At 35.4% G+C, this 115,343-nt stretch carries 120 protein-coding genes (2 of these 120 only partly in view); 88 read left to right on the top strand and 32 right to left on the bottom strand.

Going from position 1 to position 115,343, the window contains the following annotated elements; all coding sequences use genetic code 11:
• Both D0817_RS11845 and D0817_RS11840 read left to right on the top strand, forming a co-directional pair.
• Positions 1 to 27: the end of a MotA/TolQ/ExbB proton channel family protein gene (locus D0817_RS11845; RefSeq protein WP_127338580.1), read on the top strand. The gene continues 669 nt to the left of window position 1, outside the view; 27 of the gene's 696 nt are visible here — the last part of the coding sequence; its start codon lies off the left edge, out of view; it ends in the stop codon at positions 25 to 27.
• A 3-nt stretch (positions 28 to 30) separates the two neighbouring features.
• The gene (locus tag D0817_RS11840; RefSeq protein ID WP_127338579.1) at positions 31 to 426 is read left to right on the top strand and encodes an ExbD/TolR family protein; all 396 of its coding nucleotides are present in this window, start codon (positions 31 to 33) and stop codon (positions 424 to 426) included.
• A gap of 405 nt (positions 427 to 831) precedes the next feature.
• Here D0817_RS11840 and D0817_RS11835 read toward each other — a convergent pair whose 3' ends face one another.
• The 3 genes from D0817_RS11835 to D0817_RS11825 all read right to left on the bottom strand — a co-directional run bounded on the left by D0817_RS11835 (position 832) and on the right by D0817_RS11825 (position 4,254).
• Complete coding sequence (locus tag D0817_RS11835; RefSeq protein ID WP_127338578.1) at positions 832 to 1,731, bottom strand: energy transducer TonB; 900 nt, start codon at positions 1,729 to 1,731, stop codon at positions 832 to 834.
• A 576-nt stretch (positions 1,732 to 2,307) separates the two neighbouring features.
• Complete coding sequence (locus D0817_RS11830) at positions 2,308 to 3,534, bottom strand: Glu/Leu/Phe/Val dehydrogenase dimerization domain-containing protein (protein WP_127338577.1); 1,227 nt, start codon at positions 3,532 to 3,534, stop codon at positions 2,308 to 2,310.
• 144 nt (positions 3,535 to 3,678) lie between these two features.
• Positions 3,679 to 4,254: a chalcone isomerase family protein gene (locus D0817_RS11825; protein ID WP_127338576.1), complete on the bottom strand. Its 576-nt coding sequence runs from the start codon at positions 4,252 to 4,254 to the stop codon at positions 3,679 to 3,681.
• Positions 4,255 to 4,691: 437 nt separating this feature from the next.
• Here D0817_RS11825 and D0817_RS11820 point away from each other — a divergent pair, with 437 nt between their 5' ends.
• The 12 genes from D0817_RS11820 (at position 4,692) to D0817_RS11765 (ending at position 13,482) form a co-directional block, all read left to right on the top strand.
• Positions 4,692 to 5,834 carry an acyl-CoA dehydrogenase gene (locus D0817_RS11820; protein WP_072960457.1) on the top strand — a complete coding sequence of 381 codons (1,143 nt, stop codon included), beginning with the start codon at positions 4,692 to 4,694 and terminating at the stop codon, positions 5,832 to 5,834.
• A 108-nt stretch (positions 5,835 to 5,942) separates the two neighbouring features.
• Complete coding sequence (locus D0817_RS11815) at positions 5,943 to 6,620, top strand: Crp/Fnr family transcriptional regulator (protein ID WP_127338575.1); 678 nt, start codon at positions 5,943 to 5,945, stop codon at positions 6,618 to 6,620.
• A gap of 92 nt (positions 6,621 to 6,712) precedes the next feature.
• Positions 6,713 to 7,309 carry a peroxiredoxin-like family protein gene (locus tag D0817_RS11810; RefSeq protein ID WP_127338574.1) on the top strand — a complete coding sequence of 199 codons (597 nt, stop codon included), beginning with the start codon at positions 6,713 to 6,715 and terminating at the stop codon, positions 7,307 to 7,309.
• A gap of 7 nt (positions 7,310 to 7,316) precedes the next feature.
• Positions 7,317 to 7,775: a YHS domain-containing (seleno)protein gene (locus D0817_RS11805; RefSeq protein WP_127338573.1), complete on the top strand. Its 459-nt coding sequence runs from the start codon at positions 7,317 to 7,319 to the stop codon at positions 7,773 to 7,775.
• Between the two features lie 6 nt (positions 7,776 to 7,781).
• Complete coding sequence (locus D0817_RS11800; RefSeq protein ID WP_127338572.1) at positions 7,782 to 8,168, top strand: DoxX family protein; 387 nt, start codon at positions 7,782 to 7,784, stop codon at positions 8,166 to 8,168.
• Positions 8,169 to 8,170: 2 nt separating this feature from the next.
• Complete coding sequence (locus D0817_RS11795) at positions 8,171 to 8,659, top strand: DinB family protein (protein WP_127338571.1); 489 nt, start codon at positions 8,171 to 8,173, stop codon at positions 8,657 to 8,659.
• Entirely contained in the window at positions 8,647 to 9,357 is a 711-nt protein-coding gene (locus D0817_RS11790; RefSeq protein ID WP_127338570.1) for an NRDE family protein, read from the top strand. The genes D0817_RS11795 and D0817_RS11790 overlap by 13 nt, the downstream gene beginning before the upstream one ends.
• A gap of 11 nt (positions 9,358 to 9,368) precedes the next feature.
• Complete coding sequence (locus D0817_RS11785) at positions 9,369 to 10,403, top strand: ATP-grasp domain-containing protein (protein ID WP_127338569.1); 1,035 nt, start codon at positions 9,369 to 9,371, stop codon at positions 10,401 to 10,403.
• A gap of 2 nt (positions 10,404 to 10,405) precedes the next feature.
• Positions 10,406 to 11,065, top strand: coding sequence for a hypothetical protein (locus tag D0817_RS11780; RefSeq protein ID WP_127338568.1), 660 nt, complete (start codon positions 10,406 to 10,408; stop codon positions 11,063 to 11,065).
• Positions 11,066 to 11,088: 23 nt separating this feature from the next.
• Positions 11,089 to 12,066: a M20/M25/M40 family metallo-hydrolase gene (locus D0817_RS11775; RefSeq protein ID WP_127338567.1), complete on the top strand. Its 978-nt coding sequence runs from the start codon at positions 11,089 to 11,091 to the stop codon at positions 12,064 to 12,066.
• A 35-nt stretch (positions 12,067 to 12,101) separates the two neighbouring features.
• A complete protein-coding gene (locus tag D0817_RS11770; protein WP_127338566.1) occupies positions 12,102 to 12,779 on the top strand; it encodes an SDR family NAD(P)-dependent oxidoreductase in 678 nt (225 codons plus the stop codon).
• 97 nt (positions 12,780 to 12,876) lie between these two features.
• Positions 12,877 to 13,482, top strand: coding sequence for a SprT-like domain-containing protein (locus D0817_RS11765; RefSeq protein ID WP_127338565.1), 606 nt, complete (start codon positions 12,877 to 12,879; stop codon positions 13,480 to 13,482).
• Positions 13,483 to 13,604: 122 nt separating this feature from the next.
• Here the strand turns inward: D0817_RS11765 and D0817_RS11760 are convergent, their stop codons facing one another.
• The 6 genes from D0817_RS11760 to gcvP form a co-directional block, all read right to left on the bottom strand.
• Positions 13,605 to 14,366: an ABC transporter ATP-binding protein gene (locus D0817_RS11760; protein WP_127338564.1), complete on the bottom strand. Its 762-nt coding sequence runs from the start codon at positions 14,364 to 14,366 to the stop codon at positions 13,605 to 13,607.
• Positions 14,366 to 15,112, bottom strand: coding sequence for an MlaE family ABC transporter permease (locus tag D0817_RS11755; RefSeq protein WP_127338563.1), 747 nt, complete (start codon positions 15,110 to 15,112; stop codon positions 14,366 to 14,368). Before D0817_RS11755 ends, D0817_RS11760 begins: the two co-directional genes overlap by 1 nt.
• Before the next feature lie 80 nt (positions 15,113 to 15,192).
• Positions 15,193 to 16,041, bottom strand: coding sequence for a glycosyltransferase family 2 protein (locus D0817_RS11750; RefSeq protein WP_127338562.1), 849 nt, complete (start codon positions 16,039 to 16,041; stop codon positions 15,193 to 15,195).
• A gap of 101 nt (positions 16,042 to 16,142) precedes the next feature.
• Positions 16,143 to 16,664, bottom strand: a complete 522-nt coding sequence (locus D0817_RS11745) for a class I SAM-dependent methyltransferase (RefSeq protein ID WP_127338561.1) — start codon at positions 16,662 to 16,664, stop codon at positions 16,143 to 16,145.
• 144 nt (positions 16,665 to 16,808) lie between these two features.
• The gene (locus D0817_RS11740) at positions 16,809 to 17,867 is read right to left on the bottom strand and encodes a 3-oxoacyl-ACP synthase III family protein (protein ID WP_127338560.1); all 1,059 of its coding nucleotides are present in this window, start codon (positions 17,865 to 17,867) and stop codon (positions 16,809 to 16,811) included.
• Positions 17,868 to 18,206: 339 nt separating this feature from the next.
• Complete coding sequence (gene gcvP, locus D0817_RS11735) at positions 18,207 to 21,056, bottom strand: aminomethyl-transferring glycine dehydrogenase (RefSeq protein WP_127338559.1); 2,850 nt, start codon at positions 21,054 to 21,056, stop codon at positions 18,207 to 18,209.
• Between the two features lie 135 nt (positions 21,057 to 21,191).
• Here gcvP and D0817_RS11730 point away from each other — a divergent pair, with 135 nt between their 5' ends.
• Positions 21,192 to 21,998 carry a UbiA prenyltransferase family protein gene (locus D0817_RS11730; RefSeq protein ID WP_127338558.1) on the top strand — a complete coding sequence of 269 codons (807 nt, stop codon included), beginning with the start codon at positions 21,192 to 21,194 and terminating at the stop codon, positions 21,996 to 21,998.
• Positions 21,999 to 22,166: 168 nt separating this feature from the next.
• Here D0817_RS11730 and D0817_RS11725 read toward each other — a convergent pair whose 3' ends face one another.
• The 5 genes from D0817_RS11725 to D0817_RS11705 are packed head-to-tail and all read right to left on the bottom strand — an operon-like array spanning position 22,167 to position 25,285.
• On the bottom strand, positions 22,167 to 22,625 hold the full coding sequence (locus D0817_RS11725; RefSeq protein WP_127338557.1) for an SRPBCC family protein: 459 nt from the start codon (positions 22,623 to 22,625) through the stop codon (positions 22,167 to 22,169).
• On the bottom strand, positions 22,625 to 23,530 hold the full coding sequence (locus tag D0817_RS11720; RefSeq protein ID WP_127338556.1) for a TIGR01777 family oxidoreductase: 906 nt from the start codon (positions 23,528 to 23,530) through the stop codon (positions 22,625 to 22,627). The genes D0817_RS11725 and D0817_RS11720 overlap by 1 nt, the downstream gene beginning before the upstream one ends.
• A gap of 3 nt (positions 23,531 to 23,533) precedes the next feature.
• The gene (locus D0817_RS11715; RefSeq protein ID WP_127338555.1) at positions 23,534 to 24,355 is read right to left on the bottom strand and encodes a thiol-disulfide oxidoreductase DCC family protein; all 822 of its coding nucleotides are present in this window, start codon (positions 24,353 to 24,355) and stop codon (positions 23,534 to 23,536) included.
• Positions 24,356 to 24,390: 35 nt separating this feature from the next.
• On the bottom strand, positions 24,391 to 24,723 hold the full coding sequence (locus tag D0817_RS11710) for a hypothetical protein (protein WP_127338554.1): 333 nt from the start codon (positions 24,721 to 24,723) through the stop codon (positions 24,391 to 24,393).
• Positions 24,724 to 24,778: 55 nt separating this feature from the next.
• Positions 24,779 to 25,285, bottom strand: coding sequence for a GbsR/MarR family transcriptional regulator (locus D0817_RS11705; RefSeq protein ID WP_127338553.1), 507 nt, complete (start codon positions 25,283 to 25,285; stop codon positions 24,779 to 24,781).
• A gap of 265 nt (positions 25,286 to 25,550) precedes the next feature.
• Between D0817_RS11705 and D0817_RS11700 the strand changes: the two genes are divergently transcribed.
• Positions 25,551 to 25,964, top strand: a complete 414-nt coding sequence (locus D0817_RS11700; RefSeq protein ID WP_127338552.1) for a DUF1842 domain-containing protein — start codon at positions 25,551 to 25,553, stop codon at positions 25,962 to 25,964.
• A gap of 82 nt (positions 25,965 to 26,046) precedes the next feature.
• Entirely contained in the window at positions 26,047 to 27,861 is a 1,815-nt protein-coding gene (locus tag D0817_RS11695) for a hypothetical protein (RefSeq protein WP_127338551.1), read from the top strand.
• A gap of 107 nt (positions 27,862 to 27,968) precedes the next feature.
• Here the strand turns inward: D0817_RS11695 and D0817_RS11690 are convergent, their stop codons facing one another.
• The 4 genes from D0817_RS11690 to D0817_RS11680 are packed head-to-tail and all read right to left on the bottom strand — an operon-like array spanning position 27,969 to position 31,435.
• Positions 27,969 to 28,628: a SanA/YdcF family protein gene (locus D0817_RS11690; RefSeq protein WP_127338550.1), complete on the bottom strand. Its 660-nt coding sequence runs from the start codon at positions 28,626 to 28,628 to the stop codon at positions 27,969 to 27,971.
• 12 nt (positions 28,629 to 28,640) lie between these two features.
• Entirely contained in the window at positions 28,641 to 28,802 is a 162-nt protein-coding gene (locus D0817_RS25670; RefSeq protein ID WP_161568429.1) for a DUF8506 family protein, read from the bottom strand.
• Positions 28,789 to 29,376 (bottom strand): ATPase, encoded by a 588-nt coding sequence (locus tag D0817_RS11685; RefSeq protein ID WP_127338549.1) that lies wholly within the window; start codon positions 29,374 to 29,376, stop codon positions 28,789 to 28,791. The genes D0817_RS25670 and D0817_RS11685 overlap by 14 nt, the downstream gene beginning before the upstream one ends.
• A 31-nt stretch (positions 29,377 to 29,407) precedes the next feature.
• Positions 29,408 to 31,435 (bottom strand): M3 family metallopeptidase, encoded by a 2,028-nt coding sequence (locus tag D0817_RS11680; RefSeq protein WP_127338548.1) that lies wholly within the window; start codon positions 31,433 to 31,435, stop codon positions 29,408 to 29,410.
• A gap of 229 nt (positions 31,436 to 31,664) precedes the next feature.
• On the opposite strand from D0817_RS11680, the gene D0817_RS11675 reads away from it, so the two are divergent.
• Entirely contained in the window at positions 31,665 to 32,333 is a 669-nt protein-coding gene (locus D0817_RS11675; RefSeq protein WP_127338547.1) for a hypothetical protein, read from the top strand.
• A 110-nt stretch (positions 32,334 to 32,443) separates the two neighbouring features.
• Here the strand turns inward: D0817_RS11675 and purE are convergent, their stop codons facing one another.
• The 5 genes from purE to D0817_RS11650 all read right to left on the bottom strand — a co-directional run bounded on the left by purE (position 32,444) and on the right by D0817_RS11650 (position 38,431).
• The gene (gene purE / locus D0817_RS11670; RefSeq protein ID WP_127338546.1) at positions 32,444 to 32,926 is read right to left on the bottom strand and encodes a 5-(carboxyamino)imidazole ribonucleotide mutase; all 483 of its coding nucleotides are present in this window, start codon (positions 32,924 to 32,926) and stop codon (positions 32,444 to 32,446) included.
• Between the two features lie 248 nt (positions 32,927 to 33,174).
• A complete protein-coding gene (locus tag D0817_RS11665) occupies positions 33,175 to 34,329 on the bottom strand; it encodes a 5-(carboxyamino)imidazole ribonucleotide synthase (protein WP_127338545.1) in 1,155 nt (384 codons plus the stop codon).
• Positions 34,330 to 34,468: 139 nt separating this feature from the next.
• Positions 34,469 to 35,020, bottom strand: coding sequence for a HEAT-like fold family protein (locus D0817_RS11660; RefSeq protein WP_238160858.1), 552 nt, complete (start codon positions 35,018 to 35,020; stop codon positions 34,469 to 34,471).
• Between the two features lie 30 nt (positions 35,021 to 35,050).
• On the bottom strand, positions 35,051 to 37,144 hold the full coding sequence (locus tag D0817_RS11655) for a TonB-dependent receptor (protein WP_127338543.1): 2,094 nt from the start codon (positions 37,142 to 37,144) through the stop codon (positions 35,051 to 35,053).
• A 12-nt stretch (positions 37,145 to 37,156) separates the two neighbouring features.
• The gene (locus D0817_RS11650) at positions 37,157 to 38,431 is read right to left on the bottom strand and encodes a PQQ-dependent sugar dehydrogenase (RefSeq protein ID WP_127338542.1); all 1,275 of its coding nucleotides are present in this window, start codon (positions 38,429 to 38,431) and stop codon (positions 37,157 to 37,159) included.
• Between the two features lie 184 nt (positions 38,432 to 38,615).
• On the opposite strand from D0817_RS11650, the gene hpt reads away from it, so the two are divergent.
• The 5 genes from hpt (at position 38,616) to D0817_RS11625 (ending at position 44,751) form a co-directional block, all read left to right on the top strand.
• On the top strand, positions 38,616 to 39,146 hold the full coding sequence (gene hpt, locus D0817_RS11645) for a hypoxanthine phosphoribosyltransferase (protein ID WP_127338541.1): 531 nt from the start codon (positions 38,616 to 38,618) through the stop codon (positions 39,144 to 39,146).
• An 80-nt stretch (positions 39,147 to 39,226) separates the two neighbouring features.
• Positions 39,227 to 39,799, top strand: coding sequence for an adenylate kinase (locus D0817_RS11640; RefSeq protein ID WP_127338540.1), 573 nt, complete (start codon positions 39,227 to 39,229; stop codon positions 39,797 to 39,799).
• A gap of 211 nt (positions 39,800 to 40,010) precedes the next feature.
• A complete protein-coding gene (locus D0817_RS11635) occupies positions 40,011 to 41,285 on the top strand; it encodes a hemolysin family protein (protein WP_127338539.1) in 1,275 nt (424 codons plus the stop codon).
• Positions 41,286 to 41,430: 145 nt separating this feature from the next.
• Complete coding sequence (gene obgE / locus D0817_RS11630) at positions 41,431 to 42,432, top strand: GTPase ObgE (RefSeq protein ID WP_127338538.1); 1,002 nt, start codon at positions 41,431 to 41,433, stop codon at positions 42,430 to 42,432.
• Positions 42,433 to 42,606: 174 nt separating this feature from the next.
• On the top strand, positions 42,607 to 44,751 hold the full coding sequence (locus tag D0817_RS11625) for a S46 family peptidase (protein ID WP_127338537.1): 2,145 nt from the start codon (positions 42,607 to 42,609) through the stop codon (positions 44,749 to 44,751).
• A 160-nt stretch (positions 44,752 to 44,911) separates the two neighbouring features.
• Here D0817_RS11625 and D0817_RS11620 read toward each other — a convergent pair whose 3' ends face one another.
• On the bottom strand, positions 44,912 to 51,244 hold the full coding sequence (locus tag D0817_RS11620; protein ID WP_127338536.1) for an alpha-2-macroglobulin family protein: 6,333 nt from the start codon (positions 51,242 to 51,244) through the stop codon (positions 44,912 to 44,914).
• 129 nt (positions 51,245 to 51,373) lie between these two features.
• On the opposite strand from D0817_RS11620, the gene D0817_RS11615 reads away from it, so the two are divergent.
• A complete protein-coding gene (locus D0817_RS11615) occupies positions 51,374 to 52,060 on the top strand; it encodes a tetratricopeptide repeat protein (RefSeq protein WP_127338535.1) in 687 nt (228 codons plus the stop codon).
• A gap of 68 nt (positions 52,061 to 52,128) precedes the next feature.
• Positions 52,129 to 53,484, top strand: coding sequence for a UDP-N-acetylmuramate--L-alanine ligase (locus D0817_RS11610; RefSeq protein ID WP_127338534.1), 1,356 nt, complete (start codon positions 52,129 to 52,131; stop codon positions 53,482 to 53,484).
• A gap of 97 nt (positions 53,485 to 53,581) precedes the next feature.
• Here the strand turns inward: D0817_RS11610 and D0817_RS11605 are convergent, their stop codons facing one another.
• Positions 53,582 to 54,208, bottom strand: coding sequence for a DUF1287 domain-containing protein (locus tag D0817_RS11605; protein ID WP_127338533.1), 627 nt, complete (start codon positions 54,206 to 54,208; stop codon positions 53,582 to 53,584).
• Between the two features lie 114 nt (positions 54,209 to 54,322).
• Here D0817_RS11605 and radC point away from each other — a divergent pair, with 114 nt between their 5' ends.
• Genes radC through D0817_RS11590 form a run of 3 tightly spaced genes read left to right on the top strand, consistent with a single transcriptional unit; the run spans position 54,323 to position 56,454 of the window.
• On the top strand, positions 54,323 to 55,012 hold the full coding sequence (gene radC, locus D0817_RS11600) for a RadC family protein (RefSeq protein ID WP_127338532.1): 690 nt from the start codon (positions 54,323 to 54,325) through the stop codon (positions 55,010 to 55,012).
• Positions 55,013 to 55,015: 3 nt separating this feature from the next.
• The gene (locus D0817_RS11595) at positions 55,016 to 55,702 is read left to right on the top strand and encodes a YjjG family noncanonical pyrimidine nucleotidase (protein WP_127338531.1); all 687 of its coding nucleotides are present in this window, start codon (positions 55,016 to 55,018) and stop codon (positions 55,700 to 55,702) included.
• Positions 55,703 to 55,704: 2 nt separating this feature from the next.
• The gene (locus tag D0817_RS11590; protein WP_127338530.1) at positions 55,705 to 56,454 is read left to right on the top strand and encodes a hypothetical protein; all 750 of its coding nucleotides are present in this window, start codon (positions 55,705 to 55,707) and stop codon (positions 56,452 to 56,454) included.
• A gap of 15 nt (positions 56,455 to 56,469) precedes the next feature.
• On the opposite strand, the gene D0817_RS11585 is transcribed toward D0817_RS11590, so the two are convergent.
• A complete protein-coding gene (locus D0817_RS11585; protein WP_127338529.1) occupies positions 56,470 to 57,747 on the bottom strand; it encodes a replication-associated recombination protein A in 1,278 nt (425 codons plus the stop codon).
• A 220-nt stretch (positions 57,748 to 57,967) separates the two neighbouring features.
• Between D0817_RS11585 and D0817_RS11580 the strand changes: the two genes are divergently transcribed.
• Positions 57,968 to 58,735 (top strand): rhomboid family intramembrane serine protease, encoded by a 768-nt coding sequence (locus D0817_RS11580; RefSeq protein WP_127338528.1) that lies wholly within the window; start codon positions 57,968 to 57,970, stop codon positions 58,733 to 58,735.
• 163 nt (positions 58,736 to 58,898) lie between these two features.
• On the opposite strand, the gene rlmB is transcribed toward D0817_RS11580, so the two are convergent.
• From rlmB to D0817_RS11560, 4 genes are all read right to left on the bottom strand, one after another.
• Positions 58,899 to 59,633, bottom strand: a complete 735-nt coding sequence (gene rlmB, locus D0817_RS11575) for a 23S rRNA (guanosine(2251)-2'-O)-methyltransferase RlmB (RefSeq protein WP_127338527.1) — start codon at positions 59,631 to 59,633, stop codon at positions 58,899 to 58,901.
• 85 nt (positions 59,634 to 59,718) lie between these two features.
• Positions 59,719 to 61,125 carry a SusD/RagB family nutrient-binding outer membrane lipoprotein gene (locus D0817_RS11570; RefSeq protein ID WP_238160856.1) on the bottom strand — a complete coding sequence of 469 codons (1,407 nt, stop codon included), beginning with the start codon at positions 61,123 to 61,125 and terminating at the stop codon, positions 59,719 to 59,721.
• Between the two features lie 50 nt (positions 61,126 to 61,175).
• On the bottom strand, positions 61,176 to 64,421 hold the full coding sequence (locus D0817_RS11565) for a SusC/RagA family TonB-linked outer membrane protein (protein ID WP_127338525.1): 3,246 nt from the start codon (positions 64,419 to 64,421) through the stop codon (positions 61,176 to 61,178).
• A gap of 84 nt (positions 64,422 to 64,505) precedes the next feature.
• A complete protein-coding gene (locus D0817_RS11560) occupies positions 64,506 to 66,206 on the bottom strand; it encodes a BamA/TamA family outer membrane protein (protein ID WP_238160855.1) in 1,701 nt (566 codons plus the stop codon).
• Positions 66,207 to 66,388: 182 nt separating this feature from the next.
• Between D0817_RS11560 and rpsL the strand changes: the two genes are divergently transcribed.
• The 38 genes from rpsL (at position 66,389) to ctlX (ending at position 91,083) form a co-directional block, all read left to right on the top strand.
• The gene (gene rpsL / locus D0817_RS11555; RefSeq protein ID WP_007136570.1) at positions 66,389 to 66,772 is read left to right on the top strand and encodes a 30S ribosomal protein S12; all 384 of its coding nucleotides are present in this window, start codon (positions 66,389 to 66,391) and stop codon (positions 66,770 to 66,772) included.
• 118 nt (positions 66,773 to 66,890) lie between these two features.
• A complete protein-coding gene (rpsG, locus tag D0817_RS11550) occupies positions 66,891 to 67,367 on the top strand; it encodes a 30S ribosomal protein S7 (RefSeq protein WP_007803600.1) in 477 nt (158 codons plus the stop codon).
• A gap of 10 nt (positions 67,368 to 67,377) precedes the next feature.
• A complete protein-coding gene (fusA, locus tag D0817_RS11545) occupies positions 67,378 to 69,534 on the top strand; it encodes an elongation factor G (RefSeq protein ID WP_127338524.1) in 2,157 nt (718 codons plus the stop codon).
• An 11-nt stretch (positions 69,535 to 69,545) separates the two neighbouring features.
• Positions 69,546 to 69,851 (top strand): 30S ribosomal protein S10, encoded by a 306-nt coding sequence (gene rpsJ, locus D0817_RS11540; protein WP_007803605.1) that lies wholly within the window; start codon positions 69,546 to 69,548, stop codon positions 69,849 to 69,851.
• A gap of 275 nt (positions 69,852 to 70,126) precedes the next feature.
• Positions 70,127 to 70,543, top strand: coding sequence for a helix-turn-helix domain-containing protein (locus D0817_RS11535; RefSeq protein ID WP_127338523.1), 417 nt, complete (start codon positions 70,127 to 70,129; stop codon positions 70,541 to 70,543).
• Positions 70,544 to 71,258: 715 nt separating this feature from the next.
• Positions 71,259 to 71,876 (top strand): 50S ribosomal protein L3, encoded by a 618-nt coding sequence (gene rplC / locus D0817_RS11530; RefSeq protein WP_007803612.1) that lies wholly within the window; start codon positions 71,259 to 71,261, stop codon positions 71,874 to 71,876.
• A complete protein-coding gene (rplD, locus tag D0817_RS11525; RefSeq protein WP_127338522.1) occupies positions 71,876 to 72,505 on the top strand; it encodes a 50S ribosomal protein L4 in 630 nt (209 codons plus the stop codon). Before rplC ends, rplD begins: the two co-directional genes overlap by 1 nt.
• Positions 72,506 to 72,512: 7 nt before the next feature.
• Complete coding sequence (gene rplW, locus D0817_RS11520; protein ID WP_017495018.1) at positions 72,513 to 72,803, top strand: 50S ribosomal protein L23; 291 nt, start codon at positions 72,513 to 72,515, stop codon at positions 72,801 to 72,803.
• Positions 72,804 to 72,812: 9 nt separating this feature from the next.
• A complete protein-coding gene (gene rplB, locus D0817_RS11515) occupies positions 72,813 to 73,637 on the top strand; it encodes a 50S ribosomal protein L2 (RefSeq protein WP_059114053.1) in 825 nt (274 codons plus the stop codon).
• 6 nt (positions 73,638 to 73,643) lie between these two features.
• The gene (gene rpsS / locus D0817_RS11510; RefSeq protein WP_012022488.1) at positions 73,644 to 73,922 is read left to right on the top strand and encodes a 30S ribosomal protein S19; all 279 of its coding nucleotides are present in this window, start codon (positions 73,644 to 73,646) and stop codon (positions 73,920 to 73,922) included.
• Between the two features lie 6 nt (positions 73,923 to 73,928).
• Positions 73,929 to 74,342, top strand: a complete 414-nt coding sequence (gene rplV / locus D0817_RS11505; protein ID WP_007803631.1) for a 50S ribosomal protein L22 — start codon at positions 73,929 to 73,931, stop codon at positions 74,340 to 74,342.
• Between the two features lie 5 nt (positions 74,343 to 74,347).
• A complete protein-coding gene (gene rpsC, locus D0817_RS11500) occupies positions 74,348 to 75,109 on the top strand; it encodes a 30S ribosomal protein S3 (RefSeq protein WP_007803635.1) in 762 nt (253 codons plus the stop codon).
• 19 nt (positions 75,110 to 75,128) lie between these two features.
• Positions 75,129 to 75,554, top strand: a complete 426-nt coding sequence (gene rplP, locus D0817_RS11495) for a 50S ribosomal protein L16 (protein WP_007803637.1) — start codon at positions 75,129 to 75,131, stop codon at positions 75,552 to 75,554.
• A gap of 13 nt (positions 75,555 to 75,567) precedes the next feature.
• Complete coding sequence (rpmC, locus tag D0817_RS11490; protein WP_007803639.1) at positions 75,568 to 75,759, top strand: 50S ribosomal protein L29; 192 nt, start codon at positions 75,568 to 75,570, stop codon at positions 75,757 to 75,759.
• Between the two features lie 17 nt (positions 75,760 to 75,776).
• Positions 75,777 to 76,037 carry a 30S ribosomal protein S17 gene (gene rpsQ / locus D0817_RS11485; protein WP_007803646.1) on the top strand — a complete coding sequence of 87 codons (261 nt, stop codon included), beginning with the start codon at positions 75,777 to 75,779 and terminating at the stop codon, positions 76,035 to 76,037.
• A gap of 2 nt (positions 76,038 to 76,039) precedes the next feature.
• The gene (gene rplN, locus D0817_RS11480) at positions 76,040 to 76,408 is read left to right on the top strand and encodes a 50S ribosomal protein L14 (RefSeq protein WP_007803649.1); all 369 of its coding nucleotides are present in this window, start codon (positions 76,040 to 76,042) and stop codon (positions 76,406 to 76,408) included.
• Positions 76,409 to 76,419: 11 nt separating this feature from the next.
• Positions 76,420 to 76,734 (top strand): 50S ribosomal protein L24, encoded by a 315-nt coding sequence (rplX, locus tag D0817_RS11475; protein ID WP_007803650.1) that lies wholly within the window; start codon positions 76,420 to 76,422, stop codon positions 76,732 to 76,734.
• A 2-nt stretch (positions 76,735 to 76,736) separates the two neighbouring features.
• The gene (rplE, locus tag D0817_RS11470) at positions 76,737 to 77,288 is read left to right on the top strand and encodes a 50S ribosomal protein L5 (RefSeq protein ID WP_017495015.1); all 552 of its coding nucleotides are present in this window, start codon (positions 76,737 to 76,739) and stop codon (positions 77,286 to 77,288) included.
• A 3-nt stretch (positions 77,289 to 77,291) separates the two neighbouring features.
• Entirely contained in the window at positions 77,292 to 77,561 is a 270-nt protein-coding gene (gene rpsN / locus D0817_RS11465; RefSeq protein WP_007803655.1) for a 30S ribosomal protein S14, read from the top strand.
• A 104-nt stretch (positions 77,562 to 77,665) separates the two neighbouring features.
• On the top strand, positions 77,666 to 78,064 hold the full coding sequence (gene rpsH / locus D0817_RS11460) for a 30S ribosomal protein S8 (RefSeq protein WP_007803657.1): 399 nt from the start codon (positions 77,666 to 77,668) through the stop codon (positions 78,062 to 78,064).
• 18 nt (positions 78,065 to 78,082) lie between these two features.
• Positions 78,083 to 78,625, top strand: a complete 543-nt coding sequence (gene rplF, locus D0817_RS11455) for a 50S ribosomal protein L6 (RefSeq protein WP_042565877.1) — start codon at positions 78,083 to 78,085, stop codon at positions 78,623 to 78,625.
• Positions 78,626 to 78,636: 11 nt separating this feature from the next.
• Positions 78,637 to 78,987 (top strand): 50S ribosomal protein L18, encoded by a 351-nt coding sequence (rplR, locus tag D0817_RS11450; protein WP_127338521.1) that lies wholly within the window; start codon positions 78,637 to 78,639, stop codon positions 78,985 to 78,987.
• Between the two features lie 3 nt (positions 78,988 to 78,990).
• A complete protein-coding gene (gene rpsE, locus D0817_RS11445) occupies positions 78,991 to 79,515 on the top strand; it encodes a 30S ribosomal protein S5 (RefSeq protein WP_085950926.1) in 525 nt (174 codons plus the stop codon).
• A 12-nt stretch (positions 79,516 to 79,527) separates the two neighbouring features.
• Positions 79,528 to 79,710 carry a 50S ribosomal protein L30 gene (gene rpmD / locus D0817_RS11440; RefSeq protein ID WP_017495010.1) on the top strand — a complete coding sequence of 61 codons (183 nt, stop codon included), beginning with the start codon at positions 79,528 to 79,530 and terminating at the stop codon, positions 79,708 to 79,710.
• An 11-nt stretch (positions 79,711 to 79,721) separates the two neighbouring features.
• Positions 79,722 to 80,174: a 50S ribosomal protein L15 gene (rplO, locus tag D0817_RS11435; protein WP_007803667.1), complete on the top strand. Its 453-nt coding sequence runs from the start codon at positions 79,722 to 79,724 to the stop codon at positions 80,172 to 80,174.
• 13 nt (positions 80,175 to 80,187) lie between these two features.
• Entirely contained in the window at positions 80,188 to 81,534 is a 1,347-nt protein-coding gene (secY, locus tag D0817_RS11430; protein ID WP_089049758.1) for a preprotein translocase subunit SecY, read from the top strand.
• Positions 81,535 to 81,541: 7 nt separating this feature from the next.
• Positions 81,542 to 81,757, top strand: coding sequence for a translation initiation factor IF-1 (gene infA, locus D0817_RS11425; RefSeq protein ID WP_007136545.1), 216 nt, complete (start codon positions 81,542 to 81,544; stop codon positions 81,755 to 81,757).
• A 12-nt stretch (positions 81,758 to 81,769) separates the two neighbouring features.
• Positions 81,770 to 81,886: a type B 50S ribosomal protein L36 gene (ykgO, locus tag D0817_RS11420; protein WP_072945378.1), complete on the top strand. Its 117-nt coding sequence runs from the start codon at positions 81,770 to 81,772 to the stop codon at positions 81,884 to 81,886.
• Positions 81,887 to 81,888: 2 nt separating this feature from the next.
• Entirely contained in the window at positions 81,889 to 82,263 is a 375-nt protein-coding gene (gene rpsM / locus D0817_RS11415; RefSeq protein WP_007803675.1) for a 30S ribosomal protein S13, read from the top strand.
• A gap of 8 nt (positions 82,264 to 82,271) precedes the next feature.
• The gene (gene rpsK, locus D0817_RS11410) at positions 82,272 to 82,655 is read left to right on the top strand and encodes a 30S ribosomal protein S11 (protein WP_007803677.1); all 384 of its coding nucleotides are present in this window, start codon (positions 82,272 to 82,274) and stop codon (positions 82,653 to 82,655) included.
• A 92-nt stretch (positions 82,656 to 82,747) separates the two neighbouring features.
• Entirely contained in the window at positions 82,748 to 83,353 is a 606-nt protein-coding gene (gene rpsD / locus D0817_RS11405; protein WP_035619621.1) for a 30S ribosomal protein S4, read from the top strand.
• A gap of 21 nt (positions 83,354 to 83,374) precedes the next feature.
• Positions 83,375 to 84,367 carry a DNA-directed RNA polymerase subunit alpha gene (locus D0817_RS11400; RefSeq protein ID WP_127338520.1) on the top strand — a complete coding sequence of 331 codons (993 nt, stop codon included), beginning with the start codon at positions 83,375 to 83,377 and terminating at the stop codon, positions 84,365 to 84,367.
• A gap of 36 nt (positions 84,368 to 84,403) precedes the next feature.
• Positions 84,404 to 84,892 (top strand): 50S ribosomal protein L17, encoded by a 489-nt coding sequence (gene rplQ / locus D0817_RS11395; RefSeq protein ID WP_127338519.1) that lies wholly within the window; start codon positions 84,404 to 84,406, stop codon positions 84,890 to 84,892.
• Between the two features lie 244 nt (positions 84,893 to 85,136).
• On the top strand, positions 85,137 to 86,255 hold the full coding sequence (carA, locus tag D0817_RS11390; protein ID WP_127338518.1) for a glutamine-hydrolyzing carbamoyl-phosphate synthase small subunit: 1,119 nt from the start codon (positions 85,137 to 85,139) through the stop codon (positions 86,253 to 86,255).
• Positions 86,256 to 86,355: 100 nt separating this feature from the next.
• Entirely contained in the window at positions 86,356 to 87,648 is a 1,293-nt protein-coding gene (gene eno, locus D0817_RS11385) for a phosphopyruvate hydratase (RefSeq protein WP_059114067.1), read from the top strand.
• Positions 87,649 to 87,803: 155 nt separating this feature from the next.
• Positions 87,804 to 89,081 carry a citrate synthase gene (locus tag D0817_RS11380; protein ID WP_127338517.1) on the top strand — a complete coding sequence of 426 codons (1,278 nt, stop codon included), beginning with the start codon at positions 87,804 to 87,806 and terminating at the stop codon, positions 89,079 to 89,081.
• A 66-nt stretch (positions 89,082 to 89,147) separates the two neighbouring features.
• Positions 89,148 to 90,062 carry a dimethylarginine dimethylaminohydrolase family protein gene (locus D0817_RS11375; protein WP_127338516.1) on the top strand — a complete coding sequence of 305 codons (915 nt, stop codon included), beginning with the start codon at positions 89,148 to 89,150 and terminating at the stop codon, positions 90,060 to 90,062.
• Between the two features lie 85 nt (positions 90,063 to 90,147).
• The gene (ctlX, locus tag D0817_RS11370; RefSeq protein ID WP_127338515.1) at positions 90,148 to 91,083 is read left to right on the top strand and encodes a citrulline utilization hydrolase CtlX; all 936 of its coding nucleotides are present in this window, start codon (positions 90,148 to 90,150) and stop codon (positions 91,081 to 91,083) included.
• 84 nt (positions 91,084 to 91,167) lie between these two features.
• On the opposite strand, the gene D0817_RS11365 is transcribed toward ctlX, so the two are convergent.
• Both D0817_RS11365 and D0817_RS11360 read right to left on the bottom strand, forming a co-directional pair.
• On the bottom strand, positions 91,168 to 91,572 hold the full coding sequence (locus D0817_RS11365; RefSeq protein WP_127338514.1) for a helix-turn-helix domain-containing protein: 405 nt from the start codon (positions 91,570 to 91,572) through the stop codon (positions 91,168 to 91,170).
• Between the two features lie 123 nt (positions 91,573 to 91,695).
• Positions 91,696 to 92,325 (bottom strand): MarC family NAAT transporter, encoded by a 630-nt coding sequence (locus D0817_RS11360; protein ID WP_127338513.1) that lies wholly within the window; start codon positions 92,323 to 92,325, stop codon positions 91,696 to 91,698.
• 154 nt (positions 92,326 to 92,479) lie between these two features.
• Between D0817_RS11360 and D0817_RS11355 the strand changes: the two genes are divergently transcribed.
• From D0817_RS11355 to D0817_RS11255, 21 genes are all read left to right on the top strand, one after another.
• Positions 92,480 to 92,845, top strand: coding sequence for a CoA-binding protein (locus D0817_RS11355; protein ID WP_127338512.1), 366 nt, complete (start codon positions 92,480 to 92,482; stop codon positions 92,843 to 92,845).
• Between the two features lie 109 nt (positions 92,846 to 92,954).
• Positions 92,955 to 93,575 carry a recombination mediator RecR gene (recR, locus tag D0817_RS11350; RefSeq protein ID WP_127338511.1) on the top strand — a complete coding sequence of 207 codons (621 nt, stop codon included), beginning with the start codon at positions 92,955 to 92,957 and terminating at the stop codon, positions 93,573 to 93,575.
• Positions 93,576 to 93,646: 71 nt separating this feature from the next.
• Positions 93,647 to 94,435, top strand: coding sequence for a polysaccharide biosynthesis/export family protein (locus D0817_RS11345; protein WP_127338510.1), 789 nt, complete (start codon positions 93,647 to 93,649; stop codon positions 94,433 to 94,435).
• A gap of 14 nt (positions 94,436 to 94,449) precedes the next feature.
• Positions 94,450 to 96,891 (top strand): polysaccharide biosynthesis tyrosine autokinase, encoded by a 2,442-nt coding sequence (locus D0817_RS11340; protein ID WP_127338509.1) that lies wholly within the window; start codon positions 94,450 to 94,452, stop codon positions 96,889 to 96,891.
• Positions 96,892 to 96,901: 10 nt separating this feature from the next.
• Positions 96,902 to 97,885 (top strand): SDR family oxidoreductase, encoded by a 984-nt coding sequence (locus tag D0817_RS11335; RefSeq protein WP_127338508.1) that lies wholly within the window; start codon positions 96,902 to 96,904, stop codon positions 97,883 to 97,885.
• A 29-nt stretch (positions 97,886 to 97,914) separates the two neighbouring features.
• Positions 97,915 to 99,306, top strand: a complete 1,392-nt coding sequence (locus tag D0817_RS11330; protein WP_127338507.1) for a UDP-glucose 6-dehydrogenase — start codon at positions 97,915 to 97,917, stop codon at positions 99,304 to 99,306.
• Between the two features lie 81 nt (positions 99,307 to 99,387).
• Positions 99,388 to 99,852, top strand: a complete 465-nt coding sequence (locus D0817_RS11325; protein ID WP_127338506.1) for a UpxY family transcription antiterminator — start codon at positions 99,388 to 99,390, stop codon at positions 99,850 to 99,852.
• Positions 99,853 to 100,120: 268 nt separating this feature from the next.
• Entirely contained in the window at positions 100,121 to 101,434 is a 1,314-nt protein-coding gene (locus tag D0817_RS11320; protein ID WP_167470941.1) for a nucleotide sugar dehydrogenase, read from the top strand.
• A 46-nt stretch (positions 101,435 to 101,480) separates the two neighbouring features.
• A complete protein-coding gene (locus D0817_RS11315) occupies positions 101,481 to 102,488 on the top strand; it encodes a mannose-1-phosphate guanylyltransferase (RefSeq protein WP_127338505.1) in 1,008 nt (335 codons plus the stop codon).
• 12 nt (positions 102,489 to 102,500) lie between these two features.
• Positions 102,501 to 103,547, top strand: coding sequence for a dTDP-glucose 4,6-dehydratase (gene rfbB, locus D0817_RS11310; protein ID WP_127338504.1), 1,047 nt, complete (start codon positions 102,501 to 102,503; stop codon positions 103,545 to 103,547).
• Positions 103,548 to 103,573: 26 nt separating this feature from the next.
• Positions 103,574 to 105,976, top strand: a complete 2,403-nt coding sequence (locus D0817_RS11305; protein WP_127338503.1) for an SLBB domain-containing protein — start codon at positions 103,574 to 103,576, stop codon at positions 105,974 to 105,976.
• A 2-nt stretch (positions 105,977 to 105,978) separates the two neighbouring features.
• Positions 105,979 to 107,046: a Wzz/FepE/Etk N-terminal domain-containing protein gene (locus D0817_RS11300; RefSeq protein ID WP_127338502.1), complete on the top strand. Its 1,068-nt coding sequence runs from the start codon at positions 105,979 to 105,981 to the stop codon at positions 107,044 to 107,046.
• Between the two features lie 31 nt (positions 107,047 to 107,077).
• Positions 107,078 to 108,088, top strand: coding sequence for a UDP-N-acetylglucosamine 4,6-dehydratase (inverting) (gene pseB / locus D0817_RS11295; RefSeq protein ID WP_127338501.1), 1,011 nt, complete (start codon positions 107,078 to 107,080; stop codon positions 108,086 to 108,088).
• The gene (gene pseC, locus D0817_RS11290) at positions 108,088 to 109,242 is read left to right on the top strand and encodes a UDP-4-amino-4,6-dideoxy-N-acetyl-beta-L-altrosamine transaminase (protein WP_127338500.1); all 1,155 of its coding nucleotides are present in this window, start codon (positions 108,088 to 108,090) and stop codon (positions 109,240 to 109,242) included. Before pseB ends, pseC begins: the two co-directional genes overlap by 1 nt.
• A complete protein-coding gene (gene pseF, locus D0817_RS11285; RefSeq protein WP_127338499.1) occupies positions 109,235 to 109,927 on the top strand; it encodes a pseudaminic acid cytidylyltransferase in 693 nt (230 codons plus the stop codon). The genes pseC and pseF overlap by 8 nt, the downstream gene beginning before the upstream one ends.
• Entirely contained in the window at positions 109,902 to 110,459 is a 558-nt protein-coding gene (locus D0817_RS11280; RefSeq protein WP_127338498.1) for a GNAT family N-acetyltransferase, read from the top strand. Before pseF ends, D0817_RS11280 begins: the two co-directional genes overlap by 26 nt.
• Entirely contained in the window at positions 110,456 to 111,322 is an 867-nt protein-coding gene (locus tag D0817_RS11275; RefSeq protein ID WP_127338497.1) for a methionyl-tRNA formyltransferase, read from the top strand. Before D0817_RS11280 ends, D0817_RS11275 begins: the two co-directional genes overlap by 4 nt.
• Positions 111,319 to 112,356 (top strand): pseudaminic acid synthase, encoded by a 1,038-nt coding sequence (gene pseI / locus D0817_RS11270; protein ID WP_127338496.1) that lies wholly within the window; start codon positions 111,319 to 111,321, stop codon positions 112,354 to 112,356. The genes D0817_RS11275 and pseI overlap by 4 nt, the downstream gene beginning before the upstream one ends.
• A gap of 4 nt (positions 112,357 to 112,360) precedes the next feature.
• Positions 112,361 to 113,392: a hypothetical protein gene (locus D0817_RS11265; protein ID WP_127338495.1), complete on the top strand. Its 1,032-nt coding sequence runs from the start codon at positions 112,361 to 112,363 to the stop codon at positions 113,390 to 113,392.
• Between the two features lie 33 nt (positions 113,393 to 113,425).
• A complete protein-coding gene (locus tag D0817_RS11260) occupies positions 113,426 to 114,085 on the top strand; it encodes an LbetaH domain-containing protein (protein WP_238160854.1) in 660 nt (219 codons plus the stop codon).
• 110 nt (positions 114,086 to 114,195) lie between these two features.
• Positions 114,196 to 115,343 carry the 5' portion of a hypothetical protein gene (locus tag D0817_RS11255; RefSeq protein WP_127338494.1) on the top strand. 136 nt of this gene lie beyond the right edge of the window, so only the first 1,148 of its 1,284 coding nucleotides appear in the window; it begins with the start codon at positions 114,196 to 114,198; its stop codon lies beyond the right edge, outside the window.

Raw genomic sequence — 115,343 nt, 5'->3', positions numbered from 1 at the left:
TTTGTCAATATAATTCAAAGAGCATAAGGTATGTCTATTAAAAGAAAAAGAAGATTTCATGCCGAGGTAGCGACTTCGTCGTTAAGTGATATTATGTTTTTCCTGCTGTTGTTTTTCTTAATTATCTCAACGCTGGCAAATCCTAATGTGATCAAGATGACTTTGCCGAAAGCCAAAGCCAATGAAAAAACAAATAAACAGCTGATCAGTCTGTCTGTGACGGAAGATAAAAAGTTTTACATCGACAAGGAACCGGTAGATTTTGAAAACCTGGAGACTTCGTTAATGTCAAAAATCGGTGACAACAAAGAGCAAACGGTTGTAGTCAGAATTCCGTTTAATTTGCAGGTTCAGGATTTAGTAGATGTGCTGCAGATAGGAGTGAAGAACAATCTGAAATTTGTGATTGCTACAAGTCCGAAGTAAGATTGATCAGTAGGGCGTAACCACAATAAAAAAATGGGCGAATCAGCATGATGTTGATTCGCCCATTTTTTTATTGCGGTCGGGCTATCCGCGCTACTTCGGTAGCCAGCTCCTATCCCTCACGCAAAAAAATAACACAATCTGTCATCGGAGGAACGAAGCAATCTTAATTATGAAATTGTAGCACAATTTTGTCATTTCGAGCGAAGGGAGAAATCTTCGCCAGTAACTCCGTAAAGAAAATCCAATCTTTGTCGAGCTTCTTGCAAAGATTTACTTCGTCTGTTGAGTCTCCTTGCGTCGAGGTGACAGGACAAAATAGAAAAGGCTTTCTAAGATATCAGAAAGCCTTTTCTATTTATATTATGATCCCAACTATTCGTGTAAATTCGTGAAATCCGTGTTTTAATCCAGACTAAAATTATAAATAATCTTACCAACCTGTTTTGCCGTTCCATTATCATCGGGAGACCATTTGGTATTCAGGGCAGCAATTTTAGCCTGATCTAACAAGCATCTTGCTGTGTTGGTTGTTCCTTTTATTCCCGGAGTTGCGCTCATCGTTTTTCCGGTTTGGTCCACTGTAACTTCAACTACAACTTTTCCTTGTTCGTTACACGTATATTTTGGTGCAGGTTTAGACAATGCTTTTCGGTTTCCGAGGGAATAACCTGATCCGCCACCGGAACCTCCGCCGCTTCCGGCTCCGTAACCGCTTCCGGTACCAACGCCATTTCCGGTTCCGTTACCGCCGCCTGTTCCTCCTCCGGATCCGCCACTTCCGTAGTAGCCGTTGGAGCCTAAGCTTCCGTTTGCTTTTCCTTTATTTCCGGCCGCTTTATCATCACCGTCCCCTCCTTTGTTGGATCCTTTTAAAATGCTTGATAGGGCATCATTGGTAGAATTGGAAACTTTTGGTTTCTCCGGTACAGGTTTGGTTACGGGTTTTTCAACCGGGGTATTTTTTTTGGGTTTTTCTTTTACGGGAATAACGACACTTTCTTCTGTTGTCGTATTTTCCTGGGTGATAATGGCTTCCTCTGGTGTTGCTTTTGCTGGTGTCTGCTTCGCTTCGTTTTTTACATTCAGTACCTCGCTTTTATAATTGGCTCCTGATCCGACATCACTGTCCCCGAAATTTATGGTCACGCCGCCACCGCCGCCACCTGCTGCAAGTGCTGCATTGTTTTCCGGATTGTAAGGAGGCCAGAAACGAATAAAAAACAACAATAGTAAAATTACTGCATAGATTACAGTCGAGATTAATAATGATTTCTTTTTATCGGAAGAACTGGCTGAGCTCATTGTGATTCTGGATTTTGGAATTGTATTAATAAAAACGTTTAAAAGTAGTAAAAATTGTTTAGAATCAAATTGGTGTGGGGGATTTAACCGCAAAGGGCGCTAGGTACTACGCAAAAGTTCGCGAGGTTTTTTTTATCGTTTGAATTTTTTTTGTCTCGCAGATTTTGCAGATTGAGCAGATCTATTCTAAAATTATTTTTTTTTAAAAAATCTGCTTAATCTGCAAAATCTGCGGGAAAAATTATTCGTAAAGTTCGCTAAGCTTTTTTATTTAATCACGCAAAGACGCAGAGTCGCAAAGTTTTTTATTTTAAGTTTTTAAACTTGGCTTCTTAGCGCCTTTGCGAGAAATATTCAATCACTTTCATCTGGTGATTTTTTTTGTCTCGCAGATCTGGCAGATTAAGCGGATCTGTTCTAAAATTATTTAGGAAAAAAGAAAATCTGCTCAATCTGCAAAATCTGCGAGAGAAATTTATCCCAGCTTGAAAAAAAACTTATAAATCCTGAAAATCTGTGGCAAAAAAAAACGAGCCAGGAATAATCTGGCTCGTTTAGAATAAAGTATAAAGAAAATTATACTAACTGTTTAAGTGCAATTTCAAAAGCCGTTGCGCTGATATTTGTTTTTGACCCATTTAAGGCATGTGCTTTTACAATGGCATTTTTTATAATTTCTGAAGTATCATTAAAAATAGCCTCATCTGTCATTTGAACTTTTTTCTCCATGAAATAAGCAAATACCCTCGCCATTCCGCAGTTTGAAATGAAATCAGGAATCAAACTCACTTTACTGTCCACTTCTTCCATAATAGAACCGAAGAAAATTTCTTTATCAGCAAAAGGAACATTCGCTCCGCAGGAGATAACTTCCAGTCCGTTTTGAATTAAACTGTCAATCTGAGTTTGGGTTACCAGTCTTGAAGCAGCACAAGGCGTGAAGATTTCAGCACCGATTGTCCAGATTTTAGAATTGATTTCATCAAACGGGATCATAGCATCGGTAACCAGTTTGTTTCCGTCTTTATTCAAAAACAACGTTCTGATTTCTTCAAAAGAAAACCCTTCTTCTTTGATCAGTCCACCGTCACGGTCAATAATTCCGATTACTTTTGCACCCATTTCAGCTAGGTAAAATGCAGCGGCTGAACCTACATTTCCGAAACCCTGTACGATTGCTTTTTTGCCTTTTACATCACCACCATAAGTTGCATAAAAATGACGAACAGCTTCAGCAACGCCATAACCTGTAATCATATCGGCTACTGTATATTTGCGGGTAACATCAGGTGAGAATTTCGGGTCTTCGATTACTTTGATAACACCCTGACGTAATTGTCCAATTCGATTGATTTTATCGGCTTCAGTAGGCTTAAAGTGTCCGTTGAAAACACCTTCCTGCGGATGCCATACCCCACATTCTTCGGTCATTGGGATTACTTCGTGAATTTCATCAACATTCAAATCCCCGCCGGTTCCGTAGTAACTTTTTAATAAAGGCGAAACGGCTTTGTACCAGCGTTGTAAAACTCCCTTTTTACGCGGGTCATTCGGATCAAAATTAATTCCGGATTTAGCACCACCAATTGCAGGACCAGAAACGGAAAACTTAACTTCCATAGTTTTTGCCAGAGACAGAACTTCATTCATATCGAGGCCTTTTCTCATTCTTGTTCCTCCACCTGCGGCTCCTCCACGAAGTGAATTAATTACTGTCCAACCTTCTGCTTCTGTTTCAGAATCTTTCCAGTTAAAAACAATTTCAGGTTCCTTATTTTCAAATTGCTGTAATAAATCTTTCATTTTGTTGTGATATGTTTATTTTGCGTAAAAGTATAAAATAGAATAATGCGAATAATGTATTTGACATCAATTTTATTTAAACCCAAAAATAAAGCCGGAAAACGTTATCGTTTCCGGCTTCAGCTATATTGTAAGGAGAAAATTTTATTTCCCCAATAAGTTTTCCTTTAAGGTCTGATCAACCGGCTTATCTGAAAGCCAGATGCCGAACAATGCTTTTTTGAAATCAAATCCGGGGATTTTTCCTTTCAAAACTTCATTTTTGTAAACATTGATAGTCTGGTCAAAAGGATTATAGGCTAAAACAAATACATCTTTTTCGGTAATAGGATCGCTTAATAATTTTTTGAAATCCTCAATTCTTGGTCGTAATTCCGCAAGATTGCTTCCTGCTGATTTTTCAAAACCCGTATTCATAGCCTTGGTCAGTTTATTGGAAGAAACCATAGAAGACGTGATTTCTATACGAACGGCCATTTCAGTATCGCTGTCAATAATAAATTGCGGATCCTGGCTTAACTGCGATAAATACAAAGCCTGTACATAAACTTCCAGCCACATTTTAGATCTTCCGCCGGCACCGTTAAGCTGTAAGGTTTTGTTTTGGAATTCAATTTTTCTTGGAACTGTAACGCCATTCACTTCTAATGTATTCTGTGCAGAAACAGTAGAAAATTGAAAACTTAAAAGGAGTGTAAATGCTAGTAAAATCTTTTTCATACGCTATCGATAATTTATTTTTTTTGGGCAAAAATAATGTAATTTATAATTTTTGACTATTTAAAGTTACTATTTTTTTTTTACTAAAACGTTTTTTTATATCAGTTACGTTATTCATAATCAAAATAGTAAGAGTTATTTTACGTACATATACGTGGTTTTTGCCTTTTTGGTTTTTTTGAGATTATAATAATTTAACATATTTTCAAACGACGGTTTTGATCCATAATTTTATTCTTAAATTTTACAGAAAACGTTGCAAAATTAATCTTCATCAGATTAATCTTCAACAGAATTACGAAAACGTTATCGTGATTGCTGATAATTTCTTAAAATGATATGCGCGCATTGTTAATTCGCATTTAAAAATTATCTTTGGAAGCCTTTATTCATGAAAAAAGGACTTCAAAAAAAACAAAACAACAAAAACAAAGAATATGGATTTCAATCTTACTGAAGAGCATTTAATGATTCAACAGGCCGCAAGAGATTTTGCTCAAAACGAATTGTTGCCAGGTGTTATCGAGCGTGACGAAAAGCAAATTTTTCCGACAGAGCAAGTAAAAAAAATGGGGCAGCTGGGCTTCATGGGGATGATGGTTGATCCGAAATACGGAGGAAGTGGCCTGGATGCTATTTCGTATGTAATCGCTATGGAAGAAATTTCAAAAGTAGATGCATCTGCTTCAGTAGTAATGTCGGTAAACAATTCATTGGTTTGCTGGGGATTACAGGAATTTGGTACAGAAGAACAAAAACAAAAATATTTACCGGGCCTGGCCTCAGGTGAAATTCACGGCGCTTTTTGCTTAAGCGAGCCGGAAGCAGGAAGTGATGCCACTTCGCAAAAAACTACTGCTGTTGATATGGGAGACCATTATATTGTAAATGGTACCAAAAACTGGATTACCAACGGAAACACGGCTTCTGTTTATTTAGTAATTGCTCAGACACATCCGGAGTTAAAACACAAAGGAATCAATGCGCTGATCATGACCAAAGATATGCCGGGATTCTCTATCGGACCAAAAGAACAAAAAATGGGAATCCGTGGTTCAGATACCCACTCCTTAATGTTTAGTGATGTAAAAGTTCCGAAAGAAAACAGAATCGGTGAGGACGGTTTCGGATTTAAATTTGCTATGAAAACTTTAGCGGGAGGCCGTATTGGTATTGCTTCTCAGGCTTTGGGAATTGCTTCGGGAGCTTACGAACTGGCTTTGAAATATTCGAAAGAACGTAAGGCTTTCGGAACAGAAATCTGCAATCATCAGGCCATTGCTTTTAAACTGGCCGATATGGCAGTGAATATCGAAGCGGCGCGTCATTTGTGTATGAAAGCGGCGTGGGATAAAGACCAGCATAAAAATTACGATGTAAGTGGTGCCATGGCTAAGTTATTTGCTTCGCAGGTAGCAATGGACACGGCTGTTGAAGCTGTTCAGATTCACGGTGGAAACGGTTATGTGAAAGAATACCATGTAGAACGTTTTATGCGTGACGCCAAGATTACACAGATTTACGAAGGAACTTCTGAAATTCAGAAAATTGTAATTTCAAGATCTGTTATCGCAGGATAATTTCTTCTAAAATAATTTCATAAAAACCCTTTTGAAGTTTCGCTTCAGGAGGGTTTTGTTTTTAAGATGAAAATTTAATTACTTTTACAGCAACTGAATTCGATTTTTATGTACGAAGATTTAAAATACTGGTATTTGCGCGATCACAAATTGTTCCGGACCCTGAGCTTCAGCCAGATCAAACAATTGTGTATTATAACAGGTTTTAAAAAAGCGTCGAAAGGAGAAATCATTTATTTCTCGTCTTCTGATGTACCCCGTATTTTCCTGCTTAAAAAAGGGAATATCAAAATTGTTGCCGTTGATGAAGACGGAAACGAAACTATAAAAGATATTATCCAGAAAGGGGATTTGTTTGGCGAACTCACGCTGGAAACCGATGATAAAGCCAACGAATATGCCAAAGTACTTTCTGATGATGTTGCGATCTGCAGTTTCCTAATGTCCGATTTTGAAGATTTATTACTTCGAAATCCGACACTCGCACTTTCGTATACGAAGTTTGTGGGGCTGAAAATGAAACGCATTAAAAACAGTTATGCCAATTTAATTTCTAAAGATGCCAAAACCAGATTGTATCAGTTCCTGAAAGACTGGGCAGAACAGGAAGGTATCAGAAACGGTAATTCGGTTGTGATTGAAAATTACCTGACCCAAAATGATATTGCCCAGATTATCTGTACTTCAAGGCAGACAGCAACCCAATTGCTGAATGAGATGGAAACCAATCATCTTTTAAGTTATACCCGAAAAGAGATTATTATACAGGATATCACCCAATTATAAACTATTTTGCCTCAAGTGTAAATTAGCCGACAAATTGTTTTTTCATACCACAGTAGTTTTACATCATCATAAAAGATGAAAAATTATACACTATGAAAAAAGCACTTTTTACTCTGTTTGCTGCCGCAAGTACTGTTGCAAATGCCCAAAATGCAGTCGCAAAAACGGCAACGGATATTGCTCCCTTATTAATAGGGGAAAAGATTCCCAATTCGACTTTAAAATCATCAGATAATGCAACTGTCAGTCTTTCTGAGCTGATCAGTAAGAAGAAAACCGTATTGGTTTTTTACCGTGGCGGATGGTGCCCTTATTGTAACCTGCATTTGTCTGCCCTGGCAGAAGCCGAAAAACAAATTCTTGACTTAGGCTATCAGATTGTTGCGGTAAGTCCGGACTCTCCCGAAAATTTGAAGGTCACAGCAGAAAAAGATAAAGTAAAATACACATTACTTTCCGATGCAGACGGCACCTTAATCAAAGAATTCGGGATCGCCTTTGAAGCTCCGGAAAACTATAAATCAGTTATTAACGTACATTCTAATGGAATGAACACGAGTTTTTTACCTGTGCCTTCTGTTTTTGTAGTAAATACGAGCGGTGACATTTTGTTCGAATACGTTTCGCCTGATTTTAAACAACGTATAAACGCTGACCTATTAGTTTCAGTATTAAAGACCTTAAAATAAAATCAAGATGAAAAAGTTAATTGTAGTACTATTTGTTTTAGTATCAGCGGCTGCATTTTCGCAAAACGATGCAAAAAGAATCACCCAGTATAATGTAGAAAATAAAGTGGCCATTCAGGGATATGACCCTGTGGCTTATTTTAAAGAAAACAAGGCTATAAAAGGTAAAAATGAGGTTACGGCTACTTATATGGGCATAACTTATAAATTTTCATCCGTGGCCAATAAGGAAGTTTTTTTGAAAAATCCTGCCGGCTTTGAACCGCAATATGGCGGCTGGTGTGCGTATGCCATGGGGAGTAACGCTGAAAAAGTGGAAATCAATCCGGAAACTTTCAAAATCACAGACGGGAAACTGTATTTGTTCTACAACGCCTATTTTAATAATACGCTGAAAAGCTGGAATAAAGACCAAGCCAATCTGAAGACGAAAGCGGATGTAAACTGGAAAAAGATATATAAATAAAAAGTCATGAAAACACCATTATTAAACTGGGTGCTAAAACTAACGGCTTCGGCAATTTTACTGCAGACTTTGTATTTTAAATTTACAGGCGCACCTGAAAGTATTTATATTTTTTCTACCTTAGGTGTAGAGCCTTACGGAAGAATCGGATCCGGAATTGCCGAACTGATTGTGGTGGTTTTACTTTTAATTCCACAAACAACCTGGCTCGGCGCTTTAGGCGGATGTGGTGTTATGACCGGCGCGGTTCTTTCGCATTTATTTGTGTTAGGGATTGAAGTTCAGGGTGACTCCGGACTGCTTTTTTCTCTGGCTGTAGTCACCTTACTCTGTTGCCTGCTATTACTTTACCGGAATAAAAATATAATTATGAATCTTTTAAAAACGAAATAATTATGCTGCTGAAATCAATAAACCACAGTTTAGACGAGTTAACAAATTTGTTAAACCAATTGTCCGATCAGTCGTATGCAAAACCCTGTCCGGCTTTAAGCGACTCCAGTATCGGCGAACATACCCGTCATATCCTTGAAATGTTTCAATGTCTTGAAAACAGCTATGAGCCGGGAGTTTTAAATTATGACAACAGAGAACGCAATAAACGCATTCAGACCGAAACCCAGTTTGCAAAACAATGTATCCTTGAGGTAAAAAAGGGTTTACAAAAAGAAAATAAACCGCTCTATTTAGAACAAATGATCGACGGGCTTACCTTTAGGATTCAAAGTAATTATTACAGGGAATTGCTTTATAACTTAGAACATTGTATTCATCACCAGGCATTGATAAAAGTGGCTGTTTTACAATTGGAGGATATTTTAGTGAATGAAAATTTTGGTGTGGCACGTTCCACCATAGAATATAGAAACCAATGTGTACAGTAAGTTTTGTAGTTCATAAGGAAACCGTGATTATCACTTCGAACCGTGATGAGAAGGTGATCCGCCCCAGCGCCCTTCCGCCGCGCAGTTATCACTGTAATGGTAAAAACCTGGTGTATCCGAAAGATCCAAAAGCCGGAGGAACCTGGTTTGTAGCTGATGCAGACGGAACTGTGTTGGTACTGCTGAATGGCGGTATCACCAAACATGAAGTTCGGTTTTCGTACAGAAGAAGCCGTGGGTTAATTGCCCTGGATATTGTTTCCAGCAACTCTCCAAAGGATTTTTGGGGAGCCATTAATCTGGAAGATATTGAGCCTTTTACACTGGTGCTGTATCAGGATGAAAAATTGTACGAACTGATCTGGGATGGCTTAACCAAAAGAAATACGATTTTAGATGAAACGAAAAATCATATCTGGTCGTCTGTAACCTTGTATCCGGAAGATGTCAGAAAGAAACGATCCCGCTGGTTTTTTGATTTTCTGAAAGATAAAAACGAAATTTCAGCTTCAGATATGCTCGGTTTTCACCGGAATACGGAAGGGGATGATTCTGAAAACGGGCTGATTATCAATCGGGAAAATACCTTGAAAACAGTAAGTATCACACAAGTTGTAACCGGACAGAATAAAAGGGCAATCGCCTATCATGACTTAGTTCTGGAACAGGAATTTTCGACAGCATTTATTAGTATTTAATATCATATAAGATGAAGCTATTTTTTCATAAAATCGCAAATTGGGAATATTGGCCGTTTCAGGTCGTGTATATTCCGATCTATTTTCTTTGGGCGTATTACGCCATCAAAGCGAGATCTATTTTTTTCTTTAATGCTTCCAATCCAAGAATTAAAAACGGGGGATTTATTATGGAAAGCAAAAAGCAGATTTATGATTTGATTCCGCGAAAATATTATCCCAAAACGATTCTCATCCCTAAAAATACGGATCTCAAAAAAATCGTTCAGCAGGTTATAGAGAAAGAAATTCATTTTCCATTAATTGCAAAACCGGATATTGGTTTGCGGGGTTCGGGAGTGAAAAAAATTCACACTGTTTCGGAGTTACAGCGTTATATGGAGAAAGCCAATTTCGATTTCCTGCTGCAGGATTTGATTCCTTACAAAAATGAAGTGGGTATATTTTACGTACGCCATCCCAATGAAATAGAGGGCAGGATTACAGGAATTGTCGCAAAGGAATTTCTGACGGTTGTGGGTGACGGGGCCTCCACAATTGAAGAATTAATTCATAAAACGCCAAGATTTCAATTACAGTTTGATGCCTTACAGGAAGAATACGGCGATTTGCTGCATAAAATTTTAGCAGCGGGAGAAGCATTCAATTTGGTTCCGTTTGGGAATCATGCCCGTGGTGCCAAATTTTTAGACGGAAGTCATTGGATTACCCCAAAACTTACCCAAACCATCAATGAGATTTGTGCGCAGATCCCGGAGTTTTACTTTGGAAGATTTGATATTATGTATGATTCTTTTGAAGAACTGGAAAGAGGGGAGCATTTTCAGATTGTCGAATTAAACGGGGCAGCTAGCGAACCGACCCATATCTATGATCCCAAACATTCTATCTGGTTTGCCTGGAAAGAACTGGCCCGGCACATTACGTATATGTACGAAATCAGTGTGGCCAATCATAAAAGGGGATTTCCTTATTTGGATTATAAAGCCGGAATGCAGGAATACCGTCTGCATCAGGTTCAGAACAGTAAAATTTTAAATTTTTAGGAATGCAGCAAAGAGCGCAAAATATAGCAGTTGGATTTCTGGTCAGCTTTATCGGCTCTGTTCCGTTGGGCTATCTCAATTTGGCCGGACTGGAAATTTATTCCCGATCCGGACTGCATCATTTAATTTTCTTTTTATTGGGAGTTGTCTTCGTAGAAACGTTTGTGATTTATTTTACACTGCTTTTTGCCAGACAACTGGTAAAAAATAAAAAGCTGATGAAAATTATCGATGGCTTCGCTGTTATATTTATGTTCATTTTGGCCTATTTTTTTTATTCAAATTCACACGGTACTTCAGGTGCGAATGGAAATCTGAAAGCCTATTTGATGTATTCTCCGTTTGTAATAGGCGTAATCCTGAACTGTTTTAATTTTTTGCAATTGCCATTCTGGACGAGCTGGAATTTATATTTAATTAATGCAAAGTATATTACGATTGAAAAAAAGTTAAAATATTATTATATTGCAGGAACTTTGGCAGGTATTTTTTCAGGAATGCTAAGTCTGATTGTACTTTTACAGACTATTTTTCATGAAAGAAATCCATTTTCAAAGTATGTAATGCCTGTATTCATTCCGTTGTTTTTTATTGTTATGGGAAGTATTCAGGTGTTTAAGGTGTATAAAAAATATTTTAAATCAACTGCTTTGGAATCGTAGCTTCTGAAGCTAAAATTCTATTCATGAAAAAATTATACTTTCTGCTTCCTTTTGTTTTATTAGCCTGTAAATCGAATAACTCAGCTGTAAGCGATACCTCTCCCAAATTAAATTCCCAACCTGTTGAGATTGCTTATCAAGTAGAACAGTCAAACGTTTCGGATTTTCTGAAATACCTTTCTTCAGATGAATTGGAAGGCCGCGAGACGGGAACCAAAGGAATTGAGAAAGCAGCTGAATTCCTGGAAAAATTTCTTAAGAAAAACAACGTAAAGCCTTATTTTAAAAGCTACCGCGACACGCTGACCAATTTTAAGTCACCAGCCTTCAATATTGTCGGGGTTATTGAAGGAAATGATCCGGAACTTAAAAAAGAATTTGTGGTGCTGAGTGCTCATTACGATCATATTGGTGTAGATAAAAAGAAAAAAGAGGACGTGATCAATAATGGGGCAAATGATGATGCTTCCGGAGTAACAGCCGTAGCCGAAATGGCGAAATATTTCAGCGAAACAAAATCGAACAAAAGAAGTATTCTTATTGTGTTTTTTGCCGGAGAAGAAAAAGGCCTGCTGGGGTCTAAAAGTTTAGTGGAAAAACTGAAGGTTCAAAACTTCAATTTATACGTGCAGCTTAACATCGAAATGGTCGGTGTACCCATGAAAGGGGATTATCTGGCGTACATTACAGGTTTTGATAAATCGAATATGGCCGAAAAAATAAATGAATATACCGGTAAAAAAACAATCGGATTTCTGCCAAAGGAAGCCGAATATAAATTGTTTTACAGATCGGATAATTATTCGTTTTACGAAGCTTTTAAAAAGCCCTGCCAGTCGATAAGCACTTTTGACTTTGAGAATTTCGAATTTTACCACCATCCTTCAGACGAATTCAAAGTGATGGACGTTCCGCACATGACTTCTTTTATACAAGAGTTTTTACCTGCCGTAACGCAGATTGCAAATTCTAAGACACAGGAAATTACAATGAAGAATTAACGGTTCTTTTTGAGCGTTTTGCTTATTTTTGCTTCATGAAAAATATTATTATAACAGGAACGAGCAGAGGCATCGGTTATGAATTGGCCCTGCAGTTTGCAAATGCCGGAAATAAGGTCCTGGCTATTTCAAGAAAAATACCTCAGGCGCTTTTAGAACATGAAAATGTAACCTGTCTGTCTGTCGATTTATCAAACGAATCAGAATTATATAAGATAGAAGATTTCCTTTCTTCTGCCTGGAAAAATGTAGATGCGGTAGTGCATAATGCAGGGGCTTTGCTTTTGAAACCTTTTGCAGAAACCACCCAGGCTGATTTTGAAAGTATTTACAAAGTCAATGTTTTTGCCGTGGCCAATCTTACCAGAATTTGCCTGCCTTATCTTCAGAAAGGAAGTCACGTGGTAACGATCAGTTCCATTGGCGGCGTGCGCGGAAGCCTGAAATTTGCCGGTTTAGCCGCTTACAGTTCCAGTAAAGGGGCTGTGATTACCCTAAGCGAATTATTGGCTGAAGAATACAAAGAGAAAGGGATTTCATTTAATGTTTTAGCATTGGGTTCTGTTCAGACCGAAATGCTTCAGGAAGCTTTCCCCGGCTATCAGGCACCGATTTCCGCAGAGGGAATGGCCACTTATATTTATGATTTTACGCTTAATGGGAATAAGTATTTTAATGGGAAAGTTTTGGAAGTCTCTTCAACGAACCCTTAACTAAATACCAATTTTAAAAATTTCAAATTCCAAATTCCAATTTCAGACAAAAAACTTTAACCTTTAACTTTTTACAAACAACTTTTAACTTCAAAAATTGAACGAAACTTTAGCAAGATATATACCGGAACATGCTGTAAAGCCTGTTTTTGATTTGATTGTGGCCAACCAGGTTCATCTGAAAATCGTAAATGAGCGCCAGACGCGTCATGGCGATTACAGAAGGGGACCTAGTGGCAAACATGAAATCACGGTAAATGCCAGTTTAAACAAATATCGTTTTTTGATTACGCTGATTCATGAAATTTCACATCTGGTAGCGTTTGAAAAGTTTGGAAGAAACATCAAGCCGCACGGAAATGAATGGAAACATACGTTCCAGCGAATGATGGTGCCTTTTATACGTCCGGAGATCTTTCCGGGCGGTTTATTGCCATTGTTGGCGAGACATTTTAAAAATCCATCTGCCAGTAGCGATACGGACACTACTTTGTCTCTCGCGTTAAAACAGTACGATGCGCAAAACGATAAAAGCTATGTTTTTGAGATCCCGTACGGAAGCGTTTTCAGAATTAAGAACGGTAAAATATTCAAGAAACTGGCCGTTCGCACGAAACGTTTCGAATGCATCGAATTAAGTTCAGGCAGAACTTATCTTTTTAATCCGAATGCTGAAGTGGAACTGATTAAAAATTCCAATTAAAGGCATAAAATTCCAATAAAAAAAATTCCAAATTCCAACTGTCTAAATTGGGATTTGGAATTTTTTTATTAGGATTTAAAGCTTGGAATTTGGAATTTTCAGTATTGTAATTTCAAAATATTCTATCCCTTCAAATACGCTTCTCTTACTTTTTTGAACAAATTAGAAGAGTATACAAATTTCACAATGTCTTTGTTATCTGTTCTGAAGATTTCTTCTTTGGTTCCCTGCCAGGCCTTTAGTCCTTTTTTCAGGAAAACAATATTTTCACCAATTTCCATTACTGAGTTCATATCGTGCGTATTGATTACGGTGGTGATATTGTATTCTTCGGTAATTTCCTTAATAAGGTTATCAATCAAAGTAGAAGTGTTTGGATCCAGACCGGAGTTAGGCTCATCACAAAACAGGTATTTTGGATTGTTTACGATAGCTCGCGCAATGGCCACACGTTTCTGCATACCACCTGAAATCTCCGAAGGTAATTTTTGATGAGCGTCTACTAAATTTACTCTTTCGAGGACAAAATCAACACGCTCCTTAATTTTTGCTTTATTGTCGTGGGTAAACATTCTTAACGGGAAAGCTACGTTTTCTGCAACAGTCATTGAATCGAATAGCGCGCTTCCCTGAAAAACCATTCCGATTTCAGTTCTTAATTCTCTTTTTTCATCGGGCTCCAATTCAGAATAAACACGTCCGTCAAACTCAATAGTGCCGGAGTCCGGTGTATGAATTCCCAATAATGTTTTTAACAAAACTGTTTTTCCGGATCCACTTTGTCCAATAATCAGGTTGGTTTTTCCAGTTTCAAAAACTGTCGAAACACCTTTTAAAACCTTACTGTCCGCAAATGATTTTTCTACGTTTTTTACTTCAATCATTATCCTAATAATAGTTGCGTTAATATATAATTGAAAAGAATAATACAAACCGATGTCCACACAAACGATACTGTACTTGCCTTACCCACTTCAAGGGCTCCACCTTTCATATAATAGCCATGAAAAGAAGGGATTGTCGCTAATAACATGGCGAAAATTAAAGTTTTGATAAAAGCATAGGTGATATGAAAAGGGATAAACTCCATCTGAGCTCCCTGAATAAAGTCCTGACTGGTTGAAAATCCGCCGTATGCACAAGCTAGCCATCCACCGAAAACACCCAAAAACATACTGATTCCGATGACGAAAGGATACATTAATAAGGCAATTATTTTTGGAAAAACAAGATAGTTCAGGGAATTAACACCCATAACTTCCAAAGCATCAATCTGTTCGGTAACACGCATGGTTCCGATACTCGAAGTGATGTAAGACCCCATTTTTCCAGCCATAATAACGGAAATAAAAGTAGGGGCAAACTCCAGGATTACCGACTGACGTGTGGCAAAACCAATTAAGTATTTTGGAATTAACGGATTAGTTAAATTTAGCGCCGTCTGAATGGCTACAACTCCTCCGATAAAGAAAGAGATAAAACAAACAATTCCCAGGGAGTCAATAATTAAATCGTCTATTTCTTTCAGGATTAGATTTTTCATGACAGGCCATTTGGTCTGTTTGTTGAAAATTTCCTTCAGCATTAAAAAATATCTTCCTATTTGGGATAAATAACGAATGAGCATCATAGTTTTTACAAATATTGGCTAAGGTAAAAAGAAGTTATGAGTTTTGGGTTATGAGTTAAGTATTTTCGGCCGTTTCGAGGTCAAATTAACTTTTCTTTCATTTTCTGCAAACGATAATTTCTAATAAATTTTGCCTGTTCCGGTGTAACTAATAAAGGTGTTTTGGCATTTTTGGCTTTCCAAAATCCTTTGATATAATCAAAAAAGAGAAATGGTTTTTTCTTCATCATCGCCAGTTTTGCTGAGGCAATTGCTGTAATCCAAAAACCGTAACCAAGAGTATAAAAGGCCTCTCCTTGTTTGTAACGGGCTGTTTTGTTGTAATTTGCCCCTGTTGGTTTAAGGTGTTTGACGTGCAAAGAAGTATCTGTCACTACTTTCCAGCCGTAATATTTACAAAGTAATTCGTCTACCGTGTCCCAGCCCATGGCAGGTTTTAAGCCTCCAATTTGCTGAAAAGTAGCTGCACGGTACGCTTTTAATGCACCGCGAATATGATCTTTATCGGTCAGGTTTTCTAAAACCCATTCGCCATTCTTTTCGATATAACAAAAACCTCCCGCCATTCCAATTTTCGGATCGGATTCAAAATGTCTGATTATGTTCTCAAAATAATTGGAAGGAAAAATTAAATCGCCATCTATTTTTACAATAATATCGTAGTTAGAATCCAGTGTTTCAAAACCTTTCTGAAAAGCCTGAATTACTTTGCTTCCGGGCATGTGAATGGCATCTGACGTTTTGTTGACAACAGAAATAAACGGATTTTCTTTAGCAAACCCCAATACAATTTCTTCTGTTTTATCAGTCGAATTGTCATTTACAACAACAACTTTTGCGGGTAAAACTGTTTGGGAAACCAAAGATTGTAAGGTCAGGCCAATTAAATCCTGCTCGTTGTGCGCGGGAATGACGATGTAATATCTCATAAATTTTTAAATTAAATCCCAGTTTTCTAAAATTCCAAATTCCAATTTGAACCATTAATTGGTAAAAATTGGAATTTGGAATTTATTTTTTGGAATTTGAATTATATTTTTTCAGCGTAAACAATATAGTATCTGTTTGTAAAACTTCTCAAAAGCGGACGAAGACCAAATTTTTTTACCGGATTGGTCCATTTTTGCCTGTCGATAATTTTCCAGCCTGTTTTTTCCAGAAGCCAGTCTAACTGCCAGTCTTCAAATTCGTGGTAATGCCTGTCCCACATATCTGTTTTACTGCGGTATGCCGGAGAAAACCAAAGGCGCATCGGAATTGAAATTAAAAGCTTGTCGGATTTGATTTCGGTTAAAATCGTGAATGGATTTAATAAATGCTCGAAAATTTCAAAAGCTGTTACGACAGTTGTTTTTTCAGTTTTAAAAACATCCTGGTTTAAATCTAAATCTTCTCCGGTAGTATTTTTTACTGAAAATCCGGCCTCTTTCATGATTTTGGAAAAAGGATTTTCTACTCCTAAATCTAAAATAGATTCTGAGGTGTTGATATGTTTTTGTAAAAATTCTAAAGTAAGTTTGAATCTTTTATTCGGAAACGTTTTTTCGTACATCTTATATTTTTTAACAGCAAAGGCGCAAATATACTAAAAAGTCCGCATTTTAAAATGCGGACTTTTTTTTAGTTTTCAGTCACGGTATTCAGTCACAGTTTTCAGTCCCAATATTCAGCCTGCTCAAACTGCGACTGCAAACTATTAATAGCGGTATACAAAAGCATTCACATTCATTCCTGCTCCGACAGAAGCAAAAATAACAACGTCACCTTTGTTGATTTCATGATTTTCCAATTTGCCCTGTATCAGCAAATCAAATAGCGTAGGTACTGTCGCGACGCTGCTGTTCCCTAAATCATGGATACTCATTGGCATAATATTTTCAGGCGGCGTCTTGTCGTATAATTTATAAAAACGGGCCACAATTGCCTCGTCCATTTTTTCGTTGGCCTGGTGAATCAGGATTTTCTTGACTTCTTCAATTCCGATTCCGCTTTTGTCAAGACATTCTTTCATAGCACATGGTACCTGACTTAAAGCAAACTCGTAAATTTTACGGCCATACATTTTGATGTATTTGATATCCGGATCCAAATCAGGATTGTATGATTTTCCGAAGTATAGGAAATTAGCTTCCTCGTTAGCGAAAGTAGCGCTTTCGTACGATAATAATCCTGCTTCATCATCAGAGGCTTCTAAAACCGAAGCACCTGCACCATCCGAATAAATCATGGAATCACGATCGTGATCATCAACAACTCTCGAAAGGGTTTCAGCGCCGATTACCAGAACTCTCTTTGCCATTCCGGATTTGATAAAGGCATTGGCCTGAAGGACACCTTCAATCCAGCCCGGACATCCGAAAAGAATATCGTAAGCGACACATTTAGGGTTTTTAATGTCCAGTTTATTTTTAACACGGGTTGCTAAACTCGGAAGAATATCGGTTTGATGTGTTCCGGATTTTACATCGCCAAAATTATGGGCGAAAATAATGTAATCTAAAGTTTCACGATCGATTTTAGCATTTTCAATTGCTCTTTCAGCAGCAAAATAGGCTAAATCTGAGGAAGTATGGTGGTCTTCGGCATAACGGCGATTTTCGATTCCGGTAATACCTTTAAATTTTTTAATTACAACTTCGTTAGGGTAAGCGAAAGCAGTTCCATCCTCATTCAAAAAAACATGATCCCCAAAATCAGTATTGCTTACTTCTTTATTTGGAATATAACTTCCTATGCCTATTATTTTTATTTTCATTATTCCTCGATTATCCGGTAAATTTATTGCTAAATTATAAATAAAATCATGATAAACATCATAAAAAATACTATGCATGCATATAATTATGAAATAATAATTTTTTGTGGAATATATTGTTTATTTTTTAATGAATTTTAAGTTTTACCGAGATTTCAAACGTTTGAAATGAAAGTAGTGGAGAAAGTTTTTTTTGGTTAAGGTTTCAAGTTTCAGGTTTTGTGGAGATTAAAAAAGTTTCAGGTTTCAAGCTAACATGAAACATGAAACCTGAAACAAAAATAAACCCGACAGGTTTTAAAGCCTGTCGGGTCTGGATATGAATGAGAAAGTTATTTCTTAGTTTTCCATATAAGCTTCAATAGGAGCACAGCTGCAGATTAAGTTTCTGTCACCATAAGCATCATCTACACGACGCACTGATGGCCAGAATTTATTTTCAGCGATGTACTCTAACGGATAAGCTGCTTTTTCTCTGGTGTAAGGGAAAGCCCAGTTATCAGTAGTTAACATTGCTAATGTGTGAGGTGCATTTTTCAATACGTTGTTTTTATCATCGGCTGTTGCAGCTTCGATCTCTTTTCTAATTGAAATAAGAGCATCACAAAAACGATCTAATTCTGCCAAATCTTCAGATTCAGTTGGTTCGATCATTAGAGTCCCTGCAACAGGGAAAGAAACCGTTGGCGCATGGAAACCGTAATCCATTAAACGTTTCGCGATATCACCAACTTCAATTCCGTTTTCTTTAAATGCACGACAATCTAAAATCATTTCGTGAGCCGCTCTTCCGCATTCTCCTGTATACAGAATTGGGTAGTGCCCTTCGAAACGGGCTTTCATGTAGTTAGCATTCAAAATAGCATGCTCTGTAGCGCTTTTTAATCCTTCAGCTCCCATCATGGTGATGTAGCCGTAAGAAATTAAACATACTAAAGCTGATCCGTAAGGTGCAGATGAAATAGCTGTAATCGCTTGCTCACCACCAACTTTTAAGATTGGGTTTGTTGGTAAAAATGGCACCAGTTTTTCGTTTACACAGATTGGGCCAACTCCAGGTCCGCCTCCACCGTGAGGAATAGCGAATGTTTTGTGTAAGTTTAAGTGACAAACATCAGCACCAATTGTAGCAGGATTTGTTAATCCAACCTGCGCGTTCATATTGGCACCATCCATATAGACTAATCCGCCATTGTCGTGGATTAATTTAGTGATTTCAATTATTGAAGATTCGAAAACTCCGTGAGTAGAAGGATACGTTACCATTAAACAAGATAAGTCATCTTTATGCTCAATCGCTTTTTCTCTCAAATCTTCGACATCAATATTTCCTTCCGGAGTAGTTTTAGTAACAATGATTTTCATTCCGGCCATTGCTGCAGAAGCAGGATTTGTTCCGTGAGCAGATGAAGGAATCAAACATACATTACGGTGACTTTCGTTTCTTGATAAATGGTAAGCACGAATCGCCATTAAACCTGCATATTCTCCCTGAGCTCCGGAGTTAGGCTGTAATGTTGTACCGGCAAATCCTGTAATTACATTTAATTGCTCTTCTAATTTTTTAAGCATTGTGATGTAACCTTCGGCTTGCTCAACTGGTGCAAACGGGTGAATGCTGTTCCAGTTTGGCATTGATAAAGGCAGCATTTCTGAAGCTGCGTTTAATTTCATCGTACAAGAACCCAATGAAATCATCGAATGATTCAGCGATAAATCTTTACGCTCTAATTTTTTGATGTAACGCATGATCTGACTTTCAGAATGATGATTGTTGAATACATCATGCGTTAAGAAAGGTGATGTTCTTTCTAATGAAGCCGGTAACTGACTTGCAGTCGCTAATTCAGCAACAGTAACAGTTTCTTTTCCTAAAGCTTCAGCAAAAATGGCAATAATTTGGTTGATGTCGGCAATTGAAGTGGTTTCGTTTAACGAAATCGAAATTGTATCGGCATCAGCATAGAAGAAGTTTACTTCGTTTTTCTCTGCAATAGCTTTTACTTTTTGAGCATCTGCTTTTACCAAAATAGTATCAAAGTAAGCCGTATTGGTTTGGAAAACTCCTAATTTATTTAAAGCTTCAGCAGTCGTGACCGCTGATGCGTGCACTTTGTTTGCAATGTATTGCAATCCTTTTGGTCCGTGGTAAACTGCATACATTCCGGCCATAACCGCTAATAAAACCTGAGCGGTGCAAATGTTTGAAGTTGCTTTTTCACGTTTAATGTGCTGCTCGCGAGTTCCTAACGCCATACGTAAGGCACGATTTCCGTTTACATCGATAGAAACTCCGATGATACGACCCGGCATGGATCTTTTGTACTCATCTTTAGTTGCAAAAAAAGCAGCGTGAGGACCACCGTAACCCATTGGTACACCAAAACGTTGTGAAGTTCCAACAACTACTGCAGCTCCCATTTCTCCCGGAGAAGTCAAAGCCGCTAATGATAAAATATCAGCAGCAAAAGCTACTTTAATTTCGTTTTCTTTTGCTTTAGCAACAAAAGCATTATAATCATTTACCTGACCATATTTTCCGGGATATTGTAAAATAGCTCCGAAAAACTCATTTGAAAAATCAAAGGTTTCGTGGTTTTCAACCACTAATTCAATTCCAACCGGAGTTGAACGCGTTTGTAGTACAGATAAAGTCTGAGGTAAAATTTCTTCTGAAACGAAGAATTTATTTATGTTGTTTTTCTTTTGGTCGCGTGTACGAACATCAAATAACAAAGCCATAGCTTCAGCAGCAGCAGTTCCTTCATCAAGTAAAGAAGCGTTTGCAATTTCCATTCCGGTTAATTCAATAACAGTAGTCTGAAAATTTAAAATAGCTTCAAGACGACCCTGAGCAATTTCTGCCTGATAAGGTGTATAAGCAGTATACCATCCTGGATTTTCGAAGATATTTCTCTGAATTGGAGCCGGAACGATAGTTGGATGATAACCCAAACCAATATACGATTTGAATACTTTGTTTTTCTTTCCTAATTCCTGAATATGATTTGCGAATTCGTATTCCGTCATCGCCGGATCTAAGTTTAAAGGTGCTTTTAAACGAATGTCATCTGGAAGGGTTTCGTAAACAAGTTGTTCGATCGATTCAACTCCAATTGTTTGTAACATGTGTTGAAGATCTGTTTCTCTTGGACCAATGTGTCTTAAAGCAAAAGCATCTGTTTTCATATAGTTGTAAAAGTGTTGTTTTTTTGTCGCGCAAAATTAAGTATTATTAATAATTTAATAGGTATTTTTAACTTCAATTTTTATGAAATTTATAACTAAAGAGTTGATTTGTTACCAATTGATTAGATTTGAGCTATGAAACTTCTAAAACAGGTGCTAGATTTTTATTTAAACAGCAGTATCCACGTGGCTTTATCGTGTTATGCTTTGGTTCGGCTAACTTTCCATGTGTTTCATATTCAATATGATGAAGCCATGGCCTTGTTTGTTTTTTTCGGAACAATTGTGGCGTATAATTTTGTTAAATACGATGCTTTGGTCCGGGTCAAAAAAAAACCGATTGGAAATCAGCTGAAAATTATTGCCGTTTTAAGTTTTATTTCCCTGATTTTGGTCGCGTACTATTTTTTTCATCTAAAGCGAATTACGCAGATCGTTTCATTTGGAATATTTGCCATAACGGCACTTTATACACTTCCGTTTTTTCCCAATCGAAAAAATGCCCGAAACTGGGCCGGGGTAAAAATTTATATCGTAGCGCTTTGCTGGGTGGGGGCGACTCTGGTATTACCTTATGTAAATGCTGAAATTCCGTTTACAGGTAATTTTTTTATAAAATGTATCCAGCGTTTTGTGTTGGTTTTTGTGCTGATCCTGGTTTTTGAGATTTTAGATCTGGCCAATGACGATCCGCATTTAAAAACGGTTCCGCAGACCATTGGCGTGAAACGAACTAAAATCTTAGGATTTTCACTGTTGGTTCCGTTTTGGATTTTAGGAATATTGACTTTTACACTTCACGACCTGATTATCAATTTGATCATGGTGGTGACGTTAATGTTATTTATTCTGTTTGCCAATCCAAACCGATCTAAATACTACACTTCTTTCTGGGTAGAGAGCGTACCAATTTTCTGGTGGCTGATGATTGTGTTTCTTTAGAATAAAATTTAAGCTTTAGCCGAAAGATAAAGTTTGGCTAAAGCCATGAATTTTCTATTGTTTTTTTCCTCCGGCTAAAGCTGGAGGCAATTCAAATCAAGTTATTAAAATCCGCAAAATCTGCGTGCAAAACCCCTTTATTGGTCTTCCTAAAAAAAATAAAATAATCTATTCCTGTTTTTTCTCAGCGGTCTCTTTCAAGATTTTATTTCTTGCCAAAAGAAAATTGGTCAGGTGTTTTTCGAGGAATAAGACGTCAAATAATTTTCCGAAAATTCCATAAGGTGTTTCATATTGCAAATGGTCTTTCATAATTGTAATGCCGTTTTTTTCTTCAAAAAAATGCTGATGACGGAATGATTTGAACTTTCCTTCTTCCATTTCATCCAGAAAATAATCGTACAAATCCATTTGAGAGATTCTGCTTTTATGGGTGAGGTAAAAACCGAAATGTTTGCCGCGCCAGGTAACGGTTTCATTTTTGTTAATTAACCCTGAAGTGATGCCGGCAATTGCTTTTTCATTAGATGTAGCAGCCGATTTTTGATGTAAATCAATATCTCTTGCCGTATCAAAAGTAATTTGTTTTGAAGCATTTATTTGGGTAACCAAATGTATTGTAGTCATTAGATGAGATCTTTTAAGGTTTTTTCTAAAGTGTCAAATTCAAATTGAAAACCATTTTCGTGCAGTCGTTTCGGAATCACATTTCGGCTTTTCAGGACCAGCTCAGGTTCTGTCCTGATTATGGCAGATCCAAATTTCAATACAGTTTCACTGATGGGAATTCCAAATGATCTCCCAATCGCTTTTCGTAACAGTGACATGAAATTTTTGTTTTCAATTGGTTTCGGAGATACGATATTGACAACACCTGTTATTTCTTTTTCAATTAGGAAAGCAATAGCACGGGCAAAATCGGCTTCGTGAATCCAGCTTATCATCTGATTTCCTTTTCCCTGTTTTCCGCCAAAACCTATTTTTGCGAGCGTTTTTAACGGAAGTAAGGCACCGCCGTTTTTTCCTAAAACTATTGAAGTTCGCAATGCCGTTTTTAAAGTATTTGGAGTTTCGGTTTTAAAGAATGCTTTTTCCCAGGATTGTGCCACATTCATAGAGAAATCATTTCCAATTTCACCATCGACCTCATCCATTTCCTTATCTAAAGAAAAACGATAAATGGTAGAAGTGGAGGAGTTCAGCCAGTGTTTTGGAGGATTGGCACATTGCAAAACCGCTTTATTCAAAACTTTGGTACTTTCAATTCGGGATAACAGAATCTCTTTTTTATTTTCTTTGGTGTAACGGCAATCTACAGATTTTCCGGCAAGATTTATTAAAACGGTCGCATTTTCCAATTCCTTTTCCCAACCGGAAAAAGTTTTGGCGTTCCAGTTTACATATCTGATTCCGTCAATTTCTTTTGATTTTCCTCTGGTTAAAACAACGATTTCTTCAAATTTATCTTTGAAATGAGTGAGCAGGCTTTGGCCCAAAAAACCGGTTCCTGCTGCGATGATAAGTTTCTTCATGATCTAAAAATTCAAAATTAACAGTAAAACAATAATTCGGTATACCACCCATGTCAGACAAAGATAAGCAGGCAATTCCAGTATTTTAATTCTTCTGAAATGTTCCGTAAACATGATCAGAACCGTAAGGGCAAACCAGGCCAAGATTACATTTTCCGGAACATTTACAACAGCCTGAACCGCGAGCAGGGGAAGCAGCAATAAAGATCCCATTAGAGAAACCGTCATTAGGTTTCCTGCATAATTCAGGATCGTTTTTTTGTCCTTTTTTAGCATAAACAAACTCTGAAAAACGAGCTGCCCTAACGCAATCAGTACTTCTCTGGTGATGCCGGCTTGTGGCAAAACCGGAAGTAAGGCAGCATAATGATACAATACTACTGATGTGATGACAGTTGCAAAACCAATAAATAAAAAGCGGTATTTGTAGTTGAAATCCGGAACACATTGTAATTTTTGATCCTTATTGATTTTACCCGGAATGATAACTTTTCGATTGTAGGAAACAAATGAATACAGTTTTTTCAGAAAGAACTTAACAGGTTTCAGGTTCCCGATTTTTTCAATTAAGGGAAAAGAAAACCCGATTACTTTGAGGAGGCTGTCAATGCCATAAAGCACGGTTTTGTTTTGATTGTCAATTAGGGCAATTTCGTTTGAAGCACGTTTTACATCTACAAAAGCCTGTTCGGTTTCGCTCAGTTGGCCATAAGATTTACGGCCATTTTCGTCTAACATTTTTGCTTTTATAAAACCTGTTGTGTATACCTGGCACAGCGGACAGTCTTCGTCATAGAGTAAAGTTTGGTTTTGCAGCGTTTTCATAATGTGTGGTTTTTTATTTCAACTTTAATATTCCTTTATTCTTTTTTATAAATTAACAGAGAAAGGTAAATAGCCAAAATCAAGGGAATTGGAAAAAGGATGAAGTTTATAAAATCATTGTAACTTATTAAGACATTGATCAGCCAAAGTGCAAAGAAGGCTACAACCCCTGCAATATACAGCTGCAGGTTTTTGTTTCCTGGATTGTCAATCAGCATTTTTATTCCCAGTGAAAATTGAAGAAACCCCGTCGCCATAGTTGATATAATAGCAAATATTAGAGCACCTTCTTTATAGATCGGATAGGTTGCAACAATTAAAAAGGGGAGCGCGATAGCAAATGTGTTGATGTATTTTATAATTTTCATAATTATTGATTGTTTTAAACTTTCAGAAAAAAATGAAAGTTTTAATTAAATTTTTTTACTTCATAATTTTTAGAACCAAACGGCCTAACCAGTTTTCATTGAATTCTGTCATTTTATCTAACATATTATCGGCTTTTAAAACAAAGTCGTATAATTTAGAAGTCTGATCTACAAAATGTTTTTCTTCTTCGGAAGATTCTTTTGCTTCAATTGAGGAAACTTCTTTCAGGATTTTAAGAGCGGGCTTAATTTCTCTTTTGCTTCTTTCCCTTGCGATTTTTACAGCCAATTCGTCTAAATCTTTTTCGGCAGTAAAGAATTCTCTTCTTTCTCCGGCTTTGTACTCTTTATAAACAATTCCCCAATCCATTAAGGCTCTCAGGTTCATGCTGGCATTTCCGCGTGAAATCTGTAATTCTTCCATAATGTCTTCCATAGAAACAGGTTCGTTTGAAACCATCAGTAAAGCATGAATCTGCGCCATGGTTTTATTGATACCCCATTGGGAACCCAGTGCTCCCCAGGTCTGTACGAATTTATTTTTTGCTTCTTTGAATTCCATAGATCAAATGTAAGTAAAAGTTTTTAAACTTTCAAAAATAAATGAAACTTTATTTTTGAACCTAATTCTTTGTTTTTCCCGGAACAGGCCATGACATTTTTTACCTCTTTCATGAACGGAAATTCCCGTCTTATGACATTTTTTTACTTATGAAGGTAAGTCTGATCTAGTTTTGAGATAGGAATTAAAGAAGTAAAAAAAGAAAAATAATTTTCATGTGATTTTTAAAAACATGAAAGCAAAGAAAAATTTAAACCAAAGAGTCATGGAAAATTTATTAGGAGATGATTATTTAGTAAAAGGTACAATCGGAAATACTAGTATACCAGGTGCTCCGGTCGCTTCATTTGCTTTAGAAGTTTTGCTTTTGAAAAATGCTGTGAAAGGGACTGTTGTCATTACCCAGTGTATCAATATGCTGGAAAGTGATATCGTTGTTCAGGTAAAAGGAAAAATCCATGAGACCGGATTTGGAAAATTTACAAAAGTAGTCAGCTTACAAGGCCAATACCACCAGTCTGTCTCGCCTTTGGAAAAAGGTTCTTTTTTAGCTGATTTTGATGCTCACTTTGCTATAGATGATGTATGGAATGGAATTGGAGGCTTTTCTTGCTACAATTATCAGATCGAAAACGAAGCGGTTGGGCGATCAGAATGCTTTAAGGAGGAACTCGTATAGATTAAAACTTCATCTTAAGTCCCCAAGCAGGCGTTTTCAGAAAGGGATTGACCAAAAACAACCAAATCATAACTATAAAAAAATGAAAAAAACAACCACAAAAATTATTACTGTATCATTTATGGTAATCATAATCCTGTTTCTGGGATGTAAAAAAGAAAAGGGCTTTCTGGCTTCTAATGATTCCGAATATCTGCCTCAGGACGTAAAACAGACCTGTACGGTATCTGAGTCTGAATTTAAGTCGTGGTTTGCTTCAGGTTCCATCACTGAAAACGGATTGGTAGAACCGGCAAACAGCGTTGCATTTCCGCATAACAACAACTGTGATTTCTATAAATGGTCTGAACAAATGTTCTTGTGGATTACATCTCCTGCTTCGGCAGCCTATAATGGAAAAGGAACAGTTTTAGAATCTTCCGTTTTTTACAACGTTTCTCCGCCCGATTCCTTAAACAAACGTACACTGACCGAACATAAACCGAATCAGGTGCTGCGTGCCGTAAGCAATATCAATCAAAGCGGACCTCACAGACTTCCGGTTCTGATTGATAAGTCCGGGAAAATGTTTGAAATTGAAGCTGAAAAAAGTAATGAAAAAGTTAAGGATGAATCTAATAAACTGATTCAGGTAGATCATATCGTGGCGAATGCGTCAGGTTTACATTCCTTTTTTGACATCAAAGGAAAAGTGATTAAAAATCCAAAACCGGTTATCGACACTAAAATCAAGCCTTCAGAAGTGGTACAGCAATTTAAAGTAGGTAATAAATCTATTTTCCTTGATTCCACTGGAAAAGAAGTGCAATCAGAACAAGGACAGGCAGGTTCCCACGGAGCCTTAATGGGTGAAAATAAATCATTGGTATATTACATCACAATGGTTAATGACGTGTACGCTTATTTTTTAACCGGAGTGAATGAGGGGAAATTAAACGGAAATCAGTTTCCAACAACGGCCGCTGCAAGAGACAGTATCCTTGCGTATGCCAAAACAAAAGGCTGGGCTACACCTCCGGATCCGGATGCACTGGCCATGGAATTAAAAACATCATGGGTAGAAGTGAAAGACTTGCCAAATCCGGAAACGTATGTAACGATCAAAGCAGTAATCCCGACTTACGATAAATCCAATCCAAATGCATGGGTAGAAAATGGAGAAACCACCACTACACTGGCCTTAGTCGGAATGCATGTTGTAGGTAGTGTCGCCGGGCATCCTGAAATGATCTGGGCAACATTCGAGCATGAGAAAAATTCACCAAACGACGCTTACACGTACAGAGATGTAAATGATAAAATAAAACAGGTAAAAGCAGATACGGGTAAAGGATGGCTTTTTAATGCCAATGCCAATGATACAACCGGACCTCAGAATATTCAGAATATGACGGTTGGTCACGATTCAATTTTGATTAAAGATCCATCGGTTAACAGTCCGACTGCGAGAAGAATTATGGCCTGGGGAGTGGCCTCTAACACAGTTCCAAACGGAGAAGATAAAACACCGGCCGATTCTAACAGTGAGATCATCTCTATAAATAATGCCGTTCGCAGCATGCTGGTCGGAAATGATATCAGAAAGAATTATTTATTAATAGGAGCAACCTGGACTTTTGGCGGTGCCGGACCAAACGGAAATGTTTATCCGTACGGAGCAGTTAATGATTCCATTCCTGCCGGAGATGCAATTGGAACCGGACAGCTATCCAACAGTACGATGGAAACTTATGTTCAGCCTTCGTCGACAGTTTCAAACGACAGCACGGCTATCTCTTGTTTCTCTTGTCACAATCAGAATAATGGGGTACAGCCAGGAGATTTAAGCCATGTTTTTGATGAAATTATATCACTGCCTGCAAATACCGGTAATAAGAAAGTTAAAAGAAAAAGTTAATTACAATTCCTGTTGGTTTAAAAAAAAAAGCCAGTACATGAGTACTGGTTTTTTATTTTACAGGGAAATCCCATCTATCTTAAAATTAATGGTTTTATGCTGTAGTCTTATCTTTTATCATCTTTAGAATAGTTAGAGGGACCATTTATGTTGATCGGATGACCTAAAAAATGCGGTTCCCGATTTCGCAAAACATCAAAAAAGGATTTGAAAATAGAAATATATTCTCTGAAAGTAACATATGTATAACCTCTGTATTCACCCTTGTTAGCAGAAAAACCAACCGATTTTATTCCAAGACTCTTCCCGATATAAATCGCCCGGTTTAAATGATATTTCTGCGATATTAAAGTTGCCTTCCTGATTTTAAAAATATGCTTTGCCCTGTACATTGTTGAATACGTATCGAAACCCGCATAATCAATGAATATTTTAGTAGTATCAACACCATTTCTGTAGCAGTAATTTTTCATGACCGTCAATTCATCATATTCATTGCGGCCATTATCACCCGAAAGCAAAATTTTATTGATTCTTTTTGCCTTGTATAACAGAATTCCGGCATCAAGTCTGTCTTTTAAATATTTGCTTGGCTGATCTCCGTTAATTCCGGCACCAAAAATAATTCCGATATCGTTTTTCGGGAACTTTTTAATTGAATAATAAATTTGATTTTTGGTCGAAGATTTTACGTACCAATTCACAGCAATAATTGAAATCAATCCAATAATGGAAAGATAAAAAAGGATTTTAAAGTATTTTTTCAAAATGTGTTTAGTTTACTCTTTAATGTCTACTGCATTTATAGTCTGAATTTTTCCATCAGCATACACAACAATTCTTCCGTTGATTTTCTTTTTGTTTTCAATCATTTTTTTTGAAGAAACCTTAAGGCCTTCAACTATTTTATTTTGTAATTCTTTGATTTTATCTTTTGTCATGTTGTATTTTTTTTATTTCATTAAATAGATCTTCCTTAATAATAACTGATTCCTCGCTAATTTCTTTTTCTAAAATTAGAACAGGCGATTTATTAGAATTGTCAAAAAGCATTACATTATCACATGCATTTAAATAAATTTTGAAGAAGTTTTTAATTCCCCTCACATACCTTCGTTCAATAACATCTTCTGGAATGCTATGTCCGCCTTCGCTTACTCTGATTAATACCCTCTGTTTTGCAAGCTCGGTAGAATTTAACCAAAAGAAGACTAATGTTACAAAATGACCCTGGCTTTGGGCTTTTTTTACAATTGAAATGTAACTTTTAGCAGAAAGAGTTGTCTCAAATGCAAAGTCGGCTTCCTTTTGTAATAATTCATCAATACGATGAAGCATTATTCTGCCAGCTTCAAAACTAACTTTTTCAGGCTGAAAAGGAGATAATCCTTTTGCAATTTCATCAGCATTTACAAACTCTTTACAGTCCAGAATTTCAGGCAGGATCGTATATGAAGCAGTTGTTTTTCCAGCACCATTACAACCAGCAATTATATATAGATTTTTATCTTTCAATAGTTTTGATATTAACAAAGGTATCGAATAATTACAGCAATCCGGCACGTTTCAACAAAGCTTCCGGTTTTGGTTCCTGACCCCTGAAACGTTTGTACAATACCATCGGATGTTCTGTCCCTCCTTTTGAAAGTACATTTTCTTTGAATTTCGTTGCTACTTCGGCATTGAAGATTCCTTTTTCCTGAAAATATTCAAAAGCATCCGCATCTAAAACCTCAGCCCATTTGTAACTGTAATATCCGGAAGAATAACCTCCCTGAAAAATATGCGAAAAAGCAGTGCTCATAGCATTCTCTTTTACATCCGGATACAATTGTGTATTGGCAAATTGTTGTGTTTCGAAAGTTTTAAGATCAGTAATATGAGTCGGATCCTTTCCGTGCCACGCCATATCCAGTAATCCAAAACTCAGCTGACGTAAAGTAGCCAGTCCTTCCTGGAAACTGGCGCTTTCTTTGATTTTCTGAACATATTCAATCGGAATGATTTCTCCGGTTTCATAGTGATTGGCAAACAAAGCCAGAGCTTCCGGCTCGTAACACCAGTTTTCCATAATCTGACTTGGCAATTCCACAAAATCCCAGAAAACCGAAGTTCCCGATAAACTTGGATAAGTGGTGTTGGCCATCATTCCATGCAAACCGTGACCGAATTCGTGAAATAAGGTGGTCACCTCATTAAACGTTAGTAAGGATGGTTTGGTTTCTGTTGGTTTGGTAAAATTACAAACATTCGAAACATGAGGTCTCTCGTTTACGCCGTCTTTTATAGCTTGTGATTTGAATGAGGTCATCCAGGCACCGTTTCGTTTTCCTTTTCGTGGAAAGAAATCAGCGTAGAAAATCGAAACCAGATTGTTTTGAGCATCGGTTACTTCGTAAGTGGTCACTTCTTCGTGGTATTTATCAATGTCAAAAACCTCTGTGAAGTTTAATCCGTATAGTTTTTTGGCAACAGTAAAAGCACCGTTTAATACTTTTTCCAACTGAAAATAAGGTTTTAGTTTTTCATCATCCAGATTAAAAAGCTGTTGTTTTAGTTTCTCCGAATAATAGGCCCCATCCCATTTTTGCAATTCTTCAATTCCGTCCAGTTCTTTGGCGAAAGCCGTTAATTGGGCAAACTCCTTCTGAGCTGCAGGTTTTGCTTTTGCCAGCAAATCATTCAGGAAAGTGAAAACTTTCTCCGGACTTTCGGCCATTCTTTCTTCCAGAACAAAATGGGCATGCGTTTTATACCCTAACAAATTAGCTCTTTCGAAACGTAATTTGGCAATTTTCAGCACATTTTCCTGATTATCGAATTCGTTATGCTGAAATCCTCTGGCTCCAAAAGCAATCGCCATTTTTTTACGTAATTCGCGATTATCGGCGTAGTTCAGAAACGGAACATAACTCGGGTGGTCCAATGTGAAAATCCAGCCTTCTTTTTCCTGGTTTTTAGCCAGTAATCGTGCTGCCTCAATGGTTCCTTCAGGCAAACCGGCTAAATCTTTTTCGTCTGTTAAATGCAATTCGAAAGCATTGGTTTCCGCCAGGATATTCTCTTCAAATTGTAATTTTAATTTAGATAATTCCTTGTCGATTTCGCGTAATTTCTCTTTTTTATCTTCCGGTAAATTAGCCCCGTTTCTGGAAAAGCTTTTGTACTTTTTATCTAAAAGGGTAGTTTGTTCCGGATTTAAATTCAGCTGCTCTTTTTGATCGTAAACCGTTTTTATTTTAGCAAATAAAGCCGCGTTTAACGTAATGTCATTTCCAAATTCAGATAATAGAGGAGAAACTTCCTGTGCAATTTTCTGCATTTCGTCATTCGTTTCCGCCGAATTCAAATTGAAAAAAACACTGGAAAGACGATCGAGGATGTCTCCCGAAAAATCCATTGCGACAACCGTGTTTTCAAAAGTTGGTGCTTCCGGATTGTTAACGATAGCGTTAATTTCGGCTTTGGCCAAAGCTATTCCTTCCTGAAATGCAGGAAAATAATCTTCGATTTTAATTTGTGAAAAAGGTGCTGTATCGTGTTTTGTAGTAAATTTTGAAAGTAAAACGTTCATTATGATGTGATTATTTTATTAATTGAAGTCTTTATTTATGAACTCCAAAGGTAGTAATTTATAAAAACACAGCGAACTAAACAAGATGGATTCTCGGTATAAAAGCCGAAGTAAATTATGTTATAGATATGTTATTTATTCCTTTAACGGATTTAAAAAGCCTAAATTGTAAAAATGGGATTACGCCTTATAAAAGGCTAATCATAACAATCATAAAAATAAATAAAGGATGAACTATCAAATTATAATAAAGCGTATCGATACTGTTAATGAAGTGGAAGGATACTGGTCAGATGAAGATTTTGTCCGGTTATTGGAAAAATTCAATTATCCGGATGGTGCAACAGCCGAGAAAAGTAGTTTGCCGGAATTATTACAAATGGCTATTTCTGATTATGAGCCTAATGAAGCTGCCGAAATAGTATTGAAATATAAATTTGCTGATCGATTAGGTGATGGTCAAATAGAACAGATAGCACACAATATGTTAATTGATAAAGTGTGCGAGGAATATCCGGAAATTGACATGCAGGGTAGTTTGTTTCATGTCAATCAATTGCTTTTTAAAGCCTACAACGGAAAATTTCCTAATGCAAAAGCTTCTGTGGTTCATTTTTCAATGACACCCACGGATGGCGAAGGCCAAAAACTGACAGCCGAAAACGTATTAAAATTATTGAATAGTGGTTTGTCTGACAGAAATCTTATCAAAAGATTATTCGAAAATCAGATGTCCCAAAACATTCCGTTTCCTGAAGCTGAAGCTATTATTTGGGAATTGACAACCGAAGATGATATCAATTACAATTTGGTTACTTCAGAAAACTGGATAAATAAAGAGGATATAACGGAATATGAATTTGAGTCTGTTCTGGAAGAAATTGAAGATGAAGTTTAATTTCAAAAGAGATCATATTTTAAACAGCAAAGGCTTCACATTATGTGAAGCCTTTGCTGTTTGTTTTTCAATCATAGTCTACACTGAAAACTGTTATTGAAAACTGAAAACTATTTCAATCCTTCGGCAGCTTTATTTACCGCTGCTTTCAGTTCTTCCTTGTAGGAGATAATCGTATCTAAAACAGTCTTATCATGGCTTCCTATGATTTGTGCCGCTAATATTCCGGCATTCTTGGCTCCGTTTAGCGCTACAGTAGCAACAGGAACACCGCCCGGCATTTGAAGAATGGATAAAACGGAATCCCATCCATCAATAGAATTGCTTGATTTTACCGGAACTCCAATTACGGGAAGTGGTGACATTGAAGCAACCATTCCCGGTAAATGTGCAGCACCACCAGCTCCGGCAATAATGACCGAAATTCCACGGGTATGCGCATTTTTACTGAAATCGAATAGTTTTTCCGGCGTTCTGTGCGCCGAAACAATATCTACTTCTGTTTCAATATTAAATTGTTTTAATATGTCTATGGCATCCTGCATGACTGGCATGTCTGAGATACTTCCCATTATAATGGCTACTTTGCTCATGTTTGTTTTGTTGTTTTTGTTTCAGGTTTCAAGTTTCAGGTTTCAGGTTTGTGGACTGCGACTGAAAACTGTGACTGTTATTTTTTGTTTCAGGTTTCAGGTTTGTGTACTGCGAATGAAAACTGCGACTGTTATTTTTTGTTTCAGGTTTCAGGTTTCAAGTTTCAGGCTGTTTACTGCGACTGAAACTGTGACTGTTATTTTTTGTTTCAGGTTTCAAGTTTGTGGACTGCGACTGAAAACTGCGACTACAAACTAATCACCTTAATCGTATTCTTCACTTCCTCGGCAATACGTCTCGCTTCTACCATATTTTCATTTACTATCGTCACATGCCCCATTTTTCTAAAAGGACGGGTTTGCTTTTTACCGTAAATATGTGGCGTAACACCGTTCCATCCTAAAATGGTTTCAATGTTTTCGTAAACTACATCTCCCGAAAAACCTTCGGCACCTACTAAATTAACCATAACGCCAGCGACTTTGCTGTCTGTATTTCCTAACGGAAGATCTAAAATGGCACGCAAATGATTTTCGAATTGTGAAGTATAACTGGCCTCAATGGAATAATGACCTGAATTGTGCGGACGCGGTGCTACTTCGTTTACCAAAATTTCGTCGTCGCTGGTTTGAAACATTTCCACTGCCAAAAGGCCAACGTGGTTGAATTTTTCAGAAACATTCAAGGCGATTGCCCGGGCTTTTTCGGCTACTTTTTCGTCAATACGTGCAGGACAAATTACGTATTCTACCTGATTGGCTTCCGGGTGGAATTCCATTTCGACAACAGGATAGGTTTTTATTTCTCCGGATGGGTTTCTGCAGACGATTACAGCCAGTTCGTTTTTAAACGGGACCATAGTTTCTGCAATGCATTCTACATTAGGAAGATCATCCATATCAGAAATCTGGCGAATGACTTTTACGCCATTTCCGTCATAACCGAATTCGGTACATTTCCATACAAATGGAATGGTCATTTCATCGTTTCCAACAGACTTCTGCAATTGCTCCGGACTGTCAAATCTTAAATACGCGGCTGTAGGGATATTGCTTGAGGTGTAAAAATCTTTTTGTACGCCTTTGTTTTGGATTCCCTTCAGGGTTTTTGGAGAAGGATATACTTTCACGCCTTCGTTTTCCAATTGCGTTAAAGCTTCCAGATTAACCAATTCAATTTCGAAAGTTAAAACATCAACCTGTTTTCCAAAATTGTAAACTGTTTCATAATCCATCAAATCGCCCTTGAAGAATTTATTACAGGCAATTTTGCTCGGCGCTTCGTCACTCGGATCTAAAACATAAGTCTGGATGTCAAACTTTCTGGTATCAGACAATAGCATTTTGCCTAATTGCCCGCCACCTAAAATTCCTAATTTAAAATCAGAAGAAAAATAATTCATTGTTGTTGTGTTTTTGCAAAGATACTTTTTAATCTTTTTTTTGCCATTAATTTCACGATTTTCATGATTTTTTTCATCTTCTAATTTTCAGAACAGGATCATTAGTGCCATCTGTGTTGAATTTAAAGGAATGTAATAGCTATTTTATTTTCTTCAGGACTTCCTTTGCAACGGCTTTGTATGCTGCCGAATGATCTGCATAATCTTTATTCAGAATGATTTGCAGCTCCGGATGAATCCAGACGTAATGATTTCCCAATACGTATAAAGTTCTTATGGAATAGGCTTTCGTAGCCACTTTGGTATCATTTATAAGCCAGTCAAAAGAAGTTTCTATGCAATCCTGAAGATTTTCTTCAGAAAGTAAAACGCTGTTTTCGGTTTTCTTATAATGCGACTTTATTAAAAGCTGCACTACTTTGGCAATCGGACGTATCGCACTTTCGTCTTTTAATATTTTTAAATTAGCACAGAAAAAATCAAGATGAGGCTGCAGCCAATTCAGTTCTTCATAAGATACAAATTCTAAAATCCAGCAAGCCTTGTGATTGTTTTTGTCTGAAGGCGAAAAAGAAACAGCCACTAGCTCCTCAAAAAAAAGCTTGTTTTCCAAAATGTCCTGCGCCACTTTAAGACGGTTTTCCCGATAAGCCGTTACATAGTTGAGTTTTAATTGAAGTGCGGAAGACATTTTATCTGAATTTGATTTTGTGTGCAACATCTAAAATAAGTAATTTAATGAGATTGTTCCGTAATAATTTACGGGAAGTCCCGGATAATAATATCTAGGCATTGCATTTCCGACTGCGACAGCATTGGGTAAAATTAATGAAGCATATTTTTCGTTGGTAAGATTATTGATTCCGGCAGCAAAACTGGTCGTCAGGAAAGGCAAAATTTCAAATCCGTAACCCGCTTTAATATTGACCATGTGGTAGGCATCTGAATATGCGGTGTTGGCATCGTTTAACGGAATTTCATCCACAAACTGATAATCGGCAGAAAAATAAATGCCTGAACGGGAATTGAAAATCAATCCGGCATTTACTTTATTCGCAGCCACTCCGGTTAATTTGTTTCCTGAAAAATCATTTCCGTTATCCAGGTATTCTTTAAATTCATATTTGCCCAAAGAACTCGAAAAATAGGAACTCATTGTCCAGAATGAATTAATAGGCCAATTGTGTTTTAAGGTTATTTCGATCCCTTCGTGAAATGTTTTGCCGGCATTTACACCTACATACTGATCGTCTCCAACGCGTTTTGCTACCAGCAGATCTTTTATTTCCATTCGGTAAACAGCAAATTCGGTGTACAGTTTTTTATTGAAAAAATAGAATTTTCCACCTGCTTCAAAATTATAGCCGTTCTCCGGTTTGATATCAGGATTAATGGTTCCGTTGCTGGTCAGTGTTTCTTCCGTCGCCGGTAGTGAAAAGCCGCGGCTTGCTGAAAAATACAGGGTTCTCTCCTTACTGGTTTTAAATAACAAAGACAATTGGGGGGAAAGAATACCGTCATAACTGTATTGTTGATTCAAACTGAGGTTATAATTCTCCAATTCAAATGCTGTTTTATTGTAATTTAGTCCGGCCTGGATTTCAAACTGTTTGGAAAGTAACGTTCTGATTTGCGAAAAAATATTGTAAAAATGCCTTTTCTGACCATTTTCGGTAAGCTGGTTTCCCTGTAAACTTCCCTGTCCATTATTCTGCTGATATAGATTTTCGAACGTATTGCCTTTGTAAGTGTCTGAGAAATATTCGATTCCGGTTATAAACTGGTTTTCGGTTTCCTTAATTTTAAAACTTCCTGAAAACTGCGTTCTGGCACCGGCTGCAAAAGTATATTGACGCAGAATATCAAAAGGCCTGGGTTCATTACTGTCTTTGTAATTGATAAAAACCGAAGTTGAATTCTGTATGTTTTCATTGATTTTAAAATCATAAGCCAATCCGCCCAGAGTCGATTTGTATTCTTTGTATCCTTTTGAAGCGACCCAGGTTGGAGCACCGGATTTTGGATTGTTTTCAAACATCGTTTTATTGATCGAACTGGGAATGAAAGATTTGAGATAAGTATAATTGGAAAAGTAAGTCAGTTTGCTCTTTTCCTTTTTAAACAATTCGCCGGCCATTGTAATTCCTTCCCGGTTATAGGCACTGTTTTCCCTCCAGCCATCGGTTTGCAGTTTGTGATAACTCAGGTTTAAACTGCCTTGTTTTTCATTCAGGCTGTAATTAAGGGTGTTTTTTAATAAACCGTAAGAGCCAAAAACGGTGCTTATTCCGGCATTTTGCCCCTGTGTTTTTGAAAGTTGAGGTGAAAGTAAAATCGCGCCGCCTAATCCCGCACCGTAAACGCTGGAAAGAGGGCCTTTGATAATTTCGACCTGGCTGATGCTTTGTAGATCAATATCATCGATCACGGTTTCGCTGTTTCCGGAAGTGAGCGGAATACTACCGTAAAAAGCCCTGATTTTATTCGTGCCGTAAGGTGTTCTTGCGCCAATGCCACGAATTGAAATCCGGGTGGTTGTAAAATTTGCAGACTGCATAAAAACACCTGGAATTGTATTAATAACAGTGCTGATATCGGTTGTATTATTTTGCAATAAATCTTTTCTGGATAAAATGCCAATTGAAGCCGGAGCATTTTGCAAGTCGGTATTAATATAAAACGGACTAATCACGACTTCTTTGAGTTTCTGCGTCTGAAGCGAATCTATAGTGTTGCTTTCCCTATTTTGTGCATTGATCGTTTGTAAAAAAAGCAATGCAAAAAAATAAAGAAAGCAGTATTTTTTTAAAATCATAAAAAGGAGCTGTTATTTATTGGCAGTTACTTTCCAGATGGTATTTCCGCTGTCATCGTTTACCAGAAGTGATCCGTCATTCATAACCGTAACGGCAACGGGACGGCCATATACTTCCGCTTTGGCTTCATCTGCAATAAATCCGGTTAAAAAATCTTCGGGTTTTCCGGAAGGTTTTCCATTGGTAAAAGGAACGAAAAGAACTTTATATCCTGATATTTTAGCGCGATTCCAGGAACCATGCTGACCTATGAAAATTCCGTTTTTGTATTTCTTCGGAAAAGCATCTTTCGTATAAAATGCCAGTCCAAGAGAAGCCGTATGAGCACCAACAGGAACGTCGGGTACAATTGCTTTTGCGGCTAAATCTTTGCGTTCGCCTTTCATTCTTGGATCTAAAATATTCCCATAGTACGAATACGGCCAGCCGTAAAAACCGTCTTTTTTAACACTGGTAACATAATCTGGAACCAGATCATCGCCCAGTTCGTCACGCTCATTAACCGCTGTCCAAAGTTCGCCATTCGCCGGATTCCAGTCCATTCCGACGGGGTTTCTAATTCCGGACGCATAAATTTTCTCACCGGTTCCGTCGGGATTTACTTCGAGAATTGCAGCGCGGCGCACTTCTTTGTCCATTCCGTTTTCCCCCACATTACTTCCTGATCCTACGGAAATATAGATTTTTGTTCCGTCAGTATTTGCAAGTAAATTTCTCGTCCAGTGATTGTTGTAGCCTCCGGCAGGAAGTTCGAGAATTTTTGTGCCCTGGGTTTCCAGTTTGAGGGGATTATTTTTATAACGATAGCGATAAAGGCCGTCAGTGTTGGCGATATAGAAAAAATCTTTCAGCACCAGCATTCCAAAAGGCCTGTTCAGCCCTGAAATAAAAACATTGCGGGTCTCAAATTTTCCGTCTTTATCAGCATCACGAAAAACCGTAATCTGATTTTTACTGGCTCTGGTACCGCTCTCAACAATAAAAATATCATTGTTTGGGGCAATATAGGTCCAACGCGGATTTTCCAGACCATCTGCAAATTTAGATACGGTAAAACCTTCGGGTGCTTTTGGTGTTTTTCCATCAGGCCATTTCAGGACGCGGCTGTTATTTGTTTTGGATTCGGTAGCGTAGGGTGGTGGTAAAGTAATTTCCCCGATTGCCGTTTTGACAATATTACCGGGCTGTTTTGCAAGTGCTTCTTTTTCTTCTTTTTTGACCTGTCCGTTACAGGCTGTCAGGACGATTAATAATATAGCAGAAGATATTTGTCTTATTATTTTCATTGTGATTTGGAGTTAAATATGTTAAAGACAACAATTTAGTAAATGTAAAAAATAATAACAGAATTGAAATGTAAAAATTAACTGATATTTAACATTGATAAAAAAGTGTTGTTTCAAAATAATTTGATACTAACAGTTTGGTTGTAATTCTGTATCTTTGCGCATTATTTTAAACATAAAAATAATGATACAACTTCACGATAAACAATTTGTTCCGTTTATTTCGGCAAAAGAAATTGATTTTGCTTTAACGAAAATAGTTGCACAAGTAGAAGATGATTTCGGAGATGATACACCAATTTTTATTGGAGTTCTGAATGGCGCATTTATGGTGGTTGCCGATTTCCTGAAAAAATACAAAAAGCCCTGCGAAGTTTCATTTATCAAAATGGCGTCGTATGAAGGCACAGAATCTACTAATTCGGTTAAAGAATTAATAGGAATCAATCAGGATTTATCCGGCAGGACTGTTATTATCATTGAAGATATCGTCGATACAGGGAATACAATCGAGGAATTAAAACAGATGTTTAAAGCACAGAATGTAAAGCATTTTAAGATTGCAACTTTGTTCTTTAAACCGGAAGCATATAAAAAAGATATTAAAATCGATTATGTCGGGATTAGGATTCCGAATAAATTCATTGTCGGCTACGGTTTAGACTATGATGGTTTAGGACGAAATTTAACGGAAGTATATAAATTGGCGGAATAAATTGTAAACAAAACACACAACTATATATTCATTTTAAACTTCTTTGAAAATTAAGAAGTCAAGCAACACTCACACTTATTATGATTAACATTGTTTTATTTGGAAAGCCGGGAGCAGGAAAAGGAACTCAGGCAGAATTTTTAAAAGAAAAATACAAATTAACACATCTTTCAACCGGAGATATTTTTCGTTTTAATTTAAAAAATGATACAGATTTGGGTAAAAAAGCAAGAGTTTTTATGGATAATGGAGAGTTGGTACCTTGCGAAGTAACAACTGCAATGTTAATTGACGAAGTGAAAAAACACCCGGATACAGCAGGATTTTTATTCGACGGTTATCCAAGAACTTTAGACCAGGCCGAGGCTTTGGATAAATTTCTGCCAACAATTGGTTCAAGTGTTACCGCAACAATCGCTTTAGAAGCTGATGATGAAATTTTGGTAGCCCGTCTGTTGGAAAGAGGAAAAACAAGTGGAAGACCCGATGATCAGGACGAAGAGAAAATTCGTGTAAGATATCAGGAATACAATGAGAAAACAGCACCATTAATTGGTTATTATAAAGAACAAAATAAGTTTTATGCCGTAAACGGTATCGGAACTATCGAAGAAATTACAGAGCGATTAACGTCAGTTATAGATAATTTGTAGAAGCTTTTTCCAGCTGTCGTTTCATCCCGAAAGCCATCGGGATAAAAGAAAACTATTTTTCCATACCATAAAACAAGCGTCTTCGGATTGCTGTTTTCTGGGAGGAAAAATTAGTTTTTTTAGTTCAGGGCTTGTCAGGACATTAAGGCTATAATACATTTAGGTTACAAATTACATTTAACGAACTATTCAATAACGAATCAATTACAAATTGGAAATACTAATAATATTTTTTCTAATACTATTAAACGGAGTTTTCTCCATGTCTGAAATTGCACTGATTTCAGCCCGGAAAAACAGACTGGAAACAGCCGCTAAAAAAGGAAACAAGAGTGCCAGAATAGCGTTGGATTTAGCTAATTCGCCTAACAAGTTTTTATCAACTGTTCAGATCGGAATTACCTTAATCGGAATTTTGACCGGTATTTATTCAGGAGATAAAATCACAATTGATGTCGAGACATTTGTTAGCGGATTTCAGGTTTTAAAACCTTATGCCCATTCCGTTGCAGTTGGGATTGTCGTGGTGGTTCTAACCTTTTTCTCTTTGGTTTTAGGGGAATTACTGCCGAAACGCATCGGATTGAATTATCCTGAATCTATTGCGAAAATGGTAGCCATGCCAATGAAGATCGTTTCGATTATTACAGCTCCTTTCATCTGGCTGCTTACCTCATCGACCGATTTTTTATTGAATGTGATGAGAATAAAACCCACCGCAGACGGAAAAGTGACGGAAGAAGAAATTAAAGCCATTATAAAAGAAGGAACCGAAGGCGGAGAAGTTCAGGAAATTGAACAGGATATCGTGGAGCGTGTGTTTCATATTGGTGACCGAAAAGTAAATTCATTAATGACACACCGTAAATCGGTAGATATGCTGCCGTTAAATGCTGATAAAGCCAAAATTAAAGAACTGGTTTTACAGGATTTACACACCGTTTATCCGGTTTACAGCGATAATTACGACGATATTGTCGGAATCGTAACCCTTAAAAATATATTTGCCAATATCGAAAGCGATCATTTTGATTTATCGGCAATTATGATCGATGCTCCGTATTTAATGGAGCAGACCACGGCTTACAAAGCATTGGAAAATTTCAAAAAAACAGGTATTCACTATGCTTTGGTTTCAGATGAATATGGTGTTTTTCAGGGAATTATCACACTAAATGATATATTGGAAGCCTTAGTAGGCGATGCTTCTGATTTTTATAAAGATGAATTCCAGCTAATCGAAAGAGAAGATGGTTCATGGCTGGTAGACGGACATTATTCGTTACACGATTTCTTAACTTATTTTGAGTTGGATGAATTGACAAATGATTACGAAGTCAATACGGTAAGCGGAATGATTATGACCGAGCTTTCTCATATTCCGAAAGAAGGGGAGAAATTAATCTGGCAAAAATTTGTGCTTGAAGTCATTGATATGGATGGCGTAAAGATTGATAAGGTGCTGGTAAAAGCACTTAAAGAGTAGAGAGAATAAAATAGTTTTCAGTCACAGTATTCAGTCGCAGTTTGCCCTGAAAATGAGACTGAGACGGAATACTAAAAACAATAGAATTTAGTAATACGATTAGAGTAATCTAAAATCCAAAATCTAAAATCTGAAATTTAAAACAATGACAGAAGGAAATTTTGTAGATTATGTTAAGATATATGTTTCTTCCGGAAAGGGAGGAAAAGGATCTACACATTTACATAGAGAAAAATTTATTGAAAAAGGAGGCCCGGACGGTGGTGATGGTGGTCGTGGAGGACATGTATACTTAGTAGGTAATAAAGGACTTTGGACATTGTTCCACTTAAAGTTTGCGCGTCATATTAAAGCAGGTCACGGTGGAGATGGTGGAGGAGACCGTAGCACAGGAGCTGACGGAGATGATAAATTTATCGAAGTACCTTTGGGAACTGTTGTTAAAGATAAGGAAACCGGAGAAACCTTATTCGAAATTACCGAAGACGGCGAAAAAAGAATCCTGTCTAAAGGAGGTAAAGGAGGGTTAGGAAACTGGCACTTCAGAAGTTCTACCAATCAGACACCAAGATATGCACAGCCAGGTTTACCGGGAGTAGAGATGGATGTGATCCTGGAGCTTAAAGTTTTGGCAGATGTAGGTCTTGTAGGTTTTCCTAATGCAGGGAAGTCAACCTTATTGTCTGTGCTGACTTCTGCAAAACCAAAAATTGCCGATTACCCGTTTACAACCTTAAAACCAAACTTAGGAATTGTTGCCTACAGGGATTTTCAGTCTTTTGTAATTGCAGATATTCCCGGAATTATAGAAGGTGCAGCGGAAGGAAAAGGTCTTGGACATTATTTCTTACGCCATATTGAACGTAATTCGACTTTATTATTTTTAGTACCTGTTGATACTCCTGATATCAAAGGAGAGTATGATATTTTGGTGAACGAATTGACAAAATACAATCCGGAAATGCTGGATAAAGAACGTCTTTTGGTTATTTCAAAATGTGATATGCTGGATGATGAGCTTAAAGCAGAACTAAAAGTAGAATTAGATGTTGCTTTTAAGGATATTCCGTATATGTTTATTTCATCTGTGGCCCAACAAGGTTTAACAGATTTGAAAGACAAGCTTTGGAAAATGCTGAATGAATAAAATCTATATGATTTATAGAAAGGTGTCCTGGCAAACAGGGCACCTTTTTTGTTTTACAGAATATTATATTCGTAAAAAACCACCAATAATAACTGAAGATATATAATTTTAAGAACTTGTAAGATTACAGAATTGCGAAAATGACTTATATTCGCATTACTTAAACAAAATAACATGAAAAAAATAATTTTATTCTTAACCATGTGCCTGATGGCTTTTCCTGTAAGAGCTGATGAAGGAATGTGGTTTCTGATGTTTATCGAAAGACTGAACCATAGAGATATGGAAAAAATGGGACTGCAATTAACAGCCGAAGAGATTTACAGTATTAATCATCACAGTCTTAAAGATGCAGTGGTACAATTCAACGGAGGTTGTACAGCAGAGATCGTTTCCAAAGATGGTTTGGTTTTAACAAATCACCACTGTGGTTACAACGCTATTGCGGAGCTTTCGACAGCAGAACAAAACTACCTGAAAGATGGTTTCTGGGCAAAAGAAAGAAGCGCAGAGATGAAACCAAAATCTTTGTACGTTCGTTTCTTCGTACGTATGGACGATGTTTCGAAAAGAATTTTGTCTAAAGTAAATGATACAATGACAGAAACAGAGAGAAACAAAATCATTCAGCAGGAAATCGCTTTAATTGAAAAGGAAAACAACGAAGGCGGAAAATATACCGTTTCAGTTCGTCCTTTCTTTCAGGGAAATGAATACTATTATTTCGTTTATCAGGATTATACGGATGTACGTTTAGTAGGTACACCTCCGGAAAGTGTGGGTAAATTTGGTGGGGATACAGACAACTGGGAATGGCCGCGTCAGACAGGAGATTTCTCTATGTTCAGGGTGTATGCTGATAAAGCAGGGAATCCTGCTGCTTATTCTAAAGAAAATGTGCCATTACAGCCGAAACATTACTTGCCGATAAGCATTAAAGGAGTTAAAGAAAATGACTTTGCGATGATTTTAGGGTATCCGGGAAGAACAAACCGTTGGATGCCAGCCGGCGGAATTGAGCAAAATGTAAAATTTGCTTATCCTGCATGGGTGGAAGGTGCTAAAACCGGAATGGACCAAATGAAAAAGTATATGGATAAAGATGCCACTGTTCGTTTACAGTATGCGTCAAAATATGCTTCAACAGCGAATTACTGGAAAAACCGTCAGGGGATGATTGATGCTTTGACTAAAGCAGGAACAGCAGATACGAAAGCGGAACAAGAAGATAAATTCTATGAGTGGGCAACCAAACCGGCGAATAAGGAAAAGTATGAAAATGTAATTCCGACTATCAATGAGTATTACAGATCAACCAATGTAAAAGCGACTCACGATAATTACCTGATGCAGCTTTTACGTACTTCAGCGTATGCCAGCGGAACAGCAAATTTAGGAAATGCGCTGATTGCCTATTACAATGAAAACGATGCTAAAAAGGCTGAAATGCTGCCTAAGATTATGGCAATGATCGATAATATGTATGGTGAATTTTATGCACCACTTGAAAAAGATCTATTGACAGCACAATTGAATTTATATGCTGCTAAAGGAGCTGAATACGGCTTAGCGACACAAATAGCTAAAATGAAGTCAGTTAATAACGGTGATTTTACCGCAGATGTGGCAAAAGCAACAGAGACAAGTTATTTTACAACGAAAGAAAAAGTACTGGCATTTATGGCCGATCCGAAACCATTAGCGATTGTACACGATCCGTTGTATATTATTTCTAACGATCTTTTGACAAAATACCGTTTTAAATCAGAGGATCAAATGAAATCGGATGACGGTTTTGCAATTGCTTACCGTGAATTAGTAGAAGGTTTGAGAGAATCAAAATTAAATGCGATTCAGTATCCGGATGCCAATTCAACTTTGAGACTGACATACGGAAAAGTTCGTGCTTTGCCGGAAGACAAACGTAACGATGCAAAGATCAACAATTATACAACCATGGAAAGTATGGTAAAAAAGTATAAAGCAGGCGATCAGGAATTTGATTTACCGGCACGTTTATTAAAATTAAACAAGGCAAAAGATTACGGTCAGTATGCAGATAAAGCGGGGTACATGCCTGTAAACTTTCTTACTGATAATGATATTACAGGAGGAAACTCAGGTTCACCGGTTCTTAACGGAAAAGGAGAATTGATTGGTATCGCCTTTGACGGAAATATCGAAGCCATGGCCGGAGATGTTATTTTTGACCCTAAATTGCAAAGAACAATTAACGTAGACATTCGCTACGTACTTTGGATTATCGACAAATATGCGGGAGCCAAAAACATTATTGACGAAATGATGATTATTAAATAATCGGATTGATTTCTTAAAAATTAAATCCGACAGGCTTTTAAAACCTGTCGGATTTTTTTGTGTTTAAAATGGGCTTCGACTTTGCTCAGCCTGAACATAATAATCTACAATGCTTATTTTGGAATTTGGAATTATTTTTTGGAAATTTTAATCAGTGCTGTTAATTCACTTTTACCCGAATTCCTTTTGTATGACTTGCAAATTCAGGGGCATACATACTTTCAATAGTGGTAATTCCGTTTGAAAATTCGCCACTATTATTTACTCTGATTTCATATTCTAAAACATAAGTCCCTTTGTTAATCTGGTCAAAGAAGAAATGTGTAGCCGCATCTTTTGTACTGATATAATATCCAAGTCGGTCTTTGTATCGGTATTCCGACAGAACACTTACAGGTTCAAAGCAAGAAGCTCTCATGTCTTTTAGATGTACAAATTCCATATCTTCTTTTGACGTAATTACTAATCTTACAGTAACTAAATCTCCGGTTTTTAATGGATTTTTGCTTGTTATCTTTTCTAACTGATCGCCTTTAAGGGAGTTTTTCTTTAGATATAATTCTTTCGAAACTGATAATACAGCTCCAGAATTGCTTTTGATCTTATCTAAATCTTCAAAATACTGCCAGTACACACCGCCAAAGCCCGGAACTTTCGATTTGTTTTCGATGGTGATAGAAGCCATTTCTCTTTTGACTTCCTCTTTTTTCCAGTTGAGTTTGATATAACCCGTCTCCGCTTCTTTTTCGTTTTCGGCTAATTTTTTGGTCAGGATCTTTTCATCTCCAATTTTAATAACCGTATTGTCTTTTACAGAAAGCCAGTCGGTTCCCTGCATCAATAAAGCGTAGACGGCTTCAGTAGTGGCTTTTGTGGTGGGCCAGTTTTTGGTCTGTTTGTTTTTTAATAACCAGACTTTCATCGCATCAACCGATTTGGTATCGTTAGTTACTTCAGCGAAAGCTTCAATCAATAAGGCCTGAGTTTCTATTGGCGCCTGATACCAGTACCAGCCTGCTTTATTAGCAATCCAGTACATTCCCCAATCTTCATTGTTAGATGCTGTTTCTTTTAGGCTTTCAATTATTTTTTTAGCAGATTCACTCTCTCCAAAACGATTTAAAGTCAGAGCAGCCAGTCCTTTTTCGTAAAGATAATAACTTAACCAGTCTTTTTTAGCCGTTTCAAGATACAGTTGAGTTGCTTTTTTTAAAGTATCGGAAAGGAGATATTTATCCAGATAAAAACTTCTCGTATATAAGTAATGCAAATCAGAATAAGGATTAATCCAAATCAGTTTGCTTGTGCCTTTTATGTTTTTAGTCTGGGTTTTATAATAATATAAAAACTTATTGTCGAGAAACGGAATTCCTGTTTTGGCAATAGCATCAATTTTAGTATCATTTTCTTTCGTTTTATTCAATTTAGATAAATGACCTAAACCGGCTAAAATATGTCTCGTAATATATTCGCTTTCATCACCGCCGTCAAACCAGGAAAACCCTCCGGACGATTTTTGTTTTTGTTTTAATTTATCGAAAGTCGCCTCCTGTGAAGTTTTCATTTTTTCCAAATCGAATAAAAGTGCGAGATTCTTTTTCTTTTCATCTTCACTTTGTGCGTCATTCAGCCAGGGTGTTTCGGCGAGAATAATCGATTTTAGTTCTTCATTTTCTTCCAGTTTCGAATTCAGTTTTCCATTCTTTCTCCAATCTTCAAAGACAGTCGCAATCTTCGGATTCCCGGAAATAATTTCCGTAGCCAGCGCATTCGCATAAAAACGGGCAAAAGTCTGCTCGGCACATTCGTGTTCGTATTCCATTAAATAAGGTAAAGACTGAATCGCAATCCACGAAGGGTTTGAAGTATATTCTAACGTAAATTGATGATTTCGTAAGGTGTTTGAATTATTGTTTTTAAGATTCTCAAATGCGTATTCCTTTTTAGAATTCTCGCGAACCCAAATCGGAATACTTTCTGTCACCAGCATGTTGTTGGTCAAAACCGGTAGAATGTTCTCTTCTCCATCGGAAAAAGTACCGGATTTGGCCAAAATTTTATATTGAACGCCCTGCAAACCTTCCGGAATAGAAATTTTCCAGGTTGCAGTTGTATTTCCGAAAGCGGCAACATTGAAATTCCGAACATTTTTTACGTTCAGCATTTTGGTATCAATCGGCTGCATGGTTACGGCATCAAAAAACTGTAAAATGGCAATTCCTGTTTTCGCTTTATCTGTAATATTTGAGATTTTAGCAGAAATTACAATAGTGTCTTTCTCTCTGAAGAAACGTGGGAAATTTGGTAAAACCATCAGCTCTTTTTGAGTCACAACGCTTTTCTCTAAATAACCCGAAACCGCATCTTTATTGTGTGCCAGTAAACGAAGTTTCCAGGCGGTTAAAGCTTCCGGGGAAGTAAAGTTGAAACTGACTTTTCCTTTAGCATCTGTTTTTAAATTCGGTAAAAAGAAAGCGGTTTCAGACAGATTTTTTCGGGCTTTTACCTGAGTAAGTTCTTCCAGGGCCTTTTTGGTCGTGATAATTATGACTCCGTTGGCGCCTCTGCTTCCGTAGAGGGCTGTGGCTTTGTCCGGGCTTAAAATATCCATAGAAAGAATTTCATCTGGATTTAAGTTACTCGCGATATCCTCAGTTGAAATTTCTCCGTCAATTACATATAAGGTCGATTGATTTATAACCAGAGATGTCAAGCCTGTTATTATTTTTTTTCCGGGAATAAACTTGACTTTATTGGTTTGGAAATATACAGGTTTCATAAATTTTACCTGATCTACTTTAGGCAGAGGTGGTTGGGAGTCAGAAAGGATATTAGCAGCTGCAGCTCCAACAGGTTCATCGATAGTTAAAACGGCGTCAGCATCACCTTTAATAGTTTCACTGCCGACCTTTTTATCTTTAAGCTCCACTATAGTCAGGCCAAGTGAATCGCCATATCGACTACTATTAATGTCAAATCCAAACCATTTTAGTCGTGTTTCTTCATTACGAAAAGCTGTAAGAGGCAAAACTGTATTTAAATTTTGCAATGAAGCGTACGTAACATCAAAACCTAATCTTTCTTTGAAATTAGTTCCGTTGTAATTGTATCGGTTAAATTGTAAGGTTTCCCATTCCTTCTCAGAAAACTGATCTAAGGAACTGTCATACATGGAGGCTAAAACTTCAGCTTCGGCTTGTGTGTTGAATGCGCTTAATTTGAACGACCAGTTTTCACTGGTTCCGGGTTGTATTTTATTCCTGAAACTTTCAACTGTCCACTCTAATTTTGTTTCTTCATTTTTAAGTATTACATTGATTTCCTCCGTAAAAGTGTCATTTTCAAAAACACTTTCGAAACCTAATTTAATGCTTTTTTCAAATTCATTTTTCAACGGAATTTTGATTGTAGCTTCGTTGTTTTGTAAATGAAAAGTATCTTCAAAATATATTTTGCTATCGTAATTTCCATTCGCTGTAATATAAAGTTCAGGAATAACAGAAGATAATTTTACAAGTACATAACCATCTTTTTTAGGGTTTTCATTGATTTGTTGTACCGTAAATAATTTGCTCGGATCGAATTTGTCCTTGCTTTGAATGAGTTTAAAGTTTGAAACAGATTCAATGGGGTTATTAAAACTGTCTTTGGCAGAAAAAACAATTTTATAGGTACCGGATTTATAATTGGATATAAAATCCAATACTATTTTTTTGTCTTTTTGAGTGTCTGTTTTTTTAGAGTATAATAGTATTTCATTTGGAACATGTTTAGTTTCGTTTTCAGATATTTCATAAGGAAATAATTTTTCAAAATCTGCCGGCGCGATAGTTTGAATCTCCGGTTTTTCCCAAATACGGTTTTTAAATTTATTCGATAATGGTTTTACAAAATAGAGTGTGATTTCGCCCTTGGCTGCTAAAAATTCTCCGTTTAAATTTGTACTCGATAAGTTGATTTCGTTTTTGTCTTTGGTTTCAATTTCATTTGGTAAACTGGCATTAATAATCAAATCATGAAAACCTACTTTTATAGTAGTTTCTGCTGAATGTGTTTCGCCATTAAGGTCTGTAATCGTTGCAAATATTTTATAATTAAAGACTGGTAGTTGCTCTTTTTTACTGTTTTTTGACGGTAAAGCGATAAAGTCGATACTGAATTTTCCTGAGGCATCTGTTTTAGTTTCGCCAAAGGTTAAAACCTCGTTTTCTTCATTTCCGTAATAATTTCGAAAGTAGCTCGTATATCGGGTAACTGTGTAGGTTACTTTTGCATCAGAAATATTACTTCCCGCAAATGCTTGGGCATTTCCTTTTACTTTAATGGACTGATTAACTTGAAAACTTTTGTTTTTAGGATCAAATCTTACTTCAAATTTAGGACGTTTGTATTCTTCAACATTGAAAGAAATTCGGGAATTTTCAAAATTTGCATTTTCCCAAAATCGAGACTGGACTTGATTTTTAAAGTACGCCTCATTTTTCTTATAGTCTTCCGGTCTGGATGCAGTGAGGCCATATTGTCCCGTTAGACCACTTTTTGGTAAAATAAACTCGCCGGAAAATGAACCAAATTCATTCGTAGTTACTTCAATTTCTTTAATTAGTTGATAGTTCGCGTCGTTTACAATAAGCTTAAATGTAGTATTGGCAATGATGCTTGTTTTGTTTTTAGTTTTTTGAATTGCAATTCCTTTATAATAAACGTTTTGTCCCGGACGGTAAATAGCCCGATCTAAGTAAAATTCAACTTTAGCGTTTGTTTTGGTATTGTCAGATTCGTTATATTCATTACTATAACTAATGTAATCCTTATCAATTAAAATACTATCATTTTGTGTTGAAATTTCGATAGTTTCATAATTATAATTATTGTTAATTTTTTTATAAGTGGCTAGTCCTTTTGAATCTGTTTTAAGCGTAAAGGTTGCTGATTTGATACTTGCATTTTCTATAGGCTTTCCTGTTTTTCGATCTAAAACCTGATAATTTTCAGTATCGTTTTTTTGGTTAGCAAGGACAGTGAGGTTTGAAACAGTGATGATTTCAAAATCATATGCTTTTCCGTCTTTTGAATCGGAATCACTTTCAAAATAAACCAAATAATTTCCTGTTTCTAAATGCGGCAAAAGCACTTCTGTACTGTACTCAAAATAGTCTTGCCTATTTTGGAACTCATATCTTTGATAGGCAATTTTACTTTGATTTTTAATAATTACAGGAGCTAAACTATCTAATAATTGACGGTCTTTTTTGAATTCTTGTACTTTCTTTTGAGGAATTTTGAAGAACGAAATGGTTAGATAGTTTACGTTTTTGTATTCAATCAGAGCTCGTGTATTTTCATTATTGTACGTATATTTTTGAAGCTTAACGGATAATGTTTTTGAAAGAAGTTCTTGTTTTTGAGCTAAAGCCGATTTCGAGGCATTTGACTGGTTATTAATTTTTATAATTTCATCAAATAAGACAACTGCCTCAATATTGTTCTTTGGATATGTTTCTTTTGAAGCTTGTTTTAGAAGTATGCGGGCTATTTCGAATTTTATTTTCTGAGATAAAATCTCCCCTTTAGATTTGCTTTGAAGTTCATTTAAATACTTCATAAAGTCATCGTCTGACTGTAACAGGTAGGCATTGCAAAATTGTGCCCGCTCAAACTGATTTTCTAAAGTAGGATGATTCGCTTCCTGTTTTTGATATAAAGACAGCACTTTTTTTACGTTTTCATCTTTTATAAAATCTAAACTTAGTTTTATAAAAACATCAGAATCTGCTAATAGCTGCTCTTTATGAGTTAAGAAAATGCTTTTTTCAATTTGCCATTCTTTTATCTTTTCAGTGAAAAACGTGATGTTTTCTTTTAATAAATAATCATATAGACTTTCGCTTTTTAGTTTTTCTAAAGTTAGAAATTCAAATATGGACTGATAATTTGTTAAAGGAGTAGCTTTTAAAATGTTTTCGTTTTCTAATGTTTTTGCGAAAAGAGCGATTATCTCATTTTCAGTTGTAAATTCAAGCTTAACATCGTTTGTTTTGGAAATTCCATCTACTTGAGAAGTGTCTATAGTCGCAGCAGCCGAATCTATTAATGCAACATAATCATCAACTACTGCCGCCGCACTATCTACAACAGCATAAGGTTCGTAGTAGTCAGAATAATTTTGTAAACATTTCGCATATACCAATGTTAAAATAGCCTTTGAAGGAACCGAAACGCGATTAATATCCGTTTTTAAATTATTTAAAATTTTGGTTTGGGCATTCTCATCAACAACCTGCAAATATTTAGATTGATAAAAAAAACATTTTATCATTTGCACTTCTTCTTTATCTGAGATTGCTTTTTTGTATATTTTTTCAACAATCTTATTGGCTGATTTTATTTTTCCTTCGTTTTCAAAGGCTATGACTTTATCCCATTTTTTGTCAATCTGTTGCGCAAACAATGCTGTAGAAAACAAGAAGAATGCAAATAATATATTTTTCATAAGATAGTTTTAATCTAAAGAGGACAATTGTAAATAAAAAGTTGGGAGGATCTTCAAATAATTTCGTACAAATTACTAATTTATCTTTAAATGCAAATTACTGATGTTATATTTCGCTATTTTTGAAATATGAAACAGCTACTATTCGTCTTATTGTTTATGCCATTACTAATATGGTCGCAATCTAATTTTGAGAAAGGGGAAAAGTTTTTTCATGCAAAAAAATTTGAAGAAGCAAAAGTAGCTTTCGAAGAGGTGCTGAAAACCAAACCCTCAGATCTAAAAACAATTGAATATTTGGGCGACATTGCCTCGCATGATAAATTATGGGAAAAAGCTGTCGGGTATTATAAAAAACTAAAAGAGCTAAAACCCGCAGAAGCCAATTATTATTTTAAATACGGTGGCGCTTTAGGAATGAGAGCCTCAGAAGTAAATAAATTTAAGGCTTTAGCACTGGCAACCGAAGTTCGGGAATCATTCGAAAAAGCGATCGAATTAAATCCGAAACATATTCAGGCGCGTTGGGGATTAGTGGAATATTATCTTCATCTGCCGGGGATTTTTGGAGGAAGCGAGTCAAAGGCAATTTCATATTCAAACGAATTAATGCAGTTATCTCCGGTTGATGGTTACTTGTCAAGAGGAAAAATTGAAGAATATTTTAAGAGATTTAGTTCGGCTGAAAAATATTATATCAAAGCGAATGAAATTGGTAAATCAAAAACCACATTTCAAAAATTATATAATTTATATTTGAACAAATTAAAAGACCCTAAAAAAGCCAGGGAATTAAAGCAAAAGTTTGAGTCATAATAATTAAATCTCAACAACTAAATTTCAGCTATTTATTGGAATTTGGAACTTAAAAATTGGAATTTTAAATGAAAACACATTTCATCGCCATTGGCGGAAGTGCTATGCACAATCTGGCATTAGCATTGCATAACAAAGGATATCAGGTTACAGGAAGTGACGATGCTATTTTTGAACCCTCAAAATCAAGATTGGAAAAAAAAGGAATCCTTCCTGCTGAATTAGGCTGGTTTCCCGAAAAAATAACTTCTGATATCGATGCGATCATTTTAGGAATGCACGCAAAAGCAGATAACCCTGAATTACTCAAGGCACAAGATTTAGGATTGAAAATATATTCGTATCCGGAATTTTTATACGAACAATCCAAAAATAAAACCCGTGTCGTTATTGGCGGCTCTCACGGTAAAACGACCATTACTTCGATGATTTTGCATGTTATGCATTACCATAATATTGCAGTTGATTATATGGTTGGAGCGCAACTGGAAGGATTTGATACGATGGTACACCTGACAGAAGAGAACGATTTTATCGTTTTGGAAGGAGACGAATATTTATCGTCCCCGATTGACAGAAGACCAAAATTTCATTTATACCAACCCAATATTGCACTGATTTCCGGAATTGCCTGGGATCATATTAATGTTTTTCCAACCTATGAAAATTACGTTGAGCAATTCGAAATTTTCATTGGGAAAATTACTAACGGAGGCATTTTAGTATACAACGAAAATGACCCGGAGGTAAAACGAGTTTCAGAAGCGGCTACAAACCCAATTCGTAAACTAGCGTATCATACACCGGAATATACCGTTAGTGATGGAGTTACGTTACTAAAAACACCGGAAGGGGACATGCCGATCGAAGTTTTCGGAGCACATAACTTAAACAATTTAGCCGGAGCCAAATGGATCTGCCAGAATATGGGAGTTGATGAAGCTGACTTTTATGAAGCAATTGCCAGTTTTAAAGGAGCTTCCAAACGTCTGGAAAAAATTGCAGAAGGAAAAGGTAAGGTAGCCTATAAAGATTTTGCACATTCACCAAGTAAAGTAGCTGCTACGACTAAAGCCGTAAAAGAACAATATCCAAACAGAACTTTAGTAGCTTGTCTGGAATTGCACACGTACAGCAGCTTAAATGCTGAATTCTTAAAAGAATACGAAGGCGCTCTGGAGTATGCCGATGTCGCGGTAGTATTCTACTCACCGGATGCGGTAAAAATCAAACAACTTGAAGAAGTGACTTATGACCAAATTGCAACTTCTTTTAATAGAAAAGACCTGATCATTTATACAAATCCTATTGAATTCAAAGAATATCTTTTTAATTTAAATCTGGAAAATTCCGCTTTGCTTTTAATGAGTTCAGGGAATTACGGAGGATTAAATTTTGATGATGTAAAAGCTCTTATTAATTAGAGAATTAGATAATTTGAAAATGAGATAATGGCCAATTGCAGTTTTGTGATTGGCTTTTTTTATTTTCATTGGAATTTGGAATTTAAGCTTTGGAATTTTATTTCCAATAACGGTAGTGCCCTGTAATTTCGTATTCAAACAAACAATCTTCCAGAACCTGGCCTCCGCCAACATTGTGTACAATTAGATTTCGTTTTCCGTCTTTTGATTTTTTGTTGGTGACGATTCCGATGTGAGGAAGTTTTCCGTTGATCATCCACGTTACTATTTCTCCGGTTTTATAAGTGGCAGGATCTTGGTTTACAGTAAGTTTTTTACCTTTTCTTTCAAAGAAAACTTCTAAGTTTGGTACTCTTCTGTGGTCGATGTTGGTATCTGTTTTTGTCATTCCCCACTTTTCCAGATTGGGATATTCTGAAAAATTGGCTATCATATCTTCATGGACTTCTTTTTGTAAATCAATCCCTAACTTTCTGTAAGATCGGATGATTACATCTGTACAAACACCTTTGTTTGCAGGCACATCACCGTTAGGATAAGCTATCGAAAAATAAGCAGAATCATAATCTATTGTCGGGTCGATTACAGAGATGGCAGCATCAGATAATCTTTCTTCAAATGTTTTTGTGGTTGTGTTGGTTGTGAAAGGTGCAAGTGGTTCTTTTTCTTTCTGATGGCAGGAATATGATAAGACCACGAACAAGAGAATATAAATCTGTTTCATCTTTTTGATTTAAAATTAAGGATAATAAAAATAATAATTAATATTTTTAATGAATGAATTTTCTTATTTTTTTTATTAGTTTAGCGGGATAAGAAATAATTTAATTCAGTATTCATGGAGGCCCAATATTTTCCTATTACAAAATGGTCAGAGGAAGACAAACCGCGAGAAAAATTAATGTCAAAAGGTAAAAGTGTTTTAAGTAACGCTGAGTTAATTGCGATTTTGATTGGATCCGGGAGCAGAAACGAGTCCGCTGTTTGTTTGAGTAAAAGAATTTTGGCTAGTGCCGATAGTCTTAATACACTTGGTAAGATGTCGGTTTCAGAATTAATAAATTTCAAAGGAATTGGGCAGGCCAAAGCAATAATGATTATAGCAGCCTTAGAACTGGGGCGTCGCAGAAGAGCTGAAGATACTGTCGAATTAACTAAAATTACATCCAGTAAAATGGTTTTCGACATTATGCAGCCCCTAATTGGCGAATTGCCGCATGAAGAATTCTGGGTACTTTTTCTGAATAATTCGAATAAAGTAATTTCTAAATCTCAACTAAGTAAAGGAGGAATCTCAGGAACAATTGTCGATGTCCGTTTAGTTTTTAAATTGGCTCTAGAAATTAATGCTACAAGCTTGATTTTGTGTCACAATCATCCTTCAGGAGCATTAAAGCCTAGCGATGCCGATATAAAAATTACAAAGAAACTAAAATGGGCGGGGGATAGCCTAGATGTTAAAGTTTTAGACCATTTGATTATTACTGAAACAAAATATTATAGTTTTGTAGATGAAGGAATTTTTTAATATATGAGTACTACGATTACCGATATCTTTTTCGATTTAGATCATACACTTTGGGATTTTGATAAAAATTCAGAGATGGCTTTCGATCGCATTTTTAAAGCGAATTACCCGCACATAATAACAGCTGATTTTATAGAGAAGTACATGCCCATCAATCAGGCCTGCTGGAAATTATATCAACATGATAAAATTACCCATCAGGAGTTGCGTTATAACCGGCTGAAATTCTCCTTTGATGCATTGAACCATCAGATTTCGGATCCCGATATTGATGCGATTGCAAATGATTATATTGAACTTCTAACAGATAATAACCATCTTTTTGACGGGGCAATTGAGGTTTTGGAATATTTGAAACCAAAATACAAATTGCATATTATCACAAATGGTTTTGCCGGAGTTCAGGAAAAAAAAATTAATAATGCCCAACTTTCGGGCTATTTTGCTACTATAACAAATTCGGAGCTGGCAGGTGTAAAAAAGCCAAATAGTATTATCTTTGATTATGCGGTAAATTTAGCCAAAGCTTCAAAAGAAAACTGCGTTATGATTGGAGATTGCCTTGATGCAGATGTAAATGGTGCTTTAAACGCTGGTTTAGATGCGATCTTCTTTAATGACAAGAAAATTGAGGCACCGGAAAATATTAAACAAATAAATCACTTATTAGAACTTAAAAAATATTTATAATTATGAAAATTAAATTTTTGTTGATGGCACTTTTAGTTTCAGTTATTGGATTTTCGCAATCTGTAAACGATTATAAAGCGGTCATTATTCCGTTGAAATATGACTTTCTTAAAACCGATAATCAATACAGATTAGCCACAAGCACTAAATCGAATTTAGTGAAGGCCGGTTTTAAAGCCTTTTATGTAAATGAAGAAATCCCCGCTGAATATAACGATCGTTGTCAGCTTTTATACATTGACGTAAAAAGAGAAAGCGGATTTTTAGTAACTAAACTTTTTGCTGAATTTAAAGACTGCTACGGAAAAGTGGTTTACACTTCTGAAATTGGAAAAAGCAAAGAGAAAGATTACGAAATTGCTTACAGAGAAGCTCTTGAACAGGCATTTTTATCTGTAAATGCTTTGCATTATGCCTATAACGGGAAAGCTGTTGCAACATCAGCTCCGGCTAAGATTTCTAATGCCGCTGCTTCAGTTCCTGCTGTAGCGACTACTACTGTTGTTGCTGCTCCGGTTGCAGATACTTCAGATCCGAATTTACTTTATGCACAGCCGACAGAAAACGGATATCAATTAATTGATAAAACGCCAAAAGTAGTAATGAAATTGCTTAAAACTTCCCGTGCAGATTCATTCATAGCAATTAAAGATGGTATTCAGGGTACCTTAAATGCTAAAGATAATCAGTGGTTTTTTGAATATTACCAAAACGATAAAATGGTATCTGAAAAAGTATCCGTTAAATTCTAAAATATAAAATACGGTTTAATAACCATATTTGTCTTTCCAGCGGTTCTTTAGAAATTCGCGGTTGCTGTTCTCTCTGGAATTGCTTCCCGGATTATAAAGAACCGTTTCTTTTATCGCATCTGGCAAAAACTCCTGGTCTGCAAAATTGTTGGCATAATCATGGGAATATTTGTAATCTTCACCATAGCCGAGTTCTTTCATCAATTTAGTTGGTGCATTTCGCAGATGAATCGGAACCGGTAAATCCCCGGTTTGTTTCACCAGTTGCTGTGCATTTCCAATCGCCATATACGAGGCATTGCTTTTGGGGGAAGTGGCTAAATAAATAGCGCACTGACTCAATATAATCCGGCTTTCGGGATAACCAATAGTGGAGACCGCCTGAAAGGTGTTATTAGCCATGATAAAAGCCGTAGGATTCGCATTTCCGATGTCTTCACTCGATAAGATCAGCATTCTTCGCGCAATAAATTTTACATCTTCACCGCCTTCAATCATTCTGGCCAGCCAATACACAGCTCCATTCGGATCACTTCCCCTGATTGATTTTATAAAGGCAGAAACAATATCGTAATGCTGCTCTCCGGTTTTGTCATACAAAACGGTATTTTGCTGCACCAGCTCAAATACACGGTCATTGGTAATAACTATTTCTCCGTCCGGAGATGCATTCACCACCAGTTCGAAAATATTAAGAAGTTTTCTGCCATCTCCGCCAGAAAGTCTTAACAAAGCCTCGGTTTCTTTCAGGACTATGTTTTTTGAAGCCAATTCAGTGTCAGTTTTCATTGCCCGCTGCAAAAGGGCTTCAAGGTCATTTTTACTGAAAGCATTCAGTATATAAACCTGACAGCGGGATAGTAGGGCAGGTATAACTTCAAAGCTTGGATTTTCGGTTGTAGCACCAATTAAAGTGATCCAGCCTTTCTCCACGGCTGCCAAAAGGGAATCTTGTTGCGACTTGCTAAATCGGTGAATCTCATCGATAAACAAAATCGGGTTTCTGGCAGTAAACAGTCCTCCGCTTTGTTTTGCTTTTTCAATGACATCACGAATATCTTTTACTCCGGAATTTATGGCACTCAAGATGTAAAAAGGACGTTTTGATTCCTGCGCAATAATTTGGGCCAATGTGGTTTTTCCGGTTCCGGGAGGCCCCCAAAAAATTAATGAAGGTATAATTCCCTTGGATATCTGTTGCGTCAACGAACCGTTTGGGCCAACCAAATGGTGCTGACTAATATAATCTTCTAATTTTTGTGGGCGAATTCGCTCTGCTAACGGTGCTTCCATTTTGTAAAATTACGGTTTTCAATTTAATTTTGTTATTTTGAGGAGCTATTTCCTGCTGTTCGCTATATCTTTTCCTGGCTAAAGAAGCCAGAAAAAGGATGCCGCTTCCATCAGGGCTAAAAAAAGGATTTAAGAATATTTTCGGTTAGCTGACAAATTATCAGTAAATTATATTTGGATAGTTTTTTGATATTTAATCCGTGAACCTATTATTGGAATTATGAATGACGATCATTTTAAGTTTTCAAATGCTGTTATCGGACTTCCGGTATTTTTTGTGCTTTTTCTTTGGATAGTGTACTGGTTTCAGATTCGCTTCGATTTTGATTTTTACCAAAACGGAATTTATCCCCGGGATATTTCAGGTCTGCAGGGGGTTTTGTTTAGCCCTTTCATTCATGAAAATCTGGGTCATTTGTATAATAACTCTATTCCTTTGTTCGTATTGTTGGCTGCGATGCAGTTTTTTTATCCCAAACAGGTTTATGCGGTTCTGGGTTACGGGATTTTATTTTCCGGTTTGATTACCTGGATTATCGGCAGGGAAAATTATCATATTGGAGCCAGTGGATTAATTTATGTATTGGTAAGTTTTATCTTTTTTAAAGGAATACAAACCAGATATTACAGATTAGTAGCCCTCTCTTTTTCCGTGGTGCTGCTTTACGGTGGCATGATCTGGTATGTTTTTCCGGATATTGATAATACAATTTCCTGGGAAGGACATCTCGCTGGCTTTTTAACCGGTTTTGCGCTTACTCTTTTTTATAAAACTCCTGATTATGCCAAGCCGATTGTTTACGAGTGGCAAAAACCAGATTTTAATCCGGAAGCCGATCCTTTTATGAAACACTTTGATGCAGAAGGCAATTTTGTCAATACGGAGATTCCGGAAGAGGAAGCAGAAGATGTAATTACTTATTTTAATTCAAATGTTTTAGTAAATTACACGATTCGAAAAAGTGAAGAATCGGATCTAAATGAATAGCAGGGTAGGATAGGAGCTTTTATAACGTGCAGTAAAAAAAATATCCATAACAGTCATTTGCAAAACTATTATGGATAAGTATATATTTTATTAATCATTTTAAGGTTGAGTCAGGAAGCATTCAGTTAATTAAAATGATTCATTACCAATCTAAACTTTAGTATTAACTTCTTTGGCGGACAGCTTCGTATAGAAAAGCTCCGCAGGCAACTGATACATTTAAAGAACCTATCGTTCCAAACATTGGAAGTTTTGCCTTCTCATCTACGATTTTAAGTACCGAAGGGTTTATTCCGCGATCTTCAGATCCCATTATTATCGCTACTGGTTCATTCAGTGATAAATCGTAAATGTTGTGCTCTGTTTTTTCGGTAGCAGCAACAGTTTTAATTCCGGAGCCCTGAAGATAGAATATAGCATCTTTAATATGCTCCACTTTACAAATGGGAACATTAAAAACTGCACCCGCTGATGTTTTTACAGTGTCTCCGTTTACAGGAGCAGATCCGGCTTTTTGAACAATAATTCCGTTTACGCCAGTACATTCAGCAGTACGGATAATAGCACCAAAATTTCGGGCATCAGAGATTTGATCCAATATTAGAAACAAAGGTTTTGCACCGGATTCAATAGTAGATTCAACAAGATGCTCTAAGTCAATAAAACCAATAGGTGATATTGTGGCTACAGCGCCCTGGTGATTATTTGGTGTTAATCTGTTTAGTTTTTCTACAGGAACATAAGAGAAATTGATGTTGGCGCGTTTCATCACCTTCATCAGGTCTTTCATTAACTCACCCGAAATTTCTTTTTGTATGAATACTTTATCTACTTCTTTACCTGCCTGAATTGCTTCTATAATGGCTCTAATTCCAAATATTTGATGTTCTTTTTCCATGGGGCAAATATAGGCATAATGTTTATATAAAAAAAAACCACTCTGAATGAACAGAGTGGTTTTAATATGTTTATTTGAGAATAAATTAGAATTTATCCCAGAATAATTTTGTAGTCAATAAATCTCCACCGATAGCTGTAGATGCAGCTTTCCAGTTTGAGCTGTTAACTTGTTGCTCTAATACTGGGTATGCCATTCTTACAGGAACTTTACCACCAGCATTGATAATAGCAGTAGCAGGAGCTGTTAATACAGGGAAGTCTAATCTTCTCCAGAAATTCCAGGAAGTTAAGGCTTGGTTAAACATAGCTACCCAAGCTTGCTCTCCAATTGATTTTTTCCAGTTAACTGCATCATAAGGATGAGTTGCAAGGTAAGTTACAGCTTCAGCCGGAGTACCACCCCATTCTACGATAGAAGCAGTTACAGCTGTGTTGTAAGCAGTTGCAGCAGCAGCTGGATTCCAACGAGCATTAGCTTCTGCGATATAGAAAGCAACTTCTGTATAGTTTAAGATCACACCTGGAGTTGTAGGAGTGTAAGCAAATTCACCAATATGTGAAAATTCTGCAAATTCACCACCTTCACCAATTGTCTGACCAATATAACCACCAGCAGGTACTTCGTCATAATAATCGTCAAGTCTTGGATCAGCTGAAGTCTTCATGAACTCAATTAATGTTTTACCAGCAATATAATCTTCTCTACCACTAGCCGCTAAATTTTCGTATAACGGATTGTAATTCGGAGATGCTGCTAAGTATTGGAATTGACCGTTATCTGCAGGATTAGTCATCACTCCGGCCGCAATAGCAGAAAGTGCTGTTGTTTGTGCCAAAGTAGGATTAGAATCTGCGATTCCGATTCCAAGTTTTAATTTTAGAGAGTTAGCAAATACAGTCCATTTTGCGATATCTCCATGGTAGTATTGGTCACCATCACTGAAAGATTGAAATCCAGTTGCGCTTGCATCTAAATTAGCGATGTCTGCATTGATTCTGGCAATTAAATCCACATAAATTGTAGCTCCGTCGTCGTATGCTGGCAAAGGAAAAGCAGTAAGGTTTGCTGCCTGAGTATAAGGAACGTTACCAAAAGTATCCACTAAACGTTGGTAAGTGTATACCTGAATGATATCAATTATTGCTAATTGATTCTTTTTGTTTTTTGGCCATCCTGCTACTTCAGTTGCAGTCGGTGCATACGCATTAATTGCATCTTTAGCTTTACCAAGGTTGTTTAATACATTTACATAATTGTCAGTATAGATCTGATTAGAAACATTTCTGTTTGTAAAGTCATAATTACTTTCGTTTACGTACGTTGTTTCTTGCCAATACTGCATGGTAAGCCTAAAGTTATTTTCGTTTACGCTTGGTGTATTCAGGTAATCGCTTAATTCTTTTTGTGCGTAATTAATTAACGATCCAGGAACAACAGTGTACGCACTGTTTGGATCCGTATTTATATCTTCATTAACACAAGCTGTCAAAGACAATCCTATTGTTAATATTGCTATGATTTTTTTCATTTTTATTTTTTTTAAAAATTAACTTTGACATTAAAAGAAATATTTCTTGTTGTCGGCATAGGTCCTGATTGGTATCCTGATGTGTTACCTGAAGACAATCCAGCTTCTGGATCAGAGTATGGTAAACTTTTGTCAATGATCCAAAGATTATTACCTATTAAGCTAAATGAAGCTCCTTTAACAGATTTTCCTAAGATACTTTCAGGAAGATTGTATGTGAAAACAACTTCTCTTAATTTTACAAATCCTGCATCGTAAACAAATGCAGCAGCAGGTGGATCTGTACCGAAAACCTGGCTTGATTGAGATCTGTCTAATCTTGTAGTGTTAGTGATGTATTGTGGTTGAGTTCCTCCTGGAGTGTAAGCAGGATTTGCCATAACACCTTGTAGAATTTCACCACCACCATTAGCTAATGTATTTCTTATTGGGTTTCCTAAATCATTGTTTCCAACTGAATTAGCATAGATACCTGTTCCGTAACCGTAGTATTGATCAAGTGAGAAAACACTTCCTCCTTTTTTCACATCAATTAAGAAACTGAAAGAAAGGTTTTTGTAAGTGAATTTGTTGTTGATACCACCAGCCCAGTCAGCTTGGTATGTTCCAAGTTTGTTGTCAGTAGTAGTAGAAACTACGTAAGCACCATTGTCTCCGATAATTCTGTTTCCAGAAGCATCAAGTACATAAGTTGTTCCCCAAATTTGACCGTAATCCTGGTTAAGAGGAGCATTGATACTAACACCACCCTGAAGTGAGTTAATGTTGATGTTCTCGATACCCGGAGCCAATTCTGTAACTTTCGTATTAGGATTAGACCAGTTTACATTGATATCCCATGCAAAATTTGCTGTTTTAAAAGGTGTAGCATTAAGTGTAACCTCAAATCCTTTTGTTGTCAATGTACCAGCGTTAACAGTGTTGAATGCTGATCCGGTAGATGTAGATACAGGTAATGGTAAAATTTGATCGTAAGCTTTGTTTTGGAACCAGGCAACATCAAATCCAACTCTGTTTTTTGCAAATTGCATGTTCAAACCTAACTCGACGTTGTCTAATTGTTGTGGTTTTAAGTTTGCATTTTTTGCAGTAGTGTTATAAGAGTAAACTGCTGTTCCAAATGGAGTTCTTGCAGTGTAAAAATCTTGTAATTGGTTAGGATCTGTATCAGAACCTACCTGAGCGTAAGCTGCTCTGAATTTACCAAAATTGATGAATTCAACATCTTTTAACCAGTTTGAGAAGATAACACTTCCAGAAACTGCAGAATACCAATATGCATTGTTGTCTACAGGTAAAGCAGATGATTCATCTCTTCTTACAGAACCTTCTAAATAGTATGTTCCTTTGTAACCTAAAGTTGCTTGTGCGAATAAACCAAGTACTTCTTTTCTTGTATCTACGATTCTAGGTAAAGCCGGAGCTGATACAGAGTTAGAAATAGTATACAATCCAGGAACATATAATCCTCCTGATGTCATTTGTTGATTAGAGAATTTGCTTTGTACGTTGTAGTTTGAACCAAGAATAACGTTAAGGTTTAATTCTTCAGCTAAATCTCTCTTGTAAGTTGCAAGGAAATCATAATTTTGTTCGCTGTAATCATAGATGTCTAAAGCATAACCAGATGGTTGTGCAGGTAAATTTGCAAGATTTGCGTTAGATCCCAAAGTTGCCGGAACTGATCCTGCAGCGATTCTGTCTTCAGTTTTCATAGTGAAACCATCAGTACCCATTCTACCTGTGAAACTTAAACTTTTAGATACATCATAAGTTACACTTGCATTTGCAGCAAATCTTTTTCTGCTATCGTTGTTGTAGTTTTGGTATCTTCCGAAATAAGGGTTATCCCAGTATGCAGGAGAGATATTCGTAGCACTTGCCATGTTCCAAGTATAGTTTTGGTGGCTCATGTTGTAGAAATCTTTTTGATCGTTAAGATCAACGTTGTTTGCCCACCATTGTCTGAAACCAGCAATTTGATTTCCTCCGTAACCAGTTGTATTTCTGTTACGAGTGTTTTGAGCTACATAAGTTGCATTAAACGTAGAGCTTAATTTGTCGCTAAATTTATAAGTAGCTGAAGCATTAAAGTTATTCTTGCTTAATAAAGAATTTGGTAAAATGTCAGAACTGTTTGTGTTAGCATAAGTTAATCTGTAAGTTGCTTTATCGCTACCACCGCTTAAAGCGATGTTGTTTACAGTTGATGTTGCAGTGTCAAAAAATTCAATCGGACCATTTTTTGCAGCAACCCATGGAGTTCTTTGTCCAAAAGTAGATGAACCTGGTATGAATGAATTGTATTGGTATACTAATGAACCATCATATTTCGGTCCGTAAGATGCATCATCTCCAGTTCTTGCTCTTGGCTGTCCTAGATAAGTTGAAAATCTTTGTCCGAAATATCCTTGACCATATTCTGTTTGATATTCTGGGAAAGTTTTTTTATCTACTGTACCCATAGTGTAAGAAGATGAAAATTCTACAGCCATGTCATTTCTGGCTTTTCCTTTTTTAGTTGTAATAATGATCGCACCATTTTGTGCTCTTGATCCGTAAAGAGCTGTTGCAGCAGCACCTTTTAATACGTTGATCTCAGCAATGTTATTTGGGTTGATATCAGATGCAGCGTTACCATAATCGTAACCACCTCTACCACTTTTTTGATCCAAACTGTTTACGTTATTGTTCAAAATTGGCACACCATCAACTACGAATAATGCCTGGTTGTCTCCTAATAAAGATTTGAAACCTCTAAGAACAACGTTTGTAGATCCTCCAAAGTTAGTACCCTGAGTTACACTAAGACCAGCAACTTTTCCAGATAAGTTATTTACGAAGTTTCCTGTTGGAACTGTTCCTACTTGTTCTGCTGATACTGATTGAGCAGAGTAACCAAGAGATTTTTTCTCTCTTTTAATACCTAAAGCTGTTGTTACAACAACTGCTTCAAGTTCATTTGCATCAGCACCTAATTTTACATTGATTACTGATGAACTTGCAGCTACTTCCTGAGATTTCATCCCAATGTAGCTAAATACCAAAACTTGGCTTGTTGATGCTTTAATGGAGAATTTACCATCAAAATCAGTTTGCGTTCCAGTTTTTGTTCCTTTGATCAATACACTTACACCTGGCAAAGGCATACCTGTATTATCAGAAACCATCCCTGAAACAGATCTTTCTTGCGCGAAAGTTAGTTGCGCCACTAGTACTAATAAAAGCACTAAGAATCCATTGAACTTTAGTTTCATTTTTAAATATTTTGAATTAGTATCGCAAAACTCTTAATAATTTGTTAACTTTCCTAATAAATAAAAATCTTTTTTTGATAAAGCTTAAAATTTAACATTATAACATATGTTTATGATAGTGTTATATAATTCAAGGTCTTTAATGTTTTCTCCTCCGTTTGTTAGGATTATTTTTAATAAACCGTTTTTGGTCTGAATGGCTGTCCCGACTCCGATTCCTATTAATTTTTTAATTTTATTTTTATTCAAAGCACCTGTGAGGTCTTGGTATAAGCCGTAATCTGTGACAGAATGAACGAATAAGTTTTTAGAGACAATATATCTGTATTCTGTAAGAATTAAGGAATTGAAATTTGACTGTAAACTATTTTCTAAAAAGCCTCTTATTGAATTTATACCGCCGAAACGCTGCAATTCGTTGGAAATGTAATTTTTACTTTTTAAATAAAAATTTTGTGAATTTATGTTAATAAAGTTCTTTTCGTTCAGTTCAAAATTATATGAAATGTTTAAGCTGGTGTAAAATTGTTTGCTTGATTCTGCAGTTTGAGGATCGTTGTTGGTGTCTCTTTTCCCGTATCCCATTATAAAGTTTAAAAAAGCTTTCTTAGGGAGAAGATCGTTCGCAATGTCAATTTTTTTATACTCTAAAGTTGAAGTGAGGTAGGAGTTTTTGTAGTCGCTAATCGAAAGGTTATTTGTGTTTTGAATGTCGCTTGATTCTGTCGATTGGTAGCCCAGATATATTTTTGAATTATAATTAAGATAATAGCCCAGATCGATTGCGGTTTTAGTGTTTTGAAATGTACTGTCTTGTTTGAATATATTTAGCTGAGCTTTTATTCCAAGGGATGTTTTGAAGATGTATGGAATTTCTAATTTGGTGTCAAATGTTTTTTGTTGGTTCCCGTCGCTTTTCCAGTACAAGGAAAATTTTTCTCCGGAATGAAGAATGTTTTGTAGCGTAATATCAAGATATCCGTTCAGGTTTACTTTTTTGTTTTCGTCATTTGAAAATCCGATGTAACCGTCAAAATTGTTGGCTCTTCTTTTTTCAATATAAGTGTAGATTTTTGTGGAATCGGTAGTAAATAATATTTCAGGATATTTTGTCTGAGAGATGAATTCAAAACTATTAATGTTATCGTACAATTGTTTTGTTATCTGTTGATTGAATGTCTTGTTAAGGTATTTTTTCTTTAATTGTTTTAAATGTCCTTGTGGAAAAAAGTCCTTCCCGTTATTATCTGTGTAATTTAGAATAATTGAATTTACGATACGTTTTTTTTCGGATTTAAAATTTAAGTCCGCATAAATTACCGAATTCTTTCTTTGAATATTTTCAAGTTTTATTTTACTTAAGGCAAAACCTTGTTTTTCTGCTTCAATTATTTTTTGATTTAAATTATTTTCAACTTCTTCATACGGGATAATTAGGGTATCTTTTTGTGTTTCTGATGAATTAAAAAATGAATTATTTCTACCTATATATATATGAATGTTTTCTGTTTTGTTTTTAAGGCTAATTACAGACAGGTAGGTAGTGTCATTTAATTTGGTGGTTTCTAATATGGTGTTATCCAGATATCCTTTTTTTTCAAGTGTTTTTGATGTTTTGTTTGTTTCATCAAATAAGGATTTTATATTGCTGTGTTTTGTTAAATAAGGTAAGGAGTCTATGATTTTGCTTTCGTTCTGATTGCTTCCTTTAATTTCCAGATAAAAATTCTGGGCATGGGAGCTCATTCCTGTAATGAAAATCAATATGGTTAAAAGTTTTTTCAAGTGTTAACTGTGGTTTATTAAATGTATTGCAAATATCTATTGTTTGTTTCTAAAATCATAAGGATAAATAATGTTATTGAAAATTAATGAATTAACGTTTGTATACTGAAAATTATTTTATACATTTGCAACCCCGTAAAAAGCGGGAATTTAATATACATAATAAATTTTTAGTATTAATTATGCCAACAATTCAACAATTAGTAAGAACAGGAAGAACTCAGATCACTAAGAAGAGTAAATCGGTTGCTTTAGATTCTTGTCCTCAAAGAAGAGGGGTTTGTACGCGTGTTTACACTACTACACCAAAAAAACCAAACTCTGCAATGCGTAAAGTTGCGCGTGTACGTTTGACAAATGGTAATGAAGTGAATGCTTACATCCCTGGAGAAGGACACAATCTACAAGAGCACTCGATAGTATTAGTGCGAGGTGGAAGGGTAAAAGATTTACCAGGTGTTAGATATCATATCGTTCGTGGAGCGCTTGACACGTCAGGAGTTGCAGGAAGAACGCAAAGAAGATCTAAGTACGGTGCTAAACGCCCAAAAGAAGCAAAAAAGTAATTTAAAACGTTAAGAGTTGGAGGTTAGGAGTTAAGGGTTAGGGATTGAAACTTTGGTAGAAGTCTGTAACAACATAACATTTAACGGATGACCTATAACTTTTTATTAAAAAAAAGACATGAGAAAAAGAGCGGCAAAGAAAAGACCACTTTTACCAGATCCAAGATTTAACGATCAATTGGTAACGCGTTTTGTGAACAACTTAATGTGGGATGGTAAGAAATCTACAGCTTTCAAAGTATTTTATGATGCAATTGACATCATTGAGTCTAAAAAGCAGGATTCAGAAAAATCTTCATTAGAAATTTGGAAAGATGCTTTAACAAACGTTATGCCTCACGTAGAAGTACGTAGTCGTAGAGTGGGTGGAGCTACATTTCAAATTCCAATGCAAATTAGACCAGACAGAAAAATTTCTATGGCAATGAAGTGGTTAATACTTTATTCCAGAAGAAGAAATGAAAAATCTATGGCACAACGTTTAGCGTCAGAATGTTTAGCTGCTGCTAAAGAAGAAGGTGCTGCGGTTAAGAAAAGAATGGATACTCACAAGATGGCAGAAGCTAATAAAGCTTTCTCTCACTTTAGATTTTAATTCGTAAGAAATGGCTAGAGATTTAAAATATACAAGAAATATCGGAATTGCTGCTCACATTGATGCTGGTAAAACAACAACAACTGAGCGTATCCTTTTTTATACTGGAAAGTCACACAAAATTGGTGAAGTACACGATGGTGCTGCAACAATGGACTGGATGGCTCAAGAGCAAGAAAGAGGTATTACAATTACTTCGGCTGCAACAACTTGTGAGTGGAATTTTCCAACTGAACAAGGTAAAGTTTTGCCTGAATCATTGCCATACCACTTTAATATCATTGATACTCCGGGACACGTTGACTTTACTGTAGAGGTAAACCGTTCTTTACGTGTACTTGATGGATTGGTTTTCTTGTTTAGTGCTGTTGATGGTGTTGAGCCTCAATCAGAAACTAACTGGAGACTTGCTGATCAGTACAGAGTTCCACGTATGGGATTCGTTAACAAAATGGACCGTCAGGGATCTAACTTTTTGGCAGTTTGTCAACAAGTTCGTGATATGTTGAAATCTAATGCTGTTGCAATCACTTTGCCAATTGGTGAAGAAAATGATTTCAAAGGTGTTGTAGATTTAGTAAAAAACCAGGCTATCATCTGGCATGATGCTACTCAAGGGGCAACTTTTGATATTGTGCCAATTCCAGAAGATATGTTAGCTGAAGTTAAAGAATACAGATCTATTCTTATTGAAGCAGTTGCTGACTATGATGAAAATCTTTTAGAGAAATTCATGGAAGATGAAAACTCTATTACAGAGGAAGAAATCAACAACGCTTTAAGAGCTGCTACTATGGATATGGCTATCATCCCGATGATCGCTGGTTCTTCTTTCAAAAACAAAGGAGTTCAGTTCATGTTAGATGCAGTTTGTAAATATTTACCTTCTCCAATGGACAAGGAAGGTATCGAAGGAATTCACCCTGATGATGCTGAATTGTTAGAAGAAGATCAAACTAAAATCTTGCGTAAGCCAGATGTAAAAGAGCCGTTCGCTGCTTTGGCATTTAAAATTGCTACTGACCCATTCGTAGGTCGTCTAGCTTTCTTCCGTGCTTACTCTGGTCGTTTAGATGCTGGTTCTTATGTTTTGAACACTCGTTCAGGAAATAAAGAAAGAATTTCTCGTATCTACCAAATGCACGCTAACAAACAAAATCCAATCGAATATATTGAGGCTGGAGATATTGGAGCTGCTGTTGGATTTAAAGATATCAAAACTGGAGATACATTGTGTGATGAAAAACACCCAATCATTCTTGAGTCTATGAAATTCCCTGCACCGGTAATTGGTATTGCAATTGAACCTAAAACTAAAGCTGACGTTGATAAAATGGGTATGGCTTTGGCTAAATTAGCTGAAGAGGATCCAACATTTACTGTTAGAACAGATGAGGCTTCAGGGCAAACTATTATCTCAGGTATGGGTGAGCTTCACTTAGATATCCTTGTAGATCGTATGAAACGTGAATTTAAAGTTGAAGTAAACCAAGGTGAGCCTCAAGTTGAATATAAAGAAGCGTTTACAAGAACTGCAACACACAGAGAGACTTATAAGAAACAATCAGGAGGTCGTGGTAAATTCGGTGATATCGTATTTACACTTGAGCCAGCTGACGAAGTTGACGGTAAAGTTCCTGTTGGATTACAGTTTATCAATGCAGTAAAAGGTGGTAACGTTCCTAAAGAATATATCCCTTCTGTAGAAAAAGGTTTCCGTGAAGCTATGAAAACAGGTCCATTGGCAGGTTATCAGGTGGATAGTTTAAAAGTAACTTTGACGGACGGATCTTTCCACCCTGTCGATTCTGATGCTCTTTCTTTTGAATTAGCTGCTAGAATGGGTTATAGAGAAGTAGCTAAAGCTGCTGGTGCGATTATTTTGGAGCCAATCATGAAAATGGAAGTTATTACTCCTGAAGAAAACATGGGAGATATCGTAGGTGATATCAACCGTCGTAGAGGTCAGGTAAATGACATGGGTGACAGAAACGGTGCTAAAACTATTAAAGCTGATGTGCCTTTATCAGAAATGTTTGGATATGTAACAACATTAAGAACATTGTCTTCTGGTAGAGCTACTTCAACAATGGAGTTTTCTCACTATGCAGAAACACCTTCTAATATTTCAGAAGCTGTAATTAAAAAAGCAAAAGGTAACGCTTAATTCTTAAGAAAATGAGTCAAAAAATCAGAATAAAACTAAAATCTTACGATCACATGTTGGTAGACAAGTCTGCTGAAAAGATTGTAAAAACAGTAAAAACTACTGGAGCAGTTGTAACAGGTCCAATTCCGTTACCAACTCACAAAAAACTTTTCACTGTGTTACGTTCTCCGCACGTTAACAAAAAAGCGAGAGAGCAATTTGAAGTAATGTCATACAAGAGATTGATTGATATTTATTCATCTTCATCTAAAACTATCGATGCATTAATGAAACTTGAATTGCCAAGTGGAGTCGAAGTAGAGATCAAAGTATAATTAGATTATATTTTATATAGGAAAGCGAGACAGTAATGTCTCGCTTTTTTTATGCAATAAATCGAATGTTTTAACCTGGAATATATAATAGGTAGAAGATTTTAGTTTACTGTTGTTGCCTTATATTTTATATTTAACTTTAAAATAAATTATTTATAAGAAAAATATTATATTTAAATAATATTGAAAAAGCGTGGGATAGTCTCTCGTATTATACTACGCTAAATATTTTTTACCCAATACTTATTATTGAACTTAATTATTATCTTTGAATTATGAGTACAGCAACAAAACCAAATCACATAGGGCGTAAAATAAGCCGTATTCGTGAGCTAAAAGACATGAAGCAAGAAGCCTTAGCGCAGGCCTTAGGGACCAATCAGCAGGCTGTTTCTATTATGGAAAACAGCGAGACTATTGATGAAGAAAAATTAGTTGAAGTAGCAAAGGCTCTGGGCGTAACTGTAGAGGCTATTAAAAATTTCTCGGAAGAAGGGGTGTTTAATTATTTCAACACATTTAATGATACAACTAATAGCGGTGCGTTTAATTTTGGAACGAATCATTGTACATTTCATCCTCTTGATAAATTAGTTGAAGTTTATGATGAAAATAAAAAATTATACGAACGATTAGTTCAGGCTGAAAAAGATAAAAATGAATATTTAGAAAAATTATTAAAAGACAAATAGTCTTTTAGCTAAAATAAGTAACTTTTAAAAAGACCACTTCGGGTAACGAAGTGGTCTTTTTGTTTTGTTGTGAAATTTACCAGTAAATGTAGTTTGTTGAAGGTTGTAGTGGAGTTGTTTAGAGTGTTCTGAGAAGAGTGTAATTGTTTTCTTTACACGGTATGGATTGAGGCATTCATTTTGTTCTTTACGATGCTAAGAGCGTGTATAAATAATTACTGTCGAAGTTTTGGAACTTATAAATTTGAAGGATCGTTACGATAAAGGAAAGGTTAGTAATTTTAAATTGTTAAATAGGTTAAAAAAGAAAAAAGTTTTTTACAATCATATTTAAATGGAAAAGTGAGTTGGCAATGTTTCGTTTTTATTTTTTGGTTCAGATTGGAGTGTCTTTTTTAGTTTTAATTGTATTTGTTTTGTTTGTCACTTTTTGATGAAATGTCTTTTGTTTAGGCTGTTGCCAAAGATTTTCATGGGTTAAATTAAGTAATTGTTAAGAAAAAAGTTTTTGAGGCCTAATGGGGCAGTTCGTTATTTTTTTAATTAACAGAATGTTCTTGGTGGAAGCTTTGATGCTTGGATTTTGATAATGAGCGATTTAATTTTTGTAACCGTTTGGTATATTCAATTTTAATGTCTACTTTTGCACTCCCTGTTTGGAAATTTCTGTTATTTTCAAATTGAAGGGAATTTTAGTAATTAATAATTAATATTTATGTCTGGGTTAATTGGTAAAAAAATCGGCATGACTAGTATTTTCGACGAAAACGGGAAAAACATTCCTTGTACAGTAATCGAGGCTGGGCCGTGTGTTGTTACCCAAGTCAGAACCAAAGGTGTTGACGGGTACGAAGCGTTGCAACTTGGTTTCGATGACAAAAACGAGAAACATTCCACTAAAGCGGCTTTAGGTCACTTTAAAAAAGCTGGAACTGTTGCTAAGAAAAAAGTCGTTGAATTTCAAGATTTTGCAACTGAACAAAAATTAGGAGATCTTATTGATGTTTCTATTTTTGCTGAAGGAGAATTTGTAGATGTACAAGGTGTATCTAAAGGTAAAGGTTTTCAAGGGGTTGTTAAACGTCACGGATTTGGTGGTGTTGGACAAGCAACTCACGGTCAACACAACCGTTTAAGAGCGCCAGGTTCTGTGGGAGCTTCTTCTTATCCATCCAGAGTATTCAAAGGAATGCGTATGGCTGGAAGAATGGGAGGAGACAATGTAAAAGTTCAAAACCTTAGAGTTTTAAAAGTAGTAGCTGAAAAGAACCTACTTGTTATTAAAGGATGTGTTCCTGGACATAAAAACTCTTATGTAATCATTCAGAAGTAATGGAAGTAAAAGTATTAGATTTCAACGGAAAAGATACTGGAAGAAAAGTTCAACTTTCTGATTCAGTATTCGCAATTGAACCAAACAATCACGCTGTATACCTTGATGTTAAGCAATATCTTGCTAATCAAAGACAAGGAACTCACAAAGCTAAAGAAAGAGCTGAAGTGACAGGAAGTACACGTAAGATTAAAAAACAAAAAGGAACAGGTACAGCTCGTGCGGGAAGTATCAAAAATCCATTGTTTAAAGGTGGTGGAACAATTTTTGGACCAAGACCAAGAAGTTATTCATTCAAATTGAATAAAAGCTTGAAAAGATTGGCAAGAAAATCAGCGTTCTCAATCAAAGCAAAAGAGTCAAATATTATCGTTCTTGAGGACTTTAAATTTGAAACTCCAAACACTAAAAATTTCATTAACGTTTTGAAAGCTTTAGGGTTAGAAAATAAAAAATCTCTATTTGTGTTGGGAGAGTCAAATAAAAATGTATATTTGTCGTCACGCAATTTAAAGGCTTCTAATGTCGTAACTAGCTCAGAATTAAGCACTTACGCTATTTTAAACACTAATAATTTAGTGCTTTTAGAAGGTTCTTTGGAGTTAATCGAAGAAAATTTAAGCAAATAATAGGAATATGAGTATCATAATTAGACCTATAGTAACAGAAAAAGTAACCAAAGAAAGTGAAGTTTTAAACCGCTTCGGATTCGTTGTTGACAAAAAAGCAAACAAAGTTCAGATTAAGAAAGCTGTTGAAGCTGCTTATGGAGTAACTATCGTTTCAGTTAACACGATGAACGTAAGACCGGACAGAACTACAAAATACACTAAAAGTGGTTTGATCAGTGGAAAGACAAATGCAATTAAGAAAGCGATTGTTCAAGTACAAGAAGGAGAAACAATTGATTTTTACAACAATATCTAAGATAGAAAAATGTCAGTAAGAAAATTAAAACCTATTACCCCAGGTCAGCGATTTAGAGTTGTGAATGGTTATGACGCCATTACAACTGATAAGCCGGAACGCTCTTTGATAGCGCCGATAAAAAACTCTGGAGGTAGAAATAGTCAAGGAAAGATGACCATGCGTTATACGGGTGGTGGTCACAAGCAGAGATATCGTATTATTGATTTCAAACGTACAAAAGAAGGAATTCCGGCTACAGTGAAATCAATCGAATATGATCCAAATCGTACTGCATTTATCGCTTTATTAGCTTATGCTGATGGAGAGAAAACTTATGTAATTGCACAAAACGGATTGAAAGTTGGTCAGAAATTAGTTTCTGGTCCTGAATCTCAGCCTGAAATTGGTAATACATTACCTTTAAGCAGAATTCCTTTAGGAACTGTAATCTCTTGTATTGAGTTACGTCCAGGTCAGGGAGCGGTAATCGCTCGTTCAGCTGGTACATTTGCTCAGTTAATGGCAAGAGACGGAAAATATGCTACAATTAAAATGCCATCTGGTGAAACAAGATTGATCTTGTTAACTTGTTCGGCTACAATTGGAGCTGTTTCTAATTCAGACCACCAATTAGTTGTATCAGGAAAAGCTGGTAGAACAAGATGGTTAGGAAGAAGACCTAGAACAAGACCTGTTGCAATGAACCCTGTTGATCACCCAATGGGTGGTGGAGAAGGACGTTCTTCTGGTGGACATCCACGTTCAAGAAATGGAATACCAGCAAAAGGTTATAGAACTCGTTCTAAGAAAAACCCGAGTAACAAGTATATCGTAGAACGTAGAAAGAAATAATAAGATATGGCACGTTCATTAAAAAAAGGACCTTTCGTTCATTATAAGTTAGACAAGAAAGTTCAGGAAAACGTAGAAAGTGGTAAAAATAGTGTAGTAAAGACTTGGTCTAGAGCTTCTATGATTACTCCGGATTTCGTTGGACAGACTATCGCAGTTCATAACGGTCGTCAATTTGTACCAGTTTACGTAACAGAAAACATGGTAGGTCACAAATTAGGAGAATTTTCACCAACTAGATCTTTTAGAGGTCATGCTGGAGCAAAAAATAAAGGTAAAAAATAAGAAGCAATGGGAGTTCGTAAAAGAGAAACAGCAGATGCGAGAAAAGAGGCTAATAAGTCTATTGCTTTCGCAAAATTGAATAACTGCCCTACTTCACCTAGAAAAATGCGCTTAGTAGCGGACTTGGTAAGAGGTCAGAAGGTAGAAAGAGCACTTAACATCTTAAGATTCAGTTCTAAAGAGGCTTCAAGAAAATTAGAGAAACTATTATTATCTGCAATCAACAACTGGGAGCAAAAAAATAGTGAAGGTAATTTAGAAGAAGCTGGATTATTTGTTAAGGAGATCAGAGTAGATGGTGGAATGATGTTGAAAAGACTTCGTCCAGCTCCACAAGGTCGTGCACACAGAATAAGAAAACGTTCTAACCACGTAACAATCGTGCTTGGAGCTATCAATAACACACAAAGCAATTCTTAAGCAGCATGGGACAAAAGACAAATCCAATTGGAAATAGACTTGGTATCATCAGAGGGTGGGACTCAAACTGGTATGGTGGAAATGATTACGGTGATAAACTTGCCGAAGATCATAAAATCAGAAAGTATATCCACGCTCGTTTATCAAAAGCTAGTGTATCTAAAGTAATCATCGAGAGAACTTTGAAACTTGTAACCGTTACTATCACTACTGCAAGACCTGGTATCATTATCGGAAAAGGCGGACAAGAGGTAGACAAGTTGAAAGAAGAACTTAAGAAAGTTACTGACAAAGAGGTTCAAATCAACATCTTTGAAATTAAAAGACCTGAGTTAGATGCTTATCTTGTGGCGACAAGCATCGCTCGTCAAATCGAAAGCCGTATTTCTTACAGACGTGCAATCAAAATGGCTATTGCTGCTTCTATGCGTATGAACGCTGAAGGTATCAAAGTTTTGATTTCTGGTCGTTTGAATGGTGCAGAGATGGCGCGTTCAGAAGGTTTCAAAGAAGGTAGAATTCCTCTATCAACTTTCAGAGCTGATATTGATTATGCTTTGGCTGAAGCTCACACTACTTACGGTAGAATGGGTATCAAAGTATGGATCATGAAAGGTGAAGTTTATGGAAAGAGAGATCTTTCCCCACTTGCAGGAATGGATAAAAAACAATCCGGAACTGGTGGTGGTAAAGGTGGTGATTCTCCGAGAGGAGACAGAAAACCCTTTAATAAAGGTGGAAAACCAGACGCTCGTAAAAGAAAGTAAATTTTTAAACTAAAGAAAAATGTTACAGCCTAAAAGAACAAAATACCGTAAGGTACAGAAAGGTAAAATGAAAGGTAACTCTCAAAGAGGGCATGAACTTTCTAATGGAATGTTTGGTATTAAATCTGTACATGAAGATGGAATGTTCTTAACGTCTCGTCAAATCGAAGCTGCGCGTATTGCTGCAACTCGTTTCATGAAGAGAGAAGGACAATTATGGATCAAAATATTTCCAGACAAACCAATTACTAAGAAACCTCTTGAGGTACGTATGGGTAAAGGTAAAGGTGCCGTTGAATATTGGGCTGCCGTTGTTAAACCCGGAAGAATTATGTTTGAAGTTGGAGGAGTTCCTTTATCAGTTGCAAAAGAGGCGTTACGTCTTGCAGCTCAAAAGCTTCCAGTAAAAACTAAATTCGTCGTTGCTAGAGATTTCGAAGCATAATTAAATTTATATTATGAAACAATCAGAAATAAAAGATCTTTCTGCAGCGGAGTTGCAAGAAAAACTTAGTCAAACTAAGAAGATATATGCTGACCTAAAAATGGCCCACGCTATTTCTCCAATTGAGAACCCACTTCAAATCAGAAGTGTAAGAAGAACAGTTGCAAGATTGGCTACAGAGCTAACTAAAAGAGAGTTACAATAATTGTATTCTGCTGAAAGATGGAAGAAAAAAGAAATTTAAGAAAAGAAAGAATAGGTGTTGTTACTTCAAATAAAATGGATAAATCTATTGTTATTGCTGAAGTAAGAAAAGTAAAACACCCGTTATACGGTAAGTTCGTGTTGAAAACAAAGAAATACGTTGCACACGACGAAACAAACGACTGTAACATTGGAGATACTGTAAGAATTAGCGAAACGCGTCCTTTAAGTAAAACAAAATGTTGGAGATTAGTTGAAATCTTAGAAAGAGCTAAATAATTATGGTACAACAGGAATCAAGACTAAAAGTAGCAGATAACACGGGAGCAAAAGAAGTTTTAACTATCCGTGTTTTAGGAGGTACCAAAAGAAGGTATGCCTCTGTTGGTGACAAGATTGTAGTATCTATTAAAGATGCAACTCCTAACGGTAACGTTAAAAAAGGAGCTGTTTCAACTGCAGTTGTTGTACGTACCAAAAAAGAAGTGAGAAGAGCTGATGGTTCTTATATCCGTTTCGATGATAATGCATGTGTTCTTTTGAACGCTGCAGGGGAAATGAGAGGAACACGTGTTTTTGGTCCGGTAGCAAGAGAACTTCGTGAAAAACAATTCATGAAAATTGTATCATTAGCACCAGAAGTGCTTTAATTCGTTTTAAGATGATAAAGCTAAAAATTAAATCAGGAGATATCGTAAGAGTTATTGCTGGAGACCATAAAGGTGCTGAAGGTAAAGTTCTACGTGTTTACCGTGAGAAAAATAAAGCGATAGTTGAAGGTGTAAACATGGTTTCGAAACATACAAAACCAAGTGCTAAAAACCCTCAAGGTGGTATCGTTAAGAAAGAAGCTTCTATACAAATATCTAACATTTCACTAATTGATCCTAAAACAAAGGAAACAACTAGAGTTGGTATTAGAGTAGAAGGAGATAAGAAAGTAAGATTTTCAAAAAAATCTAATCAAGTACTATAGTAATGGCATATACACCTAGACTAAAAGAAGAATATAAGAGTAGAGTAATCTCTGCTCTTAAAGAGGAATTCGGATATACAAACGTAATGCAAGTTCCAAAACTTGAAAAAATCGTTTTGAGCCGTGGAGTTGGTGCAGCTGTATCTGATAAAAAACTTATTGACTATGCAGTTGATGAGTTAACAAAGATCACTGGACAAAAAGCAGTATCTACAATTTCAAAGAAAGACGTTGCGTCATTCAAATTGAGAAAAGGGATGCCTATTGGAGCAAAAGTTACTTTACGTGGTGAAAGAATGTATGAGTTTTTAGATAGACTTATTACTTCTGCTTTACCACGCGTTAGAGATTTTAGTGGTATCAAAGCTACTGGTTTCGACGGAAGAGGTAATTACAACCTTGGAGTTTTGGAGCAAATCATTTTCCCTGAAATTGATATTGACAAAGTAAACAAAATTTCAGGAATGGATATTACATTTGTTACTACTGCAAAAACAGACAAGGAAGCAAAGTCATTATTGGCTGAATTAGGATTACCTTTTAAAAAGAATTAAGACATGGCTAAAGAATCAATGAAAGCCCGTGAGGTGAAAAGAGAGAAAACGGTAGCTAAGTATGCTGAGAAAAGAAAAGCTTTGAAAGAAGCCGGAGATTTTGAAGGTTTACAAAAATTACCTAAAAATGCTTCACCAGTTCGTTTACACAATCGTTGTAAATTAACAGGCAGACCAAGAGGTTATATCCGTCAATTTGGTATTTCACGTGTAACTTTCCGTGAGATGGCTAATAACGGGTTAATTCCTGGAGTTAAAAAAGCATCTTGGTAATCTCGCAATAAGTTAGTACTTTTGCAAACCAAAAAATAATTTTAATTGATTAAAGGTTCGGGAGGCGAGTGCCTCCCGAAAACCATAATCGCAATCAAATACATATGTATACAGATCCTATTGCAGATTATTTGACTAGAGTTCGTAACGCTGTGGCTGCAAACCACAAAGTTGTTGAAATTCCAGCTTCTAATCTAAAAAAAGAAATAACCAAGATCTTATTTGATCAAGGTTATATCTTGAGTTACAAATTTGAGGACAACACCGTTCAGGGTTCAATCAAAATTGCTTTGAAGTATGATAAAGATACTAAAGAGCCTGTAATTAAAGATATCCAAAGAATTAGTAAACCTGGTTTACGTAAATACGCAGGTGCTGCCAAATTACCAAGAATCCTTAACGGATTAGGAATTGCAATTGTTTCAACTTCAAAAGGTCTTATGACTGGAAAACAAGCGAAACAATTAAATGTAGGTGGTGAAGTAATTTGTTACGTATACTAATTTTAAAGACTAGATAAGATGTCAAGAATAGGTAAAAGCCCAATTGTAATCGCTGCTGGAGTAACTGTAGAAGTTAAGGACGGTATCGTTACGGTAAAAGGAAAAAAAGGTCAACTAACTCAGGAGTTTTCGGACATTACTGTAAAAGTTGAAGGCGATCAGGTTCTGTTAGAAAGATCGTCTGATCATAAAGACCAAAGAGCAAAACACGGATTATACAGATCATTGATCAATAACATGATTATTGGTGTGTCTGAAGGTTTTACAAAGGAACTTGAATTAGTTGGAGTTGGTTACAGAGCTTCAAACCAAGGTCAAAAGTTAGATTTAGCTCTTGGATATTCTCACAATATTGTTTTAGAAATTGCTCCAGAAGTAGCTCTAGAAACAATATCTGAAAAAGGTAAAAACCCTATCGTAAAATTAACATCATTTGATAAACAACTTTTAGGTCAGGTTGCTGCGAAAATCAGAGGTTTCCGTAAGCCAGAGCCATATAAAGGAAAAGGTGTTAAATTTGTGGGTGAAGTATTAAGAAGAAAAGCAGGTAAATCAGCTTAAAAAATAAGATTATGTCATTAACAAAATCTGATAGAAGACAGAGAATTAGATTCAGAATTAGAAAAACGATTAGTGGTACTGCTACTAACCCAAGACTATCTGTATTTAGAAGTAACAAAGAAATTTATGCTCAACTTATTGATGACGTAAACGGAGTTACTATATTAGCTGCATCTTCAAGAGAAAAAGAAATAGGAAAAGGTACTAACGTTGAAGTAGCTGCTGCAGTTGGAAAACTAGTTGCTGAAAAAGCGTTAAAAGCCGGGATTGATACCATCACTTTTGACAGAGGTGGATATTTGTATCACGGTCGTATTAAATCATTAGCAGAAGGCGCAAGAGCGGCTGGACTTAAATTCTAATATATTATGTCTAAATACAAAAATGTAGAATTGGTAAAACCAAGTGGTCTTGAACTTAAAGATCGTCTGGTAAGTGTTAATCGTGTTACTAAAGTTACAAAAGGTGGTAGAGCTTTCGGTTTTTCTGCTATTGTAGTTGTAGGTGATGAAAACGGAGTAGTTGGTCACGGATTAGGAAAATCTAAAGACGTTTCTGAAGCAATTGCGAAAGCAGTAGAAGATGCTAAGAAAAATTTAGTAAAAATTCCTTTGAACGGACAATCTGTTCCTCACGAACAAAAAGGTAAATTTGGTGGTGCACGTGTATTCTTAATTCCTGCTTCCCATGGTACAGGAGTTATTGCTGGTGGAGCTGTTCGTTCAGTTCTTGAGTCAGTAGGTATTCACGATGTATTATCTAAATCTCAAGGATCATCAAATCCTCATAACGTGGTAAAAGCAACTTTTGATGCTTTATTACAAATGAGAAGCGCTCACACTGTTGCAAAACAAAGAGGTGTTTCTTTAGAAAAAGTTTTTAAAGGTTAATTCAAGGAAATTATGGCTAAATTATTAGTAAAACAAGTAAGAAGCAAAATCAACTGTCCTCTTTCTCAAAAGAGAGGTTTGGAAGCTTTAGGTCTACGTAAAATGGGACAAGTTGTAGAGCATGATTCAAACCCTGCTATCCTTGGTATGATAAACAAAGTTAAACACTTAGTTTCTGTCGAAGAAGCTAAATAACAAATACTGTTATGAATTTAAGTAACTTACAACCAGCTGAAGGGTCAACACACAATCAAAATAAAAGATTAGGTAGAGGAGAAGGTTCAGGAAAAGGTGGTACTTCTGCAAGAGGTCACAAAGGAGCAAAATCTCGTTCTGGTTATTCTAAAAAGATTGGTTTTGAGGGAGGGCAAATGCCACTTCAAAGACGTGTGCCTAAGTTTGGTTTCACAAACATCAATCGTAAAGAATACGAAGGTGTTAATTTAGATACGCTTCAATTATTAGTAGACAATGGTGTGATTACTGATTCTGTTTCTATGACAGATTACGTAGCAAATCGTCTGGCTACCAAAAATGAGATCGTTAAGATTTTAGGTAGAGGAGAATTGAAAGCAAAATTAAAAGTAACTGCCCACAAATTTACTGCTACTGCAAAAGCTGCTATTGAAGCTGCTGGTGGAGAAGCTGTAACTATATAACTTATCTATTAAGATGAAGAAATTTATTGAATCAATAAGTAATGTTTGGAAAATCGAAGAACTGAAAAATAGAATCTTAATTACATTAGGGTTGCTTTTGGTTTATCGTTTTGGTGCACATGTAACGCTGCCTGGTATTGACGCAACTCAATTAACAGGTTTAGCGGGACAAACTAAAAATGGTTTAGGATCTATCCTGGACATGTTTACAGGAGGTGCTTTCTCTAAAGCTTCAGTTTTTGCTTTAGGTATTATGCCTTATATTTCTGCATCTATTGTTGTTCAGTTGATGGGAATTGCGATTCCTTATTTACAAAAACTTCAAAACGATGGAGAGAGTGGCAGAAAAAAGATTAATCAAATCACTCGTTGGTTGACTATAGCTATTACACTGGTTCAAGGTCCAACTTATATCTACAATTTATACAGAACGTTACCTGGAAGTGCATTCTTACTAGGCTTTAATTCACCTGAATTTTTGTTCTCTTCTGTTATTATCTTAGTTACTGGTACAATTTTCGCTATGTGGCTTGGAGAAAAAATTACGGATAAAGGTATTGGAAATGGAATTTCATTGTTGATTATGGTTGGTATCTTAGCGCGTTTACCGCAAGCTTTTATACAAGAATTTACAACCAGAGTTACCAATAACAATGGAGGTCCAATGTTATTAGTTATTGAAATTATTGTGTGGTTATTAGTAATTATATCTTGTGTATTGCTTACAATGGCAGTACGTAGAATCCCTGTTCAATACGCTCGTCGTACTACAACTGGAGATTACGAGCAAGATTTAGCAGGTGGTAATAGACAATGGATTCCTCTTAAGCTTAATGCTTCAGGAGTTATGCCAATTATTTTTGCGCAGGCAATTATGTTTATTCCTGCAGCTGTAGCTGGATTGTCTAAATCAGACACATCACAATCTATCGTTGGAGCATTTAGTAATATATTTGGATTTTGGTATAATTTTGTTTTTGCAACTTTAATTATTGTATTTACATTTTTCTATACTGCTATCACGGTACCTACTAACAAAATGGCTGATGATTTAAAGAGAAGCGGTGGTTTCATTCCGGGAGTTCGTCCGGGAGCTGAGACTTCAGATTTTCTTGATAAAGTGATGTCTTTAATAACTTTCCCAGGATCTTTATTCCTTGCTTTGATTGCTGTGTTCCCAGCTATTGTTGTAAGTATTATGGATGTACAACAATCTTGGGCAATGTTTTTTGGAGGTACCTCATTAATAATTATGGTTGGTGTTGCGATAGATACTATTCAACAAATCAATTCATACTTGTTAAACAAACATTATGATGGTTTAATGAAGACTGGTAAAAATAGAAAAGCGGTAGCTTAATATATTTATGGCAAAACAATCAGCAATAGAACAAGACGGATCAATCATCGAAGCATTATCAAATGCGATGTTCCGTGTAGAGTTAGAAAATGGACATATCGTAATTGCTCATATTTCTGGTAAAATGCGTATGCATTACATCAAGTTATTACCTGGTGATAAAGTGAAACTGGAAATGAGTCCTTATGATTTGTCAAAAGCAAGAATTACTTATCGATATTAAAGGATATTCACTATGAAAGTTAGAGCATCAGTAAAAAAGAGAAGTCCCGAGTGCATTATTGTGCGTAGAAAAGGGAGATTGTACGTAATAAACAAAAAGAATCCTAGATTTAAACAAAGACAAGGATAATTATGGCAAGAATAGCAGGGGTAGATATCCCGAAAAATAAAAGAGGTGTTATAGCACTTACCTATATCTTTGGATTAGGAAGAAGTAGAGCAATTGAGATTTTAGAAAAAGCTCAAGTTAGCCAAGACAAAAAAGTTCAAGATTGGAATGATGACGAGATCGGAGCGATTCGTGATGCAGTTTCATTTTACAAAATTGAAGGAGAATTACGTTCAGAGGTTTCTTTAAACATCAAACGTTTAATGGATATTGGTTGTTACAGAGGTATCCGTCATAGATCTGGTCTTCCGTTAAGAGGACAAAGAACTAAAAACAACTCTAGAACAAGAAAAGGTAAAAGAAAAACTGTTGCGAACAAGAAAAAAGCAACTAAATAATAAGTAATATGGCTAAAGCAACTGCAAAAAAACGTAAAGTTATCGTTGAATCAACGGGTGAAGCTCATATTTCTGCCACTTTCAACAACATTATCATTTCTTTGACTAATAAGAAAGGTGAAGTTATTTCTTGGTCTTCAGCTGGTAAAATGGGTTTCAGAGGTTCTAAAAAGAACACTCCGTACGCGGCTCAGATGGCAGCAGAAGATTGTAGTAAAGTAGCTCTTGAGGCAGGACTTAAAAAAGTAAAAGTTTATGTAAAAGGACCAGGAAACGGACGTGAGTCTGCTATCCGTTCTATTCATAACGGTGGAATTGAAGTGACTGAGATTATCGATGTTACTCCAATGCCTCACAACGGATGTCGTCCTCCAAAAAGACGTAGAGTTTAATACTCAAAATTTAATATAGTATAACCTAGATAGAACATAGATTATCGAAGGATAAGACCTGAATTCATAATCTCTATCTTAAACAATTTAAAATGGCAAGATATACTGGTCCTAGTACAAGAATCGCTCGTAAATTTGGCGAAGCAATCTTCGGAGATGATAAATCTTTCGAAAAAAGAAATTACCCACCCGGACAACACGGGATGGCTAAAAAAAGAGGAAAAAAATCTGAGTATGCTGTTCAGTTAATGGAAAAGCAAAAAGCTAAATATTCTTACGGAATTTTAGAAAAACAATTCAGAAATTTATTCGAAAAAGCATCAGCGACTAAAGGAGTTACTGGTGAAGTTTTATTACAATTATGCGAAGCAAGATTGGATAACGTAGTTTTCAGAATGGGTATCGCTCCTTCTAGAAGAGGTGCACGTCAAATCGTATCTCACAGACACGTTACTGTAAATGGTGAAGTTGTTAATATTCCTTCTTACCACCTTAAGCCTGGTGATAAAGTTGCAGTTCGTGAAAAATCTAAATCTCTAGAAGCTATCGAACGTTCTTTATCAAATTCAAGTCATGTTTATGAATGGATTACCTGGAACAATGATCTTAAAGAAGGAACTTTTGTTTCTGTACCTGCAAGACTTCAAATTCCAGAAAACATTAAAGAACAATTAATCGTAGAGTTGTACAACAAATAATAATTGACTTAGTCGAAATTTATGGCAATATTTAATTTTCAAAAGCCCGATAAAGTTATCATGATCGATTCAACCGATTTTGAAGGTAAATTCGAATTTAGACCTTTAGAACCTGGTTATGGATTGACTGTTGGTAATGCACTTAGAAGAGTTTTGCTTTCAGCATTAGAAGGTTATGCAATTACATCTGTTCGTATCGAAGGTGTAGATCATGAGTTTTCTACTATTTCAGGTGTTGTTGAAGATGTTACCGAAATTATCCTTAATCTAAAACAAGTACGTTTCAAACGTCAAATTGAAGATATCGATAATGAAGCAGTTACTATTTCTGTTTCTGGTAAAGATCAATTAACAGCAGGTGATTTTCAAAAATTTATTTCAGGTTTTCAAGTGCTGAACCCAGACCTTGTTATCTGTAACTTAGATCCTAAAATCAAATTGAACTTCGATTTAACAATCGAAAAAGGTAGAGGATACGTTCCTGCTGAGGAGAACAAAAAACAGAACGCTGCAATTGGTACCATTTTTACAGATTCTATTTTTACCCCGGTAAAAAATGTAAAATATGCAATTGAAAACTTCCGTGTTGAGCAAAAAACAGATTACGAAAAATTAGTTTTTGAAATTAAAACTGATGGTTCTATTAATCCAAAAGATGCTCTTACTGAAGCTGCTAAAGTTTTAATTCACCACTTCATGTTATTTTCTGACGAAAGAATTACACTCGAGGCTGACGAAATTGCACAAACAGAATCGTATGATGAAGAGTCATTGCATATGAGACAATTGCTTAAAACTAAGCTTGTTGATATGGATTTATCTGTGAGAGCATTAAATTGCTTGAAAGCGGCTGAAGTTGATACACTTGGTGATTTAGTATCGTTCAATAAAAATGACCTAATGAAATTCCGTAATTTTGGTAAAAAATCTTTAACTGAACTTGATGAACTTGTTGCAGTTAAAAATTTAACTTTCGGAATGGATTTAGCTAAATACAAATTAGATAAAGAATAATTCAATCCGCTACGGCGGATTAAATTTAAAATAGCAATGAGACACGGAAAAAAATTCAATCACTTAAGCAGACAGACTGGACATAGAAAAGCTATGTTGGCTAATATGGCTTGTTCTCTTATCGAGCACAAACGTATTAACACTACTGTTGCTAAAGCTAAAGCGCTTAAACAATTCGTTGAGCCTTTAATTACAAAATCAAAAGAAGATACGACTCACAACCGTCGTATTGTTTTTGCTTACTTACGTAGTAAATATGCTGTAACTGACTTGTTCAGAGACGTAGCTGCTAAAGTTGGTGACCGTCCAGGTGGATACACTCGTATCATTAAAGTTGGAAATCGTTTGGGAGATAATGCTGATATGGCAATGATCGAACTTGTAGATTTCAATGAACTTTACAATGGAGGTAAAAAAGAAGTTAAAAAAGCAAAAAGCCGTCGTGGTGGTAAAGCAAAAAAAGCTGAGGAAACTTCTGAAGCTCCAGCTGCTGAGTCAGAATCGACTACTGAAGCTTCTGAATAGTTATGAAAGTAATGATTCTATAGAAATCAAGGATAAACTAATTTTTAGTTTATCCTTTTTTTTTGATTTTTTTTAAATTAAAATTTAACTTATTTCTATAGTTAGGTTTTATTTTTATGAATGAAATTTTTAATTTTTTTTGGAAGCACTCTTTTAAAGAAGTAAATTTGCAAAATATCTAATTATAAATGAAATGGGCCTGCCGGATTTCATTAAACAATTATAAAAAACAATACAACTAAGAATGAAATACACTACACGACAAAGCGCCATTCTATTACTAAGCGACGGAACTATTTTTCACGGTAAATCTATTGGTATTAGTGGTAAAACTTTTGGAGAGGTTTGTTTTAATACTGGAATGACCGGATATCAGGAGATTTTTACAGATCCTTCTTATTTTGGTCAGATAATGGTGGCTACCAATGCCCATATTGGAAACTATGGTGTTAATGATTTGGAAATTGAATCTGATAGCGTCAAAATTGCTGGTTTAGTTTGTAAAAACTTCAGTTTTAATTATTCAAGAGAAGATTCTTCCGGAAGTTTGGAAGATTACTTTATAAAAGAAAATTTAATCTGTATTTCTGATGTCGACACGAGAGCTCTGGTAAGTTACATTCGTGACAATGGCGCTATGAATGCTGTTATTTGTACAGACGGAACTTCTGTTGAAGATTTGAAAAAAGAGTTGGCAAATGTGCCAAATATGGAAGGTTTAGAGTTGGCATCAAAAGTTTCAACTACTGAACCTTATTTTTTTGGAGATGAGAATGCAACTTATAAGATTTCAGCTTTAGATCTTGGAATTAAAAAGAACATATTAAGAAATCTTGCTAAAAGAGATTGTTATATTAAAGTTTTCCCATACAATTCGACGTATAAGGATTTGGCGGAATTTAATCCGGACGGATACTTCCTGTCAAATGGCCCCGGGGATCCGGATCCTTTATTCGGAGCTATAGAAGTTGCAAAGGAAATTATAAAAAATGACAATCCATTGTTCGGAATTTGTTTAGGACACCAGATTATTGCCTTAGCAAACGGAGTTAAAACTTATAAAATGTTCGGTGGACATCGTGGAATTAATCATCCTGTAAAAAATCTTCTAACCGGTAAAGGGGAAATTACTTCTCAAAATCATGGATTTGCTGTAAAAAGAGAAGCTTTAGATGGTCATCCGGAATTGGAGATTACGCATGTACATCTAAATGATGATACTGTTGCCGGAATGCGTATGAAAAATAAGAATTGTTTTTCGGTACAATATCACCCTGAAGCAAGTCCCGGACCACATGATTCGTCTTATTTGTTTGATCAGTTTGTTGAGAATATAAAACTGGTTGCTGCTAAAACGATATAGTTAATAAGTAAAGGCGTTTAATATTAAGAATGCATTTTTTCTATTAAATATTTTTATAATTTCGAAAAAAAATATAATTTATTAATAAAAAACAAAAATAATGAGTATTATAATTAAAGTTCACGCAAGACAAATTTTTGATTCCAGAGGAAATCCTACTATTGAAGTTGATGTTGTAACAGAAAACGGAGTTTTAGGTAGAGCAGCTGTTCCATCGGGAGCTTCAACTGGAGAACATGAGGCTGTTGAATTACGTGACGGAGGAAAAGCATTCTTAGGAAAAGGAGTTTTAAATGCAGTGAATAATGTAAATACTGTTATTGCTGAAGAATTAGTTGGAACTTCTGTTTTCGAACAAAATACAATTGATCAGTTAATGATTGATTTAGACGGAACTCCAAATAAATCTAAATTAGGTGCTAATGCAATTTTAGGAGTTTCTCTTGCTGCTGCAAAAGCGGCTGCTAATGAACTTGGATTACCTTTATACAGATATGTTGGCGGGGTTTCTGCTAATACGTTACCTGTACCAATGATGAACATCATCAATGGAGGTTCTCACTCTGATGCTCCTATCGCATTTCAGGAGTTTATGATTTTCCCTGTAAAGGCAACTTCATTTACACATGCTATGCAAATGGGAACTGAAATCTTCCATAGCCTTAAAAAAGTATTGCACGACAGAGGTTTAAGTACTGCAGTAGGTGACGAAGGTGGTTTTGCTCCTAACTTAGCCGGTGGTACTGAAGATGCTTTAGATACTATTAAACTGGCAGTTGAAAAAGCTGGATATACTTTCGGTGACGAAATTATGATTGCTCTTGACTGTGCTGCTTCTGAATTTTATGTAAACGGAAAATACGATTATACTAAATTTGAAGGTGAAACCGGAAAAATCAGAACTTCTGAAGAGCAGGCTGATTATTTAGCTGATCTGGCTGCTAAATATCCAATTATTTCTATCGAAGATGGTATGTACGAAGATGACTGGGATGGATGGAAATATTTAACTGAAAAAATTGGACATAAAGTTCAGTTAGTAGGTGATGATTTATTCGTTACTAACGTGGAGCGTTTATCAACTGGAATTGAAAGAGGAATTGCTAATTCAATTTTAGTGAAAGTAAACCAAATTGGTACTTTGACAGAAACTATTGCAGCTGTAAATATGGCTAAAAATGCAGGATATACTTCAGTAATGTCTCACCGTTCAGGAGAAACAGAAGATAATACTATTGCTGATTTAGCTGTAGCGTTAAACTGTGGTCAGATTAAAACAGGTTCTGCTTCACGTTCTGATCGTATGGCAAAATACAATCAATTATTAAGAATCGAAGAAGAGTTAGGAAGTACTGCTTATTTCCCTGGGTTAAACGCCTTCAAGATCAAATAATCGTAAGACTTATATATTGAAATTAAACCATTCGTTTGTTCGGATGGTTTTTTTTTGGAGTTTTAACAAATTCATAGCAGGATTCTTTTTTTAATTAGTCTTAAATTCCTTAGATTTGATAAATTATTATTTTAAAGATTTATTTCCGATATATTATGTCAAAAATAGCTACATTAGAAGTAGATGGTCAAAAAATTGAACTTCCGGTAATCACTGGGAGCGAAAATGAATCAGCTATCGATATTAACAAATTACGTGATTTAACTGGTATTATTACAATTGATCCGGGATATAAAAATTCTGGTTCTTGTAAAAGTGAAATCACCTTCTTAGACGGAGAATTAGGAATTTTGCGTTATAGAGGATACTCAATTGAAGATTTAGCTGAAAAGGCTAATTTTCTGGAAGTATCATATCTTTTAATTTTTGGAGAACTGCCAACTGCAGAAGAATTGGAGCAGTTCGAAAATGGTATCAAAAAACATACTTTGGTAAACGAAGAAATGAAAAATATCATTGACGGTTTTCCAAAAACAGCACATCCAATGGGTGTTTTGTCTGCTTTGACAAGTGCTTTAACGGCATTTAATCCAAAAGCGGTAAATGTGGAGAATGAAAAAGAAATGTACGAAGCCATTTGTAAAACAATGGGTAAATTTCTTGTAATTGCTACCTGGACTTATAGAAAATCTATGGGGTATCCTTTGAATTATTACGATAACACAACAGGTTACGTTGATAATTTTATGCAATTAATGTTTAAATTACCTACAGGACCTTACTCAGCAAATCCTGTTATTGTTGACGCTTTAGATAAATTGTTTATCCTTCATGCAGATCACGAGCAAAACTGTTCTACTTCAACAGTAAGAATGGTTGGTTCTTCTCATGCCGGTTTATTTGCTTCTATCTCTGCAGGTGTTTCTGCTCTTTGGGGACCACTTCACGGAGGTGCAAATCAGGCAGTTCTTGAAATGCTTGAGGAAATTAATAAAGATGGTGGTGATACGGACAAATTTTTAGCGAAAGCAAAAGATAAAAACGATCCTTTCCGTTTAATGGGATTTGGTCACAGAGTTTATAAAAACTTTGATCCAAGAGCTAAAATCATCAAAAAAGCAGCTAAAGAAGTATTAGAAACTTTAGGTGTGGATGATCCTATTTTAGAAATTGCCAAAAAATTAGAATCAGCTGCTCTTGAAGACGATTATTTCAAATCAAGAAATTTATATCCAAACGTAGATTTCTATTCCGGGATTATTTACAGAGCATTAGGTATTCCAACCGATATGTTTACAGTAATGTTTGCTATAGGAAGATTGCCGGGATGGATCGCACAATGGAAAGAAATGCGTGAAAATAAAGAACCAATCGGAAGACCAAGACAAATTTATACGGGACACCCTTTGAGAGACTTTAAGTCTAACAGATAAAATAACTTTAAAAGCTTCACTTAACTGTGAAGCTTTTTTTATATTTGCCCAAAATATAATAAAGTTATGTTGCAATTAAATGTAAAGAACGAAACGTCAAGATTACGTGCCGTAGTTTTGGGTTCTGCTGTTCATAATGGGCCAACTCCATCTATTGATGAGGCCTATGATCCTAAATCATTGGAACATATTAAGGCAGGAACTTATCCTATTGAAAAAGATATGGTTGCTGAAATGGATGCTTTTAATGCTGTTTTTCAAAAGTACGATGTAACAGTCTATCGTCCTGAGATGATCGAAAATTACAACCAGATTTTTGCCAGGGATATTGGTTTTGTTATTGATGATACTTTTGTTAAATCTAATATTTTACCGGACCGAGAAAGAGAACTGGATGCTATTCAATATGTACTAGATCAGATGGATGCAACAAAAGTGGTTCGTCCTCCGGAAGAAGTTCATATCGAAGGCGGGGATGTCATGCTTTGGAACGATCATATTTTTATCGGAACTTATAAAGGAAGTGATTACAAAGATTATATCACTGCCCGAACCAATATGCAGGGTGTAAATTATATTAAAGCCTTATTCCCGAATAAAATAGTTAAAGAATTTGATCTGGTTAAATCTAAACTTGAAGCAAGAGACAATGCCTTACATTTAGATTGTTGTTTTCAGCCGGTAGGAAAAGATAAAGGAATTATCTATAAAAGAGGATTCCGAGAAGAGGCAGATTATCTGTACTTAGTAAACCTTTTTGGAAAAGAAAACTTATTTCACATCGAAAGAAATGAAATGTACCATATGTTTTCGAATGTGTTTTCAATAGATACGAATGTGGTGGTTTCAGAGAAAAACTTTACCAGACTTAACAATTGGTTACGTGCAAATGGTTTTACGGTGGAAGAAATTCCATACGCTGAAATTGCCAAGCAGGAAGGGTTGTTGAGATGTTCGACTTTACCTTTAATTAGAGACTAAAAAATGAGTTTCAAGTTTCAGGTTTCAAGTTTTACGTTCTTTACGAAACTTGAAACCTGAAACCTGAAACAAAAATATAAAGATTATGAAACAAACTACAAATGCCATCGTAATGATTCGTCCGGTAGCTTTCAGGATGAATGAGCAAACGGCTGTAAATAATTATTACCAAAAAGTATTAGACGGACTTTTGCCAAGTACGGTAAATGCGAAAGCACAACAGGAATTTGATGCTTTTGTAGAAAAACTGAGAGCGGTAGGAGTTGATGTTACAGTTATTGAAGATACGCTTGAAACAGATACGCCCGATAGTATTTTTCCAAACAACTGGGTTTCATTCCATGAAAATGGTGATGTGGCATTGTACCCTATGTTTGCCGAAAATCGTCGTCAGGAACGTCGTGAGGATATTTTAGACACTCTTGAAGACAAAGGTTTTGAAATTGCCAATATAATGGATTATACGTCGGCTGAAGAAGACGGGTTTTTTCTCGAAGGAACAGGAAGTTTACTTTTAGACAGAGCTAATGCAAAAGCATATTGTGCTTTGTCACCTCGCGCCGATGAGGAGTTATTTATTGAATTCTGCGAAGATTTTGATTATGCACCGGTAATTTTCGAAGCATTTCAAACTGTTGATGGCGAGCGTAAACTAATTTATCATACCAATGTAATGATGTGTTTGGGTGAAACTTTTGCTGTTATTTGTGCAGATTGTATCGATGATAAAAAAGAACGCAAAATGGTTCTGGATAACCTAAAAGCAGATAAAAAAGAGATTATTCTTATTACAGAAGCTCAGGTAAATAATTTTGCCGGAAATATGCTGGAAGTAAAAGGAACAAACGATAAAAAGTATCTTGTAATGAGTGCCTCGGCTCACCAGAGTTTAACTCCAAAACAAATCACGCAATTAGAAGCCCATGCTGAAATTTTGAGCTCAAGCCTGGATACCATCGAAGCTTGTGGCGGAGGAAGTGCAAGATGCATGATGGCGGAAGTATTTTTGCCAAGAAGTTAAAAGCGAAATAATAAAATTTGATATTAAAAAGGCTCAACTATTTAGTTGAGCCTTTGTTTTTTTTATAAATTATGATGTCTAATGCTACTTATTGATTAGTTTTTCAAGCCTTGCCATCATTTCATCTTTTTCTTTCAGCATACGCTCGTATAACTCAATTTTTTCTTCATGCAGCTTGATTAGTTTCTCAATTGGGTTATTATTGAAAGTTGGGTTGTAATTTATCAGGCCCTGAGTATCATGAAAAGTATTAGAAATAATATTTATAGCCTGCTCTTCATCAAAATTCTGAAAAGCTTCCACAGGAATTTTTAAGGCATGTGAAATTTGATCCAGGATAGCATCTTCAATTACATCTTTTTGCTCCAGCATAGAAATTTTCTTTTGATTCCAGTCATTTCCCAGATCAAAAGCCAATGATTCCTGTTTGATACCAAGCATTTCTCTGAAACGTTTTACGTTTCTTCCCTGATGTATTTTCTGTTCCATAATAAATATAAATTTCTAAAGGCTCAAAGATAAAGCCATTTCGATTAAAAATTCCGAGTTTTAAAGATAAAAAAATATCCTGTAAAATATTATTTTTGTAAGAATATTATAGTATAAAATAAATTACATCAGATTTCCTTTTACAATATTAATGATTGAACTAACGATATATTGAATTCCGATTGAGATAACAATAAATCCAACAATTCTGGAAATGGCCACAATTCCTGAGGCTCCTAATATTCGGGCTAAATAATGGGCACTTTTTAAAATAACATAGATTGCAACGGCGATAGCCAGAATAGCCAGACAGGAAAAAATTATTTCTTCCATTTGATGATGCTCCTGATAAAAGGCAATCAACAGGGAAATTGATCCCGGGCCTGCAAGCATTGGTATGGCCAAAGGCGTTAAGGCGATGTCATTTCGTTGCTGTGCATCGGTTTCTATTTTTTTATTTATTCCTCGTTTTTTATTGAATTTTCCGGAAAGTAAGGAGAATCCTGAGTTTACAATTACAATTCCGCCTGCAATTCGAAGTGCGTCAATGCTGATTCCAAAAAAAGTCAATACATATTGGCCAATAAAAAAAGAAACAATCAAAATGATGAAAACGTTTATAGCGGTCCATAATGAAATTCTCGAGCGCTCTTTTTGGGAGTCATGCTGTGTCAGTCCCACAAAAATGGGAACGGTGCCAATGGGGTTCAATACTGAGAAAAGAGCGGCAAATAAATAAATGAATAAATCCATGTTGTCTGGGTTAGTGAAGTAAAAATAGTCAATTTTTAACATTTCATGGCATATTCATGTTTCGATATTGTTTTTTTTATTGCTGGTATTTCTGTGAAAATAACCTAAAATAAGCTCATACTTTTTGATTACTTTTGTAGCATATTTTAAAATGATGAAAAACAAAAAAACTTTAGTTCTGGGTGCTACCACAAAACCAGACCGCTACGCTTATAAAGCCATAAATGCATTGGTTCAAAAAGGACACACTGTTTTGGCAATTGGTCAGAATACCGGTGAAGTTGCAGGTGTGAAAATTTACACAAAAGCAATCCCGGTCAAAAATATTGATACTGTAACTTTATATTTAAATCCTTCCCGTCAGCGTGATTACTATAATTATATTATAGAAGCACAGCCAAAAAGAGTCGTATTCAATCCCGGGACTGAGAATCCTGAATTATATCAATTACTGGAGCTGAATAACATCAAGGCAGAAGTGGCTTGTACTTTGGTTTTGCTGGCTACAAATCAATATTAATTTTTTTTAGCATTTTTTCGGGTATCTTTTTTTGCTGATTAACGATGATAGAAAGTTTGATTGTTAGTAAGCCGGAATAGAAAAACCATAAAATAGTACTTTTGCAGTTATGGAATTTTCATCAAAATTGATCGAAAAAGCAGTCAGTGAAATGTCGCAATTGCCCGGAATCGGTAAGAGGACGGCTTTGCGGTTGGTTTTGCATTTATTGAAACAGCCTAAAGAACAAACTGGCTTTTTATCCCAGGCATTATTAAACATGCGCGAGGATATTAAGTTTTGTAAAAGCTGCCATAATATTTCAGATACAGAAGTGTGTGAAATTTGTGCTAATTCAACAAGAAATCATCAGCTGATTTGCGTAGTCGAAGACATTCGGGATGTAATGGCTATTGAAAATACAGGGCAATACAAAGGTATTTATCATGTTCTGGGCGGAAAAATTTCTCCTATAGAAGGCGTTGGCCCAAGTCAGTTAAATATCTCCACTTTAGTGGAAAAAGTAAAATCGGGAATCGTTACAGAGATTATTTTTGCCCTGAGCTCTACAATGGAAGGCGATACGACAAATTTCTATATCTACAAACAAATTGGTGAATCGGATATCGTAATTTCAACAATTGCGAGAGGTATTTCAGTAGGGGACGAGTTGGAATATGCAGACGAAGTTACACTGGGAAGAAGTATTTTGCACCGTATTCCGTTCGAAAAAACTTTCAAAAACAATTAAATAAGATCAATTAAAAGGTAGATTTTCTGAAGATTAAAGGAAAACCTATATTTGCCGATAAAATATTTACAATGACAAAAAACAGCTTTTATATATTACTATTGACTGGTGTACTATTTACATCCTGCATTCCTGTAAAAGACCTGGTGTATTTACAGGATAAAAATACCTCAGGTGAGCAAAATACTGTCGCAGCTGTTGAGTCTAAGCCTTACAGATTGCAAACAAATGATGTAATAACCGTCGATATTAAGGCAATTGATCCTAAATTGGTTTCTATTTTCAGCAAGTCTAATTCAGGGGTAACAGACAAATCAGAGTCCGCTTTGTATTTTGACGGATTTACAGTGGATGATCATGGAAATATCAGAATGCCGATTTTAGGCGAAATAAATGTTATTGGCTATACACTTGAGGAAGTACGGTTAATGATTGAAAAAAAATTACTTGAAGAATATTTTAAAAGTGAGGCTAATATTTTTGTTACGGTAAAATTAGCCGGTTTCAGATACACGATCAATGGTGAGGTTGGAAGCATGGGCACAAAAACATTATTCCAGTCACACGTAAATATTATGGAGGCTATTGCAAATGCGGGCGATATTACAACGGTAGGAGATCGAAAAGCGGTAACCGTAATTCGTCAAACGCCGACGGGCGTTCAGATGCATGATATTGACCTGACAGATGCCAATGTAATGAAGTCTCCCTATTATTATTTGCAGCCCAACGATTACATTTACGTAAAACCATTAAAGCAGAAAACATGGGGAACAGGGCAGACCGGTATACAATCTATAAGTACTGTCATTACTTTGCTTTCATTGGCCACAACAGTTTATTTGCTTCTTAAAAATTAAAACCAGATTCAGAGATGTTAGATATAAAGGATTTTTCGATGTTTGAAAATCATTCGAATTTTGATTTTAAGGGGCTTTTGCTAAAGATTCTGAGTTATTGGAAATGGTTTCTTATTAGTTTAATAATTGCCTTTACAATTGCATATCAGGTAAATATTCGAAAAGAAAAAATTTACGGAATGCAAACCATGATTTCCATTGAGGAAGAAAGTAATCCGTTTTTTACTTCAAATACCAGCCTGGTTTTTAACTGGGGCGGGATTTCGGATCAGGTAAACGGGATTTCAACCATCCTAAAGTCAAGATCACATAATGAACTTGTGGTTGATAAATTACAGTTCTACACTGATTATCTTACGCAGGGAAAATATAACCTGGTGGATTCTTATGGCGAAGTACCTTTTTATGTAAACATTGATAAATCGAGAGGACAGCTTGCCAATACTTTAATCGGTATTAAGTTTTTAAGTGAAAATGTATACGAAATCAGAATTCCGTTTGAGACTAATTCTGTTTCCTTAATAACGTATTCCAAAAATACTTATTCGAATACTTCAGTTCAGCCTGTAGAATTCGTGAAAAAATATAAAGCCGGAGAGCAGGTTTCGCTGCCTTTCCTGAACTGGAAACTACAAATAAATGACAACCCTGGACTTTATAAAGGGAATGAGTATTTTGTTCGGTTTAATGATTTTGATAATACCGTTTCTAATTACAGAGCGATTGATGTAAGTGCTGATGATAAAGGAGGTTCGTTGCTGACTTTGTCTTTACAAGGCACAAACAAAGCAAGAATGGTCGATTATCTGAATTCAACCGTAAAAATGCTGATTAAAATTCAGCTCGACGGAAAAAACCAATTTGCAAACAATACAATACGATTTATTGACAGTACTCTTGTCGCAATGGAATCTCAACTGAAAGAAAATGGCAATGAGCTGAAATCTTTCCGAAAGGATAAGAATATTTATGAGATTGAAGACGGGGGAGCCAAGTTTTCGGATAAAATTATGGATTTTGATGTTCAGAAAGATTTGATTTCCAGGAAAATTGCCTATTACAATTCATTAAAAACATATCTGAATAATAGCGTCGATTATTCACGTTTGCCGGCGCCGTCGGTTGCAGGAATCGAGGATCCGAATATTGTTGTAAATGTTTCAAAACTTATTGCACTTTCCACACAAAGATCCGAAATGTCCTATGCGGTAAAAAGTGATAAGATTTTTAAGGATTTTGACAATCAGATGCATGCTGTTAAAGATGTACTGCTGGAAAATATCATCAGCGCCAAATCCTCATTATTGTATGACTTGTCGATGATAAATGCGAAAATTGGTCAGGCTGAAAGTACTGTTAAAAGACTTCCCGAAGAACAACAGGAATTATTGAAAATTAAAAGAAAATATGATTTAAATGACAATATTTATACGGAGTTTCTTCAAAAACGAAATGAAGCAGAAATTGTAAAAGCATCCAATTTGTCAGATATCCATTTTATTGATCCGGCAAAAGATATTGGCGGAAATCTCATTGGACCTAAAACTTCTGCAAACTATGTACTGGCCCTGTTTCTGGGTATGCTGATTCCTTTGCTGATTGTTTTTGTGATTTTCTTCGTTAATAATTCAATTCAAAATATAGAGGATATTAATAAATTAACGCAAATTCCTCTTATTGGGGTTATTGGTGTTAATAAAGACAATATCAACCTGGCAGTATTCGATAAGCCGAAATCGGCGCTTTCAGAATCATTTAGAACAATTCGTTCTTCCTTACAGTTCCTTTATAAAAAACAACGGGTTAGCGGAGCAAAAACTTTAATGATTACGTCCTCGATAAGCGGAGAAGGTAAAACTTTTTGTTCCATAAATATTGCTACTGTATTTGCTTTAAGTGAAAAGAAAACAGTGATAATAGGTTTGGATTTGAGAAAACCCCGATTAGCTGACGAGTTTAATCTGACAAACAATCTGGGAGTAGTTAATTACCTCATTAAACAGAAAAGCCTGGAGGAAATAACCAATCCGACAAGTATTGCAAATCTTGATGTTATTCTTTCCGGTCCGATTCCGCCAAATCCTTCCGAACTTATTTTAAGTGAAGCGATGAAGGAACTGATAGACGAATTAAAGCAAAAATACGATTATATCATCCTGGATACACCTCCTGTCGGATTAGTGTCGGATGCTTTAGAGCTGGCCCAGTATGCAGATGTTACCTTGTATATTGTGAGACAAAATTATACCAAAAAGGATATGATTACTTTGTTGAATAACAGGATAAAAAGAGGAGAACTAAACAATGCAAGTATCGTTTTAAACGGATATGAAAATAAAGCCAAATACGGTTCCGGATACGGATATGGTTATGGAGCTTATTCTAACGGATATCATGAAGAAGAAGAGCAAAAGAGTTTTGTAAAATCTATTTTCAGTAAATGGAATAAAAAATAATTTGACGTACATGGAAATATCAGCTCAATATACAATTTTAATTACAGGAGGTGCCGGTTTTATTGGTTCAAACTTATGCGAGCATTTTCTAAAATCGGGACATAAGGTTGTTTGTCTGGATAATTTTGCGACAGGGCACCGCCATAACCTGAAAGATTTTATTGAGAATCCAAATTTCAGATTAATTGAAGGTGATATTCGTAATATTGCCGATTGTGTTTTGGCTGTAGAGGGAGTTGATTATGTTTTGCATCAGGCTGCTTTAGGTTCTGTTCCGAGATCCATAAATGATCCGATAACAACGAATGATGTAAATGTATCCGGTTTTTTAAATATGCTAACAGCCTCCCGCGATGCTAAAATAAAAAGATTTATATATGCAGCAAGTTCGTCTACCTACGGAGATTCTGAAGGATTGCCGAAAGTAGAAGAGGTTATTGGTAAGCCACTTTCACCATATGCCATAACCAAATATGTAAATGAATTATATGCTGAAATTTTCAGTAAAACTTATGGATTAGAAACGATAGGATTACGTTACTTCAATGTTTTTGGAAGAAAACAAGATCCAAGCGGAGCCTATGCCGCGGTTATCCCTAAGTTTGTTATGCAGCTTATGAACTACGAAAGCCCTGTAATTAACGGTGATGGGAATTATTCCCGTGATTTCACCTATATTGATAATGTAATTCAGATGAATGAACTGGCTATGACAAGCCAGAATCAGGACGCCGTAAATACTATTTATAATACAGCATTTGGAGATCGGAATACCTTAAATGATCTGGTAGGCTATCTGAAAAAATACTTAGCGGAATTTGATGCAAAAATTGCTGATGTAGAAATTATTTATGGTGCAAACAGAGCAGGAGATATTCCGCATTCACTGGCAAGTATTGAGAAAGCTAAAAACAAGTTGGGGTACAATCCGAAATATTCTTTACAGGAAGGATTAAAAGAAGCAGTAAGCTGGTACTGGAATAATTTGAAATAAAAACCAAGATTAAGATAATACATAATTAAATGGAAATAACCAAAATTTGTTGCATTGGTGCAGGTTATGTCGGAGGACCGACAATGGCAGTAATTGCTCAAAAATGTCCCCATATTCAAGTGACTGTTGTTGATTTGAACGAACAAAGAATTAAAGACTGGAATGATCCGGATACAAATAATATTCCGATTTACGAGCCGGGGCTTTCAGAAATTGTTGCAGAAGCCAGAGGAAGAAATCTTTTTTTCTCCACTGAAGTTGAAAAAGCAATCAATGAAGCTCAGGTAATTTTTATATCAGTTAATACTCCAACCAAAACCTACGGAAAAGGAAAAGGAATGGCAGCTGATTTAAAATACATTGAATTGTGCGCCAGGCAAATTGCCAAAGTTGCCAAAGAAAATAAAATTGTAGTTGAAAAATCAACTTTACCGGTTCGTACGGCAGAAGCAATCAAAAGTATTCTGGACAATACCGGAAACGGAGTCCAGTTTCAAATATTATCGAATCCTGAGTTTTTAGCAGAAGGAACCGCTGTTACCGATTTGCTGAATCCTGACAGGATTTTGATTGGCGGCGATACAACTCCCGAAGGAGAAGCAGCGATTAATGCCTTAGTTGATGTATATGCCAATTGGGTCAGTAAAGATAAAATCCTGACTACAAATGTTTGGTCTTCAGAATTATCTAAACTTACCGCAAATGCATTTTTAGCACAACGTATTTCATCAATAAATGCCATGTCTGAGCTTTGTGAAAAAACAGGTGCTGATGTAAATGAAGTTGCCAAAGCCATTGGTATGGATAGCCGGATAGGACCGAAATTTTTAAAAGCTTCGGTAGGTTTTGGGGGGTCCTGCTTTCAAAAAGACATTTTAAATTTAGTTTATATTGCAAAATCATACGGATTAAATGAGGTAGCGGATTATTGGGAACAGGTTATTATTATGAATGATCATCAAAAGCGAAGATTTTCAAATAAAATCGTTCAAACCCTGTACAATACCGTTGCTGACAAAAAAATTACATTTTTAGGCTGGGCATTCAAAAAAGATACAAATGATACCCGGGAATCTGCAGCAATATATGTCGCCGATGATTTGATTAATGAACAGGCTAATATATCTGTTTATGATCCGAAAGTTTCAAGAACTAAAATGCTTGCTGATTTAAATTATTTGGAAAGCAGATCAGTTGAGGAAAATAATAATGCAGTTATGACGTTTAATAATCCTTATGATGCCTGTAAAGGCTCGCATGCGATTTCAATTCTTACCGAATGGGACGAATTTGTAACGTATGACTGGCAAAAAATTTACGATTCAATGCATAAGCCCGCCTTTCTTTTTGATGGCAGAAATATTTTAAATGCCAAAGAACTAGAGTCAATAGGGTTCGTTTATAGAGGCATAGGTTCTTAATTGGAATTTAAGATTGGTGTAAGATTTAATGCGAAGTGAGATAAAAAAGATTGAAAATTTTATTTCAATATAAAAATATATATGAATTGGTATGTTGTGTATACTAAGCCCAAATGGGAAAAAAAAGTTTCAGAAAAACTAAATCAAATTGGTATTGAATGCTATTGTCCTCTGATAATTCAGATTAAGCAGTGGTCAGACAGAAAAAAAAAGATTGAAGTGCCGCTTTTTAATTCATATGTTTTTGTTCAGTTGCAGGACGGTGACAGGAATTCTGTTTTTCAGGTGGCCGGTGCCGTTCGATATTTGTTCTGGCTGGGAAAGCCGGCAATTGTTAAAGATGAAGAAATTGAGATCATAAAAAAGAGTCTGCAGGATGTAAATGTTAGTGAAATAGCAGTAAATCCTTTTCAGGTGGGAGACAGAATAAAATTAGAATCCGGGGTTTTTAGTAATCAGGATGCAATTGTTCAGGAAGTGTCAAAAACACATTATATCCTGGTTTTAGAATCTCTTGGATGTGTTTTGAAAATAAAATATAAATAACTATTTTTAAAATAAAATAAATTAACGAGATGGAAGATGAAATGCTTTTTTTAGCTTTTTTATCTTCTGTTTTTTTTAAATACAATCTTTAGTGTCTGATTGATAAAGGTTTGATCAGGTTTGTAGCTTTTTGACTTTTTAGTAAGTTAAGTTCTGTTATAAACCGTATTGAATAAGTTGACTTAATGTGCTATATTTGCCAAAAATGGATTTTGAGTTGTCTGTGTCAGTTATAATGTGACTCAGAAGGGCGAAGCCGTGAATTGAAATGAAAAAAGTGAATAAAAACGACGATAAAATAGACAAAAACATAAAAATAGCCATTATTGGCTTAGGATATGTAGGTTTGCCATTGGCCAGATTATTTGCTACTAAATATTCGGTCATAGGTTTTGATATAAACGAATCAAGAATTGCATCTTTAAAATCAGGGACAGACACCACACTGGAAGTTGATGATGTCACTTTGCAAAAAGTACTGGTTGATAACGCAGATCAGAATGCAGGATTATATTGTACAAGTTCTTTAAATGATCTTGCAGCTTGTAATTACTTTATAATAACAGTTCCAACGCCAGTAGATAAAAACAATCGTCCCGATTTAACCCCATTGTATAAATCCAGTGAATCGGTTGGTAAAATATTGAAAAAAGGAGATATTGTGATTTATGAATCAACAGTATATCCGGGTGTTACAGAAGAGCAATGTGTTCCTGTCCTGGAAAAAGTTTCAGGATTAACGTTTAATGAAGATTTTTTTGCGGGATATTCCCCGGAAAGGATAAATCCGGGAGATAAGGAACATACAGTCGAGAAAATTCTAAAAGTTACATCAGGATCCACATTAGAAATTGGACTGAAAGTAGATGCGTTGTATAAATCTGTTATAACTGCAGGTACACACCTTGCACCTTCGATAAAAGTGGCGGAAGCCGCCAAAGTTATAGAAAACTCCCAACGAGATATCAATATCGCTTTTGTGAATGAACTAGCGAAAATATTTAATTTAATGGGTATTGATACCCAGGAAGTATTAACGGCAGCAGCCACAAAATGGAATTTTTTACCTTTTAAGCCCGGATTGGTTGGCGGACATTGTATTGGTGTAGATCCCTATTATCTTGCCCAGAGAGCACAGGAGTTTGGATATCATCCAGAAATAATTTTAGCAGGAAGACGTTTGAACGACAGTATGGGAGAATATGTTGCTTCGCAAATAGTAAAGCTCATGATCAAAAAAGGAATCTCTGTTAATGGTGCAAATCTTTTAATGCTTGGAATTACCTTTAAAGAAAACTGTCCGGATGTCCGAAATACTAAAATTGTAGATGTTGTAAAGGCATTAAAAGAGTACGGAATTAAAGTAACTATATTTGACCCACTTGCTAATGCGAATGATGTAAAAAAAGAATATAATTTAATAACAATTAACAGTATTCCCAATGATAAATTTGATGCGATTGTTCTGGGAGTAGCACATGCTGAATTTTTAAAATTAAATTTCTCAGAACTTCAAAAAGAAGATAGTTTAATATATGATGTAAAAGGAGTTTTAGGAGCTATAGCTGATAATAGATTATAGTAACTAAGGGTCTTTTTTTATTTTAAGAAATTTTATTTTAAGAAAAATGGAAGCAAAAAATTCAATTATACATGTCATTTTAACTGGTGGAGTTGGTAGTAGATTATGGCCACTGTCCAGAAAAAGTCAACCTAAACAATATTTAGAGATATTTGAAAATAAATCATTATTTGAAATGACAGTGCAACGCAACAGTCATTTAGCCGATAAAGTAATGGTGGTTGGAAATGTAGACAATCATCATTTAAGCGGAAAGGTGATGGACAAAACTAAAACAACTTATTTAAATATTGTAGAAGCTACACCAAGAAATACTGCAGCTGCTATCGCTTTTGCAGCGTTTGCTTCAGATCCGGACGATATTTTAATCATAACGCCATCAGATCATATTATTGATAAAATGGATGATTACAATAATGCCATTCAGGAAGCCGTTAAAAAAGCGAATGAAGGCTTTATAGTTACTTTCGGAATTATACCAACCAAACCTGAAACAGGTTATGGATATATTGAATCAAAAGGCGATAAAGTATTGTCATTTCGTGAAAAACCAAATGAAACTACCGCAAAAGAGTTTATTGCAAGAGGTAATTTTTTATGGAATAGCGGAATGTTCTGTTTTAAGGCAGGAGTTCTTTTGGACGAATTAAAACAATTTCAGCCTGAGGTTTATGAAAAATCTAAAGCAGTTTGGGAAGCAAATGAAAAAGGGCTTCTTAATTTAGATTTGTCGATGGAAATTCCGTCGATTAGTATTGATTATGCAGTAATGGAACGCAGTAAGAAAATTAAAGTTGTTCCCGCTTCGTTCTCCTGGTCAGATTTAGGTTCTTTTGAATCTGTTTATGATTATTTGGTTTCAAAAGGACATCCTATTGATAAAAATGGCAACATGGTCATAGGGTCAGGAAAACATACTACTTTTCTGGGATTAAAAAATACTATTTTTGTATATACCGATACAGCAAATCTAATTTTGCAAAAAGAAAACTCACAAGATGTAAAAGACATATACAGTGAGTTGGAAAAAATAAATTCAGATTTATTAAATTAATTAAAATTTAAAATGAAAAAAATACTTATAACAGGTGGTGCCGGATTTATTGGATCACATGTAGTTAGACGTTTTGTGAACAGATATCCTGATTATCAAATTTTTAATTTAGATGCTTTGACTTATGCAGGAAATCTGGAAAATATAAAAGATATTGAAGATCATCCCAATTATCATTTTGTAAAAGGAGATATCGTGGATGAAGCATTTATCAACGAGCTCTTCCTAAATTATAATTTTGATGGTATATTGCACTTAGCGGCAGAATCGCATGTCGATCGCTCAATAGAAGATCCCCTGGCTTTTGTAAAAACAAATGTTATTGGTACGATGAATTTGTTAAATGCAGCTAAGAATCAATGGAAGGATGACTTTACAAATAAAAGATTTTATCATATAAGTACAGATGAAGTTTATGGTTCTCTGGGAGCTGAAGGGCTTTTTACAGAAACAACACCATACGATCCGAATTCTCCATATTCTGCCTCAAAAGCAAGTTCAGACCACTTTGTCAGAGCTTATGGAGAGACTTACGGACTACCGTATGTTTTGACAAACTGTTCTAATAATTACGGATCTTATCACTTTCCTGAAAAATTGATTCCACTTTTTATAAATAATATTATCAATAATAAACCATTACCGGTTTATGGTGATGGAAATTATACGAGGGATTGGCTATTTGTAGAGGATCATGCAGCAGCAATAGATTTGGTTTTTCATGAAGGAAAAAACCATGAGACTTATAATATTGGCGGTTTTAATGAGTGGAAAAACATTGATTTGGTGAAATTATTATGCCAGATTATGGATGAAAAATTAGGTAGAACTTCCGGGACTTCCCAAGAGTTGATAACTTATGTAAAAGACAGGCCTGGTCATGATTTGAGGTATGCAATAGATGCTTCAAAAATTAATAAAGAACTAGGTTGGAAGCCTTCAGTAACTTTTGAAGAAGGTTTAGAAAAAACAATTAATTGGTATCTGGAAAATGAAGAGTGGCTGCAAAATGTAACTTCTGGTTCTTATAAAGATTATTACCAAAAACAATACTCATAGATTTATTTGTATCAAATATATTTAATATGAAAAAAACAATATACGTTCTTACTCTGTTTATTCTTTTGTTTACTTCTTTACAGGTTAATGCTCAGGATATTCTTAGGTCTAAAGATTTAAGTACAATAAATGTAGATTATTTGACAGATAGCGATATAGCTAAAATTGATGCACAATTAAAAAGCAATAATACTACTATAGAACAAGTTGAATCAATGGCACTTTCAAAGGGAATGAGCCAGACAGAATACGACAAACTGAAATCAAGGCTTAATGAATATGCAGGGAAATCTAATAATAATCGACCAAAAATTCAGGAGAACTCCAATGACTCTGAGAGAAAACAAGTCAAAATTATTAATGAAAAAGTAAAAGATTCAGCTAACTCATTAATTTTTGGTTCAGAGCTTTTCGATAATCCAACGCTTAATTTTGAACCGGATTTAAAATTAGCAACTCCAATGAATTATATGTTGGGGCCTGGAGATGAATTACAAGTAAGCGTATATGGTGTTCAGGAATATAATGCAAGTATTTCAGTAAGTGTTGAGGGAAAAATTACTATTCAAAATGTAGGACAAATATCTGTTTCCGGAATGTCAGTTGAAGCTGCAACGCAAAAAATAAAAGCTGCGATAGCACGAGTTTACAGTACTGTTCGCTCAGGGCAATCTCAGGTTAGCGTAAGTTTAAGTCAAATACGCACTATAAAAATTACTGTCGTAGGAGGTAAACAGCCAGGAAATTATTCTATTTCATCTTTAGCCACAGTTTATAACGCACTGCATTTAGCAGGAGGCCCCGGTAAAAACGGAAGTTATAGAAATATAGAATTGATAAGAAATAATAAAGTTTATAAAAATATTGACATTTATAGATTTCTGACAAAAGGTGATCAGTCTGATAACGTTAGTTTGAAAGAAAATGATGTGATTAGAATTCCTGCATATAGCCAAAGAGTAACGGTTGAAGGAGAAGTAAAACGACCGGGTATTTTTGAAATGAAAAAAGGAGAAACGTTTTCTGATCTATTAAATTTTGCTTCAGGATTTAATGAATTTGCGTACACTGCTTCCGTAAATGTAGTGCAAAAAACAGGTAAAGAGTTTAAAGTTCATGATATAAACGAAAGTGATTTTAGTACTTATAATCCACAATCGGGCGATGTTTTTAAAGTGACGAAAATTTTAAGCCGATTTGAAAATCGTATCAAAATAGAGGGGGCTGTTTTTAGACCTGATTATTACTCTTACAGTGAAGGAATGCGAATTTCTGATCTTATTACACGAGCAGAAGGACTTAAAGAAGATGCCTACAGTAAAAGAGCCAGAATCATACGCTTAAAGTCTGATTTGACAACCGAAATAGTGAATGTAGATTTAAGTGCTGCATTATCGGGTGATACGAATGCCGACATTCAATTGAAAAGAGAAGATATAGTAACAGTTTATTCTATTCTGGATTTCAGAGAAGAGTATAAAGTCACTATTGACGGGGAAGTAAAAAAACCTGGTACATATGACTATTTTGAGAATTTAACTTTAAATGATCTAATTGCGCAAGTTGGAGGTTTAACCGGTTCTGCTTCCAAGAGAGTCGAAATTGCAAGAATGGTAAAATCTGATGTTATAAACGATGCTGATCCAAATCGAATTGAATTAATGGAGCTTGAGATTGCAGCAGATAACAATGAACAAATTAAGAATTTTGCTTTAAAACCTTTCGATGTTATAAATATAAGAAGAATAGCGGTTTACGAAAAACCTGAAATGATTACCATTACTGGTGCTGTTACTTATCCTGGAAAATATGTTCTAGCAAACAAGAAAGAAAAAGTTTATAATATCGTAATGAGGGCCGGTGGATTAACTTCTATTGCAAATTTAGAAGGTATGAAAATCAAGAGACCTATTAAACAGGAAGAAATCGAAAAAATAGAAAATGTCGATTTAAATTTATCGAGAGAAGATACTTTAAAAGAAAAAATAAAAGATATAAAATTTTCAACAATTCCTATTAATTGGGAGAAAATTGAGAAAGATAAAAATCATTATTCCAACGTTACTTTATTTCCAGGTGACGAAATTGAAGTTGCTGTTTATAATGAAGGCGTAAAAGTGACTGGAAATGTTTTGTTAACATCTGAAATTCCATACAGAAGAGGAAAAGGATTTAAATATTACATAAGTGCCGTAGGAGGTGTAAACAATAAAGGCTGGAAAAGAAAAGCATATATAATATATCCTAACGGAAAAGCCGATGTAACGAAATCATTTTTATTCTTCAGGTCATATCCTACTGTAGAGCCGGACTCTCAAATAGTTGTTCCGGAAAAACCTGAAACAAGGAAAATGAGTACCGGGGAGTGGGTAAGTATTGGAAGTGTTCTGACCAGTTTAGCATTATTAATTGTTACTGCTTTTAGATAATTATGGATAGTAAACCAATCGGGAACGATGAAATATCGTTAAGAGAGTTAATAGAAAAAGCTAAGGAGTGGTACAGTTTTTTATGGTCGCAGTGGATAAAGATATTTTTTGCCGGACTAATCGGTGCTTGTATAGGGTTAACATATTCGTTCATTAAAAAACCTATTTATACTGCCAATTTGTCGTTCGCCCTTGAAGACGAAAAAGGAGTTGGCGGACTCGGAAGTGCATTAGGACTTGCCAGCACACTTGGATTAGATTTAGGGGGTAGTGGCGGAGGAATTTTTACCGGATCAAATTTGACAGAATTGTTTAAATCCAGGTCGATGGTTGAAAAAACACTATTGTCTCCGGTAACTGTAGATGGCAAAGTTATTTCTTTAGCAGAAATGTATATTCAGAACAATAAATGGAGAGACAACTGGAAAGAAAATTCTAAATTAAGTTCAATTCAATTTTTGCCAAACAGCGATAGAAAAAACTTCTCCAGAATACAGGATAGTATAATCGGTTCCATGTACAGTAGTCTTTCTAAGTCTAGTTTATCTGTTGGACAAAAAGACAAAAAAGTTTCTATAATTAATATTGAAGTTTCTTCAACTAATGAATTGTTTGCAAAGCATTTTTGTGAGGCATTGGCAAAAGAGGTTTCTGATTTTTATATTAAAACCAAAAGTAAAAAAGCACGTTTAAATATGGCAATTTTACAAAAACAAACAGATTCAATCCGTGGTGAACTAAATGGTGCTATTACAGGTGTAGCTGCTGCTAACGATAACACTTTTAATTTGAATCCTGCACTTAATGTACGGCGTGCTCCTTCCATGAAAAGGCAAGTTGATGTACAGGCCAACACAGCAATATTAACAGAGCTTGTTAAGCAAACTGAATTGGCAAAAGTAACTTTACGCAGAGACACACCTTTAATTCAAGTTATTGATCGTCCAATTTTGCCTTTATCAAAAGAACGATTTGGAAAAATGAAGGGAATAGTTCTAGGGGGATTCTTAGGAGGATTTTTGTTTTTAATTTATCTCATTATTAAACGAATATTTAAGCAGTTAGTTTAAATATATTTATAAATACTTATAACAATTACATATGTTGAATAATAAAACGATACTTATAACCGGAGGAACTGGTTCTTTGGGTAAGGCCTTGACAAAGCATATTTTTAAAACTTATCCATCAGTTAAAAAAGTGATTATCTTTTCAAGAGACGAGCAAAAGCAGTTTCAGATGGCACAGGAATATCCTCTGGATAAATATCCGCAAATACGTTTTTTCCTGGGTGATGTTAGAGATGAGCAAAGATTGATTAGGGCTTTTCAGGGAGTAGACTATGTTATCCATGCGGCGGCGATGAAACATGTTCATTTAGCAGAATACAATCCTGATGAATGTATTAAAACAAATATTGGTGGTGCTCAAAATGTAATTCATGCAGCAATGCAGACTAATGTACAAAATGTAGTTGCATTATCGACAGATAAAGCTTGCGCTCCCATTAATCTTTACGGAGCTACTAAGTTAACATCAGATAAGTTATTTGTTGCAGCTAATAATATAAAAGGTTTCAATCCTATAAAATTTTCAGTAGTAAGATATGGAAATGTTATGGGATCTAACGGGTCTGTCATTCCGTTTTTCATTAATAAAAAGAAAGAAGGTAAGTTACCAATCACAGATATAGCAATGACACGTTTTAATATCTCTCTACAGGGAGGAGTTGATATGGTTATGCACGCTATGGAACACGCATGGGGCGGAGAAATTTTTATTCCTAAAATACCTTCTTATAAAATTACAGATGTAGCAGAAGCAATTGCGCCACTGTGCCCAATTGATGTAATTGGTATCAGACCAGGTGAAAAAATACATGAGGAGATGATTACTGCTTCAGATTCTTTTTATACTTATGATTTAGGTAAATATTATACAATCCTGCCATCAGTACCTAATTTTAAATTAGATGACTATTTGAAGCATTTTAATGCAAAAAAAGTAATTGATGGATTTAATTATAATTCCGGATCTAATGAGGAATGGGAAACCGTTGATACTTTAAGAACTCTAATAAAAGAACATGTTGATGCTAATTTTGAAGTATAATGGAAAATAAAATTATTCCTTACGGAAGACAAGATATAACAGATGAAGATATTAGAGCTGTAATTGAAACATTACAATCTGATTTCTTAACACAGGGTCCTAAAATAAAGGAATTTGAAGATAAATTTGCTAAATCAGTAGATGCTAAATATGCTGTGGCAGTTAATAACGCAACTTCAGGTCTTCATATCGCTGTTATGGCTTTAGGATTAAAAGAGGGACAAAGAATTATTACAACTCCTATAACTTTCGCAGCCTCCGCAAACTGCGCCAGATTTGTTGGTGCTGAGGTTTGGTTTGCTGATATTGATCGTGAGACCTATTTGTTATCTGTTGAAAAAACCAGAGCGTTAATAGAAAGTAAACCTAGAGGTTTTTTTACAGGCATTATTCCTGTCGATTTTGCCGGTCTTCCAGTAAATTTAGAAGAATTTAGAAAATTAGCAGACGAACATGGACTTTGGATTTTAGAAGATGCCTGTCATGCACCTGGAGGCTATTTTAATGATTCTAATAAACAAAAACAGTTTTGTGGAAATGTTGAATATGCAGACGCAGCTGTTTTCTCATTTCATCCGGTGAAACATATTGCTTGTGGTGAGGGTGGAATGGTAACCACCAACTCTGAAGAAATTTATAAAAAATTATTACTCTTGCGTTCTCATGGTATAACCAAAGAGAATATGTCAGAGAATCAAGGAGGATGGTTTTATGAAATGCAAACTTTAGGATTTAATTATAGAATTACTGATTTTCAGGCGGCTTTGGGAATTTCCCAGCTTTCCAGAAATGAAGCGGGAGTACTAAAAAGAAATGAAATTGCACAGAAATATAAAGATGCTTTTAAAGGAAAACTGAAATTTCAGGCCTTACCGGAAAATTGTTTAAATGCACATCATCTTTTTGTAATTGAAGTAAAAGATCGTAAGGGATTATATGATTTTTTACATACTAATAAAATTTATGCGCAAATTCATTATATCCCAGTTCATCAATTACCTTATTATAAAAAGATTGGATACAACAGTGAAACAGATTTGAGTAATTCAGAAAATTATTATTCAAGATGTATTAGTCTGCCAATGTATCCTACGCTGACAATTGAAGAGCAGGAATTTGTTATTAAAAAAACTTTGGAATTCTTAAATGTCTAATCTTTGTATCATTCCTGCACGAGGGGGAAGTAAACGAATCCCCAGAAAGAATATTAAACCTTTTTTAGGAAAGCCTATAATCGCTTATTCCATAGAAGCTGCTATAAATTCGGGTTTATTTGATGAAGTAATGGTATCAACGGATGATTCTGAAATTGCAGAAATAGCAAATAAATACGGAGCAACTGTTCCTTTTCTTCGAACGGAGAAAGCTTCCTCTGATTTTGCGACAACTTTTGATGTAATAGAAGAGGTAGTAGCACAATATGAGGCTATTAATAGAAATTTTGATTTTATATGTTGCTTATATGCCTGTGCTCCTTTTGTTACTTCCGATAAACTTTCAGAGAGTTTGAAAATGTTAGAAACACAGGAATATGATAGCGTCTTTCCAGTTATTCCTTTCGGGTTTCCTATTCAAAGAGCTTTAAAATTGGAAGGAGAAAAAATTAATTTTTTTTATCCTGAATTTAGTTTATCTCGATCTCAGGATTTGGAAAAAAGTTATCACGATGCAGGACAATTTTATTGGATGAACATAAATAGATGTTTAAAAAAGAAAAAAATAGTGACTAATAATTCAGGATGTATAATTATTTCCGAAATAGAAGGTCAAGATATCGATAATCACATTGATTGGAAATTAGCCGAACTAAAATATGAATTACTACAAAGTACTGAATAAAAATTTTTTTTCAGAAGGAAATTTTTCCATTGTACCTATTCGTTATGAAGATCATTTAGATATAATGAAATGGCGGAATGAACAAATTTATCATTTACGTCAGAACAAACCACTTACAATTGAAAGTCAAGAAAATTATTTTAATGATATTATAGCGAGTTTATTCGATCAGGAAAAACCAAATCAAATTTTGTTTTCTTTTTTGGAAAATGATGAATGTATTGGATATGGGGGATTAGTTCATATTAATTGGATTGATATGAACGCTGAAATTTCATTTATTATGAAAACTGACTTAGAAAAACACCATTTTCATACTTATTGGCAAATATATTTGGAATTAATTGAACAATTGTCTTTTAATGAATTAAACTTGCATAAAATTTACACTTATGCTTTTGATTTGAGGCCTCACCTTTATGAGGCAGTTGAATCTGCTCAATACGTAAAAGAAGCCGTACTTAAAGAACACTGTAAGTTTCAGGACAAATTTATAGATGTAATTATTCACTCAAAAATTAATAAGAGGTGAAAATAGGGTTATTAGCTTCTGGTGGTTTGGGATATAGTATCTTACAACAAATCGATAGTTCATATAAGCTCTCATTTGTTATGACAGATAAAGGTTCTGATTTAATTCAGGATTTCTGTAGAATAAATGAAATACCTTGTTTTGCTGGAAATCCAAGAAACGGTAATTCAAAGGATTTTTTAGATGCAAAATCATGTGATATTTTAGTATCAATAAATTACCTTTTTTTAATTGAACAAAATATTATTGATATCCCTAAAATTTTAGCTTTTAACATTCACGGATCTTTACTTCCTAAATATAGAGGAAGAACACCTCATGTATGGTCAATAATTAATAATGAAATTGCGACTGGAATTACTGCACATATAATTGATTCAGGTTGCGATACAGGAGATGTTCTTGAACAAGTTCAAATAGATATTGATTCAAAAGATACAGGAGCTACAATTTTAAAAAAATTTGAAACGCATTATTTTCCGTTGGTCGTAAAAGTGTTAAATAAAATTGAGACTGACAAACTAATTAGGCATACTCAGGATAATTCGAAAGCCACATATTTCGGAAAAAGGACTCCTGAAGATGGATTGATTAATTGGTCATGGCAGCGTGAAAGAATATATAATTGGGTTAGAGCACAATCTTTTCCTTATCCCGGTGCTTTTACCTTTTATTTAAACAACAAAGTAATAATTGACTGGATTGAATTAGATGATTATGGCTTTGATTATAATGTACCTAATGGAACAATTGTTACAAATGACCCAGTTAGAATTAAAACACCTAATGGTTTAGTTAAAATAACAAAGTTTAGAAATTCCATAAATAATATTATAGTAAATAATAAATTTGAAGATATATGAAAATCGATTCATTTGAAATAAATAGCTCAAGCCCTGTTTTTATAATTGCCGAGCTTTCAGCAAATCATAACGGAAGTATTGAAGTAGCTATTGAGACTATTAAGGCAGCAAAAAGAGCAGGAGCAAATTGTATAAAATTACAGACATATACTGCAGATACCCTTACTATTGATAGTGATAAAGAAGATTTTTTAATTAAAGGAACTATTTGGGAAGGAAAAAATTATTATCAACTATATCAAGAAGCATATACTCCTTGGGAATGGCATCAAGAATTATTTAGAGTTGCTAAAGAAGAAGGTTTGATTTGTTTCTCATCACCATTCGATAAAACAGCAGTAGATTTTTTAGAAGATTTAAATGTTCCAGCATATAAAATTGCTTCTTTTGAAATAACAGACATTCCCCTAATAGAATATACAGCATCAAAAGGTAAACCAATTATAATATCTACTGGAATAGCTGAAGAAGCAGATGTAGAGTTGGCTTTGGAGGCTTGCAGAAGAATGGGTAACAATGATATTGCATTATTAAAATGTACATCAAGTTATCCTGCACCAATTGAGGAAGCCAATATGTGTATGGTAAAAGATTTGGCGAAACGTTATAATGTAATAAGTGGTTTGTCTGATCATACTATTGGGGCAACAGTACCAATTGTCGCTGCAGTTTTTGGTGCAAAGATTATAGAAAAACATTTCATTTTAGACCGTTCTATTGGGGGACCTGACGCTTCCTTTTCGATGAATGAAAAAGAATTCTCTGATATGGTTACAGCAGTTCGAGAGGCAGAGAGTGCTATTGGGGTTGTCGATTATAATCTAACTGAGAAACAGGTAAAAGGAAAAGATTTTTCCAGATCATTGTACGTTGTTCAGGATTTAAAGGCAGGGGATGTAATCACAGAGGAAAACGTGAGGTCTATTAGACCTGGTTTTGGGATGCATCCAAAATTTTTTAAGGATATTCTAGGTAAAAAAGTTAATTTTGATCTGGAAAAGGGTGACGCATTAAAGTGGGACTATATAAACTAACATTATGAAAAGAATTTTACTAAGTTTGATTTTTGGATTTCTTTTTTGTATTTCTTGTACCTCTCAAGATGAAGATGATAATGATGACCTTCTAATTAGAAGAGTTACTGATATAAGCGATAAACACCAAGCGTTTACAGACTTAGTTTATTTTAATAATCAATTTTTTTTAGCATTTCGGGAAGCAGATAAACATGCTTATGGTCAGGATGGTGTAATTAAATTATTAGTTAGTCAAGATGGCTTTAATTGGAATTTTATCAAAGAATTCAGTGTAAGCGGGACAGATTTACGAGATCCTAAATTTGCAATAAACAAGAATAATCTAATGCTTTATATTCATGGTTCTAAATATGAAAATAAAAAAGCAGCTTCTTATACAGATTATAATTCAAAATATTCTTCTTTGGGACAATGGGGTGATCTAAAAAACGTTGTTTTAGACAATTTAAAACTTACTACCGGAAAAATTTCTGGAAATGAGTCCTGGCCATGGCGAATTACCTGGTACAATGGCAAAGCATACAGCGTTGGTTATAATGGAAATGGAATATTCGATTTATATCAAAGTGACGAAGGTAACTTTTTTAAAAACATTAAATCGTTTAGCGATATTAGTAAATTGCCGACCGAATCAACTTTAAGAGTTTCTAACAAGGGAGAGTTTTTTATTTTAGCAAGAAGAAATAACGGCTCAGCTTTAATTGGAAGAACTTTTGATATTAATGGGAAATGGGATTGGTCTAGTGAAATTCCTATTCAAAATTTTGGAGGACCTAATTTCCTTTTTGCGAAAAATAATTTTATGATAATTTCCGGAAGAGAAAATGATCAGGTTGTGTTAGGACAATTCGATATAGTAACTAAAACATATAAAAGACTTTTGACAATTAAAAGTGGAGGCGATTGTTCTTATCCGGGAATGGTTATTAAAGATGATTACTTATGGGTAAGCTATTATTCTTCGCATGAAAGTGCTGCAGGAAGTTCAATTTATATTGCCAAAATAAATTTGCAAAAATTGAATGTCAATTAAAAGTTTTTGATAAAGAATTAAATACTGGATTAAATGATGATTTCCGACTTTGAAGATGACTATATTTTAGATTTACTATTTGATCAATTAAAATTGTTTAAATTAACTGATAGAGAGAAAAACATTATTATTAACTCCTTTGGTGAAACTAAATCGAGAACTGAGTTTTGTTTTGTAAATACTAACAATAAGTACTATAGTAAAAATGGTCTTGCTTTTTTTAACCCGTTTCATTCGGGTCAATGGTGTATTTTTTTATACTATTTAAGTAATACGATTTTTAAATCATCAGTCAATAATAGAACTATTTGTGATAAAATTTACTATCTCAATCGAATGTTAAATTCTTGTGATTTATTTTATGAGGTTAATCTTCCCGATATTTTCTTTTTGGATCACCCTCTGGGAACTGTAATTGGCAGAGGTGTCTTCAAAAATTATTTTTCTTTTAATCAGGGCTGTACTGTTGGAAATAATAAAGGTATTTTTCCTGTATTTGGTAAAAATGTAAAAATGTTGTCTAATACTAAGGTTTTAGGAAATTCGACAATAGGTGATAATGTCATCATTTCTGCAAATTCATATATTAAGGATACAGATATTCCTGGTGGTTCAATAGTTTTCGGAGCAAGTCCTAATTTAATTATAAAAAAAATTGACGCCAGCAACTATAAAAATTATTTTTCAAAATAACTTATATTCTTAAAATAAAGAGGTTGAATTTAGGTTATAATTGTAGCAGTTGATATGGAATTTTGAAAATAGTAAAAAATTACAAAATTAATATCAAATTTTAAACATACATGGACAAATATCTTATTAAATATTTAAAGGATAATTCAGAAAATAAATTGTCATCAAAATATATAGATTTTTTTAAAGCAGAATTAGATTGGCATATATATAATTCAGAAAAGCATATAACGAAATCTTATCATAGAAATCGAAAAATAACCTGGAGAGAAAGAGCAATAGAATTGCTTCAGTATTCGAACGCTATATTGAATAACCCAAAACAAGTATCTGAAAATATAAATATCTTATCTACGGTCAATTTTTCGGACAAGAAACTGTTAAAACAATTAGGATTTGACTCTTTTTTTCCTGTCTGGCAACCTATAGAAAGAAAAAACGTTTTTGGGGATTTCAAAACTATAAATTGGCACAAGAAAACTCAAAGGCTAATACATAAAGAAGATTTTAATACTTACCTGAAGCCAGAACTTCACGCTGAATTAGAAAAGTTTCAGTCGCATTTTATAGATCAATATGCTGAGAAAAATTTCAAAGCTTTATTGCTTAATACAGATCAATATTTTTATAGCAAATATTTTATAGATATTTTTAAAAAAATCCAAAAACCTTCTTTTGTTTTTTCACATGGCATGCCAGGAATTTATTCACTCGAAGTTGACAACAGATCTGATTATTTAATGGTGTGGAGTGAGAAAATTAAGAATAATTATATTGATGCAGGATTTAATTCTTCAAAAATTAAAGTTGTCGGAAATCCAAAATTTAAGACATTAGAAAAGGATAAAAATTTGCGGTCAGATCTGTCAAATATTTTGATTATTCCTCTTTCATCTGCCCTTTGGCATCAGCATGAGTACGACAATATAATAGTTAGCGATAAAAGTAAGATTGTTTTATACTTGTATAAGGTCCAGTCTGTTTTAAAAAAAATTGGAGTAAAAAAAGCCAGATACAGGCCACATCCATCGATTGATAAAAAGTGGGTTCATGCATTTTTAGACCAGGATTTTTACATTTTAGATAATGAAGACCTAACGACATCTCTTACCAAATCATCACTGGTTATTGGTGCTACATCTACAGTATTACTTGAGGCTTTAATGAATGGAGTTAATTATATTTTATTTGATCCCAAAAATGATGAGGGTATAAACATGGCCGGTTTTAAGGCAGTACCTCCATTTGACGGTTCTGA

The organism is Flavobacterium cupreum, assembly GCF_003996965.1.
Classification (GTDB): domain Bacteria; phylum Bacteroidota; class Bacteroidia; order Flavobacteriales; family Flavobacteriaceae; genus Flavobacterium; species Flavobacterium cupreum.
The sequence above is the reverse complement of the archived record's forward strand: the minus strand, read 5'-3'. Positions and strand labels throughout refer to the sequence as shown.

Coding starts and splice junctions, on each gene's coding strand:
- pseI (WP_127338496.1), top strand. CDS start 111,319: ATGAAAATCGATTCATTTGAAATAAATAGCTCAAGCCCTGTTTTTATA.
- D0817_RS11365 (WP_127338514.1), bottom strand. CDS start 91,572: ATGGAACAGAAAATACATCAGGGAAGAAACGTAAAACGTTTCAGAGAA.
- D0817_RS11740 (WP_127338560.1), bottom strand. CDS start 17,867: ATGAAAATAAAAATAATAGGCATAGGAAGTTATATTCCAAATAAAGAA.
- pseC (WP_127338500.1), top strand. CDS start 108,088: ATGGAAAATAAAATTATTCCTTACGGAAGACAAGATATAACAGATGAA.
- D0817_RS11790 (WP_127338570.1), top strand. CDS start 8,647: ATGTGTACAGTAAGTTTTGTAGTTCATAAGGAAACCGTGATTATCACT.
- D0817_RS11785 (WP_127338569.1), top strand. CDS start 9,369: ATGAAGCTATTTTTTCATAAAATCGCAAATTGGGAATATTGGCCGTTT.
- D0817_RS11700 (WP_127338552.1), top strand. CDS start 25,551: ATGGAAAATTTATTAGGAGATGATTATTTAGTAAAAGGTACAATCGGA.
- D0817_RS11650 (WP_127338542.1), bottom strand. CDS start 38,431: ATGAAAATAATAAGACAAATATCTTCTGCTATATTATTAATCGTCCTG.
- D0817_RS11300 (WP_127338502.1), top strand. CDS start 105,979: ATGGATAGTAAACCAATCGGGAACGATGAAATATCGTTAAGAGAGTTA.
- rplP (WP_007803637.1), top strand. CDS start 75,129: ATGTTACAGCCTAAAAGAACAAAATACCGTAAGGTACAGAAAGGTAAA.
- D0817_RS11580 (WP_127338528.1), top strand. CDS start 57,968: ATGAATGACGATCATTTTAAGTTTTCAAATGCTGTTATCGGACTTCCG.
- D0817_RS11760 (WP_127338564.1), bottom strand. CDS start 14,366: ATGATTGAAGTAAAAAACGTAGAAAAATCATTTGCGGACAGTAAGGTT.
- radC (WP_127338532.1), top strand. CDS start 54,323: ATGGAGGCCCAATATTTTCCTATTACAAAATGGTCAGAGGAAGACAAA.
- D0817_RS11835 (WP_127338578.1), bottom strand. CDS start 1,731: ATGAGCTCAGCCAGTTCTTCCGATAAAAAGAAATCATTATTAATCTCG.
- rplN (WP_007803649.1), top strand. CDS start 76,040: ATGGTACAACAGGAATCAAGACTAAAAGTAGCAGATAACACGGGAGCA.
- D0817_RS11610 (WP_127338534.1), top strand. CDS start 52,129: ATGAAAACACATTTCATCGCCATTGGCGGAAGTGCTATGCACAATCTG.
- D0817_RS11325 (WP_127338506.1), top strand. CDS start 99,388: ATGAATTGGTATGTTGTGTATACTAAGCCCAAATGGGAAAAAAAAGTT.
- D0817_RS11375 (WP_127338516.1), top strand. CDS start 89,148: ATGTTGCAATTAAATGTAAAGAACGAAACGTCAAGATTACGTGCCGTA.
- rplO (WP_007803667.1), top strand. CDS start 79,722: ATGAATTTAAGTAACTTACAACCAGCTGAAGGGTCAACACACAATCAA.
- hpt (WP_127338541.1), top strand. CDS start 38,616: ATGATACAACTTCACGATAAACAATTTGTTCCGTTTATTTCGGCAAAA.
- rpsH (WP_007803657.1), top strand. CDS start 77,666: ATGTATACAGATCCTATTGCAGATTATTTGACTAGAGTTCGTAACGCT.
- D0817_RS11750 (WP_127338562.1), bottom strand. CDS start 16,041: ATGAGATATTACATCGTCATTCCCGCGCACAACGAGCAGGATTTAATT.
- D0817_RS11825 (WP_127338576.1), bottom strand. CDS start 4,254: ATGAAAAAGATTTTACTAGCATTTACACTCCTTTTAAGTTTTCAATTT.
- rlmB (WP_127338527.1), bottom strand. CDS start 59,633: ATGGAAAAAGAACATCAAATATTTGGAATTAGAGCCATTATAGAAGCA.
- D0817_RS25670 (WP_161568429.1), bottom strand. CDS start 28,802: ATGACAAAAGATAAAATCAAAGAATTACAAAATAAAATAGTTGAAGGC.
- rpmC (WP_007803639.1), top strand. CDS start 75,568: ATGAAACAATCAGAAATAAAAGATCTTTCTGCAGCGGAGTTGCAAGAA.
- D0817_RS11265 (WP_127338495.1), top strand. CDS start 112,361: ATGAAAAGAATTTTACTAAGTTTGATTTTTGGATTTCTTTTTTGTATT.
- recR (WP_127338511.1), top strand. CDS start 92,955: ATGGAATTTTCATCAAAATTGATCGAAAAAGCAGTCAGTGAAATGTCG.
- D0817_RS11355 (WP_127338512.1), top strand. CDS start 92,480: ATGAAAAACAAAAAAACTTTAGTTCTGGGTGCTACCACAAAACCAGAC.
- rplD (WP_127338522.1), top strand. CDS start 71,876: ATGGAAGTAAAAGTATTAGATTTCAACGGAAAAGATACTGGAAGAAAA.
- D0817_RS11810 (WP_127338574.1), top strand. CDS start 6,713: ATGAAAAAAGCACTTTTTACTCTGTTTGCTGCCGCAAGTACTGTTGCA.
- rplC (WP_007803612.1), top strand. CDS start 71,259: ATGTCTGGGTTAATTGGTAAAAAAATCGGCATGACTAGTATTTTCGAC.
- obgE (WP_127338538.1), top strand. CDS start 41,431: ATGACAGAAGGAAATTTTGTAGATTATGTTAAGATATATGTTTCTTCC.
- D0817_RS11715 (WP_127338555.1), bottom strand. CDS start 24,355: ATGAAAACGCTGCAAAACCAAACTTTACTCTATGACGAAGACTGTCCG.
- D0817_RS11360 (WP_127338513.1), bottom strand. CDS start 92,325: ATGGATTTATTCATTTATTTATTTGCCGCTCTTTTCTCAGTATTGAAC.
- D0817_RS11655 (WP_127338543.1), bottom strand. CDS start 37,144: ATGATTTTAAAAAAATACTGCTTTCTTTATTTTTTTGCATTGCTTTTT.
- D0817_RS11730 (WP_127338558.1), top strand. CDS start 21,192: ATGAAACTTCTAAAACAGGTGCTAGATTTTTATTTAAACAGCAGTATC.
- rplW (WP_017495018.1), top strand. CDS start 72,513: ATGAGTATCATAATTAGACCTATAGTAACAGAAAAAGTAACCAAAGAA.
- D0817_RS11380 (WP_127338517.1), top strand. CDS start 87,804: ATGTCAAAAATAGCTACATTAGAAGTAGATGGTCAAAAAATTGAACTT.
- secY (WP_089049758.1), top strand. CDS start 80,188: ATGAAGAAATTTATTGAATCAATAAGTAATGTTTGGAAAATCGAAGAA.
- rpsM (WP_007803675.1), top strand. CDS start 81,889: ATGGCAAGAATAGCAGGGGTAGATATCCCGAAAAATAAAAGAGGTGTT.
- carA (WP_127338518.1), top strand. CDS start 85,137: ATGAAATACACTACACGACAAAGCGCCATTCTATTACTAAGCGACGGA.
- D0817_RS11640 (WP_127338540.1), top strand. CDS start 39,227: ATGATTAACATTGTTTTATTTGGAAAGCCGGGAGCAGGAAAAGGAACT.
- D0817_RS11660 (WP_238160858.1), bottom strand. CDS start 35,020: ATGTCTTCCGCACTTCAATTAAAACTCAACTATGTAACGGCTTATCGG.
- ykgO (WP_072945378.1), top strand. CDS start 81,770: ATGAAAGTTAGAGCATCAGTAAAAAAGAGAAGTCCCGAGTGCATTATT.
- D0817_RS11260 (WP_238160854.1), top strand. CDS start 113,426: ATGATGATTTCCGACTTTGAAGATGACTATATTTTAGATTTACTATTT.
- rpsG (WP_007803600.1), top strand. CDS start 66,891: ATGAGAAAAAGAGCGGCAAAGAAAAGACCACTTTTACCAGATCCAAGA.
- ctlX (WP_127338515.1), top strand. CDS start 90,148: ATGAAACAAACTACAAATGCCATCGTAATGATTCGTCCGGTAGCTTTC.
- D0817_RS11725 (WP_127338557.1), bottom strand. CDS start 22,625: ATGACTACAATACATTTGGTTACCCAAATAAATGCTTCAAAACAAATT.
- D0817_RS11815 (WP_127338575.1), top strand. CDS start 5,943: ATGTACGAAGATTTAAAATACTGGTATTTGCGCGATCACAAATTGTTC.
- D0817_RS11675 (WP_127338547.1), top strand. CDS start 31,665: ATGAACTATCAAATTATAATAAAGCGTATCGATACTGTTAATGAAGTG.
- rplB (WP_059114053.1), top strand. CDS start 72,813: ATGTCAGTAAGAAAATTAAAACCTATTACCCCAGGTCAGCGATTTAGA.
- D0817_RS11400 (WP_127338520.1), top strand. CDS start 83,375: ATGGCAATATTTAATTTTCAAAAGCCCGATAAAGTTATCATGATCGAT.
- rfbB (WP_127338504.1), top strand. CDS start 102,501: ATGAAAAAAATACTTATAACAGGTGGTGCCGGATTTATTGGATCACAT.
- rplF (WP_042565877.1), top strand. CDS start 78,083: ATGTCAAGAATAGGTAAAAGCCCAATTGTAATCGCTGCTGGAGTAACT.
- D0817_RS11615 (WP_127338535.1), top strand. CDS start 51,374: ATGAAACAGCTACTATTCGTCTTATTGTTTATGCCATTACTAATATGG.
- rpmD (WP_017495010.1), top strand. CDS start 79,528: ATGGCTAAATTATTAGTAAAACAAGTAAGAAGCAAAATCAACTGTCCT.
- rplR (WP_127338521.1), top strand. CDS start 78,637: ATGTCATTAACAAAATCTGATAGAAGACAGAGAATTAGATTCAGAATT.
- rpsL (WP_007136570.1), top strand. CDS start 66,389: ATGCCAACAATTCAACAATTAGTAAGAACAGGAAGAACTCAGATCACT.
- D0817_RS11680 (WP_127338548.1), bottom strand. CDS start 31,435: ATGAACGTTTTACTTTCAAAATTTACTACAAAACACGATACAGCACCT.
- D0817_RS11780 (WP_127338568.1), top strand. CDS start 10,406: ATGCAGCAAAGAGCGCAAAATATAGCAGTTGGATTTCTGGTCAGCTTT.
- D0817_RS11695 (WP_127338551.1), top strand. CDS start 26,047: ATGAAAAAAACAACCACAAAAATTATTACTGTATCATTTATGGTAATC.
- D0817_RS11720 (WP_127338556.1), bottom strand. CDS start 23,530: ATGAAGAAACTTATCATCGCAGCAGGAACCGGTTTTTTGGGCCAAAGC.
- rpsK (WP_007803677.1), top strand. CDS start 82,272: ATGGCTAAAGCAACTGCAAAAAAACGTAAAGTTATCGTTGAATCAACG.
- D0817_RS11565 (WP_127338525.1), bottom strand. CDS start 64,421: ATGAAACTAAAGTTCAATGGATTCTTAGTGCTTTTATTAGTACTAGTG.
- eno (WP_059114067.1), top strand. CDS start 86,356: ATGAGTATTATAATTAAAGTTCACGCAAGACAAATTTTTGATTCCAGA.
- D0817_RS11755 (WP_127338563.1), bottom strand. CDS start 15,112: ATGATGCTCATTCGTTATTTATCCCAAATAGGAAGATATTTTTTAATG.
- rplV (WP_007803631.1), top strand. CDS start 73,929: ATGGGAGTTCGTAAAAGAGAAACAGCAGATGCGAGAAAAGAGGCTAAT.
- pseF (WP_127338499.1), top strand. CDS start 109,235: ATGTCTAATCTTTGTATCATTCCTGCACGAGGGGGAAGTAAACGAATC.
- D0817_RS11800 (WP_127338572.1), top strand. CDS start 7,782: ATGAAAACACCATTATTAAACTGGGTGCTAAAACTAACGGCTTCGGCA.
- D0817_RS11745 (WP_127338561.1), bottom strand. CDS start 16,664: ATGTACGAAAAAACGTTTCCGAATAAAAGATTCAAACTTACTTTAGAA.
- rpsC (WP_007803635.1), top strand. CDS start 74,348: ATGGGACAAAAGACAAATCCAATTGGAAATAGACTTGGTATCATCAGA.
- D0817_RS11340 (WP_127338509.1), top strand. CDS start 94,450: ATGTTAGATATAAAGGATTTTTCGATGTTTGAAAATCATTCGAATTTT.
- rpsD (WP_035619621.1), top strand. CDS start 82,748: ATGGCAAGATATACTGGTCCTAGTACAAGAATCGCTCGTAAATTTGGC.
- rpsN (WP_007803655.1), top strand. CDS start 77,292: ATGGCTAAAGAATCAATGAAAGCCCGTGAGGTGAAAAGAGAGAAAACG.
- D0817_RS11620 (WP_127338536.1), bottom strand. CDS start 51,244: ATGAAAAATATATTATTTGCATTCTTCTTGTTTTCTACAGCATTGTTT.
- rpsQ (WP_007803646.1), top strand. CDS start 75,777: ATGGAAGAAAAAAGAAATTTAAGAAAAGAAAGAATAGGTGTTGTTACT.
- D0817_RS11305 (WP_127338503.1), top strand. CDS start 103,574: ATGAAAAAAACAATATACGTTCTTACTCTGTTTATTCTTTTGTTTACT.
- D0817_RS11595 (WP_127338531.1), top strand. CDS start 55,016: ATGAGTACTACGATTACCGATATCTTTTTCGATTTAGATCATACACTT.
- purE (WP_127338546.1), bottom strand. CDS start 32,926: ATGAGCAAAGTAGCCATTATAATGGGAAGTATCTCAGACATGCCAGTC.
- rplQ (WP_127338519.1), top strand. CDS start 84,404: ATGAGACACGGAAAAAAATTCAATCACTTAAGCAGACAGACTGGACAT.
- D0817_RS11770 (WP_127338566.1), top strand. CDS start 12,102: ATGAAAAATATTATTATAACAGGAACGAGCAGAGGCATCGGTTATGAA.
- D0817_RS11315 (WP_127338505.1), top strand. CDS start 101,481: ATGGAAGCAAAAAATTCAATTATACATGTCATTTTAACTGGTGGAGTT.
- D0817_RS11280 (WP_127338498.1), top strand. CDS start 109,902: ATGAATTACTACAAAGTACTGAATAAAAATTTTTTTTCAGAAGGAAAT.
- pseB (WP_127338501.1), top strand. CDS start 107,078: ATGTTGAATAATAAAACGATACTTATAACCGGAGGAACTGGTTCTTTG.
- D0817_RS11705 (WP_127338553.1), bottom strand. CDS start 25,285: ATGGAATTCAAAGAAGCAAAAAATAAATTCGTACAGACCTGGGGAGCA.
- D0817_RS11775 (WP_127338567.1), top strand. CDS start 11,089: ATGAAAAAATTATACTTTCTGCTTCCTTTTGTTTTATTAGCCTGTAAA.
- D0817_RS11535 (WP_127338523.1), top strand. CDS start 70,127: ATGAGTACAGCAACAAAACCAAATCACATAGGGCGTAAAATAAGCCGT.
- rplE (WP_017495015.1), top strand. CDS start 76,737: ATGGCATATACACCTAGACTAAAAGAAGAATATAAGAGTAGAGTAATC.
- D0817_RS11820 (WP_072960457.1), top strand. CDS start 4,692: ATGGATTTCAATCTTACTGAAGAGCATTTAATGATTCAACAGGCCGCA.
- D0817_RS11840 (WP_127338579.1), top strand. CDS start 31: ATGTCTATTAAAAGAAAAAGAAGATTTCATGCCGAGGTAGCGACTTCG.
- D0817_RS11830 (WP_127338577.1), bottom strand. CDS start 3,534: ATGAAAGATTTATTACAGCAATTTGAAAATAAGGAACCTGAAATTGTT.
- D0817_RS11585 (WP_127338529.1), bottom strand. CDS start 57,747: ATGGAAGCACCGTTAGCAGAGCGAATTCGCCCACAAAAATTAGAAGAT.
- rplX (WP_007803650.1), top strand. CDS start 76,420: ATGATAAAGCTAAAAATTAAATCAGGAGATATCGTAAGAGTTATTGCT.
- fusA (WP_127338524.1), top strand. CDS start 67,378: ATGGCTAGAGATTTAAAATATACAAGAAATATCGGAATTGCTGCTCAC.
- D0817_RS11605 (WP_127338533.1), bottom strand. CDS start 54,208: ATGAAACAGATTTATATTCTCTTGTTCGTGGTCTTATCATATTCCTGC.
- D0817_RS11805 (WP_127338573.1), top strand. CDS start 7,317: ATGAAAAAGTTAATTGTAGTACTATTTGTTTTAGTATCAGCGGCTGCA.
- D0817_RS11710 (WP_127338554.1), bottom strand. CDS start 24,723: ATGAAAATTATAAAATACATCAACACATTTGCTATCGCGCTCCCCTTT.
- D0817_RS11345 (WP_127338510.1), top strand. CDS start 93,647: ATGACAAAAAACAGCTTTTATATATTACTATTGACTGGTGTACTATTT.
- infA (WP_007136545.1), top strand. CDS start 81,542: ATGGCAAAACAATCAGCAATAGAACAAGACGGATCAATCATCGAAGCA.
- gcvP (WP_127338559.1), bottom strand. CDS start 21,056: ATGAAAACAGATGCTTTTGCTTTAAGACACATTGGTCCAAGAGAAACA.
- D0817_RS11665 (WP_127338545.1), bottom strand. CDS start 34,329: ATGAATTATTTTTCTTCTGATTTTAAATTAGGAATTTTAGGTGGCGGG.
- D0817_RS11320 (WP_167470941.1), top strand. CDS start 100,121: ATGAAAAAAGTGAATAAAAACGACGATAAAATAGACAAAAACATAAAA.
- rpsS (WP_012022488.1), top strand. CDS start 73,644: ATGGCACGTTCATTAAAAAAAGGACCTTTCGTTCATTATAAGTTAGAC.
- D0817_RS11795 (WP_127338571.1), top strand. CDS start 8,171: ATGCTGCTGAAATCAATAAACCACAGTTTAGACGAGTTAACAAATTTG.
- D0817_RS11590 (WP_127338530.1), top strand. CDS start 55,705: ATGAAAATTAAATTTTTGTTGATGGCACTTTTAGTTTCAGTTATTGGA.
- rpsJ (WP_007803605.1), top strand. CDS start 69,546: ATGAGTCAAAAAATCAGAATAAAACTAAAATCTTACGATCACATGTTG.
- D0817_RS11335 (WP_127338508.1), top strand. CDS start 96,902: ATGGAAATATCAGCTCAATATACAATTTTAATTACAGGAGGTGCCGGT.
- D0817_RS11625 (WP_127338537.1), top strand. CDS start 42,607: ATGAAAAAAATAATTTTATTCTTAACCATGTGCCTGATGGCTTTTCCT.
- D0817_RS11330 (WP_127338507.1), top strand. CDS start 97,915: ATGGAAATAACCAAAATTTGTTGCATTGGTGCAGGTTATGTCGGAGGA.